General features: G+C 66.7%; 112 protein-coding genes, 1 tRNA gene and 1 pseudogene (1 of these 114 cut by a window edge). 67 read left to right on the forward strand and 47 right to left on the reverse strand.

Annotation, left to right across the window (positions count from 1 at the left end):
* The 11 genes from H536_RS0115030 to H536_RS0115080 all read left to right on the forward strand — a co-directional run.
* On the forward strand, positions 1 to 12 hold the 3' end of the coding sequence (locus H536_RS0115030) for a carbon-phosphorus lyase complex subunit (protein ID WP_024351257.1). Its footprint begins 1,119 nt before the window's first position; only the last 12 of its 1,131 coding nucleotides appear in the window; its start codon lies beyond the left edge, outside the window; the stop codon is at positions 10 to 12.
* Entirely contained in the window at positions 9 to 905 is an 897-nt protein-coding gene (locus H536_RS0115035; protein ID WP_024351258.1) for an alpha-D-ribose 1-methylphosphonate 5-phosphate C-P-lyase PhnJ, read from the forward strand. Before H536_RS0115030 ends, H536_RS0115035 begins: the two co-directional genes overlap by 4 nt.
* Before the next feature lie 5 nt (positions 906 to 910).
* Positions 911 to 1,690, forward strand: a complete 780-nt coding sequence (phnK, locus tag H536_RS0115040; protein ID WP_081651946.1) for a phosphonate C-P lyase system protein PhnK — start codon at positions 911 to 913, stop codon at positions 1,688 to 1,690.
* 3 nt (positions 1,691 to 1,693) lie between these two features.
* A complete protein-coding gene (phnL, locus tag H536_RS0115045; RefSeq protein ID WP_024351260.1) occupies positions 1,694 to 2,416 on the forward strand; it encodes a phosphonate C-P lyase system protein PhnL in 723 nt (240 codons plus the stop codon).
* Positions 2,417 to 3,031, forward strand: coding sequence for a DapH/DapD/GlmU-related protein (locus tag H536_RS0115050; RefSeq protein WP_024351261.1), 615 nt, complete (start codon positions 2,417 to 2,419; stop codon positions 3,029 to 3,031).
* 115 nt (positions 3,032 to 3,146) lie between these two features.
* Positions 3,147 to 4,004, forward strand: a complete 858-nt coding sequence (phnC, locus tag H536_RS0115055; RefSeq protein ID WP_024351262.1) for a phosphonate ABC transporter ATP-binding protein — start codon at positions 3,147 to 3,149, stop codon at positions 4,002 to 4,004.
* Between the two features lie 39 nt (positions 4,005 to 4,043).
* Positions 4,044 to 5,039: a phosphonate ABC transporter substrate-binding protein gene (gene phnD / locus H536_RS0115060; RefSeq protein ID WP_024351263.1), complete on the forward strand. Its 996-nt coding sequence runs from the start codon at positions 4,044 to 4,046 to the stop codon at positions 5,037 to 5,039.
* Positions 5,040 to 5,143: 104 nt separating this feature from the next.
* A complete protein-coding gene (gene phnE / locus H536_RS0115065; protein WP_024351264.1) occupies positions 5,144 to 5,965 on the forward strand; it encodes a phosphonate ABC transporter, permease protein PhnE in 822 nt (273 codons plus the stop codon).
* Positions 5,966 to 6,047: 82 nt separating this feature from the next.
* Positions 6,048 to 7,187, forward strand: a complete 1,140-nt coding sequence (locus H536_RS0115070; protein ID WP_024351265.1) for an alpha-D-ribose 1-methylphosphonate 5-triphosphate diphosphatase — start codon at positions 6,048 to 6,050, stop codon at positions 7,185 to 7,187.
* A 235-nt stretch (positions 7,188 to 7,422) separates the two neighbouring features.
* Positions 7,423 to 8,097 carry a class I SAM-dependent methyltransferase gene (locus tag H536_RS0115075; RefSeq protein ID WP_024351266.1) on the forward strand — a complete coding sequence of 225 codons (675 nt, stop codon included), beginning with the start codon at positions 7,423 to 7,425 and terminating at the stop codon, positions 8,095 to 8,097.
* Positions 8,098 to 8,458: 361 nt separating this feature from the next.
* The gene (locus H536_RS0115080; RefSeq protein WP_024351267.1) at positions 8,459 to 9,748 is read left to right on the forward strand and encodes a PQQ-dependent sugar dehydrogenase; all 1,290 of its coding nucleotides are present in this window, start codon (positions 8,459 to 8,461) and stop codon (positions 9,746 to 9,748) included.
* Between the two features lie 140 nt (positions 9,749 to 9,888).
* Here the strand turns inward: H536_RS0115080 and H536_RS0115085 are convergent, their stop codons facing one another.
* The 4 genes and pseudogenes from H536_RS0115085 to H536_RS22700 all read right to left on the reverse strand — a co-directional run.
* On the reverse strand, positions 9,889 to 10,371 hold the full coding sequence (locus H536_RS0115085; protein ID WP_024351268.1) for an Hpt domain-containing protein: 483 nt from the start codon (positions 10,369 to 10,371) through the stop codon (positions 9,889 to 9,891).
* A 253-nt stretch (positions 10,372 to 10,624) separates the two neighbouring features.
* Positions 10,625 to 11,353, reverse strand: a complete 729-nt coding sequence (istB, locus tag H536_RS0115090; RefSeq protein ID WP_024351269.1) for an IS21-like element helper ATPase IstB — start codon at positions 11,351 to 11,353, stop codon at positions 10,625 to 10,627.
* Positions 11,353 to 12,852: an IS21 family transposase gene (gene istA / locus H536_RS0115095; protein WP_024351270.1), complete on the reverse strand. Its 1,500-nt coding sequence runs from the start codon at positions 12,850 to 12,852 to the stop codon at positions 11,353 to 11,355. The genes istB and istA overlap by 1 nt, the downstream gene beginning before the upstream one ends.
* 116 nt (positions 12,853 to 12,968) lie before the next feature.
* Positions 12,969 to 13,270, reverse strand: a pseudogene (locus H536_RS22700) (IS21 family transposase); the annotation flags it as partial.
* Positions 13,271 to 13,457: 187 nt separating this feature from the next.
* On the opposite strand from H536_RS22700, the gene H536_RS0115105 reads away from it, so the two are divergent.
* Positions 13,458 to 14,714 (forward strand): plasmid recombination protein, encoded by a 1,257-nt coding sequence (locus H536_RS0115105; protein ID WP_162142669.1) that lies wholly within the window; start codon positions 13,458 to 13,460, stop codon positions 14,712 to 14,714.
* A gap of 486 nt (positions 14,715 to 15,200) precedes the next feature.
* Here the strand turns inward: H536_RS0115105 and H536_RS0115110 are convergent, their stop codons facing one another.
* From H536_RS0115110 to H536_RS0115120, 3 genes are all read right to left on the reverse strand, one after another.
* Complete coding sequence (locus H536_RS0115110; protein ID WP_024351273.1) at positions 15,201 to 16,001, reverse strand: metallophosphoesterase; 801 nt, start codon at positions 15,999 to 16,001, stop codon at positions 15,201 to 15,203.
* Complete coding sequence (locus H536_RS0115115; RefSeq protein ID WP_024351274.1) at positions 15,998 to 16,414, reverse strand: hypothetical protein; 417 nt, start codon at positions 16,412 to 16,414, stop codon at positions 15,998 to 16,000. The genes H536_RS0115110 and H536_RS0115115 overlap by 4 nt, the downstream gene beginning before the upstream one ends.
* An 86-nt stretch (positions 16,415 to 16,500) precedes the next feature.
* Positions 16,501 to 16,577: transfer RNA gene (locus H536_RS0115120), tRNA-Ile, on the reverse strand.
* A gap of 169 nt (positions 16,578 to 16,746) precedes the next feature.
* Between H536_RS0115120 and H536_RS0115125 the strand changes: the two genes are divergently transcribed.
* Positions 16,747 to 17,496, forward strand: a complete 750-nt coding sequence (locus tag H536_RS0115125; RefSeq protein WP_024351275.1) for an SIMPL domain-containing protein — start codon at positions 16,747 to 16,749, stop codon at positions 17,494 to 17,496.
* A gap of 73 nt (positions 17,497 to 17,569) precedes the next feature.
* Here H536_RS0115125 and H536_RS22705 read toward each other — a convergent pair whose 3' ends face one another.
* From H536_RS22705 to dnaG, 7 genes are all read right to left on the reverse strand, one after another.
* The gene (locus H536_RS22705; RefSeq protein WP_024351276.1) at positions 17,570 to 17,920 is read right to left on the reverse strand and encodes a hypothetical protein; all 351 of its coding nucleotides are present in this window, start codon (positions 17,918 to 17,920) and stop codon (positions 17,570 to 17,572) included.
* A gap of 191 nt (positions 17,921 to 18,111) precedes the next feature.
* Complete coding sequence (locus H536_RS0115135; RefSeq protein ID WP_024351277.1) at positions 18,112 to 18,735, reverse strand: GNAT family N-acetyltransferase; 624 nt, start codon at positions 18,733 to 18,735, stop codon at positions 18,112 to 18,114.
* Positions 18,732 to 19,139, reverse strand: a complete 408-nt coding sequence (locus H536_RS0115140; protein ID WP_024351278.1) for a ketosteroid isomerase-related protein — start codon at positions 19,137 to 19,139, stop codon at positions 18,732 to 18,734. The genes H536_RS0115135 and H536_RS0115140 overlap by 4 nt, the downstream gene beginning before the upstream one ends.
* A 47-nt stretch (positions 19,140 to 19,186) precedes the next feature.
* The gene (locus tag H536_RS0115145; protein ID WP_024351279.1) at positions 19,187 to 20,056 is read right to left on the reverse strand and encodes an SDR family oxidoreductase; all 870 of its coding nucleotides are present in this window, start codon (positions 20,054 to 20,056) and stop codon (positions 19,187 to 19,189) included.
* Between the two features lie 135 nt (positions 20,057 to 20,191).
* Positions 20,192 to 20,485, reverse strand: a complete 294-nt coding sequence (locus tag H536_RS0115150) for an HlyU family transcriptional regulator (protein WP_024351280.1) — start codon at positions 20,483 to 20,485, stop codon at positions 20,192 to 20,194.
* 258 nt (positions 20,486 to 20,743) lie between these two features.
* The gene (gene rpoD, locus H536_RS0115155) at positions 20,744 to 22,741 is read right to left on the reverse strand and encodes an RNA polymerase sigma factor RpoD (protein ID WP_024351281.1); all 1,998 of its coding nucleotides are present in this window, start codon (positions 22,739 to 22,741) and stop codon (positions 20,744 to 20,746) included.
* 306 nt (positions 22,742 to 23,047) lie between these two features.
* Complete coding sequence (gene dnaG / locus H536_RS0115160; RefSeq protein ID WP_024351282.1) at positions 23,048 to 25,012, reverse strand: DNA primase; 1,965 nt, start codon at positions 25,010 to 25,012, stop codon at positions 23,048 to 23,050.
* 159 nt (positions 25,013 to 25,171) lie between these two features.
* Here dnaG and H536_RS0115165 point away from each other — a divergent pair, with 159 nt between their 5' ends.
* The gene (locus H536_RS0115165; RefSeq protein ID WP_024351283.1) at positions 25,172 to 25,528 is read left to right on the forward strand and encodes a CidA/LrgA family protein; all 357 of its coding nucleotides are present in this window, start codon (positions 25,172 to 25,174) and stop codon (positions 25,526 to 25,528) included.
* On the forward strand, positions 25,521 to 26,240 hold the full coding sequence (locus H536_RS0115170; RefSeq protein ID WP_024351284.1) for an LrgB family protein: 720 nt from the start codon (positions 25,521 to 25,523) through the stop codon (positions 26,238 to 26,240). The genes H536_RS0115165 and H536_RS0115170 overlap by 8 nt, the downstream gene beginning before the upstream one ends.
* A gap of 30 nt (positions 26,241 to 26,270) precedes the next feature.
* On the opposite strand, the gene H536_RS0115175 is transcribed toward H536_RS0115170, so the two are convergent.
* Positions 26,271 to 26,720, reverse strand: coding sequence for a GatB/YqeY domain-containing protein (locus H536_RS0115175; RefSeq protein WP_024351285.1), 450 nt, complete (start codon positions 26,718 to 26,720; stop codon positions 26,271 to 26,273).
* A 415-nt stretch (positions 26,721 to 27,135) separates the two neighbouring features.
* Between H536_RS0115175 and carA the strand changes: the two genes are divergently transcribed.
* From carA to H536_RS0115205, 5 genes are all read left to right on the forward strand, one after another.
* A complete protein-coding gene (gene carA, locus H536_RS0115185; protein WP_024351287.1) occupies positions 27,136 to 28,323 on the forward strand; it encodes a glutamine-hydrolyzing carbamoyl-phosphate synthase small subunit in 1,188 nt (395 codons plus the stop codon).
* A 230-nt stretch (positions 28,324 to 28,553) separates the two neighbouring features.
* On the forward strand, positions 28,554 to 28,814 hold the full coding sequence (locus tag H536_RS0115190) for a helix-turn-helix domain-containing protein (RefSeq protein ID WP_024351288.1): 261 nt from the start codon (positions 28,554 to 28,556) through the stop codon (positions 28,812 to 28,814).
* Positions 28,815 to 29,028: 214 nt separating this feature from the next.
* Positions 29,029 to 32,460 (forward strand): carbamoyl-phosphate synthase large subunit, encoded by a 3,432-nt coding sequence (gene carB / locus H536_RS0115195; protein WP_024351289.1) that lies wholly within the window; start codon positions 29,029 to 29,031, stop codon positions 32,458 to 32,460.
* Between the two features lie 185 nt (positions 32,461 to 32,645).
* Positions 32,646 to 33,119 (forward strand): transcription elongation factor GreA, encoded by a 474-nt coding sequence (gene greA / locus H536_RS0115200; protein WP_024351290.1) that lies wholly within the window; start codon positions 32,646 to 32,648, stop codon positions 33,117 to 33,119.
* Between the two features lie 134 nt (positions 33,120 to 33,253).
* Positions 33,254 to 34,300 carry a glycosyltransferase family 4 protein gene (locus H536_RS0115205; RefSeq protein WP_024351291.1) on the forward strand — a complete coding sequence of 349 codons (1,047 nt, stop codon included), beginning with the start codon at positions 33,254 to 33,256 and terminating at the stop codon, positions 34,298 to 34,300.
* Here H536_RS0115205 and H536_RS0115210 read toward each other — a convergent pair.
* Together H536_RS0115210 and H536_RS0115215 are read right to left on the reverse strand one after the other, a co-directional pair.
* Entirely contained in the window at positions 34,276 to 35,127 is an 852-nt protein-coding gene (locus tag H536_RS0115210; RefSeq protein WP_024351292.1) for a glycosyltransferase family 25 protein, read from the reverse strand. The two genes, H536_RS0115205 and H536_RS0115210, sit on opposite strands and share 25 nt — an antisense overlap.
* Positions 35,128 to 35,146: 19 nt before the next feature.
* Positions 35,147 to 36,532, reverse strand: a complete 1,386-nt coding sequence (locus H536_RS0115215; protein ID WP_024351293.1) for a TrkH family potassium uptake protein — start codon at positions 36,530 to 36,532, stop codon at positions 35,147 to 35,149.
* A gap of 260 nt (positions 36,533 to 36,792) precedes the next feature.
* Here H536_RS0115215 and trxB point away from each other — a divergent pair, with 260 nt between their 5' ends.
* Complete coding sequence (trxB, locus tag H536_RS0115225; RefSeq protein ID WP_024351294.1) at positions 36,793 to 37,764, forward strand: thioredoxin-disulfide reductase; 972 nt, start codon at positions 36,793 to 36,795, stop codon at positions 37,762 to 37,764.
* Positions 37,765 to 37,821: 57 nt separating this feature from the next.
* Positions 37,822 to 38,718 (forward strand): LysR family transcriptional regulator, encoded by an 897-nt coding sequence (locus H536_RS0115230; RefSeq protein ID WP_024351295.1) that lies wholly within the window; start codon positions 37,822 to 37,824, stop codon positions 38,716 to 38,718.
* Positions 38,719 to 38,868: 150 nt separating this feature from the next.
* Here the strand turns inward: H536_RS0115230 and H536_RS0115235 are convergent, their stop codons facing one another.
* Positions 38,869 to 39,345 (reverse strand): SRPBCC family protein, encoded by a 477-nt coding sequence (locus H536_RS0115235; RefSeq protein WP_024351296.1) that lies wholly within the window; start codon positions 39,343 to 39,345, stop codon positions 38,869 to 38,871.
* A gap of 444 nt (positions 39,346 to 39,789) precedes the next feature.
* On the opposite strand from H536_RS0115235, the gene H536_RS0115240 reads away from it, so the two are divergent.
* On the forward strand, positions 39,790 to 40,797 hold the full coding sequence (locus tag H536_RS0115240) for an SOUL family heme-binding protein (RefSeq protein ID WP_024351297.1): 1,008 nt from the start codon (positions 39,790 to 39,792) through the stop codon (positions 40,795 to 40,797).
* Between the two features lie 233 nt (positions 40,798 to 41,030).
* A complete protein-coding gene (locus H536_RS0115245) occupies positions 41,031 to 41,753 on the forward strand; it encodes a hypothetical protein (protein WP_024351298.1) in 723 nt (240 codons plus the stop codon).
* A gap of 182 nt (positions 41,754 to 41,935) precedes the next feature.
* Here the strand turns inward: H536_RS0115245 and H536_RS0115250 are convergent, their stop codons facing one another.
* The gene (locus tag H536_RS0115250; protein ID WP_024351299.1) at positions 41,936 to 42,283 is read right to left on the reverse strand and encodes a cupin domain-containing protein; all 348 of its coding nucleotides are present in this window, start codon (positions 42,281 to 42,283) and stop codon (positions 41,936 to 41,938) included.
* 128 nt (positions 42,284 to 42,411) lie between these two features.
* Positions 42,412 to 43,689: an O-acetylhomoserine aminocarboxypropyltransferase gene (locus H536_RS0115255; protein ID WP_024351300.1), complete on the reverse strand. Its 1,278-nt coding sequence runs from the start codon at positions 43,687 to 43,689 to the stop codon at positions 42,412 to 42,414.
* Between the two features lie 197 nt (positions 43,690 to 43,886).
* Between H536_RS0115255 and H536_RS0115260 the strand changes: the two genes are divergently transcribed.
* Positions 43,887 to 44,993 carry a Gfo/Idh/MocA family protein gene (locus H536_RS0115260; protein WP_024351301.1) on the forward strand — a complete coding sequence of 369 codons (1,107 nt, stop codon included), beginning with the start codon at positions 43,887 to 43,889 and terminating at the stop codon, positions 44,991 to 44,993.
* Between the two features lie 57 nt (positions 44,994 to 45,050).
* Entirely contained in the window at positions 45,051 to 45,554 is a 504-nt protein-coding gene (locus tag H536_RS0115265) for a GNAT family N-acetyltransferase (RefSeq protein WP_024351302.1), read from the forward strand.
* Between the two features lie 38 nt (positions 45,555 to 45,592).
* Here the strand turns inward: H536_RS0115265 and H536_RS0115270 are convergent, their stop codons facing one another.
* Positions 45,593 to 46,087: a CoA-binding protein gene (locus H536_RS0115270; protein ID WP_029703364.1), complete on the reverse strand. Its 495-nt coding sequence runs from the start codon at positions 46,085 to 46,087 to the stop codon at positions 45,593 to 45,595.
* Between the two features lie 62 nt (positions 46,088 to 46,149).
* Entirely contained in the window at positions 46,150 to 46,968 is an 819-nt protein-coding gene (locus H536_RS0115275; RefSeq protein ID WP_024351304.1) for an enoyl-CoA hydratase, read from the reverse strand.
* 218 nt (positions 46,969 to 47,186) lie between these two features.
* On the opposite strand from H536_RS0115275, the gene H536_RS0115280 reads away from it, so the two are divergent.
* The 6 genes from H536_RS0115280 to argC all read left to right on the forward strand — a co-directional run bounded on the left by H536_RS0115280 (position 47,187) and on the right by argC (position 52,399).
* Complete coding sequence (locus H536_RS0115280) at positions 47,187 to 47,600, forward strand: PaaI family thioesterase (protein ID WP_051141614.1); 414 nt, start codon at positions 47,187 to 47,189, stop codon at positions 47,598 to 47,600.
* A gap of 212 nt (positions 47,601 to 47,812) precedes the next feature.
* Positions 47,813 to 48,277, forward strand: coding sequence for a 50S ribosomal protein L13 (rplM, locus tag H536_RS0115285; RefSeq protein WP_024351306.1), 465 nt, complete (start codon positions 47,813 to 47,815; stop codon positions 48,275 to 48,277).
* Positions 48,277 to 48,753: a 30S ribosomal protein S9 gene (gene rpsI / locus H536_RS0115290; RefSeq protein ID WP_024351307.1), complete on the forward strand. Its 477-nt coding sequence runs from the start codon at positions 48,277 to 48,279 to the stop codon at positions 48,751 to 48,753. The genes rplM and rpsI overlap by 1 nt, the downstream gene beginning before the upstream one ends.
* A gap of 178 nt (positions 48,754 to 48,931) precedes the next feature.
* Positions 48,932 to 49,894: an agmatinase gene (gene speB, locus H536_RS0115295; RefSeq protein WP_024351308.1), complete on the forward strand. Its 963-nt coding sequence runs from the start codon at positions 48,932 to 48,934 to the stop codon at positions 49,892 to 49,894.
* A 185-nt stretch (positions 49,895 to 50,079) separates the two neighbouring features.
* Positions 50,080 to 51,222, forward strand: a complete 1,143-nt coding sequence (locus H536_RS0115300) for a DegT/DnrJ/EryC1/StrS family aminotransferase (protein WP_024351309.1) — start codon at positions 50,080 to 50,082, stop codon at positions 51,220 to 51,222.
* A 121-nt stretch (positions 51,223 to 51,343) separates the two neighbouring features.
* Positions 51,344 to 52,399 carry an N-acetyl-gamma-glutamyl-phosphate reductase gene (gene argC / locus H536_RS0115305; protein WP_024351310.1) on the forward strand — a complete coding sequence of 352 codons (1,056 nt, stop codon included), beginning with the start codon at positions 51,344 to 51,346 and terminating at the stop codon, positions 52,397 to 52,399.
* Between the two features lie 24 nt (positions 52,400 to 52,423).
* Here argC and H536_RS0115310 read toward each other — a convergent pair whose 3' ends face one another.
* The gene (locus H536_RS0115310) at positions 52,424 to 53,794 is read right to left on the reverse strand and encodes an HD-GYP domain-containing protein (RefSeq protein ID WP_024351311.1); all 1,371 of its coding nucleotides are present in this window, start codon (positions 53,792 to 53,794) and stop codon (positions 52,424 to 52,426) included.
* 86 nt (positions 53,795 to 53,880) lie between these two features.
* Entirely contained in the window at positions 53,881 to 54,981 is a 1,101-nt protein-coding gene (locus tag H536_RS0115315; protein WP_373279295.1) for a COX15/CtaA family protein, read from the reverse strand.
* A 164-nt stretch (positions 54,982 to 55,145) separates the two neighbouring features.
* On the opposite strand from H536_RS0115315, the gene H536_RS0115320 reads away from it, so the two are divergent.
* Positions 55,146 to 55,385 carry a DUF2842 domain-containing protein gene (locus H536_RS0115320; RefSeq protein WP_024351313.1) on the forward strand — a complete coding sequence of 80 codons (240 nt, stop codon included), beginning with the start codon at positions 55,146 to 55,148 and terminating at the stop codon, positions 55,383 to 55,385.
* A gap of 10 nt (positions 55,386 to 55,395) precedes the next feature.
* Here the strand turns inward: H536_RS0115320 and H536_RS0115325 are convergent, their stop codons facing one another.
* Positions 55,396 to 56,367: a hypothetical protein gene (locus H536_RS0115325; protein ID WP_155898511.1), complete on the reverse strand. Its 972-nt coding sequence runs from the start codon at positions 56,365 to 56,367 to the stop codon at positions 55,396 to 55,398.
* Positions 56,368 to 56,453: 86 nt separating this feature from the next.
* Between H536_RS0115325 and H536_RS0115330 the strand changes: the two genes are divergently transcribed.
* Positions 56,454 to 57,014 carry a polysaccharide biosynthesis/export family protein gene (locus H536_RS0115330; protein WP_024351315.1) on the forward strand — a complete coding sequence of 187 codons (561 nt, stop codon included), beginning with the start codon at positions 56,454 to 56,456 and terminating at the stop codon, positions 57,012 to 57,014.
* 297 nt (positions 57,015 to 57,311) lie between these two features.
* Positions 57,312 to 58,841 carry an undecaprenyl-phosphate glucose phosphotransferase gene (locus tag H536_RS0115335; protein ID WP_024351316.1) on the forward strand — a complete coding sequence of 510 codons (1,530 nt, stop codon included), beginning with the start codon at positions 57,312 to 57,314 and terminating at the stop codon, positions 58,839 to 58,841.
* On the opposite strand, the gene H536_RS0115340 is transcribed toward H536_RS0115335, so the two are convergent.
* Positions 58,835 to 59,653 (reverse strand): 3'(2'),5'-bisphosphate nucleotidase CysQ family protein, encoded by an 819-nt coding sequence (locus H536_RS0115340; RefSeq protein WP_024351317.1) that lies wholly within the window; start codon positions 59,651 to 59,653, stop codon positions 58,835 to 58,837. The genes H536_RS0115335 and H536_RS0115340 overlap by 7 nt on opposite strands.
* Positions 59,654 to 59,859: 206 nt before the next feature.
* Between H536_RS0115340 and H536_RS0115345 the strand changes: the two genes are divergently transcribed.
* The gene (locus H536_RS0115345; protein ID WP_162142670.1) at positions 59,860 to 60,426 is read left to right on the forward strand and encodes a TadE/TadG family type IV pilus assembly protein; all 567 of its coding nucleotides are present in this window, start codon (positions 59,860 to 59,862) and stop codon (positions 60,424 to 60,426) included.
* Positions 60,427 to 60,433: 7 nt separating this feature from the next.
* A complete protein-coding gene (locus tag H536_RS0115350; protein WP_024351319.1) occupies positions 60,434 to 61,003 on the forward strand; it encodes a TadE/TadG family type IV pilus assembly protein in 570 nt (189 codons plus the stop codon).
* A gap of 15 nt (positions 61,004 to 61,018) precedes the next feature.
* Here H536_RS0115350 and H536_RS0115355 read toward each other — a convergent pair whose 3' ends face one another.
* Entirely contained in the window at positions 61,019 to 61,885 is an 867-nt protein-coding gene (locus H536_RS0115355) for a DMT family transporter (protein ID WP_024351320.1), read from the reverse strand.
* A gap of 175 nt (positions 61,886 to 62,060) precedes the next feature.
* Positions 62,061 to 62,822, reverse strand: coding sequence for an SDR family NAD(P)-dependent oxidoreductase (locus tag H536_RS0115360; RefSeq protein ID WP_024351321.1), 762 nt, complete (start codon positions 62,820 to 62,822; stop codon positions 62,061 to 62,063).
* 347 nt (positions 62,823 to 63,169) lie between these two features.
* On the opposite strand from H536_RS0115360, the gene H536_RS0115365 reads away from it, so the two are divergent.
* The 6 genes from H536_RS0115365 (at position 63,170) to H536_RS23355 (ending at position 68,844) form a co-directional block, all read left to right on the forward strand.
* Positions 63,170 to 64,561 (forward strand): aminotransferase-like domain-containing protein, encoded by a 1,392-nt coding sequence (locus tag H536_RS0115365; RefSeq protein ID WP_155898512.1) that lies wholly within the window; start codon positions 63,170 to 63,172, stop codon positions 64,559 to 64,561.
* 157 nt (positions 64,562 to 64,718) lie between these two features.
* On the forward strand, positions 64,719 to 66,113 hold the full coding sequence (locus H536_RS0115370) for a circularly permuted type 2 ATP-grasp protein (RefSeq protein ID WP_024351323.1): 1,395 nt from the start codon (positions 64,719 to 64,721) through the stop codon (positions 66,111 to 66,113).
* Positions 66,114 to 66,123: 10 nt separating this feature from the next.
* Positions 66,124 to 67,074: an alpha-E domain-containing protein gene (locus H536_RS0115375; RefSeq protein ID WP_024351324.1), complete on the forward strand. Its 951-nt coding sequence runs from the start codon at positions 66,124 to 66,126 to the stop codon at positions 67,072 to 67,074.
* 143 nt (positions 67,075 to 67,217) lie between these two features.
* Complete coding sequence (locus H536_RS0115380) at positions 67,218 to 67,949, forward strand: proteasome-type protease (protein ID WP_024351325.1); 732 nt, start codon at positions 67,218 to 67,220, stop codon at positions 67,947 to 67,949.
* A 94-nt stretch (positions 67,950 to 68,043) separates the two neighbouring features.
* On the forward strand, positions 68,044 to 68,622 hold the full coding sequence (locus tag H536_RS22710; RefSeq protein WP_081651948.1) for a GGDEF domain-containing protein: 579 nt from the start codon (positions 68,044 to 68,046) through the stop codon (positions 68,620 to 68,622).
* A gap of 3 nt (positions 68,623 to 68,625) precedes the next feature.
* Complete coding sequence (locus H536_RS23355; protein ID WP_051141610.1) at positions 68,626 to 68,844, forward strand: nucleotidyl cyclase domain-containing protein; 219 nt, start codon at positions 68,626 to 68,628, stop codon at positions 68,842 to 68,844.
* Positions 68,845 to 68,862: 18 nt separating this feature from the next.
* On the opposite strand, the gene H536_RS0115390 is transcribed toward H536_RS23355, so the two are convergent.
* Positions 68,863 to 69,228, reverse strand: a complete 366-nt coding sequence (locus H536_RS0115390) for a gamma-butyrobetaine hydroxylase family protein (protein ID WP_024351326.1) — start codon at positions 69,226 to 69,228, stop codon at positions 68,863 to 68,865.
* Between the two features lie 209 nt (positions 69,229 to 69,437).
* On the opposite strand from H536_RS0115390, the gene moaA reads away from it, so the two are divergent.
* Entirely contained in the window at positions 69,438 to 70,427 is a 990-nt protein-coding gene (gene moaA, locus H536_RS0115395) for a GTP 3',8-cyclase MoaA (protein ID WP_024351327.1), read from the forward strand.
* Positions 70,427 to 70,909 (forward strand): hypothetical protein, encoded by a 483-nt coding sequence (locus tag H536_RS0115400; protein ID WP_024351328.1) that lies wholly within the window; start codon positions 70,427 to 70,429, stop codon positions 70,907 to 70,909. Before moaA ends, H536_RS0115400 begins: the two co-directional genes overlap by 1 nt.
* 38 nt (positions 70,910 to 70,947) lie before the next feature.
* Here the strand turns inward: H536_RS0115400 and H536_RS24790 are convergent, their stop codons facing one another.
* Positions 70,948 to 71,121: a hypothetical protein gene (locus H536_RS24790; RefSeq protein ID WP_156421806.1), complete on the reverse strand. Its 174-nt coding sequence runs from the start codon at positions 71,119 to 71,121 to the stop codon at positions 70,948 to 70,950.
* Between H536_RS24790 and H536_RS24795 the strand changes: the two genes are divergently transcribed.
* From H536_RS24795 to H536_RS0115420, 4 genes are all read left to right on the forward strand, one after another.
* Entirely contained in the window at positions 71,114 to 71,569 is a 456-nt protein-coding gene (locus tag H536_RS24795) for a hypothetical protein (RefSeq protein WP_156421807.1), read from the forward strand. The genes H536_RS24790 and H536_RS24795 overlap by 8 nt on opposite strands.
* Before the next feature lie 102 nt (positions 71,570 to 71,671).
* Complete coding sequence (locus tag H536_RS0115410) at positions 71,672 to 72,565, forward strand: DMT family transporter (protein WP_024351330.1); 894 nt, start codon at positions 71,672 to 71,674, stop codon at positions 72,563 to 72,565.
* Positions 72,565 to 73,830: a multidrug effflux MFS transporter gene (locus H536_RS0115415; RefSeq protein WP_244495475.1), complete on the forward strand. Its 1,266-nt coding sequence runs from the start codon at positions 72,565 to 72,567 to the stop codon at positions 73,828 to 73,830. Before H536_RS0115410 ends, H536_RS0115415 begins: the two co-directional genes overlap by 1 nt.
* Before the next feature lie 138 nt (positions 73,831 to 73,968).
* A complete protein-coding gene (locus H536_RS0115420; protein WP_024351332.1) occupies positions 73,969 to 74,766 on the forward strand; it encodes an ABC transporter substrate-binding protein in 798 nt (265 codons plus the stop codon).
* A 75-nt stretch (positions 74,767 to 74,841) separates the two neighbouring features.
* On the opposite strand, the gene H536_RS0115425 is transcribed toward H536_RS0115420, so the two are convergent.
* Positions 74,842 to 75,810 (reverse strand): MBL fold metallo-hydrolase, encoded by a 969-nt coding sequence (locus H536_RS0115425; RefSeq protein ID WP_024351333.1) that lies wholly within the window; start codon positions 75,808 to 75,810, stop codon positions 74,842 to 74,844.
* 117 nt (positions 75,811 to 75,927) lie between these two features.
* Between H536_RS0115425 and H536_RS0115430 the strand changes: the two genes are divergently transcribed.
* The 3 genes from H536_RS0115430 to H536_RS0115440 are packed head-to-tail and all read left to right on the forward strand — an operon-like array spanning position 75,928 to position 78,401.
* Positions 75,928 to 76,638, forward strand: coding sequence for an ABC transporter permease (locus H536_RS0115430; RefSeq protein ID WP_024351334.1), 711 nt, complete (start codon positions 75,928 to 75,930; stop codon positions 76,636 to 76,638).
* A complete protein-coding gene (locus H536_RS0115435) occupies positions 76,635 to 77,441 on the forward strand; it encodes an ABC transporter permease (protein ID WP_024351335.1) in 807 nt (268 codons plus the stop codon). Before H536_RS0115430 ends, H536_RS0115435 begins: the two co-directional genes overlap by 4 nt.
* Positions 77,442 to 77,465: 24 nt before the next feature.
* On the forward strand, positions 77,466 to 78,401 hold the full coding sequence (locus H536_RS0115440) for an NAD(P)-dependent oxidoreductase (RefSeq protein ID WP_338083207.1): 936 nt from the start codon (positions 77,466 to 77,468) through the stop codon (positions 78,399 to 78,401).
* A gap of 86 nt (positions 78,402 to 78,487) precedes the next feature.
* On the opposite strand, the gene H536_RS0115445 is transcribed toward H536_RS0115440, so the two are convergent.
* The 3 genes from H536_RS0115445 to H536_RS0115455 all read right to left on the reverse strand — a co-directional run bounded on the left by H536_RS0115445 (position 78,488) and on the right by H536_RS0115455 (position 80,302).
* Positions 78,488 to 78,973, reverse strand: a complete 486-nt coding sequence (locus H536_RS0115445) for an Lrp/AsnC family transcriptional regulator (RefSeq protein ID WP_009210047.1) — start codon at positions 78,971 to 78,973, stop codon at positions 78,488 to 78,490.
* An 80-nt stretch (positions 78,974 to 79,053) separates the two neighbouring features.
* Positions 79,054 to 79,683 (reverse strand): uracil-DNA glycosylase family protein, encoded by a 630-nt coding sequence (locus H536_RS0115450; RefSeq protein ID WP_024351337.1) that lies wholly within the window; start codon positions 79,681 to 79,683, stop codon positions 79,054 to 79,056.
* A gap of 7 nt (positions 79,684 to 79,690) precedes the next feature.
* Positions 79,691 to 80,302 (reverse strand): glutathione S-transferase, encoded by a 612-nt coding sequence (locus tag H536_RS0115455; protein WP_024351338.1) that lies wholly within the window; start codon positions 80,300 to 80,302, stop codon positions 79,691 to 79,693.
* 229 nt (positions 80,303 to 80,531) lie between these two features.
* On the opposite strand from H536_RS0115455, the gene H536_RS0115460 reads away from it, so the two are divergent.
* From H536_RS0115460 to H536_RS0115470, 3 genes are all read left to right on the forward strand, one after another.
* On the forward strand, positions 80,532 to 82,037 hold the full coding sequence (locus H536_RS0115460) for a sensor histidine kinase (protein ID WP_024351339.1): 1,506 nt from the start codon (positions 80,532 to 80,534) through the stop codon (positions 82,035 to 82,037).
* 148 nt (positions 82,038 to 82,185) lie between these two features.
* Positions 82,186 to 82,431: a DUF1289 domain-containing protein gene (locus tag H536_RS0115465; RefSeq protein WP_029703372.1), complete on the forward strand. Its 246-nt coding sequence runs from the start codon at positions 82,186 to 82,188 to the stop codon at positions 82,429 to 82,431.
* Positions 82,424 to 83,134, forward strand: coding sequence for a retropepsin-like aspartic protease family protein (locus H536_RS0115470; protein ID WP_024351341.1), 711 nt, complete (start codon positions 82,424 to 82,426; stop codon positions 83,132 to 83,134). Before H536_RS0115465 ends, H536_RS0115470 begins: the two co-directional genes overlap by 8 nt.
* 9 nt (positions 83,135 to 83,143) lie before the next feature.
* Here H536_RS0115470 and H536_RS0115475 read toward each other — a convergent pair whose 3' ends face one another.
* From H536_RS0115475 to H536_RS0115505, 5 genes are all read right to left on the reverse strand, one after another.
* Positions 83,144 to 83,968 (reverse strand): sulfite exporter TauE/SafE family protein, encoded by an 825-nt coding sequence (locus H536_RS0115475; protein WP_024351342.1) that lies wholly within the window; start codon positions 83,966 to 83,968, stop codon positions 83,144 to 83,146.
* 90 nt (positions 83,969 to 84,058) lie between these two features.
* Positions 84,059 to 85,471 (reverse strand): aldehyde dehydrogenase family protein, encoded by a 1,413-nt coding sequence (locus H536_RS0115480; RefSeq protein WP_024351343.1) that lies wholly within the window; start codon positions 85,469 to 85,471, stop codon positions 84,059 to 84,061.
* A gap of 52 nt (positions 85,472 to 85,523) precedes the next feature.
* On the reverse strand, positions 85,524 to 86,543 hold the full coding sequence (dusA, locus tag H536_RS0115485; protein WP_024351344.1) for a tRNA dihydrouridine(20/20a) synthase DusA: 1,020 nt from the start codon (positions 86,541 to 86,543) through the stop codon (positions 85,524 to 85,526).
* An 836-nt stretch (positions 86,544 to 87,379) separates the two neighbouring features.
* A complete protein-coding gene (locus H536_RS0115490) occupies positions 87,380 to 87,586 on the reverse strand; it encodes a CsbD family protein (protein WP_024351345.1) in 207 nt (68 codons plus the stop codon).
* A gap of 1,552 nt (positions 87,587 to 89,138) precedes the next feature.
* The gene (locus H536_RS0115505; RefSeq protein WP_024351347.1) at positions 89,139 to 89,615 is read right to left on the reverse strand and encodes a MarR family winged helix-turn-helix transcriptional regulator; all 477 of its coding nucleotides are present in this window, start codon (positions 89,613 to 89,615) and stop codon (positions 89,139 to 89,141) included.
* A 312-nt stretch (positions 89,616 to 89,927) separates the two neighbouring features.
* On the opposite strand from H536_RS0115505, the gene H536_RS0115510 reads away from it, so the two are divergent.
* The 5 genes from H536_RS0115510 to H536_RS0115530 all read left to right on the forward strand — a co-directional run bounded on the left by H536_RS0115510 (position 89,928) and on the right by H536_RS0115530 (position 94,950).
* The gene (locus H536_RS0115510; RefSeq protein WP_024351348.1) at positions 89,928 to 90,209 is read left to right on the forward strand and encodes an acyl carrier protein; all 282 of its coding nucleotides are present in this window, start codon (positions 89,928 to 89,930) and stop codon (positions 90,207 to 90,209) included.
* 95 nt (positions 90,210 to 90,304) lie between these two features.
* Positions 90,305 to 91,516 (forward strand): beta-ketoacyl-ACP synthase, encoded by a 1,212-nt coding sequence (locus H536_RS0115515; protein WP_024351349.1) that lies wholly within the window; start codon positions 90,305 to 90,307, stop codon positions 91,514 to 91,516.
* Between the two features lie 7 nt (positions 91,517 to 91,523).
* Positions 91,524 to 92,825: a beta-ketoacyl-ACP synthase gene (locus H536_RS0115520; RefSeq protein ID WP_024351350.1), complete on the forward strand. Its 1,302-nt coding sequence runs from the start codon at positions 91,524 to 91,526 to the stop codon at positions 92,823 to 92,825.
* A gap of 104 nt (positions 92,826 to 92,929) precedes the next feature.
* Positions 92,930 to 93,997 (forward strand): zinc-binding dehydrogenase, encoded by a 1,068-nt coding sequence (locus H536_RS0115525; protein ID WP_024351351.1) that lies wholly within the window; start codon positions 92,930 to 92,932, stop codon positions 93,995 to 93,997.
* A complete protein-coding gene (locus H536_RS0115530; RefSeq protein ID WP_024351352.1) occupies positions 93,994 to 94,950 on the forward strand; it encodes a lipid A biosynthesis lauroyl acyltransferase in 957 nt (318 codons plus the stop codon). Before H536_RS0115525 ends, H536_RS0115530 begins: the two co-directional genes overlap by 4 nt.
* 47 nt (positions 94,951 to 94,997) lie before the next feature.
* On the opposite strand, the gene H536_RS0115535 is transcribed toward H536_RS0115530, so the two are convergent.
* Positions 94,998 to 95,426 carry a L,D-transpeptidase gene (locus tag H536_RS0115535; protein WP_024351353.1) on the reverse strand — a complete coding sequence of 143 codons (429 nt, stop codon included), beginning with the start codon at positions 95,424 to 95,426 and terminating at the stop codon, positions 94,998 to 95,000.
* A gap of 286 nt (positions 95,427 to 95,712) precedes the next feature.
* Here H536_RS0115535 and H536_RS0115540 point away from each other — a divergent pair, with 286 nt between their 5' ends.
* The 4 genes from H536_RS0115540 to H536_RS0115555 all read left to right on the forward strand — a co-directional run bounded on the left by H536_RS0115540 (position 95,713) and on the right by H536_RS0115555 (position 101,204).
* Complete coding sequence (locus tag H536_RS0115540; RefSeq protein WP_024351354.1) at positions 95,713 to 97,692, forward strand: putative bifunctional diguanylate cyclase/phosphodiesterase; 1,980 nt, start codon at positions 95,713 to 95,715, stop codon at positions 97,690 to 97,692.
* A gap of 320 nt (positions 97,693 to 98,012) precedes the next feature.
* Complete coding sequence (locus H536_RS0115545) at positions 98,013 to 99,011, forward strand: ABC transporter substrate-binding protein (RefSeq protein ID WP_024351355.1); 999 nt, start codon at positions 98,013 to 98,015, stop codon at positions 99,009 to 99,011.
* A gap of 245 nt (positions 99,012 to 99,256) precedes the next feature.
* Positions 99,257 to 100,144 (forward strand): ABC transporter permease, encoded by an 888-nt coding sequence (locus H536_RS0115550; protein WP_009210069.1) that lies wholly within the window; start codon positions 99,257 to 99,259, stop codon positions 100,142 to 100,144.
* The gene (locus H536_RS0115555) at positions 100,137 to 101,204 is read left to right on the forward strand and encodes a quaternary amine ABC transporter ATP-binding protein (RefSeq protein WP_024351356.1); all 1,068 of its coding nucleotides are present in this window, start codon (positions 100,137 to 100,139) and stop codon (positions 101,202 to 101,204) included. The genes H536_RS0115550 and H536_RS0115555 overlap by 8 nt, the downstream gene beginning before the upstream one ends.
* Before the next feature lie 120 nt (positions 101,205 to 101,324).
* Here H536_RS0115555 and H536_RS0115560 read toward each other — a convergent pair whose 3' ends face one another.
* The gene (locus H536_RS0115560) at positions 101,325 to 101,534 is read right to left on the reverse strand and encodes a hypothetical protein (RefSeq protein WP_024351357.1); all 210 of its coding nucleotides are present in this window, start codon (positions 101,532 to 101,534) and stop codon (positions 101,325 to 101,327) included.
* 415 nt (positions 101,535 to 101,949) lie between these two features.
* On the opposite strand from H536_RS0115560, the gene bmt reads away from it, so the two are divergent.
* Positions 101,950 to 102,960, forward strand: a complete 1,011-nt coding sequence (gene bmt / locus H536_RS0115565; protein WP_024351358.1) for a betaine--homocysteine S-methyltransferase — start codon at positions 101,950 to 101,952, stop codon at positions 102,958 to 102,960.
* A 21-nt stretch (positions 102,961 to 102,981) separates the two neighbouring features.
* Here bmt and H536_RS0115570 read toward each other — a convergent pair whose 3' ends face one another.
* From H536_RS0115570 to H536_RS0115590, 5 genes are all read right to left on the reverse strand, one after another.
* Entirely contained in the window at positions 102,982 to 104,562 is a 1,581-nt protein-coding gene (locus H536_RS0115570) for an alanine/glycine:cation symporter family protein (RefSeq protein ID WP_024351359.1), read from the reverse strand.
* A gap of 50 nt (positions 104,563 to 104,612) precedes the next feature.
* A complete protein-coding gene (locus H536_RS0115575) occupies positions 104,613 to 105,044 on the reverse strand; it encodes a universal stress protein (RefSeq protein WP_024351360.1) in 432 nt (143 codons plus the stop codon).
* Positions 105,045 to 105,050: 6 nt separating this feature from the next.
* On the reverse strand, positions 105,051 to 105,200 hold the full coding sequence (locus H536_RS24465; RefSeq protein WP_155898514.1) for a hypothetical protein: 150 nt from the start codon (positions 105,198 to 105,200) through the stop codon (positions 105,051 to 105,053).
* A 157-nt stretch (positions 105,201 to 105,357) separates the two neighbouring features.
* On the reverse strand, positions 105,358 to 106,917 hold the full coding sequence (locus H536_RS0115585; protein ID WP_029703385.1) for an adenylate/guanylate cyclase domain-containing protein: 1,560 nt from the start codon (positions 106,915 to 106,917) through the stop codon (positions 105,358 to 105,360).
* Positions 106,918 to 107,186: 269 nt separating this feature from the next.
* A complete protein-coding gene (locus tag H536_RS0115590; RefSeq protein WP_024351362.1) occupies positions 107,187 to 108,770 on the reverse strand; it encodes a trimethylamine methyltransferase family protein in 1,584 nt (527 codons plus the stop codon).
* A gap of 352 nt (positions 108,771 to 109,122) precedes the next feature.
* Here H536_RS0115590 and H536_RS0115595 point away from each other — a divergent pair, with 352 nt between their 5' ends.
* Entirely contained in the window at positions 109,123 to 109,815 is a 693-nt protein-coding gene (locus H536_RS0115595) for a corrinoid protein (RefSeq protein WP_024351363.1), read from the forward strand.
* 103 nt (positions 109,816 to 109,918) lie between these two features.
* On the opposite strand, the gene H536_RS24930 is transcribed toward H536_RS0115595, so the two are convergent.
* Positions 109,919 to 110,065 (reverse strand): entericidin domain-containing protein, encoded by a 147-nt coding sequence (locus H536_RS24930; RefSeq protein ID WP_169513634.1) that lies wholly within the window; start codon positions 110,063 to 110,065, stop codon positions 109,919 to 109,921.
* A 138-nt stretch (positions 110,066 to 110,203) separates the two neighbouring features.
* On the opposite strand from H536_RS24930, the gene H536_RS0115605 reads away from it, so the two are divergent.
* Positions 110,204 to 110,836, forward strand: a complete 633-nt coding sequence (locus H536_RS0115605) for a DUF1638 domain-containing protein (protein ID WP_029703387.1) — start codon at positions 110,204 to 110,206, stop codon at positions 110,834 to 110,836.
* The last annotated feature ends 113 nt before the right edge of the window (positions 110,837 to 110,949 follow it).

The raw sequence follows: 110,949 nt of genomic DNA on the forward strand, positions 1-110,949 counted from the left end.
GCCGCCGAATGACCGCCGCCCTGCCCGCCTACAACTTCGCTTATCTCGATGAACAGACCAAGCGGATGATCCGCCGCGCGATCCTCAAGGCGATCGCGATCCCCGGCTACCAGGTCCCCTTCGCCTCCCGCGAAATGCCGATGCCCTACGGCTGGGGCACCGGCGGGGTGCAGGTGACCGCGTCAATCCTGGGGCCGAACGACGTCCTGAAGGTCATCGACCAGGGTGCCGACGACACCACCAACGCCGTGTCGATCCGCGCCTTCTTCGAGAAGACCGCGCAGGTCGCCACGACGACGCGGACGAGCGAGGCGACCATCGTCCAGACCCGTCACCGCATTCCCGAAACGCCGCTCACCGCCGGCCAGATCATCGTCTTCCAGGTTCCGATCCCCGAGCCCCTGCGGTTTCTCGAACCGCGTGAAACCGAAACGCGGGTGATGCACGCGCTGGAAGAATACGGGCTGATGCATGTGAAGCTCTACGAGGACATCGCCCGCCACGGCCACATCGCCACGACCTATGCCTATCCGGTGAAGGTCGAGGGCCGCTACGTGATGGATCCCTCGCCGATCCCGAAATTCGACAATCCGAAAATGCACCGCTCGCCGGCCCTTCAGCTTTTCGGCGCCGGGCGTGAGAAGCGGATCTACGCCCTGCCGCCCTTCACCGACGTCGTGTCGCTGGATTTCGAGGATCACCCCTTCGCCGTTCAGGCTTTCGACCGCCCCTGTGCGCTCTGCGGCGCCGAGAACGTCTATCTCGACGAGGTCGTGACCGACGACCGCGGCGGGCGGATGTTCGTCTGTTCCGACACCGACCATTGCGAAACGCGGCGCGAGGCCGGCCATGCCGGCGACGGTGGACCGGCTCTACGGCAAGAGACCAGGCAGGGCGAGGCATGACATTGATGGACCAGGCATCGCCGCTTCTCACCGTTCGCGACCTCACCCGCCGCTATGGCGCCCGGGTCGGCTGCGAAGCCGTTTCGTTCGACGTGTGGCCCGGCGAGGTCGTCGCCATCGTCGGCGAGTCCGGCTCCGGCAAGACGACACTGCTGAACTGCATCGCAGCGCGCATGGCCCCGACGTCGGGCAGCGTCTCCTACGCCATGCGCGACGGCACGTTGCGCGATCTCGCCAGCCTCGGCGAGGCCGAACGACGCCTCCTGATGCGCACCGACTGGGGCTTCGTCCACCAGCATGCCGCCGACGGCCTGCGGATGCGGGTGTCGGCCGGCGCCAATGTCGGCGAACGGCTGATGGCGGTCGGCGAGCGCCATTATGGCGGCATTCGCGAGAGCGCCACCGACTGGCTGGGACGCGTGGAGATCGCTGCGGACCGCATCGACGACCGCCCGGACGCGTTCTCCGGCGGCATGCGCCAGCGCCTGCAGATCGCCCGCAATCTCGTCACCCGACCGCGCCTCGTCTTCATGGACGAGCCGACCGGCGGGCTCGACGTTTCGGTCCAGGCCCGGCTTCTCGACCTGATCCGCTCGCTGGTCGCCGAGATGGGCCTGTCGGTTGTGATCGTCACCCACGACCTCGCCGTGGCGCGGCTTCTCTCGCAGCGCATGATCGTCATGAAGGCCGGCCGCGTCATAGAACAGGGCCTGACCGACCGGGTCCTCGACGACCCGCACCATGCCTACACCCAGCTCCTTGTTGCCTCGATCCCGGAAAGCTGAGCCATGTCCGTGCCTTCCCAGCCGATCCTCACGGTCCGCGACGTCGCCAAGTCCTTCAACATGCATCTGCGCGGCGGCATTCGCCTGCCGGTCGTCGAGGCGGCCTCCTTCACCGTCGCGCCCGGCGAATGCGTCGTGCTGGGCGGCCCCTCGGGGGTCGGCAAATCGTCGATCCTGCGCATGGTCTATGGAAATTACGCCGTCGATGCCGGCGAAATCCTGATCCGCGACGGGGCCACTGGCAACCAGACGGACCTCGCCACCGGCGACCCGCGCCGGATCATCGCCCTTCGCCGCGACGCGATCGGCTATGTCAGCCAGTTCCTGCGCGCCATCCCGCGCGTGCCGGCGCTCGACGTCGTCGCTGAGCCGCTCGTCGCCCGTGGCACGGCGCCCGAGGCGGCGCGCGAACGGGCCCGCGTTCTGCTGGCCCGCCTCAATCTGCCCGAGCCGCTGTTCGAGCTGCCGCCCGCCACCTTCTCCGGCGGCGAGAAGCAGCGGGTGAACATCGCCCGCGGCTTCATCACCGACCACCCGCTGCTGCTGCTCGACGAACCGACCGCCTCGCTCGACGCGCAGAACCGCGACGTGGTCTGCGAGATGATCAAGGCCAAGACCGCGGCGGGCACCGCCGTGCTCGGCATCTTCCACGATGCGGCGGTGCGCGAGCGGATCGCGACGCGGATCATCGATGTCTCAGCCTTCTCCGCCCGCAAGGCGGCCTGAATGCCGAAGCTCTCCCTATCGCCGCTGGTCCACCCCAGCGCCGAGATCGAGGATTGCGCTCTCGGGCGCTACATCGAGATCGCCGAACGCTGCCGCCTGACCGAGACCGTCCTCGGCGACTATTCCTACGTGATGGAAGACGGCAGCATCTGGTGCACGGCGATCGGCAAGTTCGTGAACATCGCCGCTTGCGTCCGCATCAACGCCACCAACCACCCGACATGGCGCGCCACCCAGCACCATTTCACCTACCGGGCCGGTGATTATTTTGACGGTGAAGAGAACGAAGCGGGCTTCTTCGACTGGCGCCGCGCGCACCGGGTCGTCATCGGCCACGATGTCTGGATCGGCCATGGCGCGACGATCCTGCCCGGCGTCACCATCGGCAACGGCGCCGCGATCGGCGCGGGCGCGGTCGTCTCGAAGGACGTGCCGGCTTACACGATCGTCGGCGGCGTTCCCGCCCGGCCGATCCGGCCGCGTTTTGACGCCGAGATCGGCGCGCGCATGGATGCGCTGGCGTGGTGGGACTGGCCGCACGAGACGCTGCGCGCCGCCCTCGCCGACTTCCAAAGCCTTGACGCGCGGGCGTTTCTCGACCGTCACGGCGGATAATCCGCCGCGCTTCGATGCTGCCGAGCGGCTGTCATCGAACGTTTAGAAAGTCGTCATCGCACCCACATGGAGCGCTCCTAAGAGTCACCCGTCGAGACGCTGGACGGGAGCCCGCATGAGCGCCATAGCGATCAAAGACCTGTCCAAGCGCTTCGCCCTGAAGCAGGCGCTCGACAAGGTCAGCCTGACCATTGCCGAAGGCGAAATGGTCGCGCTGATCGGCGCGTCCGGTTCCGGCAAGTCGACGCTGATCCGCCATATTGCCGGCCTCGAACGCGCCGACCGCGGCACCGGATCGAGCATCGCGCTGTTCGGCGCACCGATCCAGTCCGACGGCCGGCTCGGCGCCGGCGCGCGCGCCATGCGCCGCGAGATCGGCGTCATCTTCCAGCAGTTCAATCTCGTCTCGCGGCTGCCGGTCATCACCAATGTCCTCCTCGGCAATCTCGGCCGGATTCCGCGCTGGCGCGGCACGCTCGGCTGGTTCTCGCGCGATGAGAAACTTGCGGCGCGCGCCGCGCTCGGCCGCGTCGGCATTCCGGAAGTCGCCTGGCAGCGCGCCTCCACCCTGTCCGGCGGCCAGCAGCAGCGCGCGGCCATCGCCCGCTGCCTCGTGCAGAAATCCCGCGTCATCCTTGCCGACGAGCCGATCGCCTCGCTCGATCCGGCCTCGGCCCGCCGCGTCATGGACGTGATCGCCGAGATCAACCGCACCGACGGGATCACCGCCGTCGTGTCGCTGCATCAGGTCGAATATGCCCGCCGCTACTGCCCCCGCACCATCGCGCTGCGCGGCGGCGAGGTCGTCTATGACGGCCCCTCCCACGCACTGACCAACGCCTTTCTGACCGAGCTCTACGGCGCGGATTCGGAAGAGCTCGTCCTGCCGGACGCACTGCCGGTCGACGCCGACAGGCGCGTCCGGGCAACGAAGCAGGCGCCGGTCACCGCACCGGCGCTCGTGCCGGCCTGAAGTCACCACGACAGCCAAACGCAACAGGGGAACAACGCCATGAACATGGTTCTTCGCACACTCGCCGCCGCCACGATGGTCGCCGGCATCTCGACCACGGCCCTTGCTCAGGACGAGCTCGCCTTCGGCATCATCTCCACCGAGAGCCAGCAGAATCTGCGGCCGAAATGGGAGCCGTTCCTCGCCGACATGGAAGAGAAGACCGGCCTCGCCGTGAAGCCCTTCTTCGCGTCCGACTATGCCGGCGTCATCGAGGGCATGCGTTTCGACAAGGTGCAGCTCGCCTGGTACGGCAACAAGTCCGCCATGGAAGCCGTCGATCGCGCCAATGGCGAGATCTTTGCCCAGACCGTCGATATCTCCGGCAATCCCGGCTACTGGTCGCTGGTGCTCGCACCGAAGGACTCGCCGCTCGAGAAGGTCGAGGATCTCCTGACCTGCGACCAGTCGCTGAATTTCGGCCTCGGTGACCCGAACTCGACCTCCGGCTATCTCGTCCCGATGACCTTCGTCTTCGCCGCCAACGGCGTCGACCCGAAGGAGTGCTTCAAGAACGTCACCAACGCCAACCACGAGACCAACGCCATGGCCGTCGCCAACGGCCAGGTCGATGCGGCGGCGAACAATACCGAGAGCCTCGCCCTCATCGAGAAGAACAATCCGGACGCCTTCGCCAAGATCAAGGTGATCTGGAAGTCGCCGCTGATCCCGGCCGATCCGATCGTGTGGAACACCAACCTGCCGCAGGAGAGCAAGGACAAGATCAGGGAGTTCTTCGTGACCTACGGCACCGACCAGTCGACCGGTGACGTGGCCCACGAGAAGGAAGTCCTTGCCGGCCTCGAATGGGCGCCCTTCGTCGCATCCACCAATGACCAGCTCCTGCCGATCCGCGTGATGGAACTGTCGAAGACGATCGCCCAGATCGAGGCCGACGAGTCCCGGAGCGCCGAGGAGAAGACGGCCGAGATCGAGAAGCTCGAAGCTGAAAAGGCCGGCTACGAGAAGAAGATCAAGAGCGCTCCGCAGAGCTGACGCGTCACGCGGCGACGGGCCCTGCCCGCCGCACGCTTCGCCACACCCCTCCGGCCGGCACCGTATCCAGGCGCCGGCCGGTTTCGCCGATCACAGGATGCCCGATGACCGACGACGCGGTTTCTCTCTCGCGCCCCGCTGCCCCCGACCTGAATGCCGGCCGCGACTGGTCTCGCAGTGCCTGGAACGCGGTGATCTGGGGCGGGCTTGCGGCCGCCCTTCTGTGGAGCTGGGCACCGGCCGAGATGGGTCGCTGGACCTATCTCTTCACCGATGCCGACAACATGGCGCAATACGCCGCCGGCTTCGCCAATCCCGACTTCACCGACTGGCGCTACTACGCCGAGGAAATGGTCGTCACGGTGCAGATCGCCCTGTGGGGCACCGTCCTGTCCGTGTTGCTCGCCATCCCCTTCGGCATCCTGTCGGCGCACAACATGGTGCCTTGGTACATCCTGCAGCCCTGCCGCCGGCTGATGGACTTCTTCCGCGCCATCCACGAGATCGTCTGGGCGGTGCTGTTCGTCGTCGCCGTCGGCCTCGGACCGTTTGCCGGCGTCATGGCGCTGTTCATCCACACCACGGGCATTCTCGCCAAGCTGTTCTCCGAGGCCGTCGAGGCGATCGACCCGCGGCCGGTGGAAGGCATCCGCGCCACCGGCGCGTCGAAGCTGCAGGAAATCGTCTTCGGGGTGATCCCGCAGGTGCTGCCGCTGTGGATTTCCTATGCGCTCTACCGTTTCGAATCCAATGTGCGGGCCGCGACGGTTCTGGGTGTCATCGGCGCCGGAGGCATCGGTCAGGTCCTGTTCGAGTCGGTCCGCGGTTTCTACTATCCGCAATCCGCCGCCATCCTGATCATCATCGTCCTGTCGGTGGTGCTGACCGACCTCCTGTCGCAACAGCTCCGTCGTTTCGTCACCTGAGGGTCGATGCCGCGCGCCCCGAAAAGGCAGCGGCCGGCGCCATTCTCCTCCCGCAAGCCCTCAACCCAGAAAATCACCCGACATGCCGCACGAAACAGTACTGACCAACGCCCGCATCGTCACCGCCGATACGGTGATCCACGGGCACCTGGTCCTGCACGGCGAACTGATCGCGGAGATCGGCGAAGGCCCGGCAAGGACCGGGCAGGACATGGACGGCGACACGCTCATCCCCGGCCTCGTCGAGTTGCATACCGACCATATCGAGGGGCATTTTATGCCGCGGCCGAAGGTGCTGTGGAACAAGATGGCCGCCATCCAGGCGCACGATACCCAGATCGCCGGCTCGGGCATCACCACGGTCTTCGACGCGCTGCGGGTCGGCACCGACGAGAACGCCACGCTCACCGCCGACGAAATGGCCGAGATGGGTGAGATGATCGGCAGGGCCGTCAACGAGGAACGGGTGCGTGCCGACCACTACATCCATCTGCGCTGCGAAGTTTCCGCGGCCGATGTCCTGGCAGGCTTTGCCGGATTGGCCGGCAATCCCCTCCTGAAGCTCGTCTCGCTGATGGACCATGCGCCCGGCCAGCGGCAATTCGCCGATCTCGAGGCGTACCGGACATATTACCAGAAGAAGCTCGGCCTCTCGGACGCCGCGTTCGAGAGTTTCAGCGGCGAGCGGCTGGCGCAGTCGACGGAATTCGCCGACCGACACCGCCGCGATATCGCCGAGATATGCCGGGAGCGCGGCATCGCGCTGGCGTCCCATGACGATGCGACGATCGCCCATGTCGACGAGGCCCTGGCGCTGGGTATGAGCATCGCCGAGTTCCCGACGACCCTGGAAGCGGCGTCCGCTTCGCGCGTTGCTGGTCTGCATGTCCTGATGGGCGCGCCGAATATCGTGCGCGGTGGCTCGCATTCGGGCAACGTCTCGGCAATCGAACTGCTTCGGCTCGGCCTCCTCGACATCTTGTCCTCGGACTACGTCCCGTTTTCCATGCTGCAGGCAGCCTTCCATCTCGTCGGCATTGGTGCGGCGGACTTGCCGGAGGCGATCAGACTGGTGACGCTGAACCCGGCGGAGGCGGTCGGCCTGACAGACCGCGGCAGCATCGCCGTCGGCCGGCGCGCCGATCTGGTGCGGGTACGCAGCCATCCCGGCGAGCCGCCGGTGGTCCGCTCCGTCTGGCGCCAGGGCAACCGGGTCGCCTGAGGCGTGCGCGGCATCCCGCTCCGGCCCGGATAGAACAAACGGCCCCTCGCGGTCTGTGCGGAGGCCGAATTCGCCTAATTGCAGGCAACTGCAAATCGCTTGATTAGAAGATGGTGGGGCCGGCATGCCTCGATCCACGCCAGATTTCCATCAGCAATGACAGTGACTTGCCGGCATGTGCTAACCTCCTGTTATGCAGGCGCTGCCTCTGCACCCGGAGACCTGAAGGTGTCACTTGTCGACGTTCTCTGATCCCGCCTCGGTTGCCCGATATGCAGAAGGTCCGGTGCGAATGGTGCCGGGCTTTCACCATTTGCAACGCATGGCAGCGCTGCTTCTTGCGGAGCGCGTGGATGCGGACGGTCATGTGCTCGTCCTGGGGGCCGGTGGCGGGCTTGAACTGAAGGCATTTGCCGAGTTCCAGCCCGGCTGGCGGTTCGACGGCGTCGATCCCTCGGCGGAGATGCTGAATCTGGCGAAGAGGACCCTCGGCCCCCTCACCTCGCGCGTTCGGCTGCATGAAGGCACCATCGATGTCGCGCCGGACGGGCCCTTCGACGGTGCCACCTGCCTCCTGACCCTGCACTTTCTGCCGCGAGAGGAGCGCTTGCGGACGCTGATCGCCCTCCGCAGGCGGCTCAGGCCCGGCGCGCCCTTCGCCGTTGCGCATCACAGCTTTCCGCAGGACCCGGAGCGCAAAGCACTTTGGCTGGAACGCTTCGCCGCCTTTGCGGTCATGTCGGGCGTGCCGGCGGCGCAGATGCCGGGCGCGATCGCGGCGATCGGCGACCGTCTGCCGGCCTTGTCGCCGGAAGACGACGAGGCCTTGCTTCGGGAGGCCGGCTTCGAGGACGTCGCGTTGTTTTACGCCGGGTTCACGTTCAGGGGCTGGATCGCCTACGCCCCCTGACCCCGGTGCCGAAGGTGGCGGGAAGGACGCTGTGAATGCCCCAGCCTGCGACATCGCCGGTACCGCCGGAGGACCAACTCTGGTTCTGGCCGTTCCGCGCCGACCCGTTACAGTCGTTTCCCGGCCAACCCCATATCGTTGAAAGCGGTCATGTCCCGGCTCGCGCACTCGAAGACGGTCTATGAACCGCCCTGCCAAACGGGCTTCGGCCCGGTCGCGCGATGTCGGATGGCCGGGCCCGATGCGGCAGCCCGAGACGCCTTGACGTCGGCGCATGTGATAGTGAAAACCGCATATCAGGGCCAATGCGCCACAGCTGTTGGTCCCCTCCATACATGCTCCTCGGACAAGGCGGTCGACTATGGGAATTCTCGCGAAGGCGACTGAAGTCGTGGGCGGGGCTGTCGCGCTCGTCAGGCGCCTTGGTTCTCCGTCGCATCAGGCCGTCGGGCTGACACCGCAGATTCCGGAGGCGCGAAAGCAGGGAATCATGACCTTGAAACTTCCCGCCGCAGAGGGCTGGAAGGAGGGGCGCCTGCCCATCTGCGCGCCGGGGCTTCAGGTCAATGCCTTTGCGTCGAACCTCGATCATCCCCGCTGGATCGAGGTTCTGCCCAACGGCGACGTCCTCGTGGCGGAGTCGAAGGAACAGCCGGAGCGGCCGCGCACCCTCATGGACCACGCTCAGCAGGCCACGATGCGCCGCGTCAAGGCGGTCGGCCGCAGCGCCAATCGCGTGACCCTCTGGCGTGACGCGGATGGGGACGGCGTCGCCGAGCGCCGCGAGGTCTTCGTGGAAAACCAGAACCAGCCCTTCGGCATGGCGCTGGTCGGCGACCGGTTCTATCTCGGGAACACGGACGGCATTCGGTGCTTCGACTACCAGCCAGGCGATACGAGCCTCACGGGCGGTGGTGAAAAGCTCGTCGACTTCAAGCCGCACGGGCACTGGACCCGCAGCCTGATCGTCTCCCCGGATCGGGCGAAAATCTACGCCGGCGTCGGATCACTGTCCAACATCGGCGACAAGGGGATGGCGGCGGAAGAGGGTCGCGCGGCGATCTGGGAACTGGACGTGGCCACCGGACAGGCGCGGATTTTTGCCTCCGGGCTGCGAAACCCGGTCGGCATGGCCTTCGAGCCGGTCACGGGAAAGCTCTGGACGGTCGTCAACGAGCGCGACGGGCTCGGGGACGAAACGCCGCCCGACTACCTTACGTCCGTCGAAGAGGGCGGGTTCTACGGCTGGCCCTATTGCTACTGGGGCAAGACCGTGGACGACCGTGTCACGCAGGCTCCGGACCTCGTCGCCCGTGCCATCCAGCCGGATTATGCGCTCGGCGGCCACACAGCATCGCTCGGCCTCTGCTGGATGCCGAGCGGCACCTTGCCGGGGTTCGGCGAGGGCATGGTGATCGGCCAGCACGGATCATGGAACCGCTCGACGCTCAGCGGCTACAAGCTGATCTTCGTCCCCTTCGCCAATGGCGCGCCGAACGGACCGGCTCGCGATATCCTGTCCGGCTTCCTGTCCGAGGACGAGAAACTTGCCTATGGACGTCCCGTCGGCGTGGCGATCGGCCCGGACGGCAGATCGCTGCTGATGGCGGACGATGTGGGAGACGTCATCTGGCGCGTGACCGCCGCCTGACGCGGCCGGTCGCCCCGTAGCGGTGATCGCGGAGGCCCGCGCCTTGAACGGAAAAGCATCGTCGGCCACCACTGATCCGCACGGCCGCGCTGTCGCTGATTTGGGCGGCCTGCATCCACAGGTCATCGGGCTGCAACGGGTCAGCGTGCGCCTTCCGCCAGTTCGCGAAGGACCGTTCGTGTGTCCCCTGCAATCGTCCAGGCTGTTTGCGCGGCGTCTTCGGCACGTGCCGGATCTCCGGTTCGGCAGGCCGCTTCGAGGGAGGCGAGAGCCGCATGCAGCGCCTGGGCGCCGACGAGGGCGGCGCTTCCGGCCAGACGATGCGCCTCATGCGCTGCCGCCTCGTGCTCGCCCTTCCGCATGGCCACCTGAAGCGCCGCGATTCCCTCGTCGAGATCCTTCGAAACACGGTGCAGAAGCTCCGTGAAACGCGCCGGCGCCATCATCGCCGCCAGTTCGTCAAGCGTGTCGGCGTCGAGGATCGGGGGGGCGCCCTCCCGCCTGTCGACGGCGGCCGCGTCCTTCGCGCCGGGGCTCGCGTTTCCCGCAACCGCCTTTTGCACGTCTGCGATCATCCTGGTCAGCCGCTCCATCCGGATCGGCTTGGTCAGGCAGGCCTGCATGCCCGCCTCCGCAAAGCGTGCCTGTTCCTCGGGGCGGGCATGGGCGGTCAGGCCGAAGATGGGCGCGTTGCAGGACGGCCCCTGCGAGGCGCGGATGGCGACCGTCGCCTCGATGTCAAACGGCCTTCAAAATTGACCCCCGATCGGCGTCCAAAATTGACCCCCTACGACGATGACTGCTTGCCCGGTCCGAGCGGATCGGAGCCGCAGGCGAAGAGGAGATCGGACCGGGCGCGTTCTGTGCTGGAAGGGCTCAGAGGCGGTGCTTGAAGCGCCAGCTCTCGTTGCCGGTTTCGACGATGTCGCAGTGGTGGGTCAGGCGGTCGAGCAGTGCGGTAGTCATCTTGGCGTCGCCGAAGACGGATGGCCATTCGCCGAACGCCAGGTTTGTCGTGACGATCACCGAGGTCTGCTCGTAGAGCCGGCTGATCAGGTGGAACAGGAGCTGGCCGCCGGACTGGGCGAAGGGCAGATAGCCGAGCTCGTCAAGAACGATGAAGTCCATCCTCGTCAGGTAGTCCGCCATTCGGCCCTGGCGGCCAGCACGCCCCTCAGCCTCGAGCCTGTTGACGAGATCGACGACATTGAAGAACCGCCCTCGGGCGCCGGATCGAATGCAGGCCCGAGCGATAGCGATGGCAAGATGCGTCTTGCCGGTGCCGGTGCCGCCGATCAGGACGGCGTTGCGCTGGTGGGCCATGAAGTTGCCGGAAGCAAGATCGCGCACCAGCGTCTCGTTGATCGGCGTGTCGTCGAAGACGAAGTCGTCGATGTCCCGGGCAAGCGGCAACTTGGCGATGGTGATCTGGTATTTGATCGAACGCGCCTGCTTCTCGGAGATCTCCGCCGTGAGCAGATCGCCGACGACACGGCTCGGCTCGTGCTGGCGCTTCACGGCGGTGGAGATGATCTCGTCGAAGGCTGCCTTCATGCCATAGAGCTTCAGCTCGCCCATGGCGCCGAGGATCTCGGAGCGTTCCATCACACTGCTCTCCTGAGGTTGTCGTAGCGGGCGCAATCAGCCGCCGGCTCGTGGTGAAGGCGAAGCGCGTCCGGGGTCATGATGGTGATCATGCGGGCGGGCTCGCGGGCTCTCGCCAGAACGTTGAGGATCACGTCCGCCGAGTGGACGCCTTCACCGAGCGCCTCCGCGCAGGCGGCCTCGACGGCAGGAAGTCCATCGCTCAGCACCGCGGTGAGGATGGCGACCATCTGGCGCCCGCCGTCAGGTGCAGTGCCGAGCTTGCGCCGGACGCGCTCCAGGCTCGCCGGCAGGATCCAGTCCTTGAACGGCGCGCCGTTACGCAGGGCGCCGGGCTTCCGCGCCAGAACCGGCACATAATGCCAGGGATCGTAGATCGTCTGGTCCCGGCCGAAGCAGCGGGGGTGTTCACCGACGACCCGCCCGTCCTGACGCAACTCGATGCGATCGGCATAGGCGCGGATCTCGACCGGGCGTCCGACGGCGCTGGCGGCGACGGAGTAGCGATTGTTGTCGAAGCGCACGAGACAGGTCTTCGATACCGATGCCGGCACCGCATGGAAGCCATCGAAGCGACCGCGATAGGAGACAAGCTTCGGCCGCTCGGCCTCGAACACCTCCCAGACCGTCTTGTCGCGGAACTCGGGATGACGATGGGCCTTGGCGAAGGCGATCGTGCGGTCGAGCAGCCAGGCGTTCAACTCCTCATAGCTCTTCACCCGCAGACGCGGCGCAAAGAAGCGCTCGCGCACCAGGCCGACCTGGTTCTCGACCTGGCCCTTCTCCCAGCCCGACGCCGGCGTGCAAGCCACCGGCTCCACCAGGTAATGACCGCACATCTGGAGGAAGCGTCTGTTGTAGGCGCGCTCGCGGCCGACGAAGATCGTCTCCACCGCCGTCTTCATGTTGTCGTAGATGCCGCGCGTGCAGGCGCCTTTGAAGAAGGCGAAGGCCCGGTCGTGGGCGTCGAACACCATCTCCTGGCTCTCGCGGGGATAGGCCCGCACGAACAGCATCCGCGAGTGGCAGAGCCGGACGTGGGCGACCTTCACGGTCACCGTCGTGCCGTTGATCAGAACGACCTCGTGGCTCCAGTCGAACTGGTAGGCTTCTCCCTGATCGAAGCTCAGCGGCACGAAGGCCGAGGCAGACAGCGAGGATTGATCGCGCTGCCAGCCACGGGCGTAGCGGCGGACCGCATCATAGCCGCCCTCGTAGCCCAGCCCACGTAACTCCTCGAACACCCGGATCAGGGTCAGGCGTTCTCGTGCCGGTCTGGCGTCATTGGTCGCCAGCATCCGGTCCAGCTCCGGCTGCCAGGCACCAAGCTTGGGCCTCGGCTGCACCGAGCGCTCATACTCGAAGGCCGTCTCGTTCGAGCGAACGACCTTCCGGACCGTGTTGCGAGAGACATGGAGCTCGCGGACAATCTCCTTGATCGTCCGGCCGCGCACGTAAAACTCGCGCCGAATGCGCGCAATTGTATCCACGCCCTTCATCCCCCGCCCGCCCGTCTTCCAGAGGAAAAAGCGGACTGTTCAGATGCTTCGGATGGGGGTCAATTTTGGACGCCGATAACCCCGCCTAGGGGGTCAAAATTGCACGCCGGATCACACTCCTGGCTCTCGCGGGGATAGGCCCGCACGAACAGCATCCGCGAGTGGCAGAGCCGAACGTGGGCGACCTTCACGGTTACGTCGTGCCGTTGATCAGAACGACCTCGTGGCTCCAGTCGAACTGGTAGGCCTCCCCCTGATCGAAGCTGAGTGGTACGAAGGCCGAGGCCGTCAGTGAGGATTGATCGCGTTGCCAGCCACGGGCGTAGCGGCGGACCGCATCATAGCCGCCCTCGTAGCCCAGCCCGCCCAACTCCTCGAACACCCGGATCAGGGTCAGGCGTTCTCGTGCCGGTCTCGCGTGGAAGGCATAGAGAGCACCATTCCCGGGTACGCGCCGAATTTACCGCTAGTAGGTTATGCTTCAGCCCCCGCCTTCCACCCCGAGTCCCCGTGCGCCATTCAACAGCCCGGAACGATGGGAGGGGTGTCGGCGCGAGAGTTTCGTCCGTTTTCTAACTTTCAGGAGCGCATTTTATCGTCGGGTCATGACAACATCATCCGACCTTACCACGAAGAGCAACCCCCGCGCGGCATCTGTGCGTATCGCAGGCCTTTCTCGCTGCAGGGCGAGGCGGCAGTTCACCCACGACCAGCGGCGCGGACCGCAGCCCAAATATGTTGATAGCGCTCGAACGCATCTCAATCGCGTTCTGATCGAGCCGAGATCAATTCGAGATATCACTGCGGAGGTCGAAGTGCTCAGGCAGGCAGCAGGCCGCAAGCGTTGTCTTCGAGCCGACGCGGCGGTTGTCACTGCCGGGATCGTGACGTTGGGGATCGAAGCTCAGAACTTCTTCGCCGGGCAAGTCATAGCCGTTCAAGACGCGATGATCCGCGCTACCGTGACAGCCGTCGCCGAACGGCTGCATACGACGGTCGAGAGCCTTGTGATCCACTGTGACGAGAGCGCTCCGCACGCGCATTTCGCGCTTCGCGCGGTAACCCACGACGGAATGCCAGTCAGCAAGATTGTCGACCGCTCCGTAACGTCTGAACTCCAGGACATTCTCTTCGAGACATTCGGGCTATACCTTCCGGGTATCGAGCGGGGCAATCGCAAGATTGATCGCATATCCGCGGGCGCTAACCCCAGCGAGACAATCAATCGAACGGTCCGAGAGCTGCATCTGGATTTGCCAATCGAGCGCGATCTCCTTCTCGAGGAGAACAATGCATTGCACGCGGAAAACGCCGCATTGTGGGCGGAACACGCTGTATTGCGCGACGAGAAGGAGGCCCTCGCAGCAGCCAAACGAAACCTCTCCGCTGAGGTTGAGGAAAAGCAGCGAGAACTCGCTGATCTTGGCAAGCGGAACGAGATTGCTCGAGGCGAAGCCTCCGACGCCAAACAACGTATCACAGCTGCCGAGGCAGTCGTTCAGCTTCAGCAGAAGGCGTTAAAGGCTTTGAAAAGCGAAGGGCAGCGCGAACGTGACGCTCAAGCGCGCGACCGTGATCGAGTTAATAATCTCGCACGGGAGCACGACTCTCTCCGACTCGGGATTGAGAAGTGTATCGACGGGACGTTCAAGATCGCTTTCGAAGTCGACGGCACGGCTCATATTGTCTGGGGTCAAAATCGAATGAATCGAGCGCAATGGGCTGCGATTAAGCCGCAGATCACACCTGGACTGCGGCTTCTTCTCCCGCTTATCGCCTCCGTCTGTCAGATCCCGGTCGGCGGCATGCTGGGTCACGACGGCGAGCATGCCGGGCGAGGTTTCCAACCCGGTAACAAGTGATCAATGACGTGCTCCCCCTTCGGAGCATGGCGGACGCCCTGGACCGTGATGCGCCAGCGGGGCTTGCTCTTCAGTGAGCTGGTGCACCGGTCGCGGCCCGGATCCGCCAACAGACAAGCATGCTCAGCGCGTCCTGCCGACCGGGCCGCTCGGCAACAGGACCGGGGATTGGGGGCTACAGCATAGGGAACCCGATGGAGGCCTTGGGGGTGCGGCAATCGAATTGGCACTCAGGTTTCGGAAATCACCCCAGTTCCGGATCGATCGTGTCCTCCGTGGCCTCATCTTGTTCCGCCTTTGTCGGGCTCTCGAGATTGGCGCCAACTCGACGACTGCTTGGGGTCGATAAAGGTGACATGATCTATCGAGATCATCAATGAAGAGGTGCGTTCCGAGCGGTCCAGCCACCGTCGATCCGCCGTCGACGCGCTCTGTGGACGGCAACCGAGTTGGATCTCCCTGATGACGATGCTGGGTGTTCTAGACTTAGCCTGCAACGCCCAGAACCCGGTTCGCATAGAACCCCGCCCGCTCATCGGCACGGCCAAGCGGGTTTGAAACGATCCGTGTGTGTCCAACCCTGTAGTCACGGGCCGCATGGATATGCCCGTGGATCCAGATCCGTGGCCGCCACGTCTCGATCGCAGGCTCGAGGTCCGACGCGTAACAATGGTCCAGCGGGTCGTGCGGCAGCGCCAGGGAGCGCAGGCTCGGCGCATGATGCGTGACCACGATCGTACGACGTGGAACGATGTCACCGGCGAACGCGTCGGCGAGGAACCGGCACGAGGCACGGTGCCAGGCGAGCGTCGTCGCCGGCGTGATCCGCCGCGAGCGCCGGGTCGACGAGATGCGGTGGATGAAGCGGTAGTCGTTCATCCCACGTCTTGCTGCCGCATGGGCCTGCGCGCGGCTGACGTGGTTGTGCGACCGCAGATCGGTCCAGAGCGTTGCGCCGAGGAATGTCAGGCCATTGATCGTCGCGGCCTCGTCGGACAGGAGCGTGATCCCGAACCTGGCGGCCAGGTCACGACCCGCCTGAAGCTCCTCCTCGACGGTAAAGCCATACGGCGAGCCATCGCGGTACCAGTCGTGATTGCCGGGGACATAGATCGTCGGCACGCCGGCAAACCGCTCTCCCAGCCATTTGAGCGAGGCCGTCAGCCTGCCGGCGCAGTCGCCCGCAACAACGGCAATGTCGAACGCCGCGGTGATCTCGCTCGCCGGATCGAAGGAGCGGCCGCCGTCATTCTGGTGAAGGTCCGACAGGACGAGCAGCCGTGTCATGCCGGCCCTCCATGGTCAGGATCCATGAAGCCGTGGTTCCTTGCGAACTCTGCGAGCGCCGCCCGTCCGAGAACACGCCGTTCGAGGGCAAGATCGGCGAGCGCCTCAATCGCGGCCCGGTGCCGTCGCACGAGAACGATCGTCTCGGCATAGAGCCGTGCCAGCCGACGGTGGACGGCCGCGCCGTCGATCTGTGCGCCATGCACGAGCGTGCCGCCGAACCCGAGGGAGGTCTCCGCATTCGCAACGATGCGGGTCACCTGGGCAAGGTCGGAACTGGCAGAGCCACCGGCTCCTGCCGAGGGCGAGCCAAGAATGACCTCTTCGGCGGCACGACCGGCGAGCATGCAGACCGCCTCCCTGACGACATCACCGGGGAGCCCCTCGAACGACGCCTCCGAATCATCTTCCATGTTATGCACGATGTTATGCAGTTCGGGCTCTGTCGAGTCCGAATTCGCGCAAACTGGCAAGCGATTGCAATTACTTAGGTAGCTTTTGGTGGGCCCGGCAGGACTCGAACCTGCAACCAAGCGGTTATGAGCCGCCGGCTCTGACCAATTGAGCTACAGGCCCGCCGGGGATGGGCGTAGCGCAAAGGCTGGCGCCACTCAAGCGGGAGCGCGGTAGGCCGGTGATGTGGTGAGGGTTCTGCGGGCGCCTGCAGATGATTTCGTGTTGACGCCGCAATGCGACCATAGAAGAGCGGTCCCTGTCACCTTCCATCAACGGAGAGTCAGCGTCCATGAACCGCCGCTTTAGTCCCCTGATCGCCACCCTGATTCTCGTCGCTTCGCCGGCCGCCGCGCTGGCGCAGGCCGGCGGGCCGCAGCCCGCCACAGAGGCGGCCGCGCGCACCCTCGTCGTGACAGGAACCGGCGAGGCCCGGGCGAGGCCCGACGTTGCCATGACCAGTTTCACCGTGCTGCGCTCGGCCAAGACCGCACGCGAGGCCCTCGACGCGGCCAATGCCGCGATGCGGGAAGTGACGTCCGGCATGCGGGCGCTCGGCATCGCGGACCACGACCTGCAGACCTCCGGCTTCTCGATCAATCCGCAATATCGCTACGACAACCAGAATGACGGTACCCAGAAGCCGCCGGAGATCGTCGCCTACGAGGTGCGCAACAGCCTGACCGTGCGGGTGCGCGACATTGCGAAGCTCGGCGAGATCCTCGACCGGGCGGTGACGCTCGGGGTCAATCAGGGCGGCGAGATCAGTTTCGACGTCGCCGAGCCGCAGGAGGCGCGCAATGCGGCGCGGCAGGAGGCGGTTGCGGACGCCATGGCCACGGCGAAGGTGCTCGCGGAGGCGGCGGGCGTGACGCTCGGCCCGGTTCGCGAGATCAGCGAAAGCGGCGGTCAGATGCCGCCGCAGCCCATGGGCCGGTCGATGAAGATGATGGCGGCGGAGGCGGCGCCCAGCGTTCCGGTCGAGACCGGCGAGAACAGCTTCGATGCCAGCGTGCGCATGGTGTTTTCCATCGCCGACTGACACGCCGCGGTCCGCGCGGCGGACAGGGCAGCGGCCCCGCCCCGGCATCTTCCGGGCGCGGAGGCCGAGAGGGTCAGCGGCGGCGGAAGCTGATCACCGGGCAGCCGCGCTCGCGGGCAAAGCGGACCACGGCGCGGTGGCCGCGCGAGTGACCGGCGACGACGACGGCGCGACGGTTGGCCCGGCGGACATGGGCCCGGTGGACGCCCATGTTGCGTGCCTTGCGCACGGCGCGGCGCGGCGAACAGGCGACACGGCCGTGGTGGCCGCGGCGGACATGGCGCACGGGCTGGGCTGCATGGCCGGAGCCGATGGTGACGCCGAAGCGCAGGCCATCGGCGGCGGCCGGGGCGGTGGCGGTCGCGACACCGCCGGTGGCGAGCGCGGCAACGACACAGATCGAGCGGGCGAAAGACTGGAACATCGGGGCGTCTCCTCTTTGGGGTCCGGCGGGCAGACACGCCGCCTGGACCGCATTGGCCGAAGTCCGATCGCAAGGCCGCCGGACAGCGTGCGGCGGAAGGAGCGATCGCCTCCCCGCCCGTTCGGCAAGGAGTGACCCGAGATTAGGAGAGCGGGACTGAACGCTGCCGGAACCGGCCGTTCATCGACGGTTCAGCCGGCATCCGCCAGGATGGCGCGCATCCAGAACTGCATGGTCTTGTCGGTCTCGGCCGCCTCGCCGAGATCGCGCCACGCCATGGTCGCCGTCAGGCCAGGCACCGGCCGATAGCCGCGCTTGTGCCAGAAGTCGTCCAGCGGCCGGTAGTCCGCGGGCCGCGCCGGATGGTCGACGGGCCGCTCGACGGCGCAGAAGGCAGTGACGGCAAAGCCCTGTTCGGCCGCGGCCGCCTCACGGCCGTCGAAGAAAAGGTGGCCGATGCCCCTACCCCGCCATTGCGGATCGAGGACCGATTCGCCGAGATAGAAGACGCCGGCCGGGTCGATGCCGTGGGCGGCGAAACTCGCGGCGAGCTGCGGCTGGTGATCGCCCAGCGGCGCCGCCGTCGCGGCACCGACGAGCCGGCCGTCCCCTGCCCGTGCGGCGACGATCACCGCCCCCGGCGAGGCGGCATAGGTGGCGAGGTAGCGCCGCTCGTAGTGGCGGTCGCCCTCATAGAGATAGGGAAAGGCGCTGAAGACGGAGATCCGCAGACCCGCCAGCTCGTCCAGCACGGCCTCGGCGGCCGCGCCCTGCAGCGTTGCGACCGACAGGCCCCCGGTATCGTCCCGCGTCATCGCGCCGAGACAGCCGCGATCCAGGCCTTGAGATTGTAGTAGGTGGTCACCCGCGTGATCTTGCCGTCGTCGATCTCGAAGAACTGGCCGGCGGGCACCGCGTAGCGCTGGCCGTTCGCTTCGGGCAGGCCCGGGGCGGTCGCCAGATATTCGCCATGGACGGTATATTCGGCGGCCGCGCGGCCGGAGTTCGCTGCGGTCATGACGACGATGTCGCTCAGCGTCTCGCGGTAATGGCGGGCCATCATGGCGAGAAAGTCGCGGAAGGCGGCGTGGCCGATCTCGCGGCCGCCCTCGTTCAAATCATGGGCGACGTCCTCGTGCAGGCAGTCGAGCATGGCGCTCCAGTCGCTGGCATTGAAGGCCGCGAGATAGCGCTCGATCAGCGCCGCATTGTCGTTCATCGGAAGGCTCCGTCGGTTGGGCTGGGTCGGTTGCGGCGGGCTCGGGTTCAGCCGAGCAGGCGCTGCAGCTTGGTCGGAAGCGATTCGATCACCGCGTCGGGCACGAAGAAGTCCGCGACCGGATCGCCGCCGCCCTCAGGTCCGTAGACCGAGAAATCGGTGACGCCCGTCTCGCGCAACAGCACCTCGTCGATGAAGAATTTGCCGGTGCACTCGCGCGACGGCCGGGTGAGGATCGCATGGGCGGCATCGGCGACGATCTGCGGCGAGCGGCTCATGCGGGCCATCTGGTCGCCGCCCAGAACGTTGCGGACTGCCGCGGTGTCGATGGCGGTCAGCGGCCAGAGCGAGTTGACCGCGATGCCGTCGCGGCGGAACTCCTCGGCCATGCCGAGGGTGCACATGGACATGCCGAACTTCGCCATGGTGTAGGCGACGTTGTTGCGGAACCATTTGGGGTCCATGTCGAGCGGCGGCGACAGGTTGAGGATGTGCGGGTTCGCCGCCGTCTTCAGATGCGGAATGCAGGTCTTCGAGACGAGGAAAGTGCCCCGCGCATTGACGCCGTTCATCAGGTCGTAGCGCTTCATCGGCGTGTCGAGCGTGCCGGTGAGCTGGATCGCCGAGGCATTGTTGATGCAGATATCGATGCCGCCGAAGCGGGCGACCGCCTGGTCGACCGCGGCCTGCACCTGGTCCTCGTCGCGGATGTCGCAGACGACGGCGAGGCCCTTGCCGCCGGCCGCCTCGATTTCCTCGACCGCGGTGTGAATGGTGCCCGGCAGCTTGGGATGCGGCGTGTCGGTCTTGGCCGCCACGACGACATTGGCGCCGTCCGCCGCCGCCTTCAGCGCGATCGCGAGGCCGATGCCGCGCGAGCCGCCGGACATGAAGATGGTCTTGTTTCGAAGTGTCAAGGTTGGCCTCCCCGTTCGCCTGACCGGCGGGACATCATCATACTCGCCGGCACGTGTCGACCGCCGCCCCAAGGGCGCGTCGGGCCGTGGCGGTCGCTCCCCGGCAGCGCGCGCTCACCCTGCCGAGGTCCGGCATCAACCGGCGAAGATCGCCTCGCCCTGCTCGTCGATCACCTGCCGCCCCTTCATCAGCGCGAAGCGGGCAGCTTCCTCCTCGCTCTGGAACAGATCGGCGCGCACCAGCCGGTGCGTTCGGATCTCGCCGTCGATGGTCCGGGTGATGGTGGCGCAGAGCCGGAACTGACCGTCCTCGGCGATCGGCGTCGCGGCGATGTGGAACCCGTCATAGGTCTCTTCGGCCGCAACCCGCGCCGGCTTCGGCGCGGACGGTGCGGAACCTCCGCCGAACAGCTTCTTGAGAAAGGACATGGCTCTCCTTCGCGCGCTGGTGGCACCGGACGCATCTGCGCCGTCGACAGGAGGAGATAGCGGCCCTGCCGGTTCGGCAAGCCCGGGCGGGTGTCGGCCATGTCATGGAAGGAGATTGTGCCGGGCTGAGAGGGACCGTGCGGCACCAGCCTGGAGCGGGTGCAGGGCTGCCGCAAGGCAGCAGGCGGGCATCGGCGCCGCCAACGAAAACGGCGCGCCGGCCCGGATGTCCGGAACCGACGCGCCGCCGATGATCGATCAGCTGTCGAGGAAGGAGCGCAGCTTGCGCGAGCGGCTCGGGTGCTTGAGCTTGCGCAGCGCCTTGGCCTCGATCTGGCGAATACGCTCGCGGGTGACCGAGAATTGCTGGCCGACCTCTTCGAGCGTGTGATCGGTGTTCATGCCGATGCCGAAGCGCATGCGCAGCACGCGCTCCTCGCGCGGCGTCAGCGAAGCGAGGACGCGCGTGGTGGTCTCGCGCAGATTGCCCTGGATCGCCGCATCGATCGGCAGGATGGCGTTCTTGTCCTCGATGAAGTCGCCGAGATGCGAATCCTCCTCGTCGCCGACCGGCGTTTCGAGCGAGATCGGCTCCTTGGCGATCTTCAGGACCTTGCGGACCTTCTCCAGCGGCATGGCCAGCTTCTCGGCCAGCTCTTCCGGGGTCGGCTCGCGGCCGATCTCGTGCAGCATCTGGCGCGAGGTGCGGACGATCTTGTTGATCGTCTCGATCATGTGTACCGGAATACGGATGGTGCGCGCCTGATCGGCGATCGAACGGGTGATCGCCTGCCGGATCCACCAGGTGGCGTAGGTCGAGAACTTGTAGCCGCGGCGGTACTCGAACTTGTCCACCGCCTTCATCAGGCCAATGTTGCCCTCCTGGATCAGATCCAGGAACTGCAGGCCGCGATTGGTGTATTTCTTGGCGATCGAGATGACGAGCCGGAGATTGGCCTCGACCATCTCCTTCTTGGCCTGCCGGGCCTCGCGCTCGCCCTTCTGCACCATGTGGACGATGCGGCGGAACTCGGTGATCTCGAGACCGGTCTCGGTCGCCAGATTCTGGATCTCCTGGCGCAGACGCTTGATCTGCTCCTTCTCGGCCTGGACAAACTTGAGCCAGCCCTTGCCGGACAGATTGGCGATGTGCCGCGTCCAGTTGGGATCGAGCTCGGTGCCCTGGTATTCGTTCAGGAACTCGTCGCGCTTGACGCCGTGGGATTCGGCCAGCCGCAGCAGACGGCCCTCATTGCCAACCAGCCGCTTGTTGATGTCGTAGAGCTGGGCGACCAGCGCATCGATGCGGTTCTGGTTCAGCGACAGGCTCTTGACCGCCGTGATCAGCTCTTCCTTGAGCTTCTTGTAGGACCGCTCCTGGCTCGGCGACAGGGTGCCCTGCGCGGCGAGACGGTTCTCGACCTGCTGGTCCTGCAGCTTGCGCAGCCGGCGATAGGCGTCGGCGATCTGGTCGAAGGTCTCCATGACCTGCGGCCGGATCTCGGCTTCCATGGCGGCCAGCGAGAGGTTGTTCTCGAGGTCGTCGTCCTCCTCGTCCTCCTCCTCGCCGGGCGCGCGGGCACCGGTCGAATGGGGCGGGCCGTTGGGAACGCCGCTCACCGAGCCGTTGGAGCCCTCCACCGCGGGCGGCGTCGGGGTCTTGGCCTCGGGGCCGGCATAGGTCGCCTCGAGATCGACGATCTCGCGCAACATGATGTTGCCTTCATTGAGCTCGTCGCGCCAGATGATGATGGCCTGGAAGGACAGCGGGCTCTCGCAGAGGCCCGCGATCATCGTCTCGCGGCCGGCCTCGATGCGCTTGGCGATGGCGATCTCGCCCTCGCGGGACAGAAGCTCGACCGAGCCCATCTCGCGCAGATACATGCGCACGGGATCGTCCGTGCGGTCGCCGGCTTCCTTCTTGGTGGTGGTCGCGACCTGGGTGCGGCCGGTCTCGGCGACCTCGGTCGATTCGGAGGACTCGGACTGTTCCTCGTTCTCGCCCTCTTCGTCGCTCTCCACGACATTGATGCCCATATCGTTGAGATTGGTCATCATGTCCTCGATCTGCTCGGAGGTGACATCCTCCGCCGACAGCATCGAGTTGAGCTTGTCCATGGTCACGAAGCCGCGCTTCTTGGCGGCCTTGATCATCTTCTTGACAGCGTCATCCGACAGGTCGAGCAAGGGTCCATCGGGAGCACCCTCGTTCCGCTCCTCGATCGGTGCCTCGCTTTCCTTGGCCTTGATCGCCATGCGTGTCATTCTCCAATTCGCGCGTACCGCGCTGTCCGCCGTCGCGGACCGCGGACGCTGCGGTCATCTCGCCCGCCACCATGCGGCACGAGCCGTAAACTTTCGCTTAACCATAAAGCGCCGTGCCACACGGCGCTGATCAAGCAGGACGACGCCCCCAAGAAGGGGCATGTAGCGGCAATTTCAAGCGCGGAGACCGGACGATTGCCCACGACCTCATCCATATGATGAGTCAAGTGCTTGAAAGCAATGGTCTACCTGCACGCAGCGGCAGTGCTCCAGGCTGCGGGCCGTCCGTCAGAATGGTTATATGGCCTTCGCAGGCCGCCCCGACAAGGTGCCGAAGCCCTCGATCAGGGCTTCCGTGCCGTCGACGCGCTCCAGTTCGCGCTTGACCTCCATCAGATGGGCAAAGGCCGCTTCGGAGGATTCGCGGCCGAGCGCCTCCTCGGCAAGTTTCAGCTCCGAGGCCAGCGCCCGCGACCGATGATGCAGGTGCAGCGCCTGGCGAACCGCCTCGCGCGCGTCCTCGGGCGCGGCGTCCGAGAGGAACGGCCAGAGCCGCACCATGCGGGCCTTGTTCTCGTAGCTCTCGAAGATGTCGCGGGCGCCGCGGGCCTGCAGCTCGGCCAGAAGCGCGTCGCGATCGGCGGGCGGGCTCTCGGCATAGGCGTCGAGGACGCAGGAGCGCAGCCGGTCGAGATCGCCCGTCGGCAGGTCGAGATCGGCGAAATAGTCGAACTCCTCGTGGATCAGCGCCGGATGATTGACGAAGCCGAGGACGATGGCGATCTCACGCAGCGAGGGCTGCGGCCCCTGCTGCGGGCGCATCAGGCTGGAGCGCGCGAGGCGGTCGGAGATGGCCGAGCGCCGGCCTCCGGCCGCACCGCCGCGGCGGTGCCCGCCACCGCGATCGTCCCTGTCCCGGCCCCCGCCCCGGTTGTCGCGACCGTCGCGGCGATTGCCGTAGCCGGCCGTCTTGGCCGAACCGCCGAAGAAGGAGCGCAGCCGCTCCTCGACATCCTGCAGATAGTGCCGGCGCACGCTCTCGTCGCCGACCTGGCGCAGCAGCGCCTTGACCCGGTGTTCGAGATCGGCGCGACGCTCCGGCGTGTCGAAGTCGCCGCCGGCGGTCTCGCGCATCCACAGGAGATCGGCGAGCGGCCGGGCCGCGCCCTGGATCTCGCGGAACGCGTCCGGCCCGCCCTCGCGCACCAGATCGTCCGGGTCCTTGCCGGGCGGCATCAGGGCAAAGCGCAGCGACCGCCCGGGCTTCAGCGCCGGCAGCGCCAGTTCGGCGGAGCGATGGGCAGCCTTCAGCCCGGCGGCATCGCCGTCGAAACACAGGATCGGCTCGCCGGTGGAGCGCCACAGAAGATCGAGCTGGCGCTCGGTCAGCGCCGTGCCGAGGGGCGCCACGACATTCTCGAAGCCGGCCTGCGCCAGGGCGATCACGTCCATGTAGCCTTCGACGACGACCAGCGTGCCGGCCGCCTTCGCCGCGCGCCGGGCCTGGCCGAGATTGTAGAGCACCTGCCCTTTGTGGAAGATCTCGGTCTCCGGCGAGTTCAGATATTTCGCCTGGGCCTCGGCCGACATGGCGCGGCCGCCAAAGGCGATCGGCTTGTCGTGCAGGTCGACGATCGGGAACATGATGCGGTCGCGGAAGCGGTCGTAGGAGACGGCGATGCCCTCGCCGTGGACGACCAGCCCGGCCGCCTCGATCTCGCTGCGGCCGACGCCCTTGGAGGCGAGATATTCCTTCAGCCGGTTGCGCGAATTGGGCGCATAGCCGAGGCCGAATTTCTTCTGGGTGTGCGGGGTCAGGCCGCGGTCGCGCAGATAGGCGCGGGCCTTCGCGCCCTCGGGCTCCTGCAGCATCGCCTGGAAGAAGCTGCTGGCGTGGCGCATGGCGTCGACGATGGTCGCCTTGGCCGCCTCGCGCTGCTCGGCTTGGGCGTCGCGGGCCGGCATCGGCACGCCGGCCTCGGCGGCCAGCCGCTCCACCGCCTCCGGGAAGGACAGGCCTTCCAGCTCGGTCAGGAAGCGGAAATGGTCGCCGGACACCCCGCAGCCGAAACAGTGATAGCGCCCCTTGGCATCCTCGCAGTGAAAGGACGGCGTCTTCTCGCCATGGAACGGGCAACATGCCCAGTGGTCGCCGCGGCCCGGCTGCGACTTGCGCCGGTCCCAGGTCACACGCCGGCCGATCACGTCCGAGATCGGGATCCGGTCGCGGATGTCGTCGAGAAAGGCGGGAGAGAAGCGCATGGGGTGCCTGATACAGCCTTTGACGACCGCTTGTCATCGACTCTCGACGCCGGGTCGGACGGATCGCCTCCGCCGGCCGTCGCGAAGGGGCGGCAAAGCCTTGCGAAGCGTGCCCGGGGCGATGATAGCTGATCCGTGTCGCGACGATGAGGTGTCCCCTTGCTGCAAGCCCTGACCGCCATCTTCCTGTGCCAGCTCGCCGGCGAAGCGATCACCATCGCCACCGGCCTGCCCCTGCCCGGCCCGGCCATCGGCACGGCGCTGCTGTTCGCCCTACTCCTCATCAAGCGCAAGGTGCCGGACGATCTGGGCAAGGTCGGCGACGGCCTGCTGTCGCATCTGTCGCTGCTGTTCGTGCCGGCCGGCGCGGGGATCATGATGCATGTCGGGCGGCTGGAGGGGGAGATCCTGTCGGTGGGGGTGACGCTCGTCGTCTCGACGCTGGCGACCATCGCCGTCACCGCCTTCCTGATGAACCGGTTCGGCCCGGGCCGGAAGGCGGCGCGCCGTGGGTGAAACACTCGTCGACGTCTGGGTCTATCTGGCCGCCAGCCCGCTCCTGTTCCTGACCATGACGCTGTTCGCCTATCAGGCCGCGACCTGGCTCTACCGCAAGGCCGGCTCGACCGCGCTGCTCAACCCGGTGTTCCTGACCGTGGCGGCCATCGTCGCGGTGCTGACGCTGACCGGCACCAGCTACCCGACCTATTTCGAAGGGGCGCAGTTCATCCATTTCCTGCTGGGGCCGGCCACCGTGTCGCTGGCGATTCCGCTCTATCGGCAGTTCGATCGGGTGCGCGAAAGTGCGCTGGCGGTTGCGGCGAGCCTGTTTGCCGGAGCGCTGACGGCCCTCGCCTCGGCGATCGGGCTCGGCTTCCTCCTGCGGGCGGATGCGGTGAGTCTGGTCTCGATGGCGCCGAAATCGGTCACGGCGCCGGTGGCCATGGGCATCGCCGAGAAGCTCGGCGGCCTGCCCTCGCTGACCGCGGTGTTCGTCATCGCGACGGGGATTCTCGGCGCCTCGCTGGGACCGGTACTGCTGGATCTCATGGGGATTCGCGATCCGGCGGCGCGGGGCTTTGCCATGGGCACGGCCTCGCACGGCATCGGTACGGCCCGGGCCCTGCAGGAGAGCGAGATCGCCGGGGCCTTCTCGGGCCTCGCCATGGGCCTCAACGCCCTGGCGACGGCAATCATCCTGCCGCTGCTCTGGACGTTCCTGTTCTAGCTTGGGGAAATTATCGTTCGGTCGCCGCGCCTAGCGCAGCAGGCCCTTCACCACGGTGGAGGCCTTGCCCATGTCCATCTTGCCCGGATAGCGCTCCTTGAGGGCGTTCATGCAGCGCCCGACATCGCGCAGACCGCGCGACTCAGTGTCTTCCACCACTTCGCGGCAGGCCTGTTCCATCTCGCCGGAATCGAGCTGCGGCGGCAGCAATTCGCGAATCACCGCGATTTCGCGGCGCTCTTGGTCGGCCAGCGCCGGCTGGCCGGTCTCGTCGAAGCCCTTGGCCGATTCGATCCGCTGCTTGATCATCTTCGACAGGATCTGCAGCACCTCTTCGTCGCTGACCGGATCGCGCCCGGCCGTGCGATTGGCGACGTCGCGATCCTTGATGGCGGCGTGGATGAGCCGCAGCGTGGAGCAGCGGGTCTTGTCCTGGCCATTGGTCGCGGATTTGAGGGCGTCCGCAAGATGCTCGCGCATGGGATCTTTGTCTTTCAGGTTTCGTGAACAGTCTGCATGACCGACGAATGCCACCAGTCCGATACTAATCCATACCTAACGGATGAAAAGGTAAAGCCGGGTCCGGGCGGCGATTCCAGCCTCGGCACAGGAGAGTGCCGCTGGTCCATGTCTGATCGGGCCGTCAAGGCCGCCGTTTTGCAATCCTGTCATCGTGACGATCTGCGCGAATGCCGGTCCGGCACCCGCCGGCTTCCTGCCGTGCAGCGTGGCGCGCATGTAGAAAATCGCGGAAGACTCCGCAAGGTCCCTTGCAACGACCGCCGTCTCGGCAGATATCGCGGGGACATGCCGGCGCCGATCGAAGGCCTGCCGATGCGACGCTGCGGCCGCGATGGCTGGCCCGGCACGGACCCACAGACGAAAGAGGCGCCCCATGACCGAAGGCTGGACAATCCGCAAGCCGACCGCAGTTCTGGTGCTGGCAGACGGGACGGTCATTGACGGTTTCGGTCTCGGCGCCACCGGCGCGATCGAGGGCGAGGTGTGCTTCAACACCGCCCTCACCGGCTATCAGGAGATCCTCACCGATCCCTCCTATGCGCGGCAGATCGTCACCTTCACCTTCCCGCATATCGGCAATGTCGGCGCCAATGACGAGGACCAGGAGGATCTGGTCCCGGCCAATGCGACCGGCGCGGTCGGCGCGATCTTCCGGGCCGATGTGTCCGAGCCGTCGAACTACCGCTCCTCCGGCCACCTCAATGCCTGGCTCAAGGAACGCGGCGTCATCGCCCTATCCGGCGTCGACACCCGCGCCCTCACCGCGCTGATTCGCGAAAAGGGTGCCGTGAACGCCGTGATCGCGCACGAGCCGGACGGCCAGTTCGACATCGACGCCCTGAAGGCGCGCGCTGCCGCCTGGGGCGGCCTTGTCGGCCTCGATCTCGCCAAGGAGGCTGCGGGCTCCGAAGCGGTGATCTGGGACGAGAAGCCCTGGGTCTGGAATGCCGGCTACGCCTCCGAGGCCGAGCCGCGCTACACCATCGTCGCCATCGACTACGGCACCAAGCGCAACATCCTGCGGCGGATGGCCGGCGAAGGCGCGCGGGTGATCCTGGTGCCGCCGACGACCAGCGCCGAGGATATCCTCGCCCACAATCCCGATGGCGTGTTCCTGTCGAACGGCCCGGGCGATCCGGCGGCGACCGGCGATTACGCCGTGCCGACCATCAAGGCGCTGATCGAGAAGGACGTGCCGGTCTTCGGCATCTGCCTCGGCCACCAGATGCTGGCGCTGGCGCTCGGCGCCCAGACCGAGAAGATGCATCAGGGCCACCACGGCGCCAACCATCCGGTGAAGGACTTCACCACCGGCAAGGTCGAGATCGTGTCGATGAACCACGGTTTCGCCGTGGCGGCCGATTCGCTGCCCGAGGGTGTCGAGGAGACCCATCGCTCGCTGTTCGACGGGTCCAATTGCGGCCTGCGCCTCACCGGCAAGCCGGTGTTCTCGGTGCAGCATCATCCCGAGGCTTCGCCCGGCCCGCAGGACTCGCATTATCTCTTCGACCGGTTCTTCCGGATGATAGACGAGCACAAGGGCCGCAAGGCCGCTGCCTGAGAGCGGCAACGGCCGATGGCGACGAATACCGCAACCCGGCTGACCGGCTGCCGTCCCAGTCCGCGGACGGGATGGCTGGCCAACCGGACGGCGACGCACCGCCGCACCGGCGGCCACGCCCGTCGGTTTTCTCGCCCCGGCCGACGCGATAGCATGGGCCCGGACCCCGTTCTGCGGGCCGCCCGACAGCGGCCGGCCGCAGACGCGCCGGTCCGGTCACGGGAGGCCCCATGAACCCTGATGACTTCAGGGCCTGGCGCAAGGCGCTCGGCCTCAAACAGAAAGATGCGGCCGAAAAGCTCGGCCTGAAGAAGCGGGTCATCCAGTATTACGAAAAGGGCGCCCGCGACGGAAAGAGCGTCGAGATCCCGAAGACCGTGGAGCTGTCGTGCCTGGCGCTGTCGCTCGGCATCGAGACCTATGACGGCCGCGGCCTGCCACGCAGTGCCTCCGAACTGATCTCGGCCAAACCGCCCCGCCCGGACGCGTGAGCGCCGTGCCGGCCAGACAGGCTCGGGACGCCGTCTTCCCGCCCCTGCCGACCGGCCGATCGCGTCGCGCACAAGATTCCCGACGATCCACCCTTTCGCCATCCGCGCCGGTTGCCTATAAGCCGGCCTCAGCCTCGACAGAACCTGAAGCGACCGGCCGTCACATCGTGCAGCCGGGCTTTTGGCGCGCAACATAACCGGACGAAGCCTCGCCATGCCAAAGCGTACCGATATCAAGTCCATTCTCATCATCGGCGCCGGCCCGATCATCATCGGGCAGGCCTGCGAGTTCGACTATTCCGGCACGCAGGCCTGCAAGGCGCTGAAGGCGGAGGGCTACCGGATCATCCTGGTCAACTCCAATCCGGCCACCATCATGACCGACCCGGATCTGGCCCACGCGACCTATATCGAGCCGATCACGCCGGAAGTCGTCGCCAAGATCATCGCCAAGGAGCGGCCGGACGCGCTGCTGCCGACGATGGGCGGCCAGACCGCGCTCAACACGGCGCTGTCGCTGCGCCGCATGGGTGTCCTGGAGAAATACGGGGTCGAGATGATCGGCGCCGATGCCGACGCCATCGACAAGGCCGAGGACCGCGCGCTGTTCCGCGAGGCCATGGCCAAGATCGGCCTGGAGACCCCGCGCTCGCTGCTGGCCAACGCCACCGACGCCAAGTCGGCCGACCGCAAGGTCCACGACACCCGCCGCGCCGAGATCATTGCGACCATCACCGACGAGGCCGAGCAGGACGCGGCCCTCGCCGCGCTGGAGCACGAGTGGCTGATCGGCGAGCCCGACCGCAAGCAGCGCTACATGACGCGGGCACTGGCCGCGGCGGCAGAAGCGCTCGAGGAAGTCGGCCTGCCGGCGATCATCCGGCCGTCCTTCACCCTCGGCGGCACCGGTGGCGGCATCGCCTACAACCGCTCGGAGTTCTTCGAGATCGTCGAGGGCGGCCTCGACGCCTCCCCGACGACCGAGGTGCTGATCGAGGAGAGCGTCCTCGGCTGGAAGGAGTACGAGATGGAGGTCGTCCGCGACAAGGCGGACAATTGCATCATCGTCTGCTCCATCGAGAACATCGACCCGATGGGCGTCCATACGGGCGATTCGATCACCGTCGCGCCGGCGCTGACGCTGACCGACAAGGAATACCAGATCATGCGCAACGCCTCGATCGCGGTGCTGCGCGAGATCGGGGTCGAGACCGGCGGCTCGAACGTGCAGTTCGCCGTCGATCCGCAGACCGGCCGCCTCGTCGTCATCGAGATGAACCCGCGCGTGTCGCGCTCCTCCGCCCTCGCCTCCAAGGCGACCGGCTTTCCGATCGCCAAGGTCGCGGCCAAGCTCGCCGTCGGCTACACGCTCGACGAGCTGGAGAACGACATCACCGACGGTGCGACGCCGGCCTCCTTCGAGCCGTCGATCGACTATGTCGTCACCAAGATCCCGCGCTTCGCCTTCGAGAAGTTCCCCGGCTCCGAGCCGATCCTGACCACGGCGATGAAGTCCGTCGGCGAGGTCATGGCGATCGGGCGGACCTTCGAGGAATCGCTCCAGAAGGCGCTGCGCGGCCTCGAGACGGGTCTGGACGGCCTCGACGAGATCGAGATTCCGGGCATCGGCGAAGGCGACGACAAGAACGCCATCCGCGCCGCGCTCGGCACGCCGACGCCGGACCGGCTGCTGATGGTCGCCCAGGCGCTGCGCATGGGCACCTCGCCGGAGCAGGTTCACCAGTCGTGCAAGATCGATCCCTGGTTCATCGCCCGCATCAAGGCGATCATCGACCTGGAAGAGAAGACCCGCACCCACGGCCTGCCCGACGACGCCGACAATCTGCGCTTCCTGAAGTCGGTGGGCTTCTCCGACGCGCGGCTGGCCAAGCTGATCGGCGGCGAGACGGCCGATGTCTCGGCCCTGCGCGACCGGCTCGACGTGCACCCGGTCTACAAGCGGATCGACACCTGCGCGGCCGAGTTCGCCTCGCCGACGCCCTACATGTACTCGACCTATGAGCGGGCCTTCGCCGGCGAGATGCGCTCGGAGGCAGCCGTCACCGACGCCAAGAAGGTGGTCATCCTCGGTGGCGGCCCGAACCGGATCGGCCAGGGCATCGAGTTCGACTATTGCTGCTGCCACGCGGCCTTCGCGCTGCAGGACGCCGGCTACGAAGCCATCATGATCAACTGCAACCCGGAGACCGTGTCGACCGACTACGACACGTCGGACCGGCTGTATTTCGAGCCGCTGACCGCCGAGGACGTGCTCGAGGTCCTGAAGGCCGAGCAGACCGCCGGCACGCTGCATGGCGTGATCGTGCAGTTCGGCGGCCAGACCCCGCTGAAGCTCGCCGAAGCGCTTGAGAAGGCCGGTATCCCGATCCTCGGCACCTCGCCGGACGCCATCGACCTCGCCGAGGACCGCGACCGCTTCCAGCGGCTCCTGAACGAGCTCGGCCTGCGCCAGCCGCGCAACGGCATCGCGCGCTCGGTGGACGAGGCCCGTGAGATCGTCGCCCGCATCGGCTATCCGGTCGTCGTGCGTCCGTCCTACGTGCTGGGTGGCCGGGCCATGGAGATCGTGCGCAACGAGGCGCAGTTCGAGCGCTACATGCACACGGCCGTGGTCGTGTCCGGCAAGTCGCCGGTGCTGATCGACTCCTATCTGTCGGACGCCATCGAAGTGGATGTCGACTGCCTCAGCGACGGCACTTCGACCTATGTCGCCGGCATCATGGAGCATATCGAGGAGGCCGGCATCCATTCGGGCGACTCGGCCTGTTCGCTGCCGGTCCACTCCCTGTCCACGGAGATGACCAACGAACTGGTCCGCCAGACCCGCGAAATGGCGCTGGCGCTCAAGGTCGGCGGCCTAATGAACGTCCAGTTCGCCATCAAGGACGACGTGGTCTACGTCCTCGAAGTGAACCCGCGCGCCTCGCGCACGGTGCCCTTCGTCGCCAAGACCATCGGCGCGCCCATCGCCAAGGTCGCCGCCCGGATCATGGCCGGCGAGACGCTGGACGCGGCCTTCGCGGCCTATGGCGGCGCACCGGACCCGCGCGCTTTGAAGCACATCGCCGTCAAGGAAGCGGTCTTCCCCTTCGCCCGCTTCCCGGGCGTCGACACGCTGCTCGGCCCCGAGATGCGGTCGACCGGCGAGGTCATGGGGCTCGACTACGATTACGCCGTGGCCTTCGCCAAGTCGCAGCTCGGCGCCGGCGTCGACCTGCCCCAGGAGGGCACGGTGTTCATCTCGGTGAAGGAAGCCGACAAGGAGCGCAGCCTCGCACCGGTCCGCCGGCTCTACGAGATGGGCTTCAAGATCATCGCCACCGGCGGCACCCACCGTTTCCTTGCCGATCGCGGCATTGCGGCCGAGAAGATCAACAAGGTGCTGGAGGGCCGTCCGCATATCGAGGACGCCATCCGCAACCGGCAGGTGCAGCTCGTCCTCAACACGACGGAGGGCGCCAAGGCGCTGTCGGATTCGCGCTCGCTGCGCCGCGCCGCGCTGATCCACAAGGTGCCCTACTACACCACGCTCGCGGGCATGGTGGCGGCCGCGGAGGCCATCGCGGCCCTGCGGAAGGGCAATCTTGAAGTTCGGCCGTTGCAATCGTACTTTAATGCTGCCTGATTGAAACGGCGCCCGACGCCCTGGCGCCCGGGCGTACTTCAATCCGGATAACCAAGCTGGTTCCAGCGACCCCGGTCGTATGGGACCGGTTTGTTATTGTGCTCCGGCCTGGCGCGTTCGCCGTCCGGCAATCAAAGAATAATGCAGATGCCGCGGCAGGGCCGCGCATCGGAAAGGTGGAGGCCATGGAAAAGGTCCCGATGACGAACCACGGTTACGACGCTCTGCGCGAGGAGCTCCGTCGTCGCCAGCAGGAGGAGCGTCCGCGGATCATCGCGGCGATTTCCGAGGCGCGCGCCCATGGCGACCTGTCGGAGAACGCCGAGTACCATGCCGCAAAGGAATCCCAGAGCCTGAACGAGGGCCGGATCTCCGAACTGGAAGACCTGACGGCCCGCGCCGAGGTCATCGACGTGACCAAGATGTCCGGCGCGACGATCAAGTTCGGGGCCACGGTCAAGCTGATCGACGAGGACACCGAGGAAGAGAAGACCTACCAGATCGTCGGCGATCAGGAAGCCGACGTGAAGAAGGGCCGCATCTCGATCTCCTCGCCCATCGCCCGTGCGCTGATCGGCAAGACCGACGGCGACACGATCGAGGTCGCCGCCCCCGGCGGTGCCCGCTCCTACGAGATCATCGAGGTCCGCTGGGCCTGATCGCTTCTGTCTCCGCCCGCCTGTCGGCGCCGCGCCCCGGCGCACGCTAAGACAGGCGGGCCCTTCCAAGACCGGCAGGCGGACGCGTTTCGCGCCCGCCGCCCCTGCCCGGCAATCGCAGAAGAACGGCCGCCATGGACATCCGGGACGTCGAGGTCATCGCCCCGAACTTCAAGCGCCGGCTGTCGGGCGTCACCTCCACCATCGTCCAGCTGCTGCCGCTGCAGGCCCGCACCCTCGGCATCGCCACCATGGGTCCGGACGTCCTGCCTGACGGCGTTCCCCGCTTGCCCTGGTCGGCGCTGCCGAAGCTCTGGACCCGGCCGCGCCATCGCCGCCGCCGCATCTGGCATGCCCGCCGCAATATCGAGATGATCGCCGGCATCGTCCTGCGCGACATTCTTCACATGCCGCTGAAGCTGGTCTTCACCTCGGCCGCCCAGCGCCATCACAAGGGCCTGACCCGCTTCCTCATCCGCCGGATGGACGCGGTGATCGCCACCAGCACCCGCAGCGCCGCCTTCCTGCAGGTGCCGTCGCGAACCGTCATGCACGGCATCGATCTCGACCGTTTCACCCCGCACGGTCCGTTCCCCGAGGGCCCGCCGGGACAGGCGCTCGAAGGCCGCAGGATCGTCGGATGCTCCGGCCGCATCCGGCACCAGAAGGGCACCGACCTCTTCGTCGAGGCGATGATCCGGCTCCTGCCCGCGCGGCCGGACTGGACCGCGGTCATCACCGGTCGCACGACCGCCGAACACGCCGCCTTCGAAGCAGGCCTTCGACAGCGCATTGCCGAGGCCGGGCTTGCCGACCGCATCCTGCTTCTCGGGGAAGTCGCGGACGTCACCGCGTGGTTCCGGCGGTTCGACCTCTATGTGGCGCCGCCGCGCAACGAGGGGTTCGGCCTGACGCCGCTGGAGGCGATGGCGAGCGGCACGCCGGTGGTCGCCAGCGACGCCGGCGCCTTTGCCGAGCAGATCGTGGAGGGCGTGACCGGCCGCGTAGTGCCGGTGGGCGACGCCGGCGCACTGGCGGATGCCATTGCCCCCTATCTGGACGACGCCGCGCTTCGGAAACGCGCCGCGGAGGCGGGCCTCGCGCGGGTCACGGAAGCCTTTCCGCTGACGCGGGAAGCTGCGGAAATCCGCAAGGTCTACGAGACGCTCTGGTCGTCGTAGCGGCCAATGCGCGCTGCCATCGCATCGCGCGATACCGGCAGGACGGCGGTGAACGCCGCCGCGTCGAAGCCTGCCGGGCGAAACTCGACATCGGCGAGCCGGCGTGCTTGCACCAGCGCCAGCCGGAGCTGCGTGCCGATCCGCCGGCCGGTATAGAGCAGATTGGCCCAGCTCAGCGGCAGGCGCTGGCGAGGCTGATGGATCGACGTCTGAGTCGACAGGCCGACATCGAAGCCGCGCTCTTCCAGGAGATGAACCTGCATGGTCGCCGCCGGCTCGACCTGCGCCATCGCCAAGCGACACACGCCGAACATGAAGGCGTCCACCGGGGCGGCTTGCGTGTCGGCCCGTTCCAGCAGCGCGCGGGCGCCGTTCTGCGAGACGTAATAGGCGCCTGCACCCGATTTCTCGCGCACCAGTTCGGTGAAACGAACCCCGCCGACCGTCCTGCCGCCGCCCTTGCGAAAGAACTTGCGGCGGCCGACCGTCTCGAAATTGACGAGGTCGAAACCGCTGGCTGCAGCGTTTGCGGCGGCCTGCGGGAAATGCGTGCCGAAGACCGTGTCGTCCTCCAGGACGATCAGGCCGTCCTCGCTGGCTGCCGCCCGCTCCCACAGCCTGCGATGCGAGAGGAAGGCCGCCAGCTCCGGCCGGGTCATCGGCCGCTCCCAGCCTGTGGACAGGCGCCCATAGGTCGCGTCGTCGATATCGGCGACAGTGCAGGCCTCCTGGCGATGCACGTCCAGCCCGATTGCGTCAGCCTGCACCTCGATGAGCGCCCGGCGTTCGCGGGCGCCGGCGAGATTGATGAACCAGATGTCGGGCATGGCGCGCACCGTTGTTGTCTCAGTCCGTCCAGACCGACGGGAAGAGCAGGATCAGCACCGTCACCAGTTCGAGGCGGCCGAGCAGCATCACGACCGACAGGGTCCACAAAGCCGGGTCCGGCAAGGAAGCGAAATTGCCGGCCGGTCCGATGATCTGGCCAAAGCCCGGGCCGACATTGGCGATGGCGGTGAGCGTGCCCGAAAAGGCGGTGATCAAGTCGAGCCCGAACATGGTCAAAAGGACGGTGCCCAGCAGCAGCGTTCCGAAGAACAGGAAGAAGAAGATCGTCACCGTCTGGATCGTCTCGGACGAGATGTCGTCATTGCCGTATTTCAGCCGGATGATGGCGTGCGGGCGCACCAGCCGGCGGAAGCTGGAGCGCACGAGGCGATAGAGGATGACGAGACGGTTGGCCTTGATGCCGCCCGAGGTCGAGCCGGCGCAGCCGCCGAGGAAGGTGGCGAGGAAGAACAGGCCGATCGCGGCGTTCGACCACAGCGTATAATCCTCCGAGGCAAAGCCCGTGGTGGTGATCACCGAGACCAGATTGAAGGCCGACGAGATCAGCGCCTCGCCGAAGGGCGTGTCGTTGACCACCCGCCGGGTCACCGCGATGGCGAAGCTCAGGACGAGGCAGATCATCAGGAAGACGGCGATCTGCGGGTCGCGCCAGAGCTGGAAGCGCCGCGGCAGGAAGGCGCGGATGTAGATGACGAAGGGCAGCGCGGCGAGGATCATGAAGAGCGTCGCGGCGACGAGGATGCTGTTGCTCTCGAAATAGCCCATCGACGCGTCGTGGGTGGAATAGCCGCCCGTCGCCATGGTGGTCATGGCGTGGTTGACCGCATCGAAGAAGCTCATGCCGAGCGAGGTATAGGCGGCGGTGCACAGGATGGTGAGCACCGTATAGGCCGCGATCAGGCCGCCGGTCAGCTGGTTCACCCGCGGCAGCACCTTGTCCGACTTGTCGGAGCTTTCCATGTGGAACAACGCCAGGCCGCCGGCGCGCAGCGACGGCAGGACCAAGAGCACCATGCCGATGATGCCGATGCCGCCCAGCCATTGCAGCAGCGAGCGCCACAACAGGAGGCCGCGCGGCAGGGCGTCGAGGCCGGAGATCACCGTCGAGCCGGTGGTCGTCAGGCCGGACATGGATTCGAAGATTGCCCCGGCGAAGGTCACGTTGACGGAGGCGATGTAGATCGGCAGCGCGCCGATCAGCGTGGCGAAGAGCCAGACGCTGGTGACGAGCTGGAAGCCCAGCCGCTGGGTGAATTTCGGCCGATCGCCGCGGGTGGCCGTGGCCAGCAGGATGCAGATCATCCCGACCAGCAGGCTGCAGCCGACGAAGACGCGCCAGTCCTCGTTCTCGTCGGCCAGGTCGACGAGCGCGGGAATGAGCATCGCGGCCGCGAGTCCCAGCCCGAAATTCGAGGTGACGTACGCGATGGTCCTGAAAATGGAAGGGCTCCGGGACGTGGCATCTTCGGGAGGCGAAGGCCTCGCGTAAAGCGGTCTCTTACCCCCTCGGCGCGCGCTCGGCAATCGAGCGGGGGATGACCGACGCTACGACAGGCGATCATGTTGCAGCCCCGCATCCCCTCGTCTATTGAACGGGCGGGCGGCCGTCGCCATCTGCCGGACGCCAATCCAGCGAGGCCCATATGACCGAACGCCATGCGGAAATCCTGATCGTCGGCTCCGGCCCGGCAGGCTACACCGCCGCCATCTACGCTGCGCGCGCGATGATGAAACCGCTGCTCGTCGCCGGCCTCCAGGAAGGCGGCCAGCTGACGATCACGACCGATGTCGAGAACTATCCGGGCTATGCCGATCCCGTCCAGGGTCCCTGGATGATGGAGCAGATGAAGGCGCAGGCGCTCAATGTCGGCGCCGAGATGGCCAGCGACCTGATCGTGTCCGCCGATCTCGACCGGCGGCCGTTCCGCCTGACCGGCGATTCCGGCACGGTCTACACCTGCGACGCGCTGATCATCGCGACGGGCGCCCAGGCCAAATGGCTCGGCCTGCCCAGCGAGGACCTGTTCCAGGGCTTCGGCGTCTCGGCCTGCGCAACCTGCGACGGCTTCTTCTATCGCGGCAAGGACGTGGTCGTGGTCGGCGGCGGCAACACCGCCATCGAGGAAGCGCTGTATCTGTCGCACATCGCCAAGTCGGTGACGCTGGTGCATCGCCGTGACGAGTTCCGCGCCGAGCGGATCCTGCAGGAGCGCGTCTTCAAGACCGACAATATCGAGATCGTCTGGAACAGCGAGATCGACGAGATCCTCGGCGAGACCAAGCCGATGAAGTCGGTTACCGGCGTGCGGCTGCGCGATCGCGTCACGGGTGAGACCAGCGAGCGGGCAACGCATGGCGTCTTCGTCGCCATCGGCCATGCGCCGGCGGTCGAACTGTTCACCGGCAAGCTGAAGCAGAAGCCGTCCGGCTATCTGTGGGTCGAGCCGGGCACCACGCAGACCTCGGTTCCGGGCGTCTTTGCGGCGGGCGACGTCGCCGACGACGTGTACCGTCAGGCGGTGACGGCTGCGGGCATGGGCTGCATGGCAGCGCTCGAAGCAGAGAAATGGCTGGCCGTTCAGGCCGTGGAAGACAAGCGGCAGGCTGCCGAGTAGCTGATGCGGGCAGGCATCGTGCCTGCCGGGCCTCAGGCCGTCCGGGGATAACGACCTATGGCTCTCGACTGGGATAAACTGCGGATCTTTCACGCCGCCGCCGAAGCGGGATCGTTCACCCATGCGGCGGACGTCCTGAATCTCAGCCAGTCGGCGATCAGCCGGCAGGTCGCGGCGCTGGAGCAGGAAGTCGGGACCCCCCTCTTCCACCGCCATGCCCGCGGCCTGGTCCTGTCGGAACAGGGCGAATTGCTGTTCCACACCGCCAGCGACGTCCTGAAGCGGCTCGAGCAGGTGCGCATGCAGCTCACCGAGACGCGCGAGAAGCCGACCGGCAAGCTGCGGGTGACGACCACGGTGGGTCTCGGCTCCGGCTGGCTCACCGAGCGCGCCAAGGAGTTTCTCGAGCTCTATCCCGATCTCGAGCTGCAGTTGGTCTTCGACAACGAGGAAATCGACCTCACCATGCGCAAGGCCGACGCGGCGATCCGCCTGCGCCAGCCGCAGCAGCCGGACCTGATCCAGCGCCGCCTGTTCACGGTGCATCTGCATGTCTATGCGTCGCCGGCCTATCTGAACCGCTTCGGCACGCCCGAGACGGTCGAGGATCTCGACAACCACCGGATCATCACCTTCGGCGAACCGGCCCCGAACTATCTGCGCAACCTGAACACGCTGGAGACGGTGGGCCTGCCCGACGGCAAGAGCCGCAGCCCGATCCTGCAAATCAACAATCTGATGGCGATCCGCTCGGCGATCGAAAGCGGCATCGGCCTGGCGCTTCTGCCCGACTACATGATCGACAAGCGGGTGAAGCTGGTGCAGGTGCTGCCGGAGATGGAGATGCCGACCTTCGACACCTATCTCTGCTATCCCGAGCAGATGCGGAACGCCGCCAAGCTCAAGGTGTTTCGCGACTTCCTGATTTCCAAGGCGCGTACCTGGGCCTTCTGAGGGACGGGCTGCGCCGCCTTCTCTCGTAGTAGGGAGGCGCGACGTGCGTTGCTGGAAACCCGGCGATCGGCACGGTGCGAACGAACGCCCCGTGCCGCGCGGCGATCAGCGCCGCGAAGGGAAACCGAGCGGGTCGGTCCCCGCCAGTCGCTACATTCCGGCCTTTTCGGTGATGCCCTTCAGCCCGGCGTCGTAGATGCCGAGCATGACCTCTTCCGCCTCGGCATCGGTCGCGCCCTTGGCATCGAAGCTGCCGGTCCAGCTGATCTGCGAGCCCTCGCCCGCTTCCGTTACCGTGATGGTCGATTCGTAATTGTCGACCGGTAGCGGGCCCTCCACGGCGGTGTAGGTGTAGCTCATGGCATCGTCGTCCCAGGCCACGAGTTCCTCGACGATCATGGCGCCGTCGCCGAGCGTCAGCGTGCGGCGGGTCTTGCCGTGGGCCTCGGCCTCCTCGCATTTGGCCACCGCCGGATGCCACGCGCCGATCCCGCAAAAATCACCGATCGCAGCCCAGACCGCGGCCGGCTTGGCATCGACCTCGACCGTCCGGCCGATATCGAGCGCGTAGGCCGGCGCCGCCAGCATCATCGTCGCCGCGGCCACTCCCAAGGTCAGTTTGCGCATATGTCGTCTCCTCCGCACGCACGGCACGGCCGCGCGTCATTGCAGTGCCCGTGGTCCAAGCTAGTTCGAACCACCGGAACTGGAAGGGCGCGACAGGTGATCGGAGCCGTGGACGAGAAATGCCGGCCGCCCCTCCCCGCCAAGATCCGGCGAGCAGGCAAAAAAATGGGCGGCACTGAGGCCGCCCGAAATTTGGCTGGAGTATCAGGCCATGAAAACCTGATGTCGTTCAAACGTGGCCGATACCGGATGGTTGCATCCGGGTCGTCGATTCCGTGAATCATGCGGATTCCGGCCAAAGCGGAGGCGGAACTGTTCGCACCCGCAACCAATGCAGCACGGTGGCGTTAGAAGAGCGGGGCGCGATCTTACGACCGCAGGCGGGCAGTCGCCCGCCCAGTGGCAAGACGGCGCAGTCAAATTTCGACCTCAGGAGTCACATTCATGTTTCGCGACAAGCCTACCGCCTACGATCGCCTGTCCGACGCACTCAGCGACATCGGCGAGCGTCTCGCGGAGATCGAGGAGCGTGCGGTCGAGACGGTCCGCCCGCGCCCGACGCGCACCGAACGCCTTCGCCGTTCGTTCGATCGTGCCAACCCGTTCCATTCCGAGCCGACGGGCCTTGCCCGCTACCTGCCGGATTTCGCCACGGGCTGGAGCCTGCCGAGCACCGATGAGGCCCGTCGCCATGCGCGCTCGCTGCGCGACAGCGCCGAGCACGGCGCCCATGACGCCCGCGGCTATTTCGACGACGCGCGCAACTATCTCTCCAGCGTCCGCCTGCCGCGCTCCATCCGGCGCAGCGAGCCGGAGCGGGTTCTCGACAGCCTGCGCGCCCGGCCGGAACTGACCGGCCTCCTCGTCGTCGGCGGAGCCATCGCCGTCGTCGGTGCGGCGTATTTCGTCACCAAGAAGGTGCAGGAGCACACCGAGGAGCCCGATTACGACGTCGTGCGTGACGACGGCGAGTTCCAGATCCGCGACTATGACGGCATGGTCGTCGCCGAGACGGTCAAGAGCGGCTACCACGAGAAGGCGCGCCGCAGCGGCTTCGAGACGCTGTACGACTACATCGCCGCGAAGAGCCGGTCGGGCAAGAAGATCGCCATGACCAGCCCGGTGCTGCAGCAGCTCGCCGAGGGCGACGGCCACACCAAGGGCTGGGCCGTCCGCTTCATCATGCCGAAGAAGTACACGCGGGCCAGCCTGCCGGAGCCGACCAATACCGGCGTCACGCTGAAGGAAGTGCCGGCGCGCCGCATGGTGTCGATCTCCTTCTCCGGCAATTTCAATGCCACGCTGGCCAGCAAGCAGCTGATGAAGCTCTACAATTATCTGGCGGACAACAACCTGACCCAGAAGGGCGATCCGGAATACGCCTTCTACAACCCGCCCTGGACGCCGGGCTTCATGAAGCGCAACGAGATCCTCATCGAGATCATGCGCTGACAGCCATCACAGCAGTGACCGGAACCCTACGGAAACCCGGTCGCCGCGCCGATCCCGAACAAGACCGGAAAGCCCGCCGCGCGCGGGCTTTCTGCTGTCCGGCAGAAAATCCAGACAATTCGACACATTAACTAGAGATCGGCTTTCCGCTCAGGCCGCCACTGAACATGTTGCAATTTCTTCTGCGCTCGTCTTGATTGTTCTCATCTGAACAATCGCTGGAGTGTATGAGTATGAAGCGACTTGTTGCTTTGCTGACCGCGGGGAGCAGCCTGCTGTTCGCCGTCGCGCCATCCATGGCGGGCGGAAGCCGGGCCATCTCCTGCTACCAGCCGGTGCATGAGCCGGCGGAATACGCATCGGTCGCGGAAACCGTGATGGTGCGGCCCGCCGAGACCGTCTACGAGACGGTACCGCCGGTCTATGGCACCGAAAAGCGTCACGTCCTCGTCGAGCCGGAGCGCGTCGTGCGCAGCGTCGTGCCCGCCCGCTACGAGACCGTCGCCCGCAAGGTGCTCATCCACCCGGCCCGGACCGTCCACCGCTCTTCCCCGCCCGTCTATCGCAAGGTCGCCGAAACGGTGATGGTGCATCCGGCGACGGAGCGCTGGGAATGGCGGGTGATCAACGGCCACCGGGTCTATTGCCGCGTCGTGGCGCCGGCGCGCTATGAGACCCGGTATCGCAAGGTCGTCGTCGATCCCGGCGACAGCTGGACCGAGACGATCCCGGCCGAATACGGCGTCGAGCATGTCCGGGTGGAGGTCGAGCCGGCCCGCACCCGCGAGCATGTCATCCCCGCGCGCTACGAGACGGTCCGCGAGAGGGTCGTGCTGGAACCGGCGCGGTCTGTCGCACGCACCATTCCGGCCGAATACGACACCCGCCACCGCCGGGTGAAGGTGCGGGAAGGCCGCTCCGGCTGGCAGCAGGTGCATCTGCGCAACTCCTGCTGAGGCAGGCCGGGCGCTTCGTCCGGCCAGTTTGCGTTTGCGGCAGACGCCCTCCGGGGCGGCGGCGCTCGACGGACATTCGCGAGTCCGGCCAAGGGGCTGGCCAACTGTCATCACGGATCGATTCAACGCCAGGCGACGGCGCGCGCCCCTGCTCCGCCGGCCGACCGGTTTGCGGGAGCCCTTCAGACCTTGATGACGTAGTGCTTCTTGGTCGGCTCCACGACCTTCCAGCGTCCCTTGAAGCCGGGGCGGATGACGAAGCTGTCGCCGGCGACGAGCTTGACCGGCTCGCACCCGTTCTCAGTCAGAACGGACACACCCTCCAGGATGTGGAAGAACTCCCACTCGTCATAGTCGATGTCCCATTCGCCGGCGGAGGATTCCCAGATGCCGGCGTAGAGACCGTCGCCCGTCTCCTCCATGTTCCAGGTCTTGTTGCTCGGGCGGCCGCTGCGGATCTTGTCCTTGTCGGGCGCGCCGGTCTCGACGGGCACCAGCGCCTTGTCGAACCGGACGAAATGTTCGGTCATGTCGGTCTCCTTCGTCGATCAGCGACGGCCAGAAAGCGCGGCGCGCGCGAGGCGTTCCCGCCATCGCAGAGAAAAGGGCCGGCCGCACGAAGCGACCGGCCCTTTCCGGATGGTTCGAGTGGCGGCGATCAGACCTTGGCGAGCGCCTGGTCGAGATCGGCGATGATGTCGTCGACATTCTCGATGCCGATCGACAGGCGCACCACGTCCGGCCCGGCGCCCGCGGCAATCCGCTGCTCGTCGGCGAGCTGCTTGTGGGTGGTCGATGCCGGGTGGATCACCAGCGAGCGGGTGTCGCCGATATTGGCGAGATGCGAAAACAGTTCCAGCGCTTCCACGAAGGTGACGCCGGCCTCGAAGCCGCCCTTCAGGCCGAAGGTGAAGACGGCGCCGGCGCCCTTGGGCGAATATTTTTGCATCATCGCGTGGTTCGGATGGTCCGGCAGGCCCGAATAGGACACCCAACTCACCTTCTCGTGGCCCTGCAGATGCGCCGCGACGGCCTTGGCGTTGTCGCAGTGGCGCTGCATGCGCAGCGGCAGCGTCTCGATGCCGGTCAGAAGCATGAAGGCGTTGAAGGGCGAGATCGCCGGTCCGAGATCGCGCAGGCCGAGAACGCGGCAGGCGATGGCGAAGGCGAAATTGCCGAAGGTCTCGTGCAGTACGACGCCGTTATATTCCGGCCGCGGCTGCGACAGCATCGGGTAGCGGTCGTTCGCCGACCAGTCGAAGGTGCCGGCGTCGACGATGGCGCCGCCCATGGAATTGCCGTGGCCGCCCATGAACTTCGTCAGCGAATGCACGACGATGTCGGCACCGTGCTCGATCGGCCGGCACAGATACGGCGTCGCCATGGTGTTGTCGACGATCAGCGGAATGCCGTGCTTCTGGGCGATGGCCGAGATGCCGGCGATGTCGACGACGATGCCGCCGGGATTGGCGATCGACTCGATGAAGATCGCCTTGGTCTTGGGGGTGACCGCCGCCTCGAAGCTGGCGAGATCGTCCAGATCGGCCCAGTTGACGGTCCAGCCGAACGACTTGAAGGCATGGCCGAACTGGTTGATCGAACCGCCATAGAGCTTGCGCGAGGCGACGAACTCGTCGCCCGGCTGCATCATCGCCTGGAAGATGATGAGCTGCGCGGCATGGCCCGACGCCACGGCCAGCGCCGCGGTGCCGCCTTCGAGCGCGGCGACGCGCTCTTCCAGCACCGCCTGGGTCGGGTTCATGATGCGGGTGTAGATGTTACCGAACTGCTGGAGCCCGAACAGCGAGGCGGCGTGGTCGACATCCTCGAAGACGAAGGACGTGGTCTGGTAGATCGGCGTCGCCCGGGCGCCCGTCGCCGGGTCCGGCTGCGCGCCGGCGTGGATCGCCAGGGTCTCGAAATTCGGTCCGCTCATCTGTCTCTCTCCCCTTCCATGATGCCGTTCCGGACAGCCCTTGCGGGCCCTCCGGTGCTCGGCACGCTCTAGCATGCCGCGCCCGGGGCGGCGAGTTGCCGGCACGGATTTTCCAGATGTCGCAGCACCGGGGATGCAACCGCCCTGCATGCCAGCCATTCTGCGAGGATCGAACGAACCACCAGGGGACAGCACGCATGCCGAATTCCAACGGACAGATCCGCTACGCCGTCGTCGGCGGCGGCTGGATCTCCCAGGGCGCCTTCATGCCGGGCGTCGGCCAGACGTCGAACTCGGTCATGACGGCAATCGTCACCGGCGACCCTGAGAAGGCCCGCGCGCTCGGCGAGCGCTACGACATCAGGCCCTATGGCTATGACGAATACGACGCGCTCCTGGCCAGCGGCGACATCGACGCGGTCTATGTGGCGACGCCGAACTTCCGCCACCGGGAATTCGCCGAGCCGGCGCTCAAGGCCGGCATTCACGTGCTCCTGGAAAAGCCGATGGCCGGCAGCCTTTCCGATGCCGAGGCGATCGAGGCCGCGGCCCGCGCTTCCGGCGCCCGGTTGATGCTGGCCTATCGCCTGCATTCCGAGCCCGGTACCCAGGCGATCTTGGCGGCGATCCGCGCCGGCGAGATCGGCACGCCGCGCTTCTTCACCGCGACCTTCGCGCAGAATGTCGATGCCGCGAACCACCGGGCGCAAAACGGCTTCTGGGCCGGACCGATCCCCGACATGGGCGCCTATCCGATCAACGCCGTGCGCAATTTCTTCGAGGCCGAGCCGATCTCGGTCACGGCCGTCGCGTCGAAGGTGCCCGAGCGCGGGCTCGGGTGCGCCGACACGGTCAGCGTCATCCTCTCCTTCACCGAGGGACGCGCGGCGAGCTTCACCGTCAGCTATTCAGGCGACAGCGTCGACCGGCTGCATGTGGTCGGCAGCGAGGGGATCATCGAGGCCAATCCCGCCTTCGGCTTCGGTGAGGGCGTGTCCATCGACTTCCGGCTGACGCGGGGCGGCAAGACCGAGGAGCGGACCCATCCGGTGGTCGACCAGTTCGCCGGCGAGACGGCGTATTTCTCCGACTGCATCCTGGAAGACCGCGAGCCCGAGCCGAATGGCGAGGAAGGCGTTCTCGACATGATCGTCATCGAGGCGATCGAGCGGGCGTTGGAGACCGGTCAGCCGCAGGCGCTGGAGCCGCGCAATCGCCAGCGCCGGATGGGCAAGGACCAGGTCCGCGACTTCCCGCTCGCCGACGTGCCCGACTTCGTCAACGCGGCGACGCCCACCGGCTAAGGGCATCGGGGCATCACATCGTGTGGTGCCCCGCTTCGCTGCCGCTATACTCCCCGGATGGCCTACGACATCCGCCCGGAACGACCGGACGACGCCGCGGAGATCCGGCAGGTCGTCACGCCAGCCTTCGCCGATGCGCCGCACAGCGACGGCACCGAGGGTGCCATCGTCGATGCGCTGCGCGCCGATGACGCGCTGACACTGTCGCTCGTCGCGGTCGCGGGCGGCCGGATCGTCGGCCATGTCGCTTTCTCGCCGGTGACGATCGACGGCCGCGATGTCGGCTGGTTCGGCCTCGGACCGGTGGCCGTTTCGCCCGATCGCCAGAGGCAGGGGATCGGCGGCGCGCTTGTGCGGGCAGGTCTCGACCGCCTGCGGAACCAACGCGCCCGGGGCTGCGTGGTGCTCGGCGATCCCGGCTATTATCGCCGCTTCGGCTTTGCGGCCGATCCGCAGCTTCGCTACCCGGATGCACCCGCGCCGTATTTCATGCGGCTTGCCTTCGGTCCCGAGATCCCGGCGGGCTGCGTCGCCTATCATCCGGACTTTGCAGCGCGATGATCGGTCGGCGGCCTGATTGCTGCGCCAGGCGCCCTCGCCTATTTCGTCCGGTTCAGCCCGTAGCTCTGGAAGCCCTTGCCCATGGCCGGCTTCTTCGACGAGAGAACGCGCGAATTGACGCCGTTCCAGCCGATCTCGCCCGACAGGCGCGCATATTCGATCTTGGGGCAGCGATCCATGATGACGGTCAGGCCTTCGGCCTCGGCCGTCCGCGCGGCAGCGTCGTTGCGGATGCCGAGCTGCATCCAGATGACCGAGGGGCGCGGATCCGTCGCCAGCGCCTCTTTGACGATTCCCGGCACGGCGTCGGCGGAGCGGAAGATGTCGATCATGTCGACCGGCTCGGGAATGCTGGCGAGATCGGCATGGCAGCGCTGGCCGAGCAGGTCCTGACCGGCGAGGCCCGGATTGACCGGGATGACGCGGTAGCCCTTGGCCAGCAGGTATTTCAGGACGAAATAGGACGGGCGCACCGGCTTGGCGCTGGCGCCGACGAGGGCGATGGTCTGCACCCGGTCGAGCAGGCCACGCATGGCCGAGTCGTCATAGACCAGCGGCGCCGGCGCAGCGGCACCCGGGGCGCTCTCCGCCGGGCTCATTCGTGCGTCCATTCCGGCTTGCGCTTCTCCAGGAAGGCGCCGATGCCCTCTTCCGCGTCCTTCGCCAGCATGTTCTCGGTCATCACCGAGGCGGCATATTCATAGGCGTCGGACAGCCCCATCTCGGCCTGCCGGTAGAATGCTTCCTTGCCGGTCTTCACCGTCATCGCCGACTTGGAGGCGATGGTGGTGGCATATTTGCCGACGATGGTGCCGAGATATTCCGGCGGCACGACCCGGTTGACCAGGCCGAACTCGCGGGCCGAGCGGGCATCGATGGTCTCGCCCGTCAAGAGCATCTCCATGGCGTGCTTGCGGCTGAGATTGCGCGACAGCGCCACCATCGGCGTCGAGCAGAACAGGCCGATATTGACGCCCGGCGTGCAGAACTGCGCTTCCTCGGAGGCGATGGCGAGATCGCAGGAGGCGACGAGCTGGCAGCCAGCGGCCGTCGCCAGCCCGTTGACCTCGGCGATCACCGGCACGGGATGGCGCACGATCGCCTGCATCACCTCGGAGCATTTGCGCATTGTCGCCTCGAAGAAGGCGCGGCCGCGATCGGCGTCGGCGCGATGGGCGGTCAGTTCCTTCAGATCGTGGCCGGCCGAGAAGATCTTGCCCGCCCCCGCAATGACCACCACGCGGTTGTCGGTGTCGGCCGCCGCATCGGCGAGCGCGGCGAGGATCGCGTTCATCATCGCCATCGACAGGGCGTTCGCCGGCGGGCTGGACAGGACGATCCGGGTCAGGCCCGTCGCCCGCTGGATTTCGACGGGATGCTGGCCCGCATCGGCGATTTCGAAGATGTCTGCCATGGATCGGTTCCGGTCGACTGAAGGAAGGCGTTCCTGCCACCTTCAACAGAATCGCCCCGCCCTCCGCAAGATCGTCGCTGCGCTCCGGAGGACGGTCCCCGCCGATATCGTCAGTCCGACTGGCCATTGCAGGGCCCCGAAGCTAGGACGGTGTGCGTCGGGAGGCGGCATCTGCCCGGCCGGACAGAAGCGGGAGGAACGCGCGCGTGCAGCCGATCATGACGAAAGCCGAACTCGAAGCCTTTCTCGACAGCGATTTTCCGCAGATCGGCGGACGCGAGGGTGGCTATTCGATCACCGATGTCAGTCCGGGCGCGGCGACCATGCGGCTCGACGCCAGCGACCGGCATCTGCGGCCCGGCGGCACCGTTTCCGGACCCAGCCTCTTCGCGCTAGCCGATCTTGCCGCCTATGTCGCGATCCTCGCCCATATCGGGCCGGTGGCGCTCGCCGTCACCACCAATCTGTCGATCAACTTCCTGCGCAAGCCCGAGCCCGGCGGCATCCTCGGCGAAGCCCGGCTCCTGAAGCTCGGCAAGCGGCTGGCGGTCGTCGACATCGCCCTGACCAATGCGGCGGACGAAGCGCTGGTCGCCCATGCGGTGGCGACCTATTCGATCCCGCCCCGATGAGACGCGCCCGGCGTTGCGGTATCATGATACCTTGATGCCGCGATCCCCTGCATGACAGGGGCTCGCGAAGGGTGCCGATGCGCCTTTTGACGTTGACAGACGCGGTGCGGCCCCGTATGTCCCGCTCCACGAAGAGCCGGCTCGCGCCGCCTTCCCAAGATCGACGGCCACAGCGGTCGGCAACGATGCTCACGAACACCCAAGGGCAGAACATGAAAACCTTCTCGCAGAAGACCGAGACGGTGGAGAAGAAGTGGATCCTGATCGACGCCGAAGGGCTCGTCGTCGGCCGCCTCGCTTCCATCGTCGCGCTTCGCCTCCGCGGCAAGCACAAGCCGACCTTCACGCCGCATGTCGATGATGGCGACAACATCATCATCATCAATGCGGACAAGATCGTCCTGACCGGCAAGAAGTACGAGAACAAGACGTACTACTGGCACACCGGTTATGCCGGCGGCATCAAGGAGCGCAAGGCGCGCCACATCCTCGAGGGCCGCTTCCCGGAGCGCGTCGTCGAGAAGGCCATCGAGCGCATGCTGCCGCGCGGCCCGCTCGGCCGTCGCCAGCTCAAGAACCTCCGCGTCTATGCCGGTGCCGAGCACCCGCATGAGGCGCAGTCCCCCGAGACGCTCGACGTCCGGGCCATGAACTCCAAGAACTCGAGGGCCGCATAATGTCCCAGCTCTCTTCGCTCGAAGAACTCGGCACGGCCGAAGTCACCGCACAGCCGGAAGCCCCGGTGCATGTGCAGAAGCTCGACCAGTACGGTCGCGCCTATGCCACCGGCAAGCGCAAGGATGCGGTTGCCCGCGTCTGGGTGAAGCCGGGCACCGGCAAGATCACCGTCAACGACCGCGACTTCACGGCCTATTTCGCCCGTCCGGTCCTGCAGATGGTGCTGCGTCAGCCGATCGTCGCCGCGGCCCGTGACGGCCAGTTCGACGTCGTCGCCACGGTGGCCGGCGGTGGTCTGTCCGGCCAGGCCGGTGCGGTTCGCCACGGCATCTCCAAGGCGCTGACCTATTACGAGCCGGGCCTGCGCGCGGTTCTCAAGAAGGGCGGCTTCCTGACGCGCGACTCGCGTACGGTCGAGCGCAAGAAGTACGGCAAGGCGAAGGCCCGCCGGTCCTTCCAGTTCTCCAAGCGCTGATCGGCGCGGCGGCGTCTGCCGCTGCCCTTTCTCCCGCGAAGTTCAAAGCCGCCGGGTGGTCGCCCGGCGGCTTTTTGCTTATGTGGGCCCGACAGGCTGGTCTGGCGCATCGGAGCTGCGCCCGGCCCCGGCCACCTCCGGCCCGCCGCCTTCCCGACGCTCCCTGGCGGAAGTGACCATGCCCAGCACGTCCATCGACCATGCCTTCACCGCCGACAGCGCCCACGGCGCGGCGGGCGACCCGACCTATGCCGGCGCCCTCTCCTTCATGCGGCGGCGCCAGACGAAGGCGGTCGACGGCACCGACGTGACGGTCTGGGGCATTCCCTTCGACGCCTCGGTCTCCAACCGTCCGGGCACGCGCTTCGGCCCGCAGGCGCTGCGCCGCGCCTCGGCGATCTTCGACAATGATCCGCAGTTCCCCTTCGACACGGATCTCTTCGAGCCCCTGAGCGTCGTCGATTACGGCGACTGCCTGCTCGACTACCGGCTGCCCGAGACGGCGCACGAGACCATCCGCGCCGAGGCGGCGGCCCTGATCGCCAAGACTGGCTTCCTGATGACGCTGGGCGGCGACCATTCGATCACCTTCCCGCTCCTGCAGGCGCATGTGGCGCGGCACGGCAAGCTGTCGCTGGTCCAGTTCGACGCCCATCAGGACACCTGGCCCGTCGCCACCGGCGGCGACGGCCAGCCGCGCGTCGATCACGGCTCCTTCGTCAAGGCGGCCGTGGATGCGGGCCTGATCGACCCGACGACCTCGATCCAGGTCGGCATCCGCACCCATGCGCCGGAGGATTGCGGCCTGGCGATCCTCGACGGCGAGGCGGTGGAGGAGATGACCAGCGCGGCGATCGCCGAGGCGATCCTGTCGCGCACCGGCGGCGCGCCGACCTATCTCAGCTTCGACATCGACTGCCTCGACGTCGCCTTCGCGCCGGGCACCGGCACGCCGGTCGCAGGCGGCCCATCGAGCGCCAAGATGCTGGCGGTGCTGCGCCGGCTCGGCGATCTCCGGCTGGTCGGCGCGGACGTGGTCGAAGTCTCGCCGCCTTATGACCATAGCGACATGACGGCGATCGCCGGCGCAACGGTCGCCATGTATGTGCTCGGCCTGCTGGCGCAGAAGCAGCCGGGATGATGCGGCCCGGCGCGCTGACAAAGTGATTCAACACGCTGCCATCCTGAATCAGGACACGCGCCTAACCCGTTGAAACGACGCTCCGTAAGCGACTGATACGAATCTTGAGTAGCCGGACGCCGGCTTTTCGATCACCACGGCATCGCGCCTTTGCGGCGGCGATTCACCCGACCCAGACGAGCCCCATGACCCAGAACATCCCTTTCATCGACCTCGCCACCCAGCGTGACCGGATCCGCCACAAGGTGGATCACCGCATCGCGACCGTGCTGGACCATGGCGCCTTCGTCATGGGCCCGGAAATCCGCGAGCTCGAGGCGGCGCTCGGCACATTCGGCCAGATGCCCTACACCCTGTCCTGCGCCTCGGGCACCGACGCGCTGGCGCTGCCCTTGATGGCCTGGGGCATCAAGCCGGGCGACGTGGTGTTCTGCCCGAGCTTCACCTTCGCCTCGACAGCGGAAGTCGTCGCCTGGCTCGGCGCGACGCCGTATTTCGTCGATGTCGATGCCGATACCTTCAACATGGACCCGGCGCATCTGGAAGCCGCGATCGCCGAGGTCGCCGGCAAGGACGGGCTGACGCCACGGGCGATCATCGCCGTCGACCTGTTCGGCCAGCCGGCAGACTACCCGGCGCTGCGCCGCATCGCCGACGCGCACGGGCTGAAGCTCATCTCTGACGCCGCCCAGGGCTATGGCGGCACCATCGACGGCGAATTGTCCAGCAAGTGGTCGCATGTCGTCTCCACCAGCTTCTTCCCGGCCAAGCCGCTCGGCTGCTACGGCGATGGCGGCGCGGTCCAGACCGACGATGCCGAACTCAACGAGATCATGGCGTCGCTGCGCGTCCACGGCCAGAATGTCGAGGACAAATACGACAATGTCCGCATCGGCATGAACGGCCGCATGGACACGCTGCAAGCCGCGATCCTGATGGAGAAGCTGGCGATCTTCCCGGACGAGATCGAAACGCGCGGCCGCGTCGCCGCCCGCTATTCGGAGATGCTCGCCGGGGTCGTGACGCCGCAGAAGCTCCTGCGCGACGCCGTCTCGACCTGGGCGCAATACACGATCCGCCTGCCGGAGGGCACCGACCGCAACGCCTTCGCCGCCAGCCTGCGCGAGGCCGGCGTGCCGACGGCGATCTATTATCCAAAGCCCCTGCACCGGCAGACCGCCTATCGCCACTTCCCGGTGACGGGCGGCGAACTGCCGGTCTCGGACGCCCTGTCCCGCGACGTCATCAGCCTGCCGATGCACGCCTATCTGGACGAGGCGACGCAGGACCGCATCGTGGCGGCTGTGAAGGCCGCGCTGCAGGCCTGACATCGGCCCCGGCGCGACGCCCCGGTCTGGACGTCGCGCCAGATTTCGATAAACCCCGGCAATGACAGGGGCGCCGCGCGAGGTCGCTGCGGGCCCGAAACCCCATGCGAGGAGATGGCTGATGGCCGACAAGATCAGGATTGGTGTGCTCGGAGCCAGCGGCTATACCGGCGCGGATCTCGTCCGTCTCGCCGCCCGTCACCCGAACATGGACATCGCCGTCCTCACGGCGAACAGCCACGCCGGCAAGACCATGCGGCAGGTCTTCCGCCACCTGTCCCATATCGACCTGCCGGATCTGGTGACCATCGAGGAAGCGCCCTGGAGCGAGGTCGACGCGGTGTTCTGCGGGCTGCCCCACGGCACGACGCAGGCGATCACCAAGGAGATCTTCGAGACCTATCCGCAGACGAAGATCATCGACATGTCGGCCGATTTCCGCCTGCGGGACCCCGCCGCCTACAAGGAATGGTACGGGCTCGACCACGTCGCGACCGAGTTGCAGGGCGAGGCCGTCTACGGCCTGACCGAGCTCAACCGCGAGGCCATCCGCGACGCGCGGCTGATCGCCTGCCCCGGCTGCTATCCGACGGCGGCGCTGCTGTCGCTGGTGCCGCTGACCAGCGCGACGCTGATCGACGCCACAGACATTGTCATCGACGCCAAGTCGGGCGTGTCGGGTGCCGGTCGCGGGCTGAAGGAGAACACCCTGTTCTGCGAGGCCGGCGAAGGCCTGTCGCCCTATGCGGTCGGCAAGCACCGGCATTCGGCCGAGATCGAGCAGGAAATCGGCAAGGCCGCCGGCATCGACGATCTGAGGGTCAACTTCACCCCGCATCTCATTCCGATGAGCCGCGGCGAACTCTGCACCAGCTATGTGCGGCTGGCCGCCGGCAAGTCCGCGGCGGATCTGCGCGAGCACCTGATCGAGACCTATCGGGACGACCCGTTCATCACCATTCCGGACGAGGACGTCCTGCCCCAGACGCAGATGGTCCGCGGCTCGAACTATGTGGTGATCAACGTTGTGCCCGACCGCATTCCCGGCCGCGCCATCGTCATCTCGACGCTCGACAATCTGGTGAAGGGATCGGCCGGCCAGGCCATCCAGAATTTCAACGTCGCCTATGGCCTCGAGGAAACCACCGGCATCGCCCAGCTGCCGCTGTTCCCCTGAGCTGAGGCCAGCGACCGCGCGGCGTCAGGCGGCGGCGCGGTCGATGCTCTCGAGCGCCGCTTCCAGGGCCGCGAAGCAGCGCCCGTCGATCGCCGTTCCCACATCGGCCCGCATGATCGCCAGCGCCTTCGATACCGGCATCGCCGCGCGATAGGGCCGCTCGGCGGTCAGCGCATCGAAGATGTCGGCCGTGGTGATGATGCGGGTGTCGAGGCAGATCTCATCACCCGCCAGTCCGTTCGGATAGCCCCGACCATCCAGCCGCTCGTGATGGGCGCCGGCGATCCGCGCCAGGTCGGCGAAGATGCTGATGCGCGACAGGATCGCCTCGCTGAAGCCGGGATGCCCCTTGATCACCGCCCATTCGTCGGAATCCAGCTTGCCCGGCTTGTCGAGGATCTGGTTGGAGACGCTGAGCTTGCCGATGTCGTGGAGCAGCGCGACGCGCTTCAGGAAGCGTCGGCGCGGATCGCCCAGGCCCAGATTCTCGGCGATCAGGTCGGTGAACAGCGCCACCCGCTCGCTGTGGCCGCCCGTATAGGGGCTCTTGGAATCGACGACCTGCGCGAAGGCCTCGGCGAGGCTGTCGAGGAACTCCTCGTCGGCGAGCTCGGCATTGTTGTCGGGGGCAAGGCCGATCACCGTTGCAGCAAGGTCCGGTGCCCTGAGCGTCGTCCAGAACGCGGGGGCGGCGGCGACCTTCGTAAAGGCGTCGATCAGGGCCGGGTCGAACCAGCTGCCGCTGCGCGCCGTCACTTCGCGCAGGGCGAAGTCGGCGTCGGCGCTGGTGTGGAAGACGTCGACCACCTGGGCGAGCAGCGCGATGCGGCCGAACAGGGCGATCGCCTCCCCCTTCAGCCCCTGGGGCTGGCCCTTGCCGTTCCAGTGTTCGTCGAGATCGAGAATGCCGGCGGCCACGGTCTCGGGAAAACGCATCTGGCGGACGATGTCGGCGCCGCGGTGGCAACGCGTCTCGATCAGCTCGCGGGAGATCGTGTCGCCCTTGGCCAGCGCCACCACCATGGCGCGGAAGCGCTCGGCGAGGCTGGCCTTCAGGCCGGTATGCTTGAGAACGAAATGCAGAACGTGCGGAAGGCTGTCGCTGACGATCTTGATGTCGCGCTTGAAGGCGATGTCGTCGGTCAGGAAGAGCTGGCAGATGCGCGCCGCGTTGGAGCTGCAGCCGATGTCCTTGAGGAGCAGCGTGTAATAGAGGTCGGCCATTTCCGGCTCGGACAGGCCGATGGCTAGGCCGACATTCATGCCGATCCAGCAGCAGCGCAGGCCGTGGCCGTCGGGCTGGCCTTCGGTGAGGTCCAGCGCGTAGCTCAGGGCGCTGACGAGTTCGGCCTTGGAGACCGCCTGCCGTCCTCCCCCACCCGTGATCACACTCATCCCGCGCCCTGGCCCTTGCCCCGATGGCGAGGATCATCGCAGTCCCGGGTTAACGGAACGACGAAACCGGCGCGCGGCGAAACGGCTCAGGCGACCGGCGCCGGCTCGGGATATTCGCCCTTCAGCGCGCGGGCATGGGCGACCGCCAATCCGAGGACGATGACGCCGCCGGCCTGATGAGCCAGCGCCCAGTCGATGGGCACGGCCAGAAGCAGGGTCGTGATGCCGATCAGCGCCTGCACGAAGACGGCGGCGAAAAGCCAGATAGCGCGCCTGGTGTGAACGCTGCCCGCCGCCTGCAGCAGGGACGCGACCGCGTGGATCACCACCACCACGAACAGCACATAGGCACCGATCCGGTGCATGAACTGCACCGTCATGACGTTCTCGAAGAAATTCCGCCAGGCCGGGTCCATGACGAACAGGCCGCCGGGGATCAAGACGCCGTCCATCAGCGGCCAGGTGTTGAAGGTCAGGCCGGCATTCAGGCCGGCGACCAGGCCGCCCATGTAGATCTGGACGAGCGCCAGCAGCGCGATCAGCGCCGCAACGCCTGCCGACCCGCGCGACGGCGGCATGTCGAAGCGTTTCGGCGCCAGCCCGCGCGCCACCCAGATGATTGCGGCGAAGATCACGCAGGCGATCGTCAGATGCGTTGCGAGCCGGTACTGGCTGACATCGGTGCGTTCGGTCAGGCCCGAGGCGACCATCCACCAGCCAACCGCGCCCTGCAGGCCGCCAAGGGCGAGAATGCCGACGAGACGGGGTTTCAGGAACGGCTCGATGCGGCCGGTCAGCCAGAAGAAGGCCAGCGGGATCGCGAAGACGAAGCCGATCGCGCGGGCCAGGAAGCGATGCGCCCACTCCCACCAGAAGATCGTCTTGAACTCGTCGAGGCTCATGCCGAGGTTGAGCTGCTGATATTGCGGAATGCGCTTGTAGAGCTCGAATTCCTCATCCCATTCGGCGGCAGAAAGCGGCGGGACGATGCCGTGGATCGGCTTCCATTCGGTGATCGACAGGCCGGACTCGGTCAGCCGGGTGGCACCGCCGACGAGGACCAGCGCGAAGATCAGGAGCGCGGTGACATAGAGCCACCAGCGGATCGCGGCGCGGTCGCGCAGACGGGGAGATCGGGCCACAGGGCCGGCGGCGGAATGGGAGATCGTCGTCATGTCGCGTGCCATGTGCACCGAAAGCGCCAGGCGATCAAGCGCAGGAAAGTCGCAGGGGCGAGGCTGGCATTGGCGGCCCGGCCGGCCTAGAGGTCGGGCACGGCGACGGCCGGCCGATGGCAGCGCGGGACGACACCCTGCCCTCGGCGCAAAGGCGCGAACAGGAGAGGCGGATCATGCCGGTCAGAACCAGAAAGCTCATCGGCGCGGTCGTGCTGATCGTTCTCGTCATCGTCTATGCCGTCGTCGCGACGGCGGTGGCGACGCTCTATCTGCCCACCGCCAGCGGCTGGGTGCATCTGGCGTATTTCTTCTTCACCGGAATTCTCTGGGTGGTGCCGGCGATGTTCATCATCTCCTGGATGGAGCGGGTGCCGCGCAAGGATCGGGCGGACGGCGACGGGACGCGCGGCTGAACGCCCCGCCTCAGTCCGGTTGATCCGGGGCGCGACGCCCCGCCCGCCGCGTGGCCGCGCACTGCATGAAAATCAGGTCGTCGACGCCCAGCGCCCGCAAGTCACCGGCGATCGTCGCGTAGCCGTCCGGCGTTGCCGCCTGCCCGGCCACCACGATGGCGGTTTCCTCGTCGAGGAGTGACGGCAGGTCGTCCATGCGCCGGGCATCGAGCGCGACGATTGTGCAGTCATAGGCCTCGGCGCAGGCGGCCAGCACCAGCGTGACGTCGGGCGAATCCGGCTCCGGCGCCGCGCCCGTCGCCAGCACCACATGGCAGCCGCCGCGGCTGTCGCGATGGATGATCTCGCCGAGCGGCGCCAGGTTCTCGGCAAATTCGTGCAGGCCGGGACTGCCCGGCGCAATTCCCGTCTCCGCGGCGATCCGCTCCTCGCCGGTCAGATCGATCAGGATGCAGGACATGCCGGCGCGGGCGATGGCACGGCCGAGTTCGACGCCGCCGAGCCCACCCTCCCCGCCATCGGCCGACAGCATCACCAGGCGGCCGATGGCGCTGCGATGCAGGGCCATGACGAGTTCGCGGCTGGTGACTACCTCGTCGCCATGGCGCGGCGCGGCGGGAGCGTCGGCAGAGATGTCGTGCGGCATGAGAGCAGCGCTCGCTGTGCGTGATGGGACCGTCCGGTTCGCGAACCGCGCCGACGGGCGGGCAAGGCCACGGGCGACGAAATCGCTGAGCGAGGCGCCGAGGGCATGGATGCCGGCGCCCATCATCGCCGGGTCCTCGCACCGGGGCAACGGCGGCCGGGACGCATCGCGGCCGCCGTTGCCCCGGTGCGCGGCGTAAGGAGGATCGTCTGGAAACAGGGCGACATGCGCACTCCGGTGCCTGAGCTTCGCCTGCAGCCTGCCATTGGCCGGTAACTGTGCCGTTAAGGGACAGTTCGGCAGCGCTCGCCAATTCCCGCTCCCGGCGCCCGGCATTTTACGGTCGATTAACCCTAACCGTCTAACAACAGGTCATGACGGTGCGATGCCAATTGGGCCGAAGTGCCACGGGAACCTTGACCATGAAGCCGAGACTGGCCTTCATCCTCGCGATCGTGATCAGCGCCCTCGCCGGCTGCGCGTCCTACAAGCCGGTGTCGCCGGCGTTCCATGCGGCGCTCAACCAGTCCTATCGCCTGGACAGCGGCGACGTCCTGCGTGTCACAGTCTTCGAACAGTCCGGGCTCACCAATGCCTATCCGGTGGACAAGGCCGGCTACGTCTCGTTCCCGCTGGTCGGCTCGGTCCCGGCCCGCGGCCGCACCACCACCCAGCTCGAAGCCGAGATCGCCAATCGCCTGCGCGACGGCTATCTCAACGATCCCGACGTCACCGTGCAGGTCGAGACCTACCGGCCCTTCTTCATCATGGGCGAAGTCGCGACCGGCGGGCAGTACGCTTATTTCCCCGGGATGACGGTCCAGAAGGCGATCGCGGTCGCCGGCGGCTTCAGCCCCCGGGCCGAACAGGGCACCGTCGACATCACCCGCCAGGTCGGCAAGCGAATCCTGACCGGCCGGGTGCTGGTCTCCGATCCGATCCTGCCCGGCGACACGGTCTATGTCCGGGAGCGCTGGTTCTGACACGACCCGACTGCGCCGCTGCGGGGCGATCCCGCACCGGTCCGGTGAGGCTAATGGCGGTCGCCGTTCGCGGGTCACACATGCGAAACCGAGGCATCGGTTTCAGCGCGAGAAGCGGGATCAGGTATTGCGTCCCCGCCCCTCGCCGCATTTCCAGGCAGGGCTCAAGCATATCTTAGCCCTTTGCCTCCATTCTGCGCGGCCGAGAGATCAGGCGCGGCCCACAGAGGTGGGCGTGTCGGCCGCCGACCTTGCGGTCGCGGCCCGAACTGCCGGCGGAATGGGAGTCGACCAGACATGGCGAAGATCGAGTCCAGCCTGCCTTTGAACGACGTAACGGTCGTCAGCTTCCCCGAGCCCGATGCGCCGGTCGAGCTGAACGCCTTCGCGGCGCGGGCGGCGGCCCAGTACAAGGACGATTTCATCACCCCGCGGATGCTGTCGGGCATCTGGCGCGGCGTCGAGTTCGTGCTGCTGACGCTGCTCGGGCTGGCTCTCTTCGTCGGCTATGTCGGCGTTTCCACGCATCTGTGGGAATCCTACGTCGTCCTGTCGCTGGTCGGCGCGGCGCTCGGCGTCCTCGCGATCAATCTGGCCGACGGCTACGAGATCTCGGACCTGAAGGGTCGGGCCGCCCAGCTCTGGCGGATCGCCATCGCCTGGGGCCTGACGCTCTGCTTCCTCACTGTCGGCCTGTTCTTCCTGTTCAACGACGCGGCCTATTCCCGGTTCTGGATGGGCAGCTGGTTCGTCTGCGGCCTGGTGCTCCTGTCGCTCGGCCGCCTGGCGCTGGCCGCCAAGATCCGCCGCTGGCTGCGCAACGGCCGCATGGAGCGGCGCGCCATCATCGTCGGCGGTGGCCGCGGCGCCGAAAGCCTGATCCGCAGCCTCGAGGGCCAGCCCGACAGCGACATCCGCATCTGCGGCATCTTCGACGACCGCGACGACCGGCGTTCGCCACCCATCGTCGCCGGCTATCCCAAGCTCGGCAATATCAGCGAGCTGGTGGAATTCGCCCGCCGCACCCGCATCGACATGCTCATCGTCACCCTGCCGCTGTCGGCCGAGCAGCGCGTCCTGTCCCTCCTGAAGCGCCTCTGGGTGCTGCCGCTTGACATCCGGCTGTCGGCGCATTCGGCCGAGCTGCGGTTCCGCCCGCGTACCTATTCCTTCGTCGGCGACGTACCGCTGATCGACGTCTTCGACCGGCCGCTGGCGGACTGGGACTGGATCGCCAAGCGCTTCTTCGACGTGGTCTTCGCCAGCCTCGCCATCGTCCTTCTGTCTCCGGTCTTCCTTCTCACCGCCCTCGCCGTGAAGCTGGACTCGAAGGGTCCGGTGATCTTCCGCCAGAAGCGGCACGGCTTCAACAATCACATCGTCGACGTGTTCAAGTTCCGCTCGCTCTATGCCGAGATGTCGGATCCGCTGGCCCGGCAGATCGTGACCAAGGGCGACAAGCGCGTCACCCGCGTCGGCCGCTTCATCCGCAAGACCTCGCTCGACGAGTTGCCGCAGCTCTTCAACGTGCTGCGCGGCGACCTGTCGCTGGTCGGCCCCCGGCCCCATGCCGTCCACGCCATTTCCAGCGGCAACGAGGCGTTCGTGGCCATCGTCGACGGCTATTTCGGCCGTCACAAGGTCAAGCCGGGGATCACCGGCTGGGCGCAGATCAAGGGCTGGCGCGGCGAGATCGACCAGCCCGACAAGCTGCAGAAGCGTTTCGAGCACGACCTCTACTACATCGAGAACTGGTCACTGCTGCTCGACCTCTACATCCTCGCCATGACGCCGATCAGTCTGTTGCGGACGAAGTCGGCCTACTGACGCCCGGCCGGCTGCGGCACGATTCCCGGTCGATCGAGCAGGGCGCGATCGCCGAGCGCGATGAAGTGCGGATTGCCGAAGACGTCCTCGTCCGGCGCGTGCGTGCGGCCATAGGCCAGGGGCGCCCCGTCCAGGGTGATGGTCAGTCCGCCGGCCGCGCGCAGCACCGCGTCGCCGGCCGCCGTATCCCACTGCATCGTCCGGCCGAAGCGCGGATAGAGGTCTGCCTCGGCTTCGGCCAGAAGGCAGAATTTCAGCGAGGATCCGATGGACTTCCGCTCGGCCACGTCGAGGCGGCCGATATAGTCGCGGGTCGCATCGTCGAGGTGGTTGCGGCTTGCAACGACATCCAGCGCTGCGCCCGCCTTGCGGCAGGCCAGCGGCGTCGCGGCCCCGTCGCGCTCGACCATGGCAGGCGTCCCTGCCCCGCCATGGTAGATCGTCCCGGTCTCGGGAATGCCGACGCAGCCGAAGACCGGGGCCCCGTCCTCGATCACCGCGACATTGACGGTGTAGTCGGGCGTGCCGGCGATGTAGCTCTTGGTGCCGTCCAGCGGATCGACCAGCAGGAAGCGCCGGCCGACGGCCGGGATCTCGCCGTCCGAGAAGGCCTCTTCGGCAACGATCGGCAGGGTGCAGCCGCCGCCCTGGATGACCGCGACGATGGCCCGTTCGGCGGCCTTGTCGGCCTCGGTCACGGGCGACCGGTCGGATTTGTAGTCGACGCCGCTGCCGGTCTGGGCGCGGATCGCCGCCATGCCGGCGCGGACCGCATCTATCATCAGCGCCGTGTCGATCCTGTCGTCGCTCATCGCTTTTCGTCCCTTCTGTGCTTCGGGCCCCGGCCGGGCTAATCCGGTTCGGCCGCCCGCCGCAAGGCCCTGCAGCTCGGCATGCGGTCACCTTTGGCTAACCGTGCGGGCGAATAGGCGCACTTGGCGCGACTTTCCTGAGGGAAAAGTAACCCCCGCGGGCGATGATGCCGGCTTGCGAACCAATCCGGGGACACAAGATCACCGTGCCGTTTCGACCCGCCAGTCCGAAGAAGAGCCAGCGCAAGACCTTCGGTCGCGACACGTCCGGCGCGACCGCGGTGGAATTCGCCATGGTCGCCGCCCCGCTCTTCATGCTGATCTTCGCCATCGTCGAGACCTTCGTCATCTCGGCCGCCGGCATCCTGCTCGACACCGCCGTCGACGACGTCGCCCGGCAGGTCTTCACCGGCCAGATCCAGCAGTCCGACATCAAGCCGTCGGTGTTCCGCGAGAAGATCTGCGACAAGGTCGATTTCCTCCTGAGCTGCGACAAGGTGAAACTCGACCTGCGCACCATCCCGGCCTTCGCCGATATCCCCACCGACGTGCCGATGAAGCTGAAGCAGGTGGACGACAGCCAGTTCTGTTTCGACCCCGGCGCGGCCAATTCGATCACCGTGCTGCGCGCCTATTACGAATGGCCGTGGACCGCGTCCTTCCTGCACAAGCTGGCGGCCGAAACCGACGGCAACAGCGTCATGTTCTCCATCGCCGCCTTCATGAACGAGCCTTTCGGGGATCGTCTGAACAGCAATTCCAACTGCGCCTGAGGGATCGATGACCGCCAAATTCTTCGGCCCGCTCCGCCGCGCACGCAACGCCCTTGCCGCCTTTTGTGGCGATCGCGGCGGCGTGGCTGCTCTGGAATTCGCCATCATCCTGCCCGGCCTGCTGCTGATCTATCTCGGCGGCTTCGAAGCATCGAAGGCGCTGGAGGCAAGCCGCAAGGTGGAATCGACGGCGGAGACGGTCGGCAATCTCGTCGCCCGCAACCGCACGATGACCGAGACGGGCCTCGAGAACATCTACAACATCTCCTCGGCGATCATGGTCCCCTTCTCCACCGACGGGTTGAAGATCGTCGTCACCACGGTCAGCGTCGACGACGAGGGCAAGGGCACGGTCGACTGGTCGCAGGCCAATACCGGCCCGGCGCTCGACAAGGGTGCCCGCTACGACGTTCCCTCCGAGCTGGTCTTCGGCGCCGAGACCTATCTCGTCGTGGTCAGCGTCAGCTACCCGTACAAGCCGGTCATGGATTATGGCGGGTTCTTCTCGGGCACCACCATGGCCAAGGAATACACCTTCCGGCCGCGCATCAGCAAAAGCATCGTCTGGGAGAACTGAGCCGGGTCTCGCCGGTCAGCGGCGGGTGCGGTTCTCGCGCCACCAGATCGTCAGTCCGCTGGCGATCAGGATCGCCGCGCCGGCCAGGAAGTTCCAGCTGAGCGGATCGCCGAGCAGCGTCACGCTGTAGATGCTGGCGAAGAAGACCTGCGCGTAGAGGAACGGCGAGAGCGCCGAGGCCGAGGCGTAGGCAAAGCCCTGCACGATGCAGAAATGGCCGAGCGCCCCCAGCGTGCCGATCGTCACCATCATGGCGAAAACCGGCCAGGTCGGCGTTTCCCAGACAAAGGGCACGGCGATGGTCAGGAGCACCGCGCCGACCGCCGTCGTGTTGAACAAAGTGGCGGCGTTTTCCTCCGGGCCCGACAGGGCGCGGGTCATCAGGAAATAGCCCGACAGGATCACCGCCGACAGAAGCGGCAGCAGGAGATACGGGCTGGTGTCGGCAAAGCCCGGCCGCACGATCAGGAGCACGCCGACGAAGCCGGCGAAGACGGCCGCGATGCGCGGCACGCCGATGCGCTCGCCGAGAAAAATCACCGACAGAACCGTGACGAGGACCGGTGCGAAGAACTGCACCGCCGTCGCGTCGGCCAGCGGCACGTGGGCGAAGGACACATACATCAGCGTCGTCGCGCACAAGAGCGCCGCACCGCGCGCGAGCTGCAGGCCCGGGCGCTTGCTGTGCAGGAAGCTGGTGCCACGCGTCCGGGCGAGCCACGCCGTCATCAGGATCGTGTGGAAGAAATACCGGGCCCAGACGATCTCGAGGACCGGCAGCTCGCCGGTGAGATACTTGCCGAACGTATCCATCGTGGCGAGCAGCAGCCCGGACAGGATCGTCAGCAGGATGCCGGCCAGAACGCCGCTCGGCCGGGTCATCGAAGGCTGCGCGATAAGTGATGCATACGATCACTTCTGCCTTGCCGGCGGCGCGAAAGCGAGCCCGCCGGCATCAGGCCCACCGGTTTGTCCCCCGGCCGATCGGCCCCGCCATGTCCCGAAGCCTTGCCGGCAGCGGGACTGGCGGCCGGGGCTGAGGACACCGGCACGCCGATTAGATCGATCCGGCTTCGACCATGTAGTTGTTGGCGCTGCACATGGCGGCGTCGTCGGAGGCCAGGAACAGCACCATCCGCGCCACATAGACCGGCTCGATCAGGTCCGGCAGGCACTGGCGCGCCTTGTGCTTGTCAAGCGCCTCCGGGTTGGCCCAGAGCTGCTTCTGGCGCTCGGTCATGACCCAGCCCGGCACCACGGTGTTGACGCGGATCCGGTGCGGGCCGAGATCGCGCGCGAACGAGCGGGTCATGCCGTGCACGGCCGACTTGGCGGTGGTGTAGGCGGGCATGTTGCCGGCTGCCTCCCACCAGGAGTTCGACCCCATATTGATGATCGAGCCCTTGCCGGCCGCGATCATCCCCGGCGCGGCCGCCTGGATGGCGAAGAACATGTGGCGGAGATTGGTGGCGATCCGCTCGTCGAAATAGTCCGGCGTCACGTCTTCCCAGCCGTGGCGATCGTCGCGGGCGGCATTGTTGACCAGCACCGTGGCCGGCCCGTTGGCCTCGGCAAGGGCCGCGAAGGCGCGTTTCAGATCGTCTATGTCGCGCAGGTCGCAGGCCTCGAAGCGGACCTGCCGCCCGGCGCCCGTCAGCTCGCCGGCCAGCGCCGTGCCGGCATCGCGGTCGAGATCGACGAAACCGACGTGGGCGCCCTGTTCGGCGAAGGCCCGGACCATGATCTCCCCGATGCCCGAGGCCCCGCCGGTGACGATGACGCTGGCGTTTTCGAGACTGGGATAGCTGGCAAAGCGCATGGATCGTCCCCTCTGAATCCGGTTGAAGCTCGATAGTGAACTGTTGCGGGGGCTGGTAGCATGCCGGCCATGACCGGGCGAGCCTGCCGGCCGCGCTTTACTGCGGCGCAGGCCCCTGCCGTTCGCGCCGCGCCTCCGGCAGCTGCCCGCCGGATGCTGACGATGACAGATGGTGATTCCGGCCGTGCGGGCCGAATGCGCCGCGTCCGGTCAAGCCGGAAGCCTTTAGCCGGGCGGCTATGTTGCAGTGCTCACTCGACTTTCGGACTATTGCACGTCCGCAAGCCTAGCTTAGGATTAGGCAACCTCGTCATGTGATATAACAAGGTGATTTCGGGCTGTCTGAATTGCCCACCGCACAGGCTCCCAACGTCATGTGGAACGCGCAATACGAACACGGTCTGGACGACGTCGCCAGTATCGTCGAGCGGATCGCGCAGGACATCGAAGCCGGCGTGCTGCGCCCCGGCGACCGTCTGCCGCCCCAGCGCGAGCTGGCGAACGGGCTCGGCGTCAAGCTGTCCACGATCAGCCGCGCCTATCGCGAGGCGGCGCAGCGGCGCCTGATCGGCGGCGAGATCGGTCGCGGCACCTATGTCCTGGCCTCCAGCCCCGATTCGCTGCTCTTCGCACCCGACGTGTCGGCAGAGCGGCTGGTGGACCTGTCCACCAACGTGCCGGTCACCATGCCGGACGACACGGCACTGGCGTCGCTGATCGACGGCCTGAGTTCCGCCGAGCGGGCGCAGATGAGCGGCTATCCCGGTTGCGCCCTCGTCCATCGCGCCGCGGAAGCGGTCGGCGACTGGATGGCCTGGCGCGGCATGACCCGCCGACCGGCGACGGTGGTGTCCTGCGCCGGGGCCCATGCGGCGCTGCAGGCGCTGCTGGTCCACGCCACCCGCGAGGGCGACGCGATCCTCGTGGAATCCCTGACATTCCCGGGCCTGAAGGCGCTGGCGCGGCAGTTGCGGCTGCGGCTGATTCCGGTGGAACTGGACGGCGAAGGTGTCACGCCGGAAGGGCTCGACGCCGCCGCGCGCAGTTCCACGGCAAAGCTGGCCGTGCTGATGCCCAACCTTCACAACCCGACCGGCGCGGTCATGGGCGACGACCGGCGCCGGGCAATCGCTGAGATCGCCGAACGCCGCGACCTGACCCTCATCGAGGACGACGCCTACGGGCCCCTGGCCGGCCGGCCGCCGCTGGCAGAGGATCTGGGCGCGCGTGGCATCGTCGTCTCCAGCCTGTCCATGACGGTCATGCCGGGACTGCGCTTCGGCTTCGTCGCCGGCGACCATCCGATGCTGGCCGCCCTCAAGCGCAACCTGCACCTCACCTCCTGGATGATGACGCCGCTGTCCCTGTTGGCCGGATCGGCCTGGATCGAGGACGGCACGGCGGCGGCGCGCACCGCCTGGCAGGCCGAGGCGGTGCGCGAGCGCTGGCGGCAGATGGGGCAGCATCTGGGCCCGTCCGACGCAGTGGCCGCGCCCCATGTCTGGCTCGGTGTCGACGGCGATGCCGAGGAGGCCGCGACGCAGCTGCGCCAGTGCGGCGTCGCCGTGGTGCCGGCCGAAACCTTCGCCTCAGGACGCACCTTCCATTCGCGCGTGCGCGCCTCGCTGACCGCCGCGCCCACGCGTGACGACCTCGACACGGCGCTGGCGATTCTCGCAGATTTCGGCGCGCGCCCCGCCGCGCTGCCCCGGGCCGGCGGTTCCGCCCTCGCGCGATAGGCGCCGGCTGCCCGATCGGGCGGCAGCGGCGGAGGCAGATTGCACAAACGCACGTCAATCGACCGCCGCAGCCTGCGAGACCCTTGATTTTCCGGCCTGTCGCTTTCTCTTATCCAAAAGACAGGTCTGGAGGGTGCAGGTGACGGCGTTCGACGAAATGCTTCTCGATGACGACAATGTCCGGGAACCCTATGCCCGCTTCAACGAGTGGTTCCGACAGCAGAACATCGAGGAACTGGCCGCCAAGACCAACGAGGCCGAGGATTTCTTCCGGCGCACGGGCATAACCTTCAACGTCTATGGCGAGGCCGAGGCCGCCGAGCGGCTGATCCCCTTCGATCTCGTGCCGCGGATCATGGCCAAGGCCGAATGGGATCTTCTCGCCGAGGGCATCGAGCAGCGGGTGCAGGCCCTCAACGCGTTTCTCTACGACATCTACCACGACCAGGAGATCGTGAAGGCGGGCAAGGTGCCCGAGCGCCTGATCGTCGGCAACGAGGCCTATCTGCCGCAGATGGAAGGCTTCCGGCCGCCCGGCGGGGTCTACACCCACATCATCGGCACCGACATCGTGCGGTGCGGCGAAAACGAATTCTACGTCCTGGAGGATAACGCCCGCACGCCGTCCGGCGTCTCGTACATGATCGAGAACCGGGAAACGATGATGCAGATGTTTCCCGAGCTGTTCGCGCAGAACCGCGTGCGGCCGGTCGAGACCTACCCGCATCACCTGCGCCGCTCGCTCGCCGCGGTCGCGCCGCCCGCCTGCGACGGCCCGCCGACCATCGCCGTCCTGACGCCGGGCATCCACAATTCCGCGTTCTACGAGCACGCCTTCCTGGCCGACCAGATGGGTGTCGAGCTGATCGAGGGCGCCGACGCCAAGGTGATCGACGGTCGCATCCAGATGCGGACCACCGAGGGCTACCGGCCGATCGATGTCCTCTATCGCCGGGTCGACGACGAGTATCTCGATCCCGAGGCGTTCAGGCCCGATTCCATGCTCGGCATTCCCGGCATCATGGAGGTCTACAAGAACGGCGGCATCACCATCGCCAATGCCCCCGGCACGGGCATCGCCGACGACAAGGCGATCTATTCCTACATGCCGGAAATCGTCGAGTTCTATACCGGCAAGCCGGCCCTCCTGCAGAACGTGCCGACCTGGCGCTGCGCCGAGGAAGACAGCCTCGCCTACGTCCTCGACAATCTGAAGGACCTCGTCGTCAAGGAAGTGCACGGCTCGGGCGGCTACGGCATGCTGGTCGGACCGGCGGCCTCGACGGCCGAACGCGAGGCCTTCGCGGCGAAGCTGCGGGCCAGGCCGCGCAACTACATCGCCCAGCCAACGCTGGCGCTGTCGACCGTGCCGATCCTGGCGGAGCATGGCCTCGCGCCGCGGCATGTCGATCTTCGCCCCTTCGTCCTCGTCTCCGACAAGGTCCGGATCATACCCGGCGGACTGACGCGCGTGGCTCTCAAGGAGGGCTCGCTCGTGGTCAATTCCAGCCAGGGCGGCGGCACCAAGGACACCTGGGTACTGAGGGACTGAAGCGAAGCACATGGCACTACTCGGACGCACCGCCAACGGCCTGTTCTGGATGTCCCGCTATATCGAGCGGGCCGAGAACATGGCCCGCCTCGTCGACGCCGGACAGCGGCTGTCGATGACCAACCTCTCCTCGGACGAACCCGACGAATGGCAGTCGGTGCTGGTCTCGGCCGGCGTCGAGGCGGCCTATCTGGCCAAATATACCGAATACGACACCGCCTCGATCATCGACTTCCTGCTGCGCGACCGGGACAATCCGTCGAGCGTGCGCTCGTCGATCGACACGGCACGGATGAACGGGCGGATGGTGCGGACCGCCCTCACCCGCGACCTGTGGGAGACGATCAACGAGAGCTGGCTGATCATCAAGAGCCGGCTCGACAAGCCGCTGAACCCGCTCGAACTGACGGCCATTCTGGAGCTGGTGAAGCGCCAGACGGCGCTGATCCGGGGCGTCTTCCACGGCACGATGCTGCGCAACGAGATCTTCGACTTCTGCTCGCTCGGTGCCTTCATCGAGCGGGCCGACAACACGGCCCGCATCCTTGACGTGAAATACTGGGTGCTGCTGCCGGAACACTCCTCCGTCGGCTCGTCGCTCGACAATTTCCAGTGGGCGTCGATCCTGCGCTCGGTCTCGGCGCACCGCGCCTATGCTTGGGAATATGACGGCGAGTACCGGGCGACGAACATCATCGACTTCCTGATGCTGAACCGCAGGTTGCCGCGCTCGCTGGCCTATTGCTATCTCTGCATCGAGGAAAGCCTGAAATATCTGAACCGGAACTACGAGACCCAGCACCCCTGCTCGCGCACCGCCAGCGATATCACACGCAAGCTGTCGGACGCGTCGGTGAAGGAGATCATCGACGGCGGCATGCACGAGTTCCTCGAGAACTTCATCATCGAGAACAACCGGGTGGCCAGGGAGATCGCCGAGAGCTACCGCTTCTACGCCTGATAGTGGCAAGACGGCTTCGCTCGCCTGCGAACCGTCACCCTCACGACCAATAACCATTGCGGAAGGCGCGCGGCCTGCACAAAGATGCAGCCGCGCGCGGATAGCTGATTCGTCCTGCGCGCCCCAGGGGGATGTCAGCCAAAATGACCTATTGCGTGGGGCTCCTCGTCGATCGTGGCCTCGTTTTCATGTCGGATACCCGTACCAATGCGGGCATCGACAACATTTCCGTCGTCTCGAAGATGAAGACGTGGGAGGTGCCGGGCGAGCGCTTCCTGTGCCTGCTCAGCGCCGGCAACCTGGCCACTACCCAGTCGACCGTGTCGCTTCTGGAAGAGCGCCTGCTCGCGCCCTCGGAGCGCCAGCCGGCGATCCTGACCCAGCCGTCGATGTTCCAGACCGCCAAGCTGGTCGGCGAGACGATCAAGGAGGTCATCTCCTACACGACGCCGGCCGGCCAGTCGGCCGATGCGCTGTTCTCGGGCACCTTCATTCTCGGCGGCCAGATCAAGGGCGGGCGTCCGCGCCTCTTCCTGATCTACCCGGAAGGCAATTTCATCGAGGCCGGGCCCGACAATCCCTTCTTCCAGATCGGCGAACACAAATACGGCCGGCCGATCATCATCCGCACCTACGATCCGCAGATGAGCCTGGAAGACTGCGCCAAGCTGCTGCTGGTCTCCTTCGATTCGACCATCCGCTCGAACCTGTCGGTCGGCGCGCCGATCGACATGCAGTTCTACGAGACCGACACGATGGTGGCCGGCTACAAGCGACGCTTCGAATTGTCGGACCCGTATTACCAGGAGATCTCGGGCGGCTGGTCCGATGCCCTCAAGGATGCATTCGATCGCCTGCCGCCTTTCCAGCGTTAGAACGCCACAGGTCAAGACACGGGCCGTGTATCGGCATTAATCTTGCGGAAAAGATTGTTCGCAATACTGACGGAACACAGGAAACTGTTTCGGCATGACGCGGACACTCACCCAGCAACCTCTGACGACACGCGGCTTGTGCAAGCTGGCGGGCATCACGCTTTGCGGTGTGCTGTCCTGCATGGCGGTCGCGCTCATCTACAACGCGGCACTGTTTCGCAACGCCGATCCGGAAGCCTTTCGCCTGGCGATGATCTGCGCGGTGGTCGTGCCGACCATCCTCGGCGGGCCGCTCTTCGTCTTCCTATCGCTGAAGCTGCGCGAGTTGCGCGTCCTGAATCGCCGCCTCGAGATCGTCGCCGCCCATGACGGGCTGACGACGCTTCTCAACCGGCGAGCCTTCACCGAGCGGGTCGAGGCGCGGCTGGAATCCATGGCCACGGATGGCCTGGCCGGCGCACTGTTCCTGATCGATGCGGATTTCTTCAAGTCGATCAACGACCGCTACGGCCACGCCACCGGCGACCGGGCGCTCAAGGCGATCGCGCTGCGGCTGCAGGATTCGGTCCGCGAGGGCGACATCATCGGCCGCCTGGGCGGCGAGGAATTCGGCGTGCTGCTCGCCGATGTGGACCGTCTCGCTTCGATACAGATCGCCGAACGGATGCGCTAGGCCGTGGCGACGATGGAACTGGCGTCGCCGGAGGGCAAGCCGGTGCCGGTGTCGGTCAGTATCGGCGGCGTCATCTTCGACCGGCCGGTCGGCTACAGCTATCTCTATCAGGAGGCCGACAACCGGCTCTACGAGGCCAAGGCCCGCGGGCGGAACCGCGTCGTCGTGCGCGACACCGCCCCCGCCGCCGCCGCCGCCGCGCCGGATCGGGTCCGCGCCTGAGGCCGGTGCCCGCCCGCCTCAGCGTTCGCGGCGCAGACCCTTGGCGTCGAGCTCGGCCAGATAGGCCTGCCAGCGCGTGTCCTTCTCGCGGAACAGCTCCGCAAGGTAGCTCCAGCTGAAGATGCCGGTATCGTGACCGTCGTCGAAGCCGATGCGCACGGCATAATTGCCGACCGGCGCGACCGAGGAGATGGCCACGTCGATCTTGCCACCGACGGTCTTGCGCTGATCCGGCGAATGGCCCTGAACCTCCGCAGACGGCGACATTACCCGCAGCATTTCGGCCGACAGATCCTGACGGGCGCCGCCGGCCTGGACGAGCACCAGCGTGCGCCGGTCGGGCGTGACGCGGATTTCCTGTGGCGGCGCGACGGTGTCGGTCATGGCAGTTTCGCCTCCCGGGCGTGTTTCAATTTGTCTGGCAATGGTTTGTTCGATGCGTCGCGCTTGACCCGCACGCACCGCGCTTCCACATTCGCGGGCATGGACATCCACATCACCCTCGCCTGCGAGGCCGCAATCTCATGAGTCTCGTCCCCGACATCAAGACCGCGGTCTCCGAAGGCCGGTCGCGAACCGACGCGTTTCCGGAGATGATCGACCCGTTCGGCCGGGCAGTAACCTATCTGCGCGTGTCGGTCACGGACCGCTGCGATTTTCGCTGCGTCTACTGCATGGCCGAGGACATGACGTTCCTGCCCAAGCGCGACCTGCTGACGCTGGAAGAGCTCGACCGGCTGTCCAGCGCCTTCATCGCCAAGGGCGTTCGCAAGCTGCGCCTGACCGGCGGCGAGCCGCTGGTGCGCAAGAACATCATGCATCTGGTGCGCTCGCTGTCGCGGCATCTGGAATCGGGCGCGCTCGAAGAGCTGACCCTGACCACCAACGGCTCGCAGCTCGCCCGCTTCGCCGACGAACTGGCCGATTGCGGCGTCAAGCGCCTCAACGTCTCGCTGGACACGCTCGATCCCGACAAGTTCAAGCAGATCACGCGCTGGGGCGAACTCGACCGGGTGATGGGCGGCATTCGCGCCGCGCAGGCCGCCGGCATCAAGATCAAGCTCAATGCGGTCGCCCTGAAGGGCTTCAATGAGGACGAGATCCCCGGCATGATCGAGTGGGCCCATGGCCAGGGCATCGACTTCACGCTGATCGAGACGATGCCGCTGGGCGAGATCGACGAGGACCGCACCGACCAGTATCTGCCGCTCAGCCAGGTCCGCCGCGATCTGTCGCAGCGCTGGACGCTGAACGACATCCCCTACAAGACCGGCGGTCCGGCGCGTTACGTGGAAGTGGCAGAGACCGGTGGGCGGCTCGGCTTCATCACGCCGATGACCCACAATTTCTGCGAAAGCTGCAACCGCGTCCGCGTCACCTGCACCGGCACCCTCTTCATGTGCCTCGGTCAGGAAGACGCCGCGGATCTCCGGGCGCCGCTGCGCGCCTCGGAGGGCGACGAATTGCTGTCGAACGCCATCGACGAGGCGATCGGCCGCAAGCCGAAGGGACATGACTTCATCATCGACCGCGACACGAGCAAGCCCTCGGTATCGCGGCACATGAGCATGACCGGAGGATAATGATGCGCCTTGAAGGATTGTCCGTCGCCGCGCTGGCCCTGGCGGCGGCGCTGACCTGTGCCGCGCCGGCCAACGCCGACGACGTCACCTATCGCAACGAACGCTTCGGCACGACGGCGAACTTTCCCGCCGAAGCCTTTCCGAACCAGCTGCCGGCGCCCACCAATGGCGACGGTCTCGGCTGGAGTTCGCCGGCGGGCGCGGAGATCTTCATCTATGCCCGGCCGCGCGAACCCGGCGAGACGCCGCAGGCGGTGGTGGGGCAGCGCGCCGATACGGACGAGGTTACCTATGACCGGTCCGGCAAGCGCTGGGCCGTCGTCTCGGGCTATCGCGACGGCCGGATCTTCTACGAGCGCTACATCTTCCGCGGCGATCTCGTGCATTCGGTCTCGATCCGCTACCCGGAATCGGAGCGCGCGACCTATGACAAGCTGGTCGGCCCGATCACCATGACGCTGGACGGTCCCGCACGCGACTGAGCCAAGAAGGGAGGCGCCCGTCGCCGGGCGCCTCGCGATCAGGCCCGTTCGCTTTCGCGATAGGCTTCCTTGACGGTCTCGACCACGGCCTGCGGCGCCTGCTGCGCGGCCTCGCCGACCGGCTCGTCTTCGGTCAGCAGCGTCTTCTGGGTCGCGGACGTCCCCAGATCGTCGATCAAGCTCTGCGTGCGCATGGCCTCGAGATTGGCCATCGCGGCTTCGCGCAACTGGTCGATCGCGGCGGCGGTCCGCGGCGCGACGGCCAGCGCCCGGGTCGCGGCCGCACCGGTCACCGGCGCGCTGTCGCGGTTCGCCGTGCCCGAAGCCGCAGCATTGCTGGACGATGCGCCTGCACCGGATGACGAGGACGTCGCACCGGCGGTCCCGGCATTCGCCGACGCCGACTGGGTCTCGTTCGACGAGGTGCCGTTGGCCGGCGGTGCCGAGGCGCCCGAACCGCTGTTCGCTTCAGCCGGCGGCGGGGTCTGCTCGCTGGGCTGGGGCTGGCTGCTGGGCGGCGGCGTCTGCCGACTGCCGGGTGAGACGAGGTCGATCAATCCCATAGGTTACGCTCCTGGATACAAAGAGCCGGAGCCTTACGCCTGCAGGGCTTTCCACGGTTTTGCAGAAATCGTTAAAGTTGCAATCACAACGACGTGACGGCTTTTCGCCGGCGGCGATGACGCTTTTCGTATCGCGCCGTCGTCGGCAAAGCGCTAAGGCTGCCTGACACTTCTCCAGCAACCGATCCGGCGGCTCCCCTTGCTCAGCGACAATGCCCGCGCCGCGCTTTTCATGCTCGTCTCCATGGCGGGTTTCGTCGTCAACGACACCTTCGTAAAGCTGGCGGCCGACCACATCTCGCCGCCCCAGATCATGGCCGTGCGCGGCGTCGTCGCCTCGCTGCTGCTGTTCCTCCTGGCCTGGCGGATGGGCGCGCTGCGCCCCCTCGCCATGGCGATGAAGCCGCGGCTCTTGGTGCGCACCATCGCCGACATCACCGCGACCCTGTCCTACATCACCGCCCTGTCCCACATGCCCATCGCCAACGCCTCGGCGATCTTCCAGGCGCTGCCGCTGACCGTCACGCTGGGCGCGGCGCTGTTTCTCGGCGAGCCCGTCGGCTGGCGGCGCTGGGCGGCGATCGCCGTCGGCTTCGTCGGGGTCCTCGTCATCGTGCGGCCGGGCACCGACGGCTTCACCATCTATTCGCTCGCGGTGCTGGCGTCGGTCGCCGCGTCCGCCGTTCGCGACCTGACGACCCGGCGCATGGACCCCAAGGTGCCGTCGCTGTTCATCGCCATGATCACTGCGATCGCGGTTTCGCTGCTCGGCTGGCTGCTGATCCCGCTGGCGGGCGGCTGGCGGCCGATGCCGGCCTTGACGCTGGTCCATCTGAGCTGCGCGGCGGCGTCCATCGCGGTCGGCTACATCTTCATCGTCCAGGCGATGCGGATCGGCGATATGGGCTTCGTCGCGCCCTTCCGCTATGCGGTCCTCGTCTTCGCGCTGATCCTCGGGCTGGTCGTCTTCGGCGACCTGCCCTCGCCGCTGACGCTGCTGGGCGCGGCCATCGTGGTGGCGAGCGGACTTTACACCCTATATCGGGAACGGGTCCGGGGCGTCGCCGCGCCGGTCAAGACACAGGTGCACTGATGCTGAGGGATACACCCGGTCACGACGCCGAGCCGACGGTCCTGCCGACGGCCGGAACGCCTCCCGCCGCCGCACCGGTCACGGGCGCCGCCGCGCGCCGCCCGATGCTGGTCACGCTGATGATCGCCTCGGCGCTGTCGCCGCTTGCGATCAACATCTTCATTCCGTCGATGGCCTCGATCGCCGCCGATCTGTCGGCCGACGGCGCGACGGTCGGCCTTGGCCTGTCGCTCTATCTGGTGGCGACGGCGCTGATCCAGCTCGTCGCCGGACCGCTCTCCGACCGCTACGGACGCCGGCCGATCATTCTCGGCGGCATGGTGCTGTTCCTCGTAGGCACGCTGCTCTGCCTGATGGCCGACGACGTGGCGCTGTTCCTCGTCGGCCGCGTCGTGCAGGCGGCGAGCGCCACCGGCATCGCGCTGTCGCGGGCGATCGTGCGCGACGTCTACAGCCGCGAGCGGGCGGCCGCGATGATCGGCTACGTCACCATGGGGCTTGCCGTCGCGCCGATGATCGGGCCGCTGATCGGCGGCGTCCTCGACACCGCCTTCGGCTGGCGCAGCGTCTTTTGGCTGCTGACCGGCATCGGCATCGTCACGATCGTGCTTCTGGCCTTCGACCTGTCGGAGACCAACGGCGAGACCGGGCGGCCGATCCTGCCGCAGCTGCAGGCCTATGGCGAACTCGCCGGCTCGTCTGCCTTCTGGATCTATGTCGGCACCTCGTCGCTGACCTCGGCGGTGTTCTTCGGCTTCCTCGGCGGCGCGCCCTTCATCGCCATGACGGTGCTGGGCATGACGCCGGCCGGCTACAGCGTCTGGTTCGCGCTCTGCGCCATCGGCTACATGCTCGGCAATTTCGCCACCGCGCGGCTGTCGGAACGCTTCCGTATCAAGACCATGATGGTCACCGGTGCGGTGATCTCGCTGGCCGCGACCAGCCTGTCGCTGGCGCTGATCGCCGGCGGGCTGCTTTCGCCGCTGACGCTGTTCGCGCCGATGCTCTTCGTCGGTTTCGGCAACGGGCTCGTGCTGCCGACCGCAACGGCCGGCGGCGTCAGCGTCATGCCGCAGGCCGCCGGAGCCGCCGCGGGCATGCTCGGCGCCTGCCAGATCGGCGTCGGGGCCCTCAGCTCGATCCTCGCGGCGCTTCTGGCCACCGGCAGCGGGGGCGCCGTCCGCCTGCTCCTGCTGATGACCGGCATCGCCATTGCCGGCCTCGGCGTGGCGCTGTCGGCCAAGCGCGTGAACGCCGCCGGCTGACGCCAATGATGGTTTCATCCGAGAACGCTTGGCGGTTGCCTCACCCGGCAAAAATTGCCAGCATTGGCGCCATAACAGGCATGCCTTCCTGACAGGCCGCACCGGTCCAGGCATGCCGTCCACCCAAAAGAGGTTTTCATGCGTCTCACCCGAACTCTCGCCTTTGCCACCACCGTTGCCGCCCTCGCCCTGGGCCACGCCCAGGCGCAGGAGAGCGACGCCGACAAGGACTGGTCGAAGGTCGTCATCGGCACCGAAGGCGCATATCCGCCGTTCAACTTCCTCGACGCCTCCGGCGAACTGCAGGGCTTCGACGTCGACATCGCCAAGGCGCTGTGCGCCGAGATGAAGGTCGAGTGCAGCTTCGTCACCCAGGATTGGGACGGCATCATCCCGGCGCTGCAGAACGGCAATTTCGACGCGCTCGTCGCCTCGATGTCGATCACGCCGGAGCGTGAGGAGCAGATCGCCTTCACCGATAAATACTACCAGACCCCGCCGGCCATCGCCGTGCCGAAGGATTCCGACATCACGGAAGCCACCGCCGAGGCACTGGCCGGCAAGGCGATCGGCGCGCAGACCTCGACCACCCATGCACGCGCCGCGGAAAGCTACTTCCCCGACGCCGACGTGCGCCAGTACCCGACTGCCGAGGAGTACAAGCTCGACATCGAGAGCGGCCGCGTCGACGCGGTGGTCGACGACGTCGTGGTGCTGGACGAATGGCTGAAGAGCGACGCCGGCGCCTGCTGCAAGCTGCTCGACACGCTGAAGGCCGACCCGGCGATCTACGGCAAGGGCATCGGCATCGGCCTGCGCCAGGGCAGCGACAAGCTGGCCGGCATGTTCAACGACGCGATCGCCGCGATCCGCGAGGACGGCACCTATGACGAGGTGCAGAAGAAGTATTTCGAGTTCGACGTCTACGGCGAGTAAGCCCGGACCCGAGAGATGCGAAGCCGCGGCGGGGCGACCCGCCGCGGCTTTTTCATGCGCGATCGATCCCGGCGGTCAGCCGAGATCGTACTGCCATTCGGATGGCCGGAAGGCATAGGCGGCCTCGCCCGCACCCTTGACCACATGGCCGATGCTGGGAAACGCGATGTGCATGCCGGCGATGCGCGTGCGATTGGCGGCGACATCCGCCAGCAGCGCCTCGCGCGTCGCGATCGCCGCCTGCGGGTCGCCGTCGAAGGCGATGCCGACATCCGGCCGGGCGAACTGGATCGCGCCGGCATGGACGATGTCGCCCCAGACCAGGAGGCCATCGGCGCCCTCGCCGATCATGTAGCCGCAATGGCCGGGCGTGTGGCCGAAGAGCTCGCGCGCGGCGATGCCGGGCACGACGTCGCCGGCCGCCGCGAAGGTCTTCACCTTGTCGCCGGCGACTTCCATGGCGGTGCGGGCCGCGTCGAAGAAGCCCTTGACCGAATCCGGCGCCGCGTCGCGGTTCTCGATGCTGGTCCAGAAATCGTATTCGGCCTTGTGGACATGGACGGTGGCGTTTGGGAAGGCGAGCTTGCCGTCGAGCACCAGGCCGCCGACATGGTCGGGATGCAGATGCGTCAGGAGTACCGCGTCGATGTCCTCGGGCGGGATGCCGGCCGCCGTCAGGCGATCCTGCAGCTTGCCCATCTGCGGGAAGGCGCCGGCGCCGCCGGTGTCGATCAGCACCGTCTGCTCGGGCAGATGCACGACATAGGCGTTGACGCCGGTGGTCACCGGCGGGGCGCCCTTGAAGGCCTCGTCGAGCAGGCGTTCGGCCTCGGACGCCTCGATGTTGGACAGAAGCGTGATGTCGAGGTCGAGATAGCCGTCGGAGACAGCTGTGACGATCGCCTCGCCGACGCGAATCTGCTGGACCGGCAGCACCTGGCTCGTCGGCGCAGGCGCCTTGGCGGCGGCCGGCAGCGCGCCGAGGCGCAACAGGACGGGGGCGCTCAGCGCCCCGGCAACGAAATGGCGGCGGGAAACGGGCATGGCGCGGGCTCCTTGAGGTTGGGAGCGTGGAAATATCGCCGCGTCCGGCCAATGCAATGAAACGGTGTGTCCGCCCGGCTTGATGATCCCGCCGGTGGCGGCTAACCATGGATTTTGATGGATCATTACTGGACGCTCATCGGCTTTGGCCCCACGGGATGGGGAGACGACATCGCCTGGGGCGTCCTCGTCACCGTTTCGCTCGCCCTCGCGACGCTGCCGATCGGCCTCGTCTTCGGCTTCCTCCTGTCGCTGGCGAAACAGTCCGACGACCGCTATCTGAACCTGTCGGCCAACATCTACACCACGATCTTCCGGGGCCTGCCGGAGCTGTTGACGCTGTTCGTGGTGTATTTCGGCGCCAACGGCCTCCTGCGCTCCCTCACCCAGTCGACCGGCCTGCCGGACATCGCCCTGTCGAGCTTCGTGTCCGGCATGATCGCGCTGGGCTTCGTCTTCTCGGCCTTTGCCAGCGAGGTCTTCCTGTCGGCCTTCCGGGCGATTCCCCCCGGTCAGCGCGAGGGCGCGGCGGCGCTCGGCCTCGGTCCGGCGCGGATCATGATTCTCGTCATCCTGCCGCAGATCATCCGCATCGCCCTGCCGGGCCTCGCCAATCTGTGGATGAACCTCCTGAAGGACACGGCGCTGGTCTCGGTCATCGGGCTCGCCGACATCATGCGCCAGACCGGCATCGCGGCGCGCGTGACGCGCGAGCCGTTCTACTTCTTCGGCGTGGCGATCGTGCTCTATCTGGTGCTCACCATGCTGTCCTCGATCGCCATCGGCGGCATCGACCGCTGGACGAAGCGCGGGGACGTGGCGAAATGAGCGATGCCGCCATGGCCGCGCCGCCGGTGGTCAAGCCGAAGCCGAAGATCGGCGGGCTGATCGCGATCGGCATCTGGATCGCCATCTCCATCGGGCTGGCGATCTACATCATCCGCGGCTTCGACCCGACCTTGTTCACGCGGTTCGGCCCGTCCTACCTGTCGGGCCTGTGGATCACCATCACGCTGGTCGTCGGCTCCTTCGTCTGCGGCGCCGTGGTGTCCCTGCCGGTGGCGCTCGGCCGCATGTCGGCCAACCCGGTGGCGCGCACCCTCGCCTTCGTCTTCGTCTATTTCTTCCGCGGCACGCCGCTGATCGCCCAGATCTTCCTCGTCTATTACGGCTTCGGCCAGTTCCGCGGCGCCTTCGAGACGGTCGGCCTGTGGTGGTTCTTCCGCGAAGCCTGGTACTGCGCGCTGTTCTCGCTGACCCTCAACACGGCGGCCTATCAGGCCGAGATCCTGCGCGGCGCCATCCAGAGCGTGCCGACCGGCCAGTGGGAGGGCGCCCGGTCGCTGGGCATGCCGCGGGCGGTGATCTTCTTCAAGGTGATCCTGCCCCAGGCGATGATCGTGGCGCTCAGGCCCTATGCCAACGAGATCATCCTGATGATCAAGGCCTCGGCGATCGTGGCGATCATCACCGTCTACGATCTCTTCGGCGAGACGCGGCAGGCCTATTCGCGCACCTTCGACTTCCAGACCTATGTCTGGGCGGCGGTGCTGTATCTCGCCATCGTCGAGGGGCTGAGACACGCAACCAACTTCATCGAGCGGCGGCTGACCCGGCATCTGAAGCGTTAGCTTGGGAGCCGGGCGGCCACCGGATTGAAACGCGAGGCGACCGCGCAAGGTCACTCGCATCGCAGAACGACATATTGGGGGAGTGAGAACATGGCGAAAGTTGCATTCATCGGTCTCGGCGTCATGGGATATCCGATGGCCGGACATCTCAAGACGAAGGGCGGCCACGAGGTGACCGTGTTCAACCGGTCCGCCGCCAAAGCGCAGAAATGGGCCGACGAACATGGCGGCGCCCATGCCGCGACGCCGCGCGAAGCCGCCAAGGACGCCGATTTCGTGTTCTGCTGCGTCGGCAATGACGACGACGTGCGCTCGGTGATCTACGGGGACGACGGCGCCTTTGCCGGCATGAAGCCCGGCGCCATGCTGATCGACAACACCACCGCCTCGGCGGAGCTCGCCCGCGAGTTGGCGGAAGCGGCCAGCGCCAAGGGCTTCAAGTTCATCGACGCACCCGTCTCGGGCGGCCAGGCCGGCGCCGAGAACGGCGCCCTCACCGTGATGTGCGGCGGCGAACAGGGCGATTTCGATGCGGCCAAGCCGGTCATCGATGCCTATGCCAAGATGGTCGGCCTGATGGGTCCGGCCGGCGCCGGGCAGCTCACCAAGATGATGAACCAGATCTGCATCGCCGGTCTCGTCCAGGGCCTGTCCGAGGCGATCGCCTTCGGCAAGAAGTCCGGCCTCGACATCGAGAACGTCGTCAGCGTCATCTCCAAGGGCGCCGCCGGCTCCTGGCAGATGGAGAACCGCCACAAGACGATGAATGCCGGCGAGTACGAGCACGGCTTCGCCATCGAATGGATGCGCAAGGATCTCGGCATCTGCCTCGCCGAGGCCAAGCGCAACGGCGCGACCCTGCCGGTCACCGCGCTGGTCGACCAGTTCTACGCCGAGGTCGAGGCGATGGGTGGAAAGCGCTGGGACACCTCGGCCCTGCTCGCCCGCCTGGAGCGCTGAGCGCGCTTCACACGCTGCATGAAGTGGCGGTCAGATCGATTCTGGTCTGGCCGCCAAGCTATTGATATGGCGCGCCGATCGCCGGCTCAGGTCTCGCGCGGTTCCTTGTCGAGGACCATGTAGTCCAGCGGCATCTGGGTCGTGTACTTGATCTGCTCCATGGCGAAGGACGAGGACACGTCGCGGATCTCGATCTTCGAGATCATGCGCTGGTAGAAGGCGTCATAGGCGGCGATGTCGGGCACGACGACGCGCAGCAGGTAATCGACGTCGCCGCTCATGCGGTAGAATTCCATCACTTCGGGAAACTCGCCGATCACCTCGGAGAAGCGCTTCAGCCATTCGTTGGAATGGGAATTGGTGCGGATCGAGACGAAGACGGTGACGCGGGCATTCACCTTGACCGGGTCGAGGATCGCCACGCGGCGGCGGATGACCCCCTCCTCCTCCAGCTTCTGGATGCGGCGCCAGCACGGCGTGGTCGACAGGCCGACGCGCTTGGCGACGTCGGCCACCGCCAGCGTCGCGTCTTCCTGCAGCAGTCTCAGTATCTTCTTGTCCAGCCGGTCCATCGACGTGTCACTCCTGTCCTTGCGCCAGAGGATTACAGGAGCCGGCGGCAAATCGGTAGGGTGGCCGAACAATCGCCCGCTCAGACCAGCTCCCCGACGCGCCGGCGCAGTTCAGGCAGCAATTCCTCGCCGAACCAGGGATGACGCTTCAGCCAGCCGCTGTTGCGCCAGGAGGGATGCGGCAGAGGCAGGACGGGAGCAAAGCGCCCGCCCCGGGCGAGGATCGTCCGCCAGTTGGCCACCGTCTCGGTTAGGGTCCGCCCGGCGCCTGAGGCGATGTGGAAGCGCTGGGCATGATGGCCGATCGCCAGGATCAGCTCGATCTGCGGCATGGCCGCCATCGCCCGGTCGTGCCACGTGGCGCGGCATTCGACGCGCGGCGGGCGGTCGCCGCCCTTCGGATCGGTGCCCGGAAAGCAGAAGCCCATGGGCAGGATCGCCACCCGTGCCGGATCGTAGAAGGCCTCCGGCGACAGTCCCAGCCAGTCGCGCAGCCGGACGCCCGACGGATCGTTGAACGGCGTCGTCGAGCGGTCGGCGAGGTTGCCGGGCGCCTGGCCGGCGATCAGCAGCCGGGCCCTGCCGGAGAGGGCCAGTACCGGATTGGGCGTGACCGGCAGCGGCGGCCCGACCGGCGCGTCGCGGCAGATCCGGCAGGCGCGGATCGTGTCGTAGAGCGTCGCCGGGTCCTCGGCCGCTGCCGACGTCAAGGTGGCGTCAGGCCTTCGCGCTGGGCCGTGCCGAGATCTCGGCGTACCAGCGCGCGACGTTGGAAAGGTTGTCCGGCAGCTCGATCTTCGCCGGTTTCATGAAGTCCATGGCGACGAGGCCGGTGATGTCGGCGATGCTGTAATCCGCACCGGCGGCAAAGCGGTTGTCGGCCAGATGCTGGTCGAGAAGGGCCAGGAAATCGAGCGCCTTGGGGCGGTTCGCCGCGCCCCATTCGGCGATCTGCGGCACTTCCCATTCGGCCATCGCCGGATGGGTGTGGCGGAAGGCAGCGGCGACGCAGGCGTAGAAGCCGAGCTCGATGCGGCGGTTCCACATCTCGACCAGGGCGCGGCCGAGAGCGCCGGTGCCGAACAGCGCCGGCTCGGGATGCAGTTCCTCGAAATAGCGGCAGATGGCGACGGATTCGGTCAGGATCGTGCCGTCGTTGAGTTCGAGGACAGGAAGCCGCTGCAGCGGATTGCGACGGCTGATTTCCTCGGACCGATGGCCGAGCTTGGCCATGTCCACCGCCTCGGTCCGCACCGACAGGCCCTTCTCGGACAGGAAGATCCGCACCCGGCGCGGATTGGGCGCGCGGCCACCGTCGAACAGCTTCATCGTAGAGGTCCTCCCACTCTTTTTTCGCCCCGAGCATTAGGCACGCGCCCGTCCGGCGGCAAGCCCGCATCCCCCGCCATGGGGGCGACGGCGCCCTGCTGCGGCGGGTCCGCACCGGCGGCTTTCCCCAGACAAACTCGACATTTCGGGAATCCTTAAGAGAGTTTCTTAATCTCCTCGAAACATCATGGGCGCTCCGGCAAGCGTATGCAGGCGATCGATCGCGTTCATGACAATCGCAGCTCCCCACTCCTACGACCACACGGTCATCGCCAGGCGGCGGGCCGCCCGCAATGGCGACCTGACCCGGACGCTGAAGGCCGCGCGGGAACGTTTGTCGGCGCGTGGCGGGCTGCAGCCGAACTTCGAACGCGAGCTCCTGGTCCAGCATGCCGCGGCGATCCAGGCGGCGGCAATCGTCCTGCCCCTGCCGGTCATCCTCACCGGATTCGGCCTGTCGATCTTCACCGGTCCGCTGCCGGCGATCCTGTGGACCGGTTTCGCCCTGCTCGGCCATTTCGCCCTCGTCGTCGTGTCGCGGCGGTTTCCGGCCGACAATCTGACGCGCGCCGGCATCACCCGCTGGTCGCGGATCTTCCTCGCCGGCCATGTGGCGGCCGGCCTGTCCTGGGCGTATCTGGCGACGCTGGCCTGCGCCGAATGCCAGCCCCTGCGCTTCGAGCTCTTCCAGTTCACGGTGATCTTCCTCGCCATCGCGATGATCGCCATGGTGTCCTCGACGCTGCGCGCCGTCGTCCCGCTCACCTTCCTGCCGACCATCCTGGTGCTCGGCTACGGCATCGTCACCACGGCCCAGCCCATGGCCTCGGCGATGTACGGTGTCCTGATCGGCGCCGTGCCGTTCTTCGCCTTCGTCGCCGAGATGCTGCGCCGCGCCAGCATCGCCCGGCTGAAGCACCAGAGCGAGAAGGACGAGCTGATCGCCGAGCTGGAAATGGCGAAGATCATGTCCGACGAGGCCCGCAGCCGGGCCGAAGAGGCCAACCTCGCCAAGTCGCGCTTCCTGGCGACGATGAGCCACGAGCTGCGCACGCCGCTGAACGCCATCCTCGGCTTCTCCGAAGTGATGAGCAACGAGATCCTCGGCCCCATCGGCAACGAATCCTACAAGGACTACATCGCCGACATCCACGCCTCGGGGCAGCATCTGCTCGGCCTGATCAACGAGATCCTCGATCTGTCGCGGGTCGAGGCCGGGCGCTACGCCCTCAGCGAGGAAGCCGTCGACATCGTCGACATCGCCCGCGACTGCCTCGGCTATGTCCGGGTGAAGGCGGAAGCCAAGGATCTGGTGATCGGCGCGGAGTTCGAAGCCGGCCTGCCGGCCATGTGGGCCGACGAGCGCTCGCTGCGCCAGATCATCCTCAACCTCCTGTCCAACGCGGTGAAGTTCACCCCGCGCGGCGGCGAAATCACCCTGCGCGTCGGCTGGACCGCCGGCGGCGGCCAGTATCTGGCGGTCAAGGACAATGGTCCGGGCATCCCCGAGGAGGAGATCCCGATCGTCCTGTCCTCCTTCGGCCAGGGCTCCATCGCCATCAAGAGCGCCGAACAGGGCACCGGCCTCGGCCTGCCGATCGTCCAGGCGCTGATGAAGATGCATGACGGCTCGTTCGAGCTGCGCTCGCGGCTGCGCGAGGGAACCGAGGCGATCGCGATCTTCCCCAATTCCCGCGTCCTGGAAGTCATGCCGGCCCTCGACGAATACGCCTGACGCCTCTGCACCGTGGCGGATTTCCAGCCGGACGCAACGACGCGGCGCGCTTGTAGGTCACGGCCCGAAAGGCCATATCCGGGTGACGACACGCGGTGCGACGACGCCCGCCGACGCCCCGATTGTGACACCGACGCGCCGCGGACCCATGAGCATCGAAAGCCCCTGCATCTCCCTGTGCGCGATCGATCCGCGCTCCGGCTATTGCTTCGGTTGCGGCCGCACCGGCGAGGAGATCGGCGCGTGGATCGCCTTCACAGCCGAACAGCGCCGCGCCGTGATGGACACCCTGCCGTCCCGCATGGCGACGATCGAGCGCCCGGCGCGGCGCGAGACGAAACGCCGGCGGCTGGAACGCGAGCGGGCCGAGGCGCAAGGAGCGGACGATGCGTAGAGGCAGCCTCCTCTGGATCATCCTCGCCATTCTCGGCGTGGCGTGCCTGGCCCTCGTCCTCAACCAGGACGGCACCATCGCCGGCCTGCCGGACAACCAGTTCGCCAGCCTCGCCTATTACGGCGTCTGGGGCCTGGCGCTGGCCTCCGGCGCGATCCTGTTCCTGCGGACCAATCTCGCCGGCGCGCTGAAGGGCGCGGCGATCTGGGGCCTCGCCTTCCTCGTGCTGATCGCCGCCTATGGGTTTGCGCCGGAACTCTCGGCCCTGAAGGACCGTGTCGTCGCCGTCCTCCTGCCCGGCACGCTGGTTTCGCTCGGCGACGGCACCGAGGGCAGCCGCTTCATGTCGCTGCGCGGGGCCGACGACCATTTCCATCTCGACGGCGAGATCGACGGCAAGCCCATCTCCTTCATGGTCGATACCGGCGCTTCGATGATCGCGCTCGACCGCTCGACGGCCGAATCCGTCGGCATCGACACGACGCAACTGCGCTATTCGCAGCAGGTGATGACGGCCAATGGCGTCGTCGGCGCGGCGCCGGTGCGGCTCGACGAGGTGCGCGTCGGCGATATCGTACGGCACGGCGTAGCGGCGGCGGTGACGGAGAGCGACGGTCTCGGCGTCGCGCTGCTCGGCATGAGCTTCCTCAACACCCTCACCTCCTTCGACTTTCGCGGCGATCGGCTGATCCTGACCGACTGAGCGACCCTCTCAGAGCAGCGAATAGGCGAAGCGCGCGGCGACGATCAGCAGGAAGGCGCCGAAGCCCAGCTCGAGCTGGCGGCGGGTCAGCCTGTGCGCCAGCGCGGCCCCCAGCGGCACCGCCAGGATCGAGGCCGGCGCGATCAGAAGCACCGCGGCAAGGCTGACGAAGCCGATGCTGTAGGCCGGCAGCAGCGGATCGCCCCAGCCGCCGATGGCGTAGGAGAGCAGGCCGGGAACCGAGATCAGCACGCCGACGCCGGCGCTGGTGGCCACCGCCTCGATCATCGGCCGGTTGTAGAGCGTCATGAAGGTGTTGTTCAGGACACCGCCGCCGATCCCCATCAGCGAGGACAACAGGCCGATCAGGAAGCCGGCGACCGAGCGACCGGCAAGGCCGGGAAGCTGCTTGCCGAAGGACATCGGCACCTTGCCGAAGACCAGCTTCAGCCCGAGCACCAGGGCCAGCGCCGCGAAGATGCCGCGCAATTCGCCCGACGAGGCCGCGGCGGCGACCATGGCCCCGGCGATCGCCCCGAGCGGGATCGCTACCACCCATTCCTTCAGAAGCCGCCAGTCGACGACGCCGCGCCGCCAGTGCGAGATCAGCGAGCGGATCGAGGTGGGCACGATGATCGCCAGGGACGAGCCGATGGCCAGATGCATCGAGACTTCGTGGCTGACGCCGAGTTCCTCGAAGGTCTGGTAGAGCACCGGCACGAAGATCGCGCCGCCGCCGATGCCGAACAGGCCGGCGAGGAAGCCCGCGGCCGCAGCCGCTCCGAAGAGCGGCAGGAGGTAGGGAATCAGAGCGGACGCTTCGATCGGCTGCATGGTTCCTCATAGGGGGGAACAGTCGCGAATGCATCCGTTATGTTGCACCGCGCAAAAAGCGGCGCGGCCGCGCTGCGGTTCGGCGCGGGATCAGCGGCGCAGCATCAGCTGCGAGACCATGCGGGCTAGCCGGCCCCAGGGCGGGCCGAGCCGCTCGAAGACGTTGATCGCCCCGACCTTGTAGACCGCCCGCGCGTGGCTGAAGCGCAGGAAACCGTCGCGGCCGTGATAGGCGCCCATGCCGCTGGGGCCGATCCCGCCGAAGGGCAGATTGTCCTGGGCGATGTGCAGGAGCGTGCCGTTCACCGTCACGCCGCCGGAAATCGCCCCGTCGAGGACCCGCGTCTCCGTCCGCTTGTCGCCGGTGAAGCAATAGAGCGCCAGCGGCCGCTCGCGGGAATTGACGATGGCCAGTGCCTCGTCGAGATCGCCATAGGGCACGACCGGCAGGATCGGGCCGAAGATTTCCTCGCGCATCAGGACACTGTCGTCGGGGGCGCCGACGACGATGGCCGGCGCCATCCGTGCCGCGCCCTCCCCCGTCTCGCTCGCCGCTGCGTCGGAATGGCGATGCACGGTGGCGCCGGCGGCCTCGGCCTCCGCCAGCGCGCCCGTCAGCCGCGCATGATGCCGCTCGCTGATGATGCTGGTGTAGTCGGCATTCGCGGCCGGTTCCGGATAGGCGGATCGCGCTTGCGCCAACGCTGCGGCAACGAAGGCGTCGAGGGATGCGGCGGGCACCAGCACGTAGTCCGGCGCGATGCAGGTCTGGCCGGCATTCAGCCATTTGCCGAAGGCGATCGACCGCGCCGCCGCGTCGATGGAATAGTCCGGGCAGATGATCGCCGGCGACTTGCCGCCGAGTTCGAGCGTCACCGGTGTCAGGTTCTCGGCCGCCGCGCGCATCACCTCGCGGCCGACATGGGTCGAGCCGGTGAACAGCAGATGATCGAAGGGCAGCGCCGAGAACGCCTTGGCGACCGGCACGTCACCGACGACGACGGTCACCTGTTCGGCGGCGAAATGCTCGGCGACCAGGCGCTGCAGCAGCTCGGAAAAGCGCGGCGTCAGTTCCGACGGCTTCAGCATGGCGCGGTTGCCGGCCGCCAGCGCATCGGCCAGCGGCGCCAGCGTCAGGATCAGCGGATAGTTCCAGGGCGCCATGATGCCGACGACGCCGAGCGGCTCGTGGCGCACCCAGGCCCGGCCCGGCTGGAAGGTGATGTCGATGCCGCGGCGCTGCGGCTTCATCCATCCGGCGAGCGATTTGGAGGCGTGGCGGATGGCGTTGAGGGTCGGGCCGATCTCCAGGAGCTCGGTCTCGGTCTTCGAGCGCTGGCCGAAATCGGCGGAGATCGCCGCGGCGAGGGCATCGACATTGCCGACGATCAGCCGGCGCAGACGGGCGAGCGCGTCGCGGCGCGCGGCGGCGTCCGGTGCCGGCTGGCTGCGCGAGGCCGCATGCTGGCGGTCGAACCGCGCCTGGAGGGTGTCGTCGTTCATGGCGCGATCCGTCCGTGCTGTCGGGTGATGGTCACCGGCGCGGTCGCCGGCGTCAGGCGGCGTGGCGCTTGTCGCCATCCAGTCGCACGGCGGCGAAGGCCTCGCGCAGCAGCTGCGGCCCGGCGTCCGGGCGCACCGCGCCGTCCGACAGGATCTGGCGCCAGCGCCGCGCGCCGGGCATGCCGTTGAACAGGCCGAGCATGTGCCGGGTCACCTGCCCCAGCCGGCCGCCGCGCTCCAGATGTCGCGCGGCGTAATCCGCCATGGTGTCGATCAGCGCGGCATAGTCCACCGGCTGCGGCGCCGCGCCGAAGATGCGGGCATCGACCTCGGCCAGCCGGTCCGGCGTCTGGTAGGCCGCGCGGCCCATCATCACCCCGTCGACGCGGTCGAGCTCCTTGATGGCCGCATCCAGCGTCGTCAGCCCGCCATTGAGGCCGATGAACGCCTCCGGCAACCGCTGCTTCAGCCGGTGGACGCGGTCGTAGTCGAGCGGCGGGATGTCCCGGTTTTCCTTCGGGCTCAGCCCTTGCAGCCATGCTTTTCGCGCATGGACCCAGATCGTGGTCACGCCGGCGGCAATCGCGGCATTGGCGAGATCGTCGAGCGCCGGCTCCGGGTCCTGCTCGTCGACGCCGATCCGGCACTTCACCGTCACCGGCACGTCACTCGCCTCGACCATGGCCGCGAGGCAACGACCGACGAGGTCGGGCTCGCGCATCAGGCAGGCGCCGAACGCCCCGGACTGCACCCGGTCGGACGGGCAGCCGACATTCAGATTGATCTCGTCATACCCGAAATCCGCTGCGATCCGGCAGGCTTCCGCCAACTTCTGCGGCTCCGAACCGCCGATTTGCAGGGCCACCGGGCTCTCGACCGTATCATGGCCGAGCAACCGGTCGCGGTCGCCATGCAGGATCGCGTCGGCGACAACCATCTCGGTATAGAGCAGCGCATGCCGGGTGAGCTGCCGATGGAAGAACCGGCAACGCCGGTCGGTCCAGTCGATCATCGGAGCGATCGCGAACGGAGAACCCTTTGTTGTGCTGGTTTTTAACGCTGATTCAGTCACTCGACCGGACTGCACTGATCTACTGTTCTCGACCAAACTCAACCATTTCCGACTGTCTTATAGCTATTGCTACGTCGTAGCGACCTCAGAGGCACGTAGCAACTTGGGAGCCATCAACGCACCCAAACGGGCCGACGGATCGTCAACCTATACCGCACAGATTCGCATCTCGCGAGCCGCAGCGCTCGTTCACTCTGAGGCACAGACGTTCGAGCGGCGGCCAATTGAGTCGGCTGACTGAAGAAGCGGGAGAAGGATTTCGAGGTCCCAGGCGCGCCGGAGCCCTGATTGCGAACCATGGCGCGGCATAGTCGGGAAACACGCCCGGCAGCAACGGAAAGTTGCCGGTGCTGTCACATATAGCGCGGCCGAATTCTCCGATGGCCGATTTGCCCTTCTTGCTTGAGTAGGGGTTGCACGTAGAGGCAGAAGAGCACGCCGTGCGGACTCCCGTCGAGAAGCATCTAAGATGTGTCGTTCCCGCAACCATAGGATTGCGACACTGAGGTAACTAGCGACTTCAAACGAGGATGGTCACCGAGATGCAGAGCCAGCCGGAACAAGCGCAAAACGCCGGTCAAAAACCGCCGCTGAATTCAGAGGATCAGCATGATCCTTTCGTCAGCAGACGGTCGCGCTCGAACGACGACTACAGCTGGGATCGCTGGGAAACTGGAGGCGTGCGAGGATAAGTCCTCCCTTCCACGCAACCTGATCACCGAAAACGAAAAAGCCGTCGCACGCGAGGGGATGCGACGGCTTCGCTAAATGGTCAGCTCGCAAGATCCAGCCGGATGGCTACTTCACTAGGATAAGATACTCACCCAAGCGATTTTCTAGATATCGTTCCGCCCTGTGGCCCACTCATCCACTTGCCGGTGAGCTTCTTCTTTCTCGACCCCGTAGGCTTCCTGGATTCGCCCAGCGAGCATATCCTTGTTTCCCTCGACGCGGTCGAGGTCGTCGTCCGTCAGCTTTCCCCACTGTTCCTTCGCGCTGCCCTTGAACTGCTTCCACTTTCCTTCGATCTGAACCCAGTTCATAACTCCATCTCCCACGATGACATGGGCGTACAACCACGATCGCTGGCTAGTTGTTCCGTTTGCGCTATTTTCTCTGGGACGGATCGTTGTATTTTGATACAGTAGAAAGCCCGGTCGCTTCCCAAAGGAGCGACCGGGCCGGTCAGGACTGACGCACTCACGATGCGCGCCTTTCATGTTAACGATGGGGAGCGAACACGGCAATGGCGCAGCGTCAGCGCCGCCGACTCGTTTCGGGCCAAGCTCCTGGGCCTCCTCCTTCAGCCCCAGTACCGCCCGCGACGATTCCCTGATCACCTTGGTCTGCGCCGCCGGTGCCGCGGTCTGTTCGGTGATTTCTCCGGACAACGACCGCGCTATCGACGAGCGCGCAGGTCATCTCGACGGTGTCGCTATACCGTTGCGGACCACCGGCGCGGATGGTCAGGGAACACACCCGGCAACGACTGAAGGTTGCCCATGCTGTCCCGTCCGCGCAGGTAAACTGTCAGATATCCGTTTGGCGGCAGCTGATTTTTATAGGTTGCACATGCTACGGGATACAGGCGTCACCAAAGAGAAAGCCGCCGCACTACGCTTCAACGAGTGCGGCGGCTTAGCCAATGGGTGGTCCTGCAAGATTCATCCAGATGGCACAATCGAATAATAGCACAAATGTGCAGCACCCGGAATACGGAAAATGGCGCCCCCCCCCCCAGGACGGGCCGGTGACGCCGCGTATGTAATGGCTGGCATCAGGTTTGCTGCTGTGCCTCGCTTTCCGCGTCATGAATATAGATGTCTGCAGCATTTTGTAGGGCGTGTAGAGCGGATTTCGTTGGTGATACGAAGGTGTTCCCGGAAATAGGCGCTGGAGAATCCGGCGCGGATCAGTCCACCGAATGCCTCCTCCAAGAATGCCCTCAATAGCTTTGGTCACTATCGAGCCCGACTTAGATATCTTCCGTCTGCGGTGCCAGAGTCAGGAGTGCTTGAGGGAAATCTTCCCTGCTGAAATCACCACCTTCGCTGTGCGGGCCGCCTGGGCGGCGGCCCGCAATCTCCTTGGCCAGCCGGAGTACGAAACCGGGCGCGGGAGGATGGGAGCGAATTTACAGCCTGAACCTATGACTTTTCTTGCCCCCGCGAGTTGCAGCATTCAGGGGCCCTTCGCGATTTCAGTGACGCGTCCATAACGGGCTTGATGCCTGATCGTTCACAGAGGCTTTCGGTAGAGACGTCCCCTGATCACGTTGGTCTGCGCCTCAGCTGCCGCATCATGATCGGTGATGGCAATCGCCTCACCGGTAATCTCTCGGGACAACTGCCGCACGACCACGCTAACCACGAGCGCGCGGATCACCTAGACGGTGTGGCCATCATGATAGCCGCCGAGGACCTGCTAGGTGCCCGCGGCCTCTCCGACGTAAACGGTAACATGCCCGGAGATGCCGTTCCACGAGCCATGCCAGAACACCATCACCGCGCCGTGGCGGGGCGGGCTTGGTTTCGACACCGAACAAGAATCAGTTGCGGGCCAGGTGGGGCTGCCCGGGATCAAGCCGGTCGAGCTCTACTGGCCGAAGGCGCGGTCCAGGCCGTCGAGGCCGCGTTCCAGCCCGTCGCGCTCCTCGACGGTCAGCAGCGCCAGCACGTTGCTCTCGGCCTTTTCCACCTTGGGCATCAGCTCAGCGTAGACTCTCGAGCCCTCTGACGTCAGGGCGAGATATTCGAAGCGCCGGTCGGCGGTCGCACGGGTACGATGCAGCCAGCCCCGCTCATCGAGGGCGGAGACGGCGCGGCTAACCTTGGTCTTGTCCATCTCGGTGGCCTCGACGATATGCGAGGACGTCACTGTCTCGCCGTCAGCGCTGCCGAGGATGACGAGGACACTGAATTCGGGGGCCGATAGCCGATGCTCCCTTTTGTGGACCTGCGCGGCGACGCGGCCCAGAACCGTGGCCGCACGGATCAGGCGACTGGTCAGGAACAGGTCGGACCGGCGGTCGGCCGACCGAGATTTTCTTGCCGTGATCTGGCGCGCGGTCATCGTTCTTGTTCCCGGTGGCCGGAGGGGTCGCGGGGAAACAGCCGTGGCGATTGCCGTGCCGACACTTGCACCGCCAATCGTTGGAAACTGATCCGGTCTTGTCCTGTGAACGTCACATGAGCGCCGTGCGTTCCCGACCACCGACCGCTATTCGCCATGCCTTTGCCACAGGAAGGCGCCACGAGGGCCGCCGGCGACGCGCCGCAAGCGCGTCGGCCAAGGCATCACCACAGTCCTCGCTTTGCTTTTTCGGGCGAATTCCCTATAGCTTCGCGCCCAAATCGCTCTTCCAGACATGACAAGGATAATTCATTGTCTTCTACCTTCGACCGGGTCGCGGATATCATCGCCGAGACCAGCGAGATCGACCGCGCCGAGATCACGCCGGAAAGCCACACGATCGACGATCTGGGCATCGATTCGCTCGACTTCCTCGACATCGTCTTCGCGATCGACAAGGAATTCGGCATCAAGATCCCGCTCGAGAAATGGACCCAGGCGGTCAATGACGGCGAGGCGCCGACCGAGGAATACTTCGTCCTGAAGAACCTCTGCGCCAAGATCGACGAACTGCGCGCCGCCAAGGCCGGCTGACACAGCGGAACGGCGCCCGGCGCCGTTCGCCAGCGGGAGGCCCTCGGGAACCGATCGCCGGGCGGGACGGACGATTGGGATAGTGGAACGATTGCATGACACAGAATGCCAGAGACGTGGTGATCACCGGGATCGGGCTGGTGTCCTCGCTCGGCGAGGGCATCGCAACCCATCTCGACGCCATGGGCCGCGCGCCGGCACCGCAGCCGCGGATCGATGCCGAGACCTACGCGCCCTATTTCGTGCACCCGTTGCCGCCCATCGACTGGTCCAGCCAGATTCCCAAGCGGGGTGACCAGCGGCAGATGGAGACCTGGCAGAAGCTGGGCACCTATGCGGCCGGACTGGCGCTCGCCGATGCCGGCATCCCGGCCGACGAGGCCGTGCGCGCCAAGATCGACATGGTCGTGGCCGCCGGCGGCGGCGAACGCGACACCGCCGTCGACGCACTGGTCATGGACAAGGCGCGCGGCGCCAACGACCGCGACCGGATCGTCAACGAGACGCTGGGCAGCGAACTGCGCCCGACCCTGTTCCTGGCGCAGCTCTCCAACCTTCTCGCCGGCAACATCTCCATCGTCCACAAGGTGACGGGCTCCTCGCGCACCTTCATGGGCGAGGAAGCGGCCGGCATCTCGGCCATCGCCTCGGCGCGGGCACGGATTGCCGCCGGCCAGAGCGACATCTGCCTCGTCGGCGGCTCGTTCTCGGCCGAGCGCAAGGACCTGATCCTGAACTTCGACCTCGCCGGCCTGATGCTGCGCGACGACTGGCGCCCGGTCTCCTCGCGCACCGAGGGCCATGACGGCATCACCGTGGGCAGCGTCGGGGCGTTCCTCATTTTGGAATCGGCCGAACACGCCGCAGCCCGTTCGGCCCTCGCCTATGCCCGGTTGGTCAGCGCTTCTGGCGACCGCGGCAAGCGCGACGCCGAGCGCACGGCCGCGCGCTTCGAGGCGCTGCTGCCGCAGGGCGGATCGGCGAGCGACGAGACGCTGATCCTCAGCGGCGCCGCCGGCATCAAGCCGTTGCTGGATGTGGAACGCAGCGTCCTGAACAAACGGTTTCCCGATGCCCCGGTCAGGGCGTATGGGACGATGCTCGGCCATGCTTTCGAGGCGCAGGTCCCGGCCGGCGTGGCGCTGGCCGCCGGCGCGCTGTCTCGCGGTGCGGTGATCCCGCCCTTCGATGTCGGCGAGGAACGCCCGGCTTCAGCGGCCCCGCGGCGCGCCATCGTGACCGCGATCGGTCACCTTCACGCCGAGGGTGCCTGCGAACTGGAAGCCGTGGACGGGCGCAGACTGTAAGGATCGGATGATGAGCGCGAACGGCAACAGCGCAGAGCTGGACTTTCTCGGGCGCCCGGTGATCGCGATCACCGGGCTCGGCCTCGTCTCGTCGCTGGGCCGCGGCATCGACGATAATTGGGACGCTTTGTCCTCGGGCCGCTCGGGCATCCACCGGATCGAGCGCTTCTCGACCGACAGCCTGCGCACCACGATCTCCGGCTCGGTGGACTTCATGGGTCCCGGCTCGGAGACCTCGACGGGTCTTTCCTACATGATGGCGGAAGCCGCCGGCTCGGAAGCCGTGCGCATGGCCGGCCTCGCCGACGACGATTTCGGCGGACCGCTGTTCCTCGCCGCCCCGCCGGTGGAGATGGAGTGGCAGCATCGCCTCGCCCTCGACGCGATGGACGGCGCGACCATCGCGGAGGCCGGCTACGACCGGCTGCTGCAGATTGCGCGCAGCCGCCCCGACAAGGCGATCTACAACCTGACCCAGTGCAGCCGCATCTCCGAGCTCCTGGCCGACCGACTGGGCACACGCGGCCTGCCGATCACCCTGTCGACCGCCTGCGCATCCGGCGCCTCGGCGATCCAGCTCGGCGTCGAGGCGATCCGCCGGGGCGAGACCGACCGCGCCATCGCCATCGGCACCGACGGCTCGATCACCCAGGAATCGCTAATCCGCTTCTCGCTGCTGTCGGCCCTGTCGACCAACAACGAGTATCCGGAAAAGGCCTCCAAGCCCTTCTCCAAGGATCGCGAAGGCTTCGTCATGGCCGAGGGCGCCGGCGCGTTGGTGCTGGAATCGCTGAGCGCCGCCAAGGCACGCGGCGCAAAGATCCTCGGCGTCATCCATGGCTGCGGCGAGCGGGCCGACGACTTCCACCGCACCCGCTCCAAGCCGGACGGGTCGCCGATCATCGCGACCATCGCGGCCGGCATTGCCGACGCCGGCATGGAGCCGTCGAACATCGACTACATCAACGCCCATGGCACCTCGACGCCGGAGAACGACCGCATGGAGGCCACCGGCCTTGCCGCGGTGTTCGGCGAGGCGCTGAAGACGACGCCGATCTCCTCGAACAAGTCGATGATCGGCCATACGCTGACCGCGGCGGGCGCGATCGAGGCAGTGTTCTCGGTGCTGTCGATCCAGAACGGCCTGCTGCCGCCGACGATCAATTACGAAGTGCCGGACCCGGCGATCGAGCTGGACACCGTGCCGAACAAGGCCCGTCCGGCCGAGATCGATACAGTGCTGTCGAACTCCTTCGGCTTCGGCGGGCAGAACGCCTGCCTCGTCATAGGGCGCGAACCGCGTCACTGAATGCCGGGGCCGCGGCGGGATCGACCCCCCGGCCGGCCATCGGCGTCGCGCAGCCCTCGGGGCCGCACGGCAACGCCGTCTTTATCCAGTCTGAGGATCTTCCCATGCGGGCATTGCAACTCGTCGGCGACCGCGAACTCAAGCAGGTGGACCTGCCGCCGCCGCCGCCGCCCGGCCCCGGCGAGGTCACCGTCGACATTGCTGCGGTCGCGCTGAACCACATCGACGTCTGGGGCTGGCGCGGCATGGCCTTCGCCAAGCGCAAGATGCCGCTGGTCGTCGGCGCCGAAGCCTCGGGCGTCGTCTCGGCAATCGGACCTGGCGTCGCCTCGGTGCTGCCCGGCCAGCTGGTGGCGATCTACGGCGCGCAGACCTGTGGCCTGTGCCGCCCCTGCCGCGAAGGCCGCGACAATCTCTGCGAACACGTCTCGGGCGTGCACGGCTTCCATCTCGACGGCTTCGCCCAGGAGAAGGTCAATCTGCCGGCGCGTCTCTTGGTCCCCGCCCCTCCCGGCTGCGACGCCATCGGCGCGGCCTTGGCGCCGGTGACCTTCGGCACGGTCGAGCACATGCTGTTCGACAATGCCAAGCTCGAGCCGGGCGAGACCATCCTCGTCCATGCCGGCGGGTCCGGCATTGGCTCGGCCGCGATACAGCTTGCCAAGCGGCACGGCGCGACGGTGATCACCACGGTCGGTTCCGACGACAAGGCCGAGCGCGCCCGGGGGCTGGGTGCCGACCACGTCATCAACTACCGCGTCGACCGCTTCGAGGGCGTCACCCGCAAACTGACCAAGAAGAAGGGCGTCGACGTCGTCTTCGAGCATGTCGGCGCCGACACCTGGGCGGGCTCCATGCTGTGCATGAAGCGCGGCGGCCGGCTGGTCACCTGCGGCTCGACCTCGGGCGTGTCCACCCAGATGAACCTGATGCAGCTCTTCCAGCAGCAGCTGAAGCTGTTCGGCTCCTTCGGCTGCCGCATGGAGAACATGCGCGACGCCATGCAGAAGATGGCCCGCGGCATCGTCCATCCGGTGATCGACACGGAGATCGGCTTCGACCAGATCGACATCGCGCTGAAGCGGATGGAGGCGCGCGAGGTGTTCGGCAAGATCGTGCTGCGCGTCGCCGACGAGGCCGGCACCGAGAGCGCAAACCCGCGCGCCGCATGAACCTCTTCGTCGCGCGCTATGCGCTGCGGGCCAAGCGCGCCGCGGACTTCGTCATTGCCCAGGTGCTGTTCGCCGTGCTGCGGACCATCCGGCTGCTGCCGGCCGATGTCGGCCTGTCCTTTGCCGACCGCACGGCGCGGCTGCTCGGCCCGTGGACGAGCCGCCACCGGCTGGCGGTCGACAATCTGCAGCAGGCCTATCCGGAAAAGGACGCGGCCTGGGTCGAGCAGGTGGCGCGGGACAATTGGGGCCAGATGGGCCGGCTCGCCGCCGAGTTCGTATTCCTCGACGACCTCTTCGATTTCGACCCGGAAAACCCGGAGGCCGGGCGCATCGAGGTCGAGGGCGCGGAAATCTTCGCCGAACTGCGCGAGCGCAAGGGCCCGTTCATTTTTTTCACCGGCCATCTCGGCTGCTTCGAGCTGCTGCCGATCGCGGCGGCCGCTTTCGACCTGGAGTTCACCGCCCTCTTCCGGCAGCCCAACAACCGCTATATCGCCAAGGAAGTGCAGGCCGCGCGGCGGACCAGCGGCGGCCACATGGTGCCGTCCAAGGCCGGCGCGGCGTGGTCACTGGCCGGCATCCTGCAGCGCTCCGGCTCGGTCGGCATGCTGGTGGACCAGAAATTCCGCAAGGGCGAACCCACGACCTTCTTCGGCCGGGAATGCCGCACCAATCCGTTGCTGCCGAAGCTGGCGCGCCAGTTCGATTGCGAGATCTACCCGGCGCGGTCGATCCGCCTGCCGGGCGGGCGCTACCGGCTCGAGCTGCAGCCGCGTCTGGAGCTGCCGCGGGCCGACAGCGGCGAGATCGACGTGACCGCCACCTGCCAGCTGCTCAACGACGTGGTCGAGGGCTGGGTGCGCGAGCATCCCGAACAATGGATGTGGTTTCACGACCGCTGGAAGAGCGGCAAGGGCCGCCGCAAACCGGCGCAGCCGAAGCCCGCTTGAGGGCTCGCAACGCGACCCGGCCGCTTGCATGGCCGGGCGCAGGTCGTTCAGCGCTGGACGACGACCCTCGTGTTGCGCATGCCCATCTTGCGGACCATCGTATAGAAGATCTTGGCATTGGCGGTGTGCAGGCGCACGCAGCCATGCGAGGCCGGGCGGCCGAGGCGGCTGACGGCACCGGTGCCGTGAATGGCGTAGCCGCGGTGGTAGAAGACCGAATACGGCATCGGCGACATGTCGTATTTGCGCGAATGCCACATGCGGTGGATGCGCTTGGCCCGCCAGCTTCCCGTCGGCGTGACATAGCCGCGACGGGCCGTCGAGACCGGCCAGCGATACATCACCCGGCCGTTCTTGATCACCGTCATCGTCTGGGCGGACAGGTCCACCTTGGCCACCAGGCCGGCGGATGCTGTCGAGATGCCGCAGCCGAGGATGCCCACGATCATCACGATCGCGACCAGTAGTTTTTTCATGTTTTCGACTCCGACCCAAGAACTCCACATTCCCGCCGCCGAAAAACCTAGTTTCAATTCCGCCGAGCGGTCAACTGGCAAAAGCGTGAACAGATTAACACCTGACGGCGGCGCGAATTCTGGTCGATCGACCGTGCTCGCGTGACTCCCGCTGGGTAAGCATTCCCACGCCGCGGAATGGGCGCGCAGGTTTCCCGCAATCCCGCAAATCGGCCGTTCGGCCATTGTTCGATAAATCTTTACGTCTCGGACATACGGTCGCAGCGAAATCGGCGCGGAATGGGCGATGGCGCTCAAGTTTTTCTACAGGAATGGACTGACTGTTCTCGGCGGGCTGGCGATCGCCGGCACCGTCGTGTTCGGCGCGCTGTCCATCGGTGGCGCCACCGTCGGCGGTCTCGTCGAGACCGAGATGCGGACCAAGGGCGAGAACTTTGCCCGGCTCCTGACCCAGCCCGGTGGCAATGTGGATGCCTTCCTCACCGGCCTGTCCCGCAACCCCGACGCCGAAACCGACATCCGCCGGCTGGCCGACCTCGCCAATATCGAGAGTTTCGCGATCTTCGATCGCAACGGCGAAGAGGTCTATCGCACGCGCTCCGACCGCTATGAATGGCTGCTGCGCGACCGCCCCGGCGGCATGCAGTCGAGCGACCGGCTGTCCGAGAGCGTCCTGGCGCGCGAGGGCGACTGGCAGGTCGTCGAGGATGACGGCTTCACCAATCCGACGGTGATCATGCCGCTGATCCGGAACGACCGGACGATCGGCTATGTCTCGATGGTCGGCAACATGGTCGCCAACCGCAGTGCGTTCAAAACGACGCTGGCGAACGCCTCCGCCCTGTTGCTGGTGCTGATCTTCTTCGCCACCGCGGTGCCGCTGCTTCTCTATATCCGCCGCAAGCGCAAGATCGCCGAGGCGGACGAGCGTATCATCTTCCTGGCCAATCACGACGCCCTGACCAAGCTGCTCAACCGGCATCGCATGCAGGAGGAGAGCGACCGGGTGCTGGCCACCGTTCGCGCCACCCGCGAGCGCATGGCCTATCTGTATATCGACATCGACGAGATGTCGGAGATCAACGACCGGCTGGGCCAGGCCGCCGGCGACGAGCTCCTGCGCGTGGTCGCCGACCGCCTGATCGGCGTCGTCGACCGCAACGACCTGCTGGCCCGCCTCGGCGCCGACGATTTCGCCGTCCTGCAGCGCCGGGTCGCCTCGCAGGAAGATGTCGCGGCGCTCTGCAAGCGGATCGTCGACGCGGTGACCGAGCCGGTCGAGATCGAGGGCACGACGGTGACCCCGAGCGTCTCCATCGGCTGCGCGCTCGCGCCCCAGGACGGACGCACCCATTCGGAACTGGTCAAGCATGCCGAGCTCGCGCATCTGCAGCACAAGACCGACAAATCCCGCAACCTGATCTATTTCGAACCGTCCATGGACGAGGCGATGCATCATCGCCGGCATATCGAAGGTCTGGTGCGTCGGGCTCTGGAGAACCAGAGCTTCGAACTGTTCTACCAGCCGATCGTCAATGGCGACGGATCGCGGCTGCTCGGCTTCGAGGCGCTGATCCGCATGCGCGACGAAGAGGGCAACCAGATCTCGCCGGCGGTCTTCATCCCGATCGCCGAGGCACGCGGCTACATCAAGACCATCGGCACCTGGGTGATCGGCGAGGCCGTCCGCCAGATCGCGCTGTGGCCAAAGCATCTCTTTGTCTCGGTCAATCTGAGCCCGGTGCAGTTCGGCGACGGCGACCTCGTCTCGATCGTCAGATCGGCGCTCGACAAGGCCGGCGTTGACGGCAGCCGCCTCGAGATCGAGGTGGTCGAGTCGCTGGTCCTGGAGCGCTCCGACGAGATCCTCGCCCAGCTGCGCGAGCTGAAGGCCCTCGGCATCTCCATCGACATGGACGATTTCGGCACCGGCTATTCCTCGCTCGGCTATCTCTGGCGCTTCCCGTTCGACAAACTGAAGATCGACCAGTCCTTCATGGTGGCCTACGAGAATGGCGAGCCCAGCGTGCCGCAGATTCTCGACACCATTGTCTCGATGGCCCACCATATGAACATGAAGGTCACTGCCGAGGGCATCGAGACCCGCGAGCAGGTCGATCTGCTCAAGAGCCTTGGCTGCGACCAGCTCCAGGGCTTCTACTTCGGCAAGCCGATGCCGGCCGAACGCGTGGCCAGCGAAGCGCTGGCGCGGTTCCGCCACGGACCGTCCGACGACAGCGCGGTGCGTCCGTCGGCGGCCGCATAGGGTCTTCGTCGTATTCGCGGGGACCTGTTCGCCGCGCCGGCGCAATTTCCCGCCCTTCTCAAATCCCCGCGGCAGGCTGTCGCTGCCAGCCCGCCGGACGCCCCGAGGAGCCCTGCCCGGCTGCCCCACGAGCGCCATATTTGAGAAAACAGGTTGGATTCCGGCCGTTAGCAGGCTAGCCTCTCTAAGAACGTTCAAAGAGATGTCTGCCGTCCGGCAGCAACGAGTCGTATGCGGGCGACATGGGCACAATCACCCCGTGTTCGCGTCGCCATTCCTGCGTACGATACTCGCCTCGCACAAAGAAGTAAGGATTACGCATGAAATTTCTTCTCGCCTCAACCTGTCTCGCAGCCGCCCTGTTCGGGTTCAGCGCCACCGCCTCGGCGCAGGAGAACTGTGAACTGAGCGTGTCGAACATGAACTGGGCGTCGGCGGAGGTTCTGGCGGCGATCGACAAGATCATCCTCGAAGAGGGCTATGGCTGCACCGTGCGCCTCCTGCCAGGCGACACCATGCCGACCTTCGCCTCGATGACCGAGAAGCAGGAGCCGGACGTCGCGCCCGAAATGTGGGTCAACCAGTTCCGCGACCAGATCGACAAGGCCGCCGAGGAAGGCACCATCGCGTTCGGCGCCGAGGTCCTGTCGGACGGCGGCGAGGAAGGCTGGTGGGTCCCGACCTACTTCGCCGAGGCCCATCCCGAGATCAAAACCGTCGGCGACGCGCTGGAGCATCCCGAGCTGTTCCCGGCGAACGAGGATCCGTCCAAGGGCGCCGTCTACAACTGCCCGGCCGGCTGGGGCTGCCAGATCACCACGGCGAACCTGTTCAAGGCCTATGACGGCGAGGAGAAGGGCTTCACCCTGATCGACACCGGCTCGGCCGCCGGGCTCGATGGCTCGATTGCCAAGGCCTACGAGAACAAGGAGCCGTGGCTCGGCTATTACTGGGCGCCAACCGCCATTCTCGGCAAGTACCCGATGAAGAAGCTGCCCTTCGACGCCGAGCACGATCCCAAGGAATGGGCCGAGTGCACGACACAGGTTGATTGCGCCGAGCCGAAGATCAATGCCTGGACCAAGTCCGAGGTCTTCACCGTCCTGACGCCGAAGGTGCAGGAACAGTCGCCCGAGGTGGCTGAGTATCTGAACACCCGCGCCTGGGGCAACGACACGGTTAACAAGCTCCTCGCCTGGAAGGAAGAGCAGCAGGCGACCGGCGAAGACACCGCCTACTACTTCCTCGAGAACAACCCGGACCTGTGGACCGGCTGGGTCTCCGAAGATGCGGCCGAGAAGATCAAGTCGGCGCTCTGATCCGGGCCGGCTGACACGATGACGACGGACCTGCCGGGGGGGCGCACCACCGGCAGGTCATTCTCGCTCCTGCCCGATTCCGGGCAACGCGCCTGGCGGGCGCTTGACGGCCGATCCCGCCGACGCGCCCTGCCCCACGGTTGCGACCGGCACCACGGCCCCCTCGCGGGTCCATCGCCGGCCGTGCGACCGCAGGCCCGCCCCGGGCCCCATGATCCAGAAAACATGCCAAGGAGACCTCGACTGTGGATTGGTTGACCGAATTTCCACAACTGGCGGGGCGAGACCTGCGCTTGATGTCGCGCACGATCGACCAGTACTACCGCTCGTTCTCGCGCGCCTATGGCGACACGATCGAAGCGATCTTCCGCCCGTTGCTCGAGTTCCTCCTGTGGTTCGAACGGCTTCTGATCCAGACCCCGTGGTGGATCATCCTGCTCGTCATTGTCGGCATCGTCTGGCTGGCCAGCCGATCGAAGGCGATCACCGTCGGCACCTTCGTGGCCCTGATCCTCATCGGCGTGTTCGGCATGTGGGAAGACACCATGCGAACCCTGTCGATCATCGTCGTCTGCACGCTGATGTCGATCATCATCGGCATGCCGATCGGCATCATCATGTCGCGCTCCAACAAGGTGCAGGCGGTGATCAATCCGATCCTCGACGTGATGCAGACGATGCCGTCCTTCGTCTATCTCATCCCGATCGTCATGCTGCTCGGCATCGGCCTCATTCCGGGTCTGCTGGTGGTGGTGATCTACGCCATGCCGCCGATCATCCGGCTGACCAATCTCGGCATCCGGCTGGTCGACAAGGAAGTGCTGGAGGCCGCCAATGCCTTCGGCTCCTCGGGCTGGCAGAAGCTGACACAGGTGCAGCTGCCGCTCGCCTTGCCGACCATCATGGCCGGCATCAACCAGACCATCATGATGGCCCTCGCCATGGTCGTCGTCGCTTCGCTGATCGGCGTGCGCGGTCTCGGCCAGCCGGTGCTGCAGGCCATCACCAATCAGTATTTCACGCAGGGCGTCCTGAATGGCCTGGCGATCGTCGCCATCGCCATCATCTTCGACCGCTCCAGCCAGGCCTACGGCAAGCGCCTGCAGCGTCACCGGGAGGCCGCCCATGGCTGATGAGATCGCCATCAAGATCCGCAATCTCTACAAGATCTTCGGCCCCGAAGACAAAGCGATGGTGGATCTCGTACGCCAGGGCATGTCGAAGTCCGAGCTCCTCGCCGAGCACAGCCATGTGCTCGGGCTGAAGGACATCAACATCGACATCCCGGCCTCCGGCATCCAGGTGGTGATGGGGCTGTCGGGCTCCGGCAAGTCCACCCTGATCCGCCACATCAACCGGCTGATCGAACCGTCGGCCGGCGAGATCCTGATCGACGACGAGGATGTCCTTGCCATGTCGGACACGCGCCTGCGGGACTTCCGGCGACACAAGATCTCGATGGTCTTCCAGCGCTTCGGCCTCCTGCCCCACAAGACCGTGATCGACAATGTCGCCTACGGGCTGGAGGTGATGGGCAAGTCGCGCAAGGAGCAGCGCGACGGCGCGATGCGCTGGATCGAGCGCGTCGGGCTGAAGGGCTACGAGGACAATTATCCGGCTCAGCTGTCCGGCGGCATGCAGCAGCGCGTCGGCCTGGCGCGGGCGCTGGCGACGGACGCCGACATCCTGTTGATGGACGAGGCCTTCTCGGCGCTCGACCCGCTGATCCGCACCGACATGCAGAGCGTGCTCCTCGACCTGCAGACCGAACTGCACAAGACTATCGTGTTCATCACCCACGATCTCGACGAGGCGCTGCGGCTCGGCGAGCAGATCGCCATCCTGCGGGCCGGCGAGATCGTCCAGCAGGGCACCGCGCAGGACATCGTGCTGCGCCCGGCCGACGACTACATCTCGTCCTTCGTGCGCGAGGTGAACCGTGGTCGGGTGATTCAGGTCGAGACGGTGATGGAGCCGATCGCGCCGGGCGAGGCGCCGGCGCCGGAAAGCGTGCCGATCCAGCGCGGCACGATCCTGGAGGAAGCTGCGCGCCGCATGACCGGCGACGGCGTCACCAAGGCGCATGTGGTCAACGGGACCGGCATGCCGATGGGCACCCTGACCATGCGCGGCCTGATGGCGGCCATGGTTACGCCGGTTCTGAAGGACGCGCTGGACGCCAGCGAACTGTAATCCTGCAAGGATGGCCGGCGGCGCAGGGCGTCGCCGGTCGCCGCAGCGATCTCATCCGGCCCGCGACATCCCCACGTCGCGGGTTTCGTGCGATCGGCGACGGCCGCGCCGCCGCGGCAATCAGGCGGCGATGCGGTCCGGCAGCGCGGAGGCGCCAGCCCCGCCGAAGATGCGCTCGTAGCATTCGGCCAGGAGGTCGAGATCCACCGGCGCCTGGCGGATCAGCGCCTGCTCGATCCGGGCGCGGTCGTAGCCCTCACGGGCCAGCGCGCGAATGGCCGCCGTGACGATGTCGATCTCGTCCAGTCGCTTCGGCAATCGCTCGAACATGCAAAATCCCCCTGCTTCGTCCCTCTGCGGCGATTCCCCTCGCGCGCTGCCGCGCGAATCGCCATGGTCAAATTATTAACAAAACCTTGCCGGAACTTTGCGGCAACCCCGTTTGCCGCCACGGAAGGCCGTCTGCCATCCGGTGCGTGAGCTCCCTCTTGGCCGCCGATTGTGGCGGTTGCACCGCACAATCCGACTTGTCCCCAAGACATTGTGTCTCAGGCCCCCGCGTCTTCCGCGGCGTACGCCGCTTGCCGCGCGCTGACTGCGCGATGACGCGTTCGGAAGATCGCGGCCCCTGCAAGGCCGGCATCATCCGGCCAGACGCACACGGGCCGCTCGTCGCGAGGCCCCGTGCCGCCGTCGCATCATCATCAGGCGTCGCCGCGACGCCGCTCGAACCGGAGGCCGCCCGATGCCGCATTCGCTGACGCAGCTCCTGGACGCGAAGGGCGTCCTCCTCGCGGACGGGGCCACCGGGACCAATCTGTTCGAGGTGGGGCTGGAGGCCGGCGAAGCGCCGGAGATGTGGCTGGAGAGCCATCCCGACCGGATCACGGCGCTGCACCAGGCCTTTGTCGACAACGGCGCCGACATCATCCTCAGCTGCTCCTTCGGCGCCAACCGCCACCGGCTGAAGCTGCACCAGGCCGAAGATCGCACCCACGCGCTCAACCGGATTGCCGCCGAACTGGCGCGGGCGGTGGCCGACGCGGCCGGCCGTCCTGTCGTCGTCGGCGGATCGGTCGGCCCGACGGGCGAGCTGCTGCAGCCGCTGGGCGCCCTCTCCTACGCCGAGGCCGTCGAAGCCTTCCGCGAGCAGATCGCCGGGCTGAAGGACGGCGGCGTCGACGTCGTGTGGATCGAGACCATGTCGGCGGCCGAAGAGGTGCGCGCGGCGGCCGAGGCGGCGCTCGCCTGCGACATGCCCTATGTCGTCACCGGCTCCTTCGACAGCGCCGGCCGCACCATGATGGGCATCCACCCCTGCGACTTCCACAAGGCGGTCGACGGCCTGTCGCCGCGCCCCGTCGCGGTCGGCGCGAATTGCGGCGTCGGCGCGTCCGACATGCTGGCGACGGCTCTGGAGCTGGAAACGGGCTCGCCGGACTCCGCTTTGGTCGTGAAGGCCAATTGCGGCATCCCACGCTTCGTCGACGGCGGCACGGTCTATTCCGGCACGCCCGAGCAGATGGCCGATTACGCCCGGCTGGCGATCGATGCTGGCGCCCGGATCATCGGCGGCTGCTGCGGGACCTCGCCACATCATCTCGGCGCCATGCGCCACGCCATCGATACCCATGTGCGCCGTCAGCGGCCGAGCATCGCCGAAATCGTCGAGGCCGTCGGCCCGCTGGTCAACAAGGCGGCGTCGGCCGCCGGCGAAACAGCGCCGCGCACGGGCCGGCGGCGAAGCCGGGACTGAGCCGGCTTCGCACTTTCGCGGTCAGTGGTAGCGCGGGATCTTGCCGGCCCGCAGCTTGGCGAGGTAGCCGGTCATCTCCCGCTTCACCACCGGCATCAGGAAGTACAGGCCGATGATGTTGGCGATGCCCATGGCGAACAGCGAGGCGTCGGAGAAGTCGAGTACCGCGCCGAGGCTGACCGAGGCGCCGAGGACGACGAACAGGCAGAACAGGATCTTGAAGAACAGGTCCGAGGTCTTGGAATCGCCGAACAGGAACAGCCACGCCTTCAGCCCGTAATAGGACCAGGAGATCATCGTCGAGAAGGCGAAGAGCACCACGGCGAGCCCCAGGACATAGGGGAACCACGGGATCGCCGTACCGAAGGCCGCCGAGGTCAGCTCGACCCCGCTGAGCGAGCCTTCCGTGGCGATCTGGCCGAGGCCCTGATCCCAGACATACAGGCCGGTCGCCGGGTCCTGCTGCATGACGCCGCTGATGGTGATCACCAGCGCCGTCGCCGTGCAGATCACCACCGTGTCGATGAACGGCTCGAGCATCGACACGAAGCCCTCGGTGACCGGGTGGTCGGTCTGCACCGCCGCATGGGCGATCGCCGCCGAGCCGATGCCGGCCTCGTTGGAGAAGGTCGCACGGCGCAGGCCCTGGATCAGCGCGCCGACAATGCCGCCGGCGACCCCCAGCCCGGTGAAGGCGCCGGCGAAGATCTGGCCGATCGCCCAGCCGATCCGGTCGTATTCGACGCCGATGATCACCAGGGCGGCGCCCAGATACAGCAGCCCCATGAAAGGCACGAGCTTCTCGGTGACGCGGGCGATCGACTTGATGCCGCCGACGATGACCATGAAGACGATGATCGCCATGACGACACCGGTGATCCATCCGCGGCCGTTCAGGAAGCTCTCCTCGCCGCCGGTGATGACGACCAGCTGCGCATGGGCCTGGTTGGCCTGGAACATGTTGCCGCCACCCCAAGAGGCGAAGACGCAGAAGATCGCGAAGAGCACGGCGAGGAACCGGCCGAGCTTGGCGTATCCGAGTTCCGCCATGCCCTTGCGCAGATAGTGCATCGGTCCGCCGGAGACGCGCCCGTCGGGAAATTCCTCGCGGTATTTCACGCCGAGGGTGCATTCGGTGAATTTCGACGCCATGCCGAGAAGGCCGGCAAGGATCATCCAGAAGGTCGCGCCCGGACCGCCGATCGACACCGCGACGGCGACACCGGCGATATTGCCGAGGCCGACCGTGCCCGAGACCGCCGTCGCCAGCGCCTGGAAATGGGTGACCTCACCCGCCGCATCCGGCGAGGTGTACTGGCCCCGCACGAGCTGGATGGCATGGCCGACCAGACGGAACTGCACGAAGCCGAAATAGACCGTGAAGATTGCCGCCGCCGTGATCAGCCACAGGACGATCCAGGGCAGTTCGGTGCCTGGCAGCGGCGCGAAGATGAAGCTGACGAAGGGGGTCGTCACCGGCTCCATGATCGCTGAAAGGGTCGCGTCGATGGAAAAGCCCGGCTCGGCGTCCTGCGCTGCGGCGGGCCCGGTCAGGAGAAGGCTGGCGCCCGCCAGCGGCAGGAGAGCGGCGGTCTTCGGCATGACGCAACCTCTGTCTGGATCGAAATTCCGTGCGGCGGATGCAGGGCGGCTCATGGCACGATCACGGTCGGGATGCGGGCGACCTGTGCCAGTCCCAGGGTGACGCTGCCGAAGATCTTGTTCTGGACCGGGCCTCTGCCCGTGCGCCCGACGAAGATCATCGCCGCCTTCTGATGCTCGGCGACCGCGAGGATGATCTCGGTCGGTGCGCCGAAACGGATCTCGCAATCGACGGTGACCCCTTCGGCCGAAATCTCGGCGACGAGCGGATCGAGCAGCGTGGTCCTGGCGCGTTCGAGCTCCTGGCGCCGGCGCATCTTGCGCTCGTCGAGTTCCTCGGCGGTCAGGAAGCTGTAGGGCGACCATTGCAGGACATGGACGATGTGGAGGGCCGCCCCGCTCGCCTTGGCCCGCACCACCGCGTAGTCGACGACGCTGCGATCATGCCCGTCATAGGCAACGACAAAGATCTCGGTCGCCATGGGCGATCACCCCTCTATCGGTCGGTCGGGCAGCAAGACGATCTGAGCCAAACCATCAATATTGATTATGGTAGGTTCAATTTCGGTGATGGCAAACGCTTTTCGCGCCATGCGTGTTGCCGCCGAGGCCGCAGCGCTCGGCTTGGCCTCCGTCATCCGGTCCCGATCGGCGGGAAATCCTCCGTGTTTCCAGAAAGCTGGGCTCCGGCCGCGGTCACGCGCCCGGTCGCGGGATGCGGCTCCGTCGCCTGAGAGCATCCGGCCCAGCCGACGCGCTCCGAGGGCGTGCGATGCCGCAGGGGCAGCCCTCCGGTCAGGATGTCAGCGGCTGGCGGCGCTTCAGCGCTTCCACGGCGTCTGTCAGGACGGCGTGCAGGCGGTCCCGCTCGACCTCGGTCAGCCGTTCGAGATCGAGGAAGATGCGGGCGCCCTCGGCATATTCATTGATCACGCCGGGCGCCGCGTCCGTAGCCTCGTCGTGGATGCCCTCGACCACATAGGGGATCACCTCGCGGCTGATGCCCTTCAGCGAGATCGGCGCCAGCGGCCGGGCCCGCACGTCGTCCTCCACATGGGCATAGGTCTCGTAGCTCATCACGATGCCGCCGGGCTCGGCGATCTGCTCGAGCCGGGCGGCGAGGTTCGCCTCGGCCCCGATGATCGTGTAGTCCATGCGGTCGGCGCTGCCGAAATTGCCGACATTACAGAAGCCGGTATTGATGCCCATCCGGGCCTGGAACGGCTTCTCGATGCCGCGGCGACGCCATTCGGCGTTGAGCTCGACCATCCGCCGCTGCATGGCGATCGCCATGGCGAGGCACGCCTTGGCGTCCTCGCGCGGGCCCATCGTTTCGGGATCGCCGAAGAAGGCGAGGATCGCGTCGCCGATGAACTTGTCGACCGTGGCGCCGTGCTCCTGCGCGATCTTCGACATCTCGGTGAAATACTCGTTCAGAAGCTGGGTCAGCTCCTCCGGCTGCAGCCTCTCTGAGGTGACGGTGAAATCCTTGATGTCGGAGAAGAAGATCGTCAGCTTCTTGCGCTCGGTCGAGATGGTGACGTCGCGCTCGCCGCTGAAAATGCTGCGATAGACCTGCGGCGACAGATATTTGGAAATCTTCATGGAGACCGAGGCGAGGAAGGAATTCGCCTCTTCCAGTTCGGTGTTCATACGGCCGAAGGTGCGGGCCTGGCGCCATTGCAGGGCGGCAAAGCAGACGCCGAACAGGCCGGCGCCGACGAAATAGGCGAGGAGATACTTGAAGGAGAGAAGATTGGCGGCGATCGGCTGCTCGATCTCAACCTCTTGGATGCCGCGGATGTCGCCGACCTGCCAGTCCCGCTTCGGGCTCTCGGGATGGGCGTTGTGGCAGGCGACGCAGGCCTCCCCCATGACCACCGGCGCCGCCAGCCGGATGTTGCGGTCGAGCAGCGAGCCGTTGACCTGGGTGATCAGCGGATGGTCGGCGCCTTTGGTCCGGAAGGTCTGCAGCGCATCGCGCTCGAAGGCGTCGAGGACATGCGGCGCGCGCTTGGCGAAGACTAGGTCGGAGGCGAAGCGGTAGCGGATATTCTCGCCGCGCCGGCCGATCACCTCGCCCAGCTCCAGCGACAGGGTGGCCGGGATCGGGATCGCGCCTGGTACCTCCAGATAATTATGGGCGGCGATGGTCCGGCCCTCGGGGTTGGCCAGTACCCGGCCGACGACGTTGCGCGCATAATAGCTGCGGATATCGGTGATCATGGAATTCAGGCTGTTCGCCTGGGCGTTCAGCGCCGTGTCGGAGAGATGGCGCAGATCCATCCAGACCGCCACCGGCAGAAGCGCCAGCGCCAGCGCCACCGTGATGGCGAAGTAGATCGGCCGTGCCATCAGATACCGGAAGATCGCGCCCATCGTTCTCTCCTCGAACGGGTGGCACAAATATAACGACAAAACGCGGCAGATGTCTTTGCGTCATTTTTTCGGGGCGCCGCGAGCTGAGGGGAAACGCCCCGGCCGCGCAGCCAGTACCGGGCCCGTCCGGTACGCCTCAGCGGTCAGCGCTTGTCGCCGCCGCGCCAGACCGCGCGGTGGATCGTCCGGGCGATCCTCGCCGCCGAGGTGGTTTCGGGCTGGGCGGCCGGGTCCGCCTCTCCCTTTCAGGCGAAGGCGTCCGCCTCGGCGGCCTTGCGCTTTGCCACGAACGCCGTCAGCGCGTCGGCGATGGCGGGATCGAGCGCCGGCGCCTCGTAGGACTCCAGCCAGCGGCGACAGAGCTGGCCGGCGCGGCTCTCGGCGCGCAACGCGCCTTCCGCGGACCATTGCTCGAAGGAATTGTTGTCGGCGATGGCCGAGCGGTAGAACGCCGTCTGGAAATTGTCCTGGGTATGCTGGCAGCCAAGGAAGTGGCTACCCGGACCGACCTCGCGGATCGCCGACATGGCCTGCCCGTTCTCCGTCAGATCGACGCCGCGCGAGAAGGCCTGCATCATGCCGAGCTGGTCGCAATCCATCACGAATTTCTCGAAGCAGACGGCCAGTCCGCCCTCCAGCCAGCCGGCCGCATGCAGGACGAAATTGGTGCCCGCCAGCATGGTGGAGTTCAGCGTGTTGGCGCTCTCATAGGCGGCCTGGGCATCGGGCACCTTGGAGGCGCAAAGCGACCCGCCGGTGCGGAACGGCAGGCCGAGGCGGCGCGCCAGCTGGGCCGCGCCGTAGGAGACCAGCGCCGGCTCGGGCGTGCCGAAGGTCGGCGCCCCGGACTGCATCGAGATCGACGAGGCGAAGGTACCGAAGACCACAGGCGCGCCGGGCCGGCAGAGCTGGGTGAAGGCGGCGCCGGCCAGCGCTTCGGCCAAAACCTGCGCCAGCGTGCCGGCGACCGTGACCGGGCTCATTGCGCCGGCGAGGATGAAGGGGGTGACGATGCAGGCCTGGTTGGCGCGGGCATAGACCTTCAGCGCGCCGAGCATGGTGCCGTCGAAGGTCATCGGCGAATTGGCGTTGATCAGGTTGATGACCACGCAGTTCTCGTCGACGAACTTTTCGCCGAACAGGATGCGGCACATCTCCACCGTGTCGCGGGCGCGTTCCGGCGCCGTCACCGAGCCCATGAACGGCTTGTCCGACAGAGTCATGTGGGCCAGCAGCATGTCGAGATGCCGCTTGTTGACCGGGATGTCGACGGGCTCGCAGACGGTGCCGCCGGAATGATGCAGCGACGGCGCCAGATAGGCGAGCTTCACGATATTGCGGAAATCCTCGATGGTCGCATAGCGCCGCACGCCGTCGAGATCGCGGACGAAGGGCGGGCCGTAGACCGGGGCGAAGACCGTCGCCTTGCCGCCGATCTCGACCGAGTTCTCCGGATTGCGCGCATGCTGGACGAAGGTCCGCGGCGCCGTCTTCAGAAGCTCGCGGCACAGGCCCTTGGGAAACCGGACGCGCTCGCCCGAGACCTCGGCCCCCGCCGCCTTCCACATCTCCAGCGCCTCGGCGTCGTCGCGGAACTCGATGCCGATCTCTTCGAGGATGGTGTCGGCATTCGCCTCGATGATCGCGAGGCCGGCCTCGTCGAGGAGCTCGTATTCCGGCACGTTGCGGCGGATGTAGCTCAGCTTCTTTCCGGACGCGCTCTGGACCCGGGCGGCGCGCCGGGCCGTCGCCCCGCCGCCGGTGCCGCGGCCGCGGCGGCCGCCTTCGGTGCGCGGCATCTCGCTCAGATGTCCGGTTTCGTCGCTCATCGTCAGGTCTCCGGCCAAAGCGGCGGCCCGTACCGGCTCCAGCCACGCACGGGCGTTCGATCTGTCACCGATACTAGGAGCAGCACCGGCCGTTGCCGTCTTACCTGCGAAGGCCGGTGACGCGCCGAGAACAATGACGGCGCGGGTCCGCATCGGCCGGACCCTGGCGGGCGCCTGCGCGCCGTGTCACACCGCGTCGCGCACGTCGCTTTCGTAATGGCGGATGTCGCAGCAAAGAGATTGCGCGGCTGCGGCTGCCCTAGAGTGAGGGCTGCGGACGGACGAGGCGGCGCAGTCGCTGAAAGTCGCGTTCGGGGCAGTTCCGGGTTCGTCCCGCCACAAGGAATGCGCCATGGCCGATGCCGACGACATCATTCTGGCCGAACTGTCGGACGACGATCTCGTCGCCCAGATGAAGGACGACCTCTATGACGGCCTGCGCGAGGAGATCGAGGAGGGAACGCAGATCCTCCTCGAACGCGGATGGACGCCCTACGACGTCCTGACCAAGGCGCTGGTCGGCGGCATGCAGATCGTCGGCGAGGATTTTCGCGACGGCATCCTGTTCGTGCCCGAGGTGCTTCTGTCGGCCAATGCGATGAAGGCCGGCATGGCCATCCTGCGGCCGCTGCTCGCCGAGACCGGCGCGCCGAAGCAGGGCAAGATGGTCATCGGCACGGTGAAGGGCGACATCCACGACATCGGCAAGAATCTCGTCGGCATGATGATGGAAGGCGCCGGCTTCGAGATCGTCGATCTCGGCATCAATATCGACGTCGACAAATATCTCGCGGCGATCGAGGACCACCAGCCGGAATTCCTCGGCATGTCGGCGCTGCTGACGACGACCATGCCCTACATGAAGGTCGTCATCGACACGCTCGTCCAGAAGGGCATTCGCGACAATGTCATCGTGCTGGTCGGCGGCGCGCCGCTGAACGAGGATTTTGCCAACCAGGTCGGCGCCGACGCCTATTGCCGCGACGCGGCGGTCACGGTGGAGACAGCCCGGAACCTGATGGAACGGCGGCACAACCAGCTGTGACGCCGGCCCTGCCCGCTCGTCCGGCTGCGCGCCGGACCCCGGATACGCAAAAGGCGCGGCGACCGTTGGTCACCACGCCTTCTCGAACTGCTGACGGGCGCGTTTACCGGGCGACGTCGTTCACGGCGGCGCCGGTGGCATCCACCGTGTTGCCCACGTCGCGGCCGACGCCGCGCACGGTGTTGGCGCAGGCCGAAAGCGCCAGGGCTCCGGCGAGAAGAGTGGACACGATGGCGATGCGCTTGGTCATTGTGGGGTCTCCGGTTGGCAAATGTGACCGAAAAACGGTGCAGTGCCCCGCTGGTTCCCACCATGCTCCGGTTTTTGACAGGCGTGGTGAATGTCAGGTGACCGGGCAATGAATCCCCTGCCGCATGACAGCGCGCAGATGTCGGCCACGCCCGCCCCCGAAACGCTGACGGTCATCGCCTGTGGCGCCGTCGCCCGCGAGGTTCTGGCCGTCCTGTCGGCCAACGGGCTGGCGCATGTCACGGTCACCTGCCTGCCGGCCGACCTGCACAACGCGCCGCAGAAGATCGCGCCTGCGGTCGAGGCCGCCATCATGGCGGCCCGCGCAGACGGCGCCGGGCGGATCTTCATCGCCTATGCCGATTGCGGCACCGGCGGCCTCCTCGACGCGGTCTGTGCGCGCCACGACGTCGAACGCATCGCCGGGCCGCACTGCTACGCGTTCTTTGCCGGCAACGATCGCTTCGCCGCCGATGCGGAGGCGCAGATGACGACCTTCTGGCTGACCGACTTTCTCGCCCGCCAGTTCGATGCCTTCGTCACCCGGCCGATGAAGCTCGACCGCCATCCCGAACTGATCGGCATGCTCTTCGGTCACTACGAACGCGTGGTCTATCTCGCCCAGACCGACGCCCCGGATCTCGACCGGCGCGGCCGGGAGATCGCGGCGAAACTGGGGCTTGGCTACGAGCGCCGCTTCGTCGGCTACGGCGACCTGAGCGACGCCATCGTCGCTGCCGCCGCGCCCGTGCCGGAGCACGCGCCCGCCTGAGTCCCCCTGCTGCCGGCCCGTTTGCGCGGTTCGCACCCGTGGACGGCGGGCGGCACGATCATGGTCCCTGCGACCTTCGCAGGGCCCGCGGGGATCACGTCTTGATCTTTACA

Source organism: Aurantimonas coralicida DSM 14790 (assembly GCF_000421645.1).
Classification (GTDB): domain Bacteria; phylum Pseudomonadota; class Alphaproteobacteria; order Rhizobiales; family Rhizobiaceae; genus Aurantimonas; species Aurantimonas coralicida.

Excerpts from the sequence above, each read along its gene's own strand:
- H536_RS0115035 (WP_024351258.1), top strand. The coding sequence starts at position 9 with ATGACCGCCGCCCTGCCCGCCTACAACTTCGCTTATCTCGATGAACAG.
- phnK (WP_081651946.1), top strand. The coding sequence starts at position 911 with ATGGACCAGGCATCGCCGCTTCTCACCGTTCGCGACCTCACCCGCCGC.
- phnL (WP_024351260.1), top strand. The coding sequence starts at position 1,694 with ATGTCCGTGCCTTCCCAGCCGATCCTCACGGTCCGCGACGTCGCCAAG.
- H536_RS0115050 (WP_024351261.1), top strand. The coding sequence starts at position 2,417 with ATGCCGAAGCTCTCCCTATCGCCGCTGGTCCACCCCAGCGCCGAGATC.
- phnC (WP_024351262.1), top strand. The coding sequence starts at position 3,147 with ATGAGCGCCATAGCGATCAAAGACCTGTCCAAGCGCTTCGCCCTGAAG.
- phnD (WP_024351263.1), top strand. The coding sequence starts at position 4,044 with ATGAACATGGTTCTTCGCACACTCGCCGCCGCCACGATGGTCGCCGGC.
- phnE (WP_024351264.1), top strand. The coding sequence starts at position 5,144 with ATGACCGACGACGCGGTTTCTCTCTCGCGCCCCGCTGCCCCCGACCTG.
- H536_RS0115070 (WP_024351265.1), top strand. The coding sequence starts at position 6,048 with ATGCCGCACGAAACAGTACTGACCAACGCCCGCATCGTCACCGCCGAT.
- H536_RS0115080 (WP_024351267.1), top strand. The coding sequence starts at position 8,459 with ATGGGAATTCTCGCGAAGGCGACTGAAGTCGTGGGCGGGGCTGTCGCG.
- H536_RS0115085 (WP_024351268.1), bottom strand. The coding sequence starts at position 10,371 with ATGCAGGCCTGCCTGACCAAGCCGATCCGGATGGAGCGGCTGACCAGG.
- istB (WP_024351269.1), bottom strand. The coding sequence starts at position 11,353 with ATGGAACGCTCCGAGATCCTCGGCGCCATGGGCGAGCTGAAGCTCTAT.
- istA (WP_024351270.1), bottom strand. The coding sequence starts at position 12,852 with ATGAAGGGCGTGGATACAATTGCGCGCATTCGGCGCGAGTTTTACGTG.
- H536_RS0115105 (WP_162142669.1), top strand. The coding sequence starts at position 13,458 with ATGACAACATCATCCGACCTTACCACGAAGAGCAACCCCCGCGCGGCA.
- H536_RS0115110 (WP_024351273.1), bottom strand. The coding sequence starts at position 16,001 with ATGACACGGCTGCTCGTCCTGTCGGACCTTCACCAGAATGACGGCGGC.
- H536_RS0115115 (WP_024351274.1), bottom strand. The coding sequence starts at position 16,414 with ATGGAAGATGATTCGGAGGCGTCGTTCGAGGGGCTCCCCGGTGATGTC.
- H536_RS0115125 (WP_024351275.1), top strand. The coding sequence starts at position 16,747 with ATGAACCGCCGCTTTAGTCCCCTGATCGCCACCCTGATTCTCGTCGCT.
- H536_RS22705 (WP_024351276.1), bottom strand. The coding sequence starts at position 17,920 with ATGTTCCAGTCTTTCGCCCGCTCGATCTGTGTCGTTGCCGCGCTCGCC.
- H536_RS0115135 (WP_024351277.1), bottom strand. The coding sequence starts at position 18,735 with ATGACGCGGGACGATACCGGGGGCCTGTCGGTCGCAACGCTGCAGGGC.
- H536_RS0115140 (WP_024351278.1), bottom strand. The coding sequence starts at position 19,139 with ATGAACGACAATGCGGCGCTGATCGAGCGCTATCTCGCGGCCTTCAAT.
- H536_RS0115150 (WP_024351280.1), bottom strand. The coding sequence starts at position 20,485 with ATGTCCTTTCTCAAGAAGCTGTTCGGCGGAGGTTCCGCACCGTCCGCG.
- rpoD (WP_024351281.1), bottom strand. The coding sequence starts at position 22,741 with ATGGCGATCAAGGCCAAGGAAAGCGAGGCACCGATCGAGGAGCGGAAC.
- dnaG (WP_024351282.1), bottom strand. The coding sequence starts at position 25,012 with ATGCGCTTCTCTCCCGCCTTTCTCGACGACATCCGCGACCGGATCCCG.
- H536_RS0115175 (WP_024351285.1), bottom strand. The coding sequence starts at position 26,720 with ATGCGCGAGCATCTTGCGGACGCCCTCAAATCCGCGACCAATGGCCAG.
- carA (WP_024351287.1), top strand. The coding sequence starts at position 27,136 with ATGACCGAAGGCTGGACAATCCGCAAGCCGACCGCAGTTCTGGTGCTG.
- H536_RS0115190 (WP_024351288.1), top strand. The coding sequence starts at position 28,554 with ATGAACCCTGATGACTTCAGGGCCTGGCGCAAGGCGCTCGGCCTCAAA.
- carB (WP_024351289.1), top strand. The coding sequence starts at position 29,029 with ATGCCAAAGCGTACCGATATCAAGTCCATTCTCATCATCGGCGCCGGC.
- greA (WP_024351290.1), top strand. The coding sequence starts at position 32,646 with ATGGAAAAGGTCCCGATGACGAACCACGGTTACGACGCTCTGCGCGAG.
- H536_RS0115205 (WP_024351291.1), top strand. The coding sequence starts at position 33,254 with ATGGACATCCGGGACGTCGAGGTCATCGCCCCGAACTTCAAGCGCCGG.
- H536_RS0115210 (WP_024351292.1), bottom strand. The coding sequence starts at position 35,127 with ATGCCCGACATCTGGTTCATCAATCTCGCCGGCGCCCGCGAACGCCGG.
- H536_RS0115215 (WP_024351293.1), bottom strand. The coding sequence starts at position 36,532 with ATGCTCATTCCCGCGCTCGTCGACCTGGCCGACGAGAACGAGGACTGG.
- trxB (WP_024351294.1), top strand. The coding sequence starts at position 36,793 with ATGACCGAACGCCATGCGGAAATCCTGATCGTCGGCTCCGGCCCGGCA.
- H536_RS0115230 (WP_024351295.1), top strand. The coding sequence starts at position 37,822 with ATGGCTCTCGACTGGGATAAACTGCGGATCTTTCACGCCGCCGCCGAA.
- H536_RS0115235 (WP_024351296.1), bottom strand. The coding sequence starts at position 39,345 with ATGCGCAAACTGACCTTGGGAGTGGCCGCGGCGACGATGATGCTGGCG.
- H536_RS0115240 (WP_024351297.1), top strand. The coding sequence starts at position 39,790 with ATGTTTCGCGACAAGCCTACCGCCTACGATCGCCTGTCCGACGCACTC.
- H536_RS0115245 (WP_024351298.1), top strand. The coding sequence starts at position 41,031 with ATGAAGCGACTTGTTGCTTTGCTGACCGCGGGGAGCAGCCTGCTGTTC.
- H536_RS0115250 (WP_024351299.1), bottom strand. The coding sequence starts at position 42,283 with ATGACCGAACATTTCGTCCGGTTCGACAAGGCGCTGGTGCCCGTCGAG.
- H536_RS0115255 (WP_024351300.1), bottom strand. The coding sequence starts at position 43,689 with ATGAGCGGACCGAATTTCGAGACCCTGGCGATCCACGCCGGCGCGCAG.
- H536_RS0115260 (WP_024351301.1), top strand. The coding sequence starts at position 43,887 with ATGCCGAATTCCAACGGACAGATCCGCTACGCCGTCGTCGGCGGCGGC.
- H536_RS0115265 (WP_024351302.1), top strand. The coding sequence starts at position 45,051 with ATGGCCTACGACATCCGCCCGGAACGACCGGACGACGCCGCGGAGATC.
- H536_RS0115270 (WP_029703364.1), bottom strand. The coding sequence starts at position 46,087 with ATGCGTGGCCTGCTCGACCGGGTGCAGACCATCGCCCTCGTCGGCGCC.
- H536_RS0115275 (WP_024351304.1), bottom strand. The coding sequence starts at position 46,968 with ATGGCAGACATCTTCGAAATCGCCGATGCGGGCCAGCATCCCGTCGAA.
- H536_RS0115280 (WP_051141614.1), top strand. The coding sequence starts at position 47,187 with ATGACGAAAGCCGAACTCGAAGCCTTTCTCGACAGCGATTTTCCGCAG.
- rplM (WP_024351306.1), top strand. The coding sequence starts at position 47,813 with ATGAAAACCTTCTCGCAGAAGACCGAGACGGTGGAGAAGAAGTGGATC.
- rpsI (WP_024351307.1), top strand. The coding sequence starts at position 48,277 with ATGTCCCAGCTCTCTTCGCTCGAAGAACTCGGCACGGCCGAAGTCACC.
- speB (WP_024351308.1), top strand. The coding sequence starts at position 48,932 with ATGCCCAGCACGTCCATCGACCATGCCTTCACCGCCGACAGCGCCCAC.
- H536_RS0115300 (WP_024351309.1), top strand. The coding sequence starts at position 50,080 with ATGACCCAGAACATCCCTTTCATCGACCTCGCCACCCAGCGTGACCGG.
- argC (WP_024351310.1), top strand. The coding sequence starts at position 51,344 with ATGGCCGACAAGATCAGGATTGGTGTGCTCGGAGCCAGCGGCTATACC.
- H536_RS0115310 (WP_024351311.1), bottom strand. The coding sequence starts at position 53,794 with ATGAGTGTGATCACGGGTGGGGGAGGACGGCAGGCGGTCTCCAAGGCC.
- H536_RS0115315 (WP_373279295.1), bottom strand. The coding sequence starts at position 54,981 with ATGGCACGCGACATGACGACGATCTCCCATTCCGCCGCCGGCCCTGTG.
- H536_RS0115320 (WP_024351313.1), top strand. The coding sequence starts at position 55,146 with ATGCCGGTCAGAACCAGAAAGCTCATCGGCGCGGTCGTGCTGATCGTT.
- H536_RS0115325 (WP_155898511.1), bottom strand. The coding sequence starts at position 56,367 with ATGCCGGGCGCCGGGAGCGGGAATTGGCGAGCGCTGCCGAACTGTCCC.
- H536_RS0115330 (WP_024351315.1), top strand. The coding sequence starts at position 56,454 with ATGAAGCCGAGACTGGCCTTCATCCTCGCGATCGTGATCAGCGCCCTC.
- H536_RS0115335 (WP_024351316.1), top strand. The coding sequence starts at position 57,312 with ATGGCGAAGATCGAGTCCAGCCTGCCTTTGAACGACGTAACGGTCGTC.
- H536_RS0115340 (WP_024351317.1), bottom strand. The coding sequence starts at position 59,653 with ATGAGCGACGACAGGATCGACACGGCGCTGATGATAGATGCGGTCCGC.
- H536_RS0115350 (WP_024351319.1), top strand. The coding sequence starts at position 60,434 with ATGACCGCCAAATTCTTCGGCCCGCTCCGCCGCGCACGCAACGCCCTT.
- H536_RS0115355 (WP_024351320.1), bottom strand. The coding sequence starts at position 61,885 with ATGACCCGGCCGAGCGGCGTTCTGGCCGGCATCCTGCTGACGATCCTG.
- H536_RS0115360 (WP_024351321.1), bottom strand. The coding sequence starts at position 62,822 with ATGCGCTTTGCCAGCTATCCCAGTCTCGAAAACGCCAGCGTCATCGTC.
- H536_RS0115370 (WP_024351323.1), top strand. The coding sequence starts at position 64,719 with ATGCTTCTCGATGACGACAATGTCCGGGAACCCTATGCCCGCTTCAAC.
- H536_RS0115375 (WP_024351324.1), top strand. The coding sequence starts at position 66,124 with ATGGCACTACTCGGACGCACCGCCAACGGCCTGTTCTGGATGTCCCGC.
- H536_RS0115380 (WP_024351325.1), top strand. The coding sequence starts at position 67,218 with ATGACCTATTGCGTGGGGCTCCTCGTCGATCGTGGCCTCGTTTTCATG.
- H536_RS22710 (WP_081651948.1), top strand. The coding sequence starts at position 68,044 with ATGACGCGGACACTCACCCAGCAACCTCTGACGACACGCGGCTTGTGC.
- H536_RS0115390 (WP_024351326.1), bottom strand. The coding sequence starts at position 69,228 with ATGACCGACACCGTCGCGCCGCCACAGGAAATCCGCGTCACGCCCGAC.
- moaA (WP_024351327.1), top strand. The coding sequence starts at position 69,438 with ATGATCGACCCGTTCGGCCGGGCAGTAACCTATCTGCGCGTGTCGGTC.
- H536_RS0115400 (WP_024351328.1), top strand. The coding sequence starts at position 70,427 with ATGATGCGCCTTGAAGGATTGTCCGTCGCCGCGCTGGCCCTGGCGGCG.
- H536_RS24790 (WP_156421806.1), bottom strand. The coding sequence starts at position 71,121 with ATGGCCAATCTCGAGGCCATGCGCACGCAGAGCTTGATCGACGATCTG.
- H536_RS0115415 (WP_244495475.1), top strand. The coding sequence starts at position 72,565 with ATGCTGAGGGATACACCCGGTCACGACGCCGAGCCGACGGTCCTGCCG.
- H536_RS0115420 (WP_024351332.1), top strand. The coding sequence starts at position 73,969 with ATGCGTCTCACCCGAACTCTCGCCTTTGCCACCACCGTTGCCGCCCTC.
- H536_RS0115425 (WP_024351333.1), bottom strand. The coding sequence starts at position 75,810 with ATGCCCGTTTCCCGCCGCCATTTCGTTGCCGGGGCGCTGAGCGCCCCC.
- H536_RS0115430 (WP_024351334.1), top strand. The coding sequence starts at position 75,928 with ATGGATCATTACTGGACGCTCATCGGCTTTGGCCCCACGGGATGGGGA.
- H536_RS0115435 (WP_024351335.1), top strand. The coding sequence starts at position 76,635 with ATGAGCGATGCCGCCATGGCCGCGCCGCCGGTGGTCAAGCCGAAGCCG.
- H536_RS0115445 (WP_009210047.1), bottom strand. The coding sequence starts at position 78,973 with ATGGACCGGCTGGACAAGAAGATACTGAGACTGCTGCAGGAAGACGCG.
- H536_RS0115455 (WP_024351338.1), bottom strand. The coding sequence starts at position 80,302 with ATGAAGCTGTTCGACGGTGGCCGCGCGCCCAATCCGCGCCGGGTGCGG.
- H536_RS0115460 (WP_024351339.1), top strand. The coding sequence starts at position 80,532 with ATGACAATCGCAGCTCCCCACTCCTACGACCACACGGTCATCGCCAGG.
- H536_RS0115465 (WP_029703372.1), top strand. The coding sequence starts at position 82,186 with ATGAGCATCGAAAGCCCCTGCATCTCCCTGTGCGCGATCGATCCGCGC.
- H536_RS0115470 (WP_024351341.1), top strand. The coding sequence starts at position 82,424 with ATGCGTAGAGGCAGCCTCCTCTGGATCATCCTCGCCATTCTCGGCGTG.
- H536_RS0115475 (WP_024351342.1), bottom strand. The coding sequence starts at position 83,968 with ATGCAGCCGATCGAAGCGTCCGCTCTGATTCCCTACCTCCTGCCGCTC.
- H536_RS0115480 (WP_024351343.1), bottom strand. The coding sequence starts at position 85,471 with ATGAACGACGACACCCTCCAGGCGCGGTTCGACCGCCAGCATGCGGCC.
- H536_RS0115490 (WP_024351345.1), bottom strand. The coding sequence starts at position 87,586 with ATGAACTGGGTTCAGATCGAAGGAAAGTGGAAGCAGTTCAAGGGCAGC.
- H536_RS0115505 (WP_024351347.1), bottom strand. The coding sequence starts at position 89,615 with ATGACCGCGCGCCAGATCACGGCAAGAAAATCTCGGTCGGCCGACCGC.
- H536_RS0115515 (WP_024351349.1), top strand. The coding sequence starts at position 90,305 with ATGACACAGAATGCCAGAGACGTGGTGATCACCGGGATCGGGCTGGTG.
- H536_RS0115520 (WP_024351350.1), top strand. The coding sequence starts at position 91,524 with ATGATGAGCGCGAACGGCAACAGCGCAGAGCTGGACTTTCTCGGGCGC.
- H536_RS0115525 (WP_024351351.1), top strand. The coding sequence starts at position 92,930 with ATGCGGGCATTGCAACTCGTCGGCGACCGCGAACTCAAGCAGGTGGAC.
- H536_RS0115530 (WP_024351352.1), top strand. The coding sequence starts at position 93,994 with ATGAACCTCTTCGTCGCGCGCTATGCGCTGCGGGCCAAGCGCGCCGCG.
- H536_RS0115535 (WP_024351353.1), bottom strand. The coding sequence starts at position 95,426 with ATGAAAAAACTACTGGTCGCGATCGTGATGATCGTGGGCATCCTCGGC.
- H536_RS0115540 (WP_024351354.1), top strand. The coding sequence starts at position 95,713 with ATGGCGCTCAAGTTTTTCTACAGGAATGGACTGACTGTTCTCGGCGGG.
- H536_RS0115545 (WP_024351355.1), top strand. The coding sequence starts at position 98,013 with ATGAAATTTCTTCTCGCCTCAACCTGTCTCGCAGCCGCCCTGTTCGGG.
- H536_RS0115555 (WP_024351356.1), top strand. The coding sequence starts at position 100,137 with ATGGCTGATGAGATCGCCATCAAGATCCGCAATCTCTACAAGATCTTC.
- H536_RS0115560 (WP_024351357.1), bottom strand. The coding sequence starts at position 101,534 with ATGTTCGAGCGATTGCCGAAGCGACTGGACGAGATCGACATCGTCACG.
- bmt (WP_024351358.1), top strand. The coding sequence starts at position 101,950 with ATGCCGCATTCGCTGACGCAGCTCCTGGACGCGAAGGGCGTCCTCCTC.
- H536_RS0115570 (WP_024351359.1), bottom strand. The coding sequence starts at position 104,562 with ATGCCGAAGACCGCCGCTCTCCTGCCGCTGGCGGGCGCCAGCCTTCTC.
- H536_RS0115575 (WP_024351360.1), bottom strand. The coding sequence starts at position 105,044 with ATGGCGACCGAGATCTTTGTCGTTGCCTATGACGGGCATGATCGCAGC.
- H536_RS24465 (WP_155898514.1), bottom strand. The coding sequence starts at position 105,200 with ATGACGGAGGCCAAGCCGAGCGCTGCGGCCTCGGCGGCAACACGCATG.
- H536_RS0115585 (WP_029703385.1), bottom strand. The coding sequence starts at position 106,917 with ATGGCACGGCCGATCTACTTCGCCATCACGGTGGCGCTGGCGCTGGCG.
- H536_RS0115590 (WP_024351362.1), bottom strand. The coding sequence starts at position 108,770 with ATGAGCGACGAAACCGGACATCTGAGCGAGATGCCGCGCACCGAAGGC.
- H536_RS0115595 (WP_024351363.1), top strand. The coding sequence starts at position 109,123 with ATGGCCGATGCCGACGACATCATTCTGGCCGAACTGTCGGACGACGAT.
- H536_RS24930 (WP_169513634.1), bottom strand. The coding sequence starts at position 110,065 with ATGACCAAGCGCATCGCCATCGTGTCCACTCTTCTCGCCGGAGCCCTG.
- H536_RS0115605 (WP_029703387.1), top strand. The coding sequence starts at position 110,204 with ATGTCGGCCACGCCCGCCCCCGAAACGCTGACGGTCATCGCCTGTGGC.